This is a genomic window from Brevibacillus sp. NPDC003359 (genome assembly GCF_042878995.1).
Lineage (GTDB): Bacteria > Bacillota > Bacilli > Brevibacillales > Brevibacillaceae > Brevibacillus.
In genome coordinates, this window is the sequence record NZ_JBIAOR010000007.1 from 1 (window position 1) to 115,343 (window position 115,343).

The following is a 115,343-nucleotide window of genomic DNA, read 5'->3' on the forward strand; positions in this document are numbered from 1 at the left end:
CCGCACTTTTTGCCTCGTTCCCATTAATCGTCACCTTGGCCATGTGATCTGCAGCAGCTGCCGAAACATTGACAGAGGCAGTGGCATTGGTCACGGTTGTCGTGTAGCTAACGGTATTGGCTGCAAATGCTGGCGTCAGCGTTCCTTGGGACAAACTGAGCGATTTTAAATCCGCAAGGGTACTGAGAGGTGCTGTTGTAGCCTTTACTTGTTGGGGTGCGGAAGCATTCCCGCTTTCGTCGAAGGCTGTTACCGTGTAATTATAAGGTGTATTCGCGGAAAGTCCTGTCTCGGTATGTGGGATTTTCCCGTTGGAAGAGTACACGGTCGCCTGAGGAGTAGGTCCCTCACCCGTAGCGGTGTTCTTCCAGGTTACCTCGTAGCGGTTTCCGCCTGCAGCTTCATATGTCCACTCCGGATTACGATTGACAACATATTTCTTTGCGCCTTCGACTTCTTGAATGTCAAAGGATACCGAGTTTTTGGTTGTATTCACTTGATCTACCACTGGATCCACAATAGCCGGTGTGGTTACCGTAAGGGCGGTAGGGGTACTTTCCCCATCTTTGCCCTTCGCGATGATTGTAAAGGAATGAGCCTTACTAGGTTTTAATCCAGAAACAACTGTGGTAAGCGCCGCTCCTGAGTAAACAGTCACACCTGTATCGGTTTTGATGATGTAATTGTCTGCGCCCGTTACTGCGTCCCATGCCAGAGTTGCGGTTGTTTGGGTCACGGCAGTTTGGCGGAAGTTGGTAACGGAACTTGAGCCATCTTGAAAATCGATGGTAAAGGCATTGGATGTAACATTGGCTGTCGCCCCTGTGATCTTCGCTTTGTCGATGGTTACCGTAGCGTTGGTTACATCATTGGCATTTGCATGTGCAGTCGCTTTGCCAGTGAAGGAAATAGTGATTTGTTTATCGCTATCTCGTGTGACAGAAATGCCGAGTCCAGCTGGTAAGTTATTTACCATGACACCTGTGCTCATATCTGCTGCAAACGTTCCATTAGTGAGAGTAACGATTTGTTTTTCCATAATACTACCATCATTTTGTTGAGCCTCTTTTATTTGAGAAGCACTCACCAGAATAGAAGTTGGTAAGGTAGTAGGTACAAAATCAGACTCACTCGGTAGTGGAACACCCGTATACTTGTCTGGACGAAGGATCATTCTTTGATATACCATGATCCGGCCGTCGTTGTTTTTATAGAGGTTTCGGACGTAATATCCTTTAGTAGGATCTAGATTGCTTAACACAGCTTGGTTATCTTGAGCTGCTTTACTCGGCGCAACTGATGTAAAATTAATACCGTTAGTTGATATTTGCCAACGAAGCATATTACCTGCTTGATGGCCATAATCGGTGATATCAGATGGATATGTGTTATTATACTTGATTACAGCACTACTTCCTGTATCGGCTAGTAAGGTCATTAGATGGTCTGCCATAGTGTTCTGGTTAGGTGGTAAATATTCCTTTCCTAGAACATGAAGTGCTGGATTACTGGACTGTCTTGCGTTTATTCCTATAATATTGCCAGTACTTGAGATATACAACTGATCGTAGTAGTTATTCTCAGCTGTATATTTCCACTCTACTTTAAATGTCTTCAAATTAATCGAAGTAATTCCGTTGACTGTTGGTACGAGTAATAGATTATTAGGTTTATCAACAATCATCTGTTTATCCCCAGAACCAGCATGTGGGAGTGGGTCAATTTGAAGACTTTCCATTGTATAATCTGGCTTTACTTTGATTATCTGGCTGTATTTTGTAGTATCTACTGAACTATGTGCGGTAACATAAACATTACCGTCTTCAGTAATTATCGGTGGCGTGGCACTTACGTCAGGATAACCATTTCTGTTATCGATGCCACTGAATAGCAGGACTTCTTTTATCAAATCCCCTGAAGGACTGTATATATTCAATGTATTGGTAACAACTTCAGGAGAACTATCGCTTGCATTTTGAGCACGTTGTGTAGTTACTCGAGTATACAAATTTTTATCAGGTCCAATAACAAAACGTGATGCATGCGCATCCGTTTTTAACCCCGTGGCAGTATGTTGTGCGATTCCTACTTGTTTGTTCATGAATTTTACCGTACCATCTGGTGAAAATCCCGCCATATAGGTTTTAGTAGGAAGGTAATCAATGTGATCATTTGAATATGCATATGATGCATAGATTGTTCCATCCGCTGCAATTGTTAGTTCATTTCTATATCTACTCGTGTCAAGACGATCGCTTTGTGTTAAAGCACGTTCCCAAATAGGTGCTCCATCGTGGCTATTGATACTAAAGACTACCGAGGGTTTCCACGCATCCCTTGGCGATGTGATACCAAATAAATTTCCATTTGGTCCTAGTTCGATCGTATCAGTATAATAATTATTCGGTCCTGTGGACTTGGACCAGTTAATAGTACCGTCACTTTTCTTTAAGGAAACAATACTATCGTAATATGAAACATACAGGTTTCCATCTTGGCCGATTAAGATAGATTTAGCTACGTTTCCTGGTCTTTCCCAAAGCACTTCACCACTCTTACTCAATGCACGGATCCCTTGAGTGACCTGATCGGTAAAAATCATACTAACGTACATTGTCCCGTTTGAATCAATTGCAATTGCTGGAACCTCTTGATTGTAATTACCATTCGCAAATGACAAACCTACTGAACCGTCAAGGGGGCGTTTAGCCGAAACTGGACTGTGCATATTCCAGTTGTTCCTGGTCGGAAGCCAAGCACCCGTGTCGTATGATGTCGAGGAATATCCTCCACCAAAAACATCTACTAATGATTGATTTAAACCTAAATTCGGATTAAACTGTGAGGTTGCTGCTACCTTAGGCGTTTGAACATATTGATTTGATAGCATGACTGATGTCATAACAGTTGTAAGTAATACCTTTGATAATAGTTTTTTCATTTTACCCAACCTTTCCCCTCCAATACAGATTTAGAAAAACACCGTTTAAAGACCAGACATTCCCCCTAAATAAAAATAGGCACAGCGAAAACTCACCTCCTCGTTACCGTCTATCGGCTAACAAAAGGATTTTGAGTTCTCACTGTGCCCTTCGCACCTATGAGATATATTGCTTTATCTTAGTATAAGTTAAAAATCAGAGAAATGGTAGACTAAAAAAGGATCGACAAGGCTATCTGCCCCTATCGATCTTAGCTGATACAATCGGAATCAGTTCTCTATTTTTGAATGGGAAAAATGATTTGGGCAACCAGTATGCATTACTGTCCTATGACGAACTAACGCCTTCCAGGAATGTGAGCAGATCTGACATACCCACCATACAGATTTATTGCTTTTAGGAGCTATTTTGTCAGGAATAAGATCACCGTTCTTCTCCCAATCCCACTCATTTACTAATTCAGGATATAATACAGATAAATTGTGCTCAATAGTAGTCCTATGAAGATTACACTGTGGACATCCTCGATTGAGCAGTGTACGGTTTGCAACATTTGAAGTCCACTCATTATTACATGTTTTGCATACCCACCAAACAGGAATATTACTGCTACCAGACGTAATCTTATTCATGTCTAGATGACTATTTTTTATAGGATGCCATTCTTTCATAAGCTCAAGGAATTCATCTTTCAGTAGCCTTCTTTTTTGCATTTTTTGACCAGTGTATTTCTGCTTCAATTCCAACTTAGCACACTCTTTACAACCTTGACCACGACTTGCTCGATGTTGTACGTTGGTTTTCCACCTGTGATTGCACCTACTACATACCCACCAAACTTTTTTTGTACTGTTTGGTTTGAGAAGATAAGGATCTAAACCATCGTTCAACTCGTAGCACCATTCTTTAAGTAGATGAGGATAAAGAATGGCAATATTGTTGTCTTTTGTAATTTTACTTATTCGACAATGCTTACATCCTGCATTAACTTGTGTTCTGTGGAGTACTTTAGTTTGCCAAACATGGCCATTTTCACATACCCACCAAACTTTTTTTGCGCTCCCTGGTGTAATCTTGTCAGGAGTAAGATTCTCATTTAATTTGGGATGCCACTCTTTTGCTATATGCGGATACATTACTGCAAGATTATAAGTAGGAGTTACTTTTCTACTCTTTATTTTCTCCATAACTTATCTGATAGCCTACCTTCATTTTTGGTTTTTACTCTAATATCGAAAATGGTGTCTATTCCTTCGTAACAACTACTAATTATTCTAAATAAAACTAATGAAAAAACACCACAAATAAATGTGGTGTTTAAAGATTACTCTTTACTACATTGACTTTAGAATAAAATAAGCTCCATTTGTCCGTCTTTAGTTTGTTGAATCTTCTTTTCCACTTCCTCAACAATGGAATCTAACCATCTATTTTCTTCCTGGTTACGTAATTGTCTTTCCTTCAAAAACTGTTGATTCTTCTTCTCTATTTCTCGGATTTTCTCCATCGTGTATGGATTGAGCTTCCCAAATGGCGGGTTGCTAACCATTACATCAAAGAAAAGTTCCCTTGATTGGGCTACTACGATTTTATATTTTTGATCGTTAGGGAGCTCAGCCCAAGGAATAAGCATGTCCGCATCATACTTAAAGATCTCACGTTTCTCTAAATCGAGAGGGTGTAATTGAATATCGATTAAGTCACCATTTTCAGCAAAGATATCTGAAGGAGCGGAAAGCTCGCCGATGAGACTGTCTCCCAAATAAATACGCGTGTTGGTGGTGAACTCAAAGTACTTATTGATCCTCATCTCTCTTTCAGAAAAATGAAGCCCAATAATAGGCACTGGTACATATAGAAGCCAAGGTAAATACAAGAATGCTTGAATCGCTGTGGCTTTACACATTAAGAGATTAATGTCATTTCCGCATAAATTATATGAGGATGTAGGGAGTAACATCGCACCAGCTCCAAGACAAGGTTCATAATGACTTAAAGTTTGATCACCGTCACTTAAAGTTATTTGATTTATTAGCAAGGTGAGATTTAGCGGTGTTGGATAATAACCTGCCAAACCACTCGCACCGTGTTCACATAAGAATTCAGATAAATAATCAGATGGAAACTGCAATAAAAGATCAAAATTGAATGTCTCGTAGAGCTGCTTCCACAATCTTTCAGGCATATCGGGTTTTTTACACCAAGCCAAACCTAATGAGAAGCCGATCCAGTCGAGGAATGCTTCCACACGTAAACCATATGCATATACATCATTCATACATCGATCTAACATTTTGCGACCATTCGTATAATCCATTTTGAGAGTCAATGTAGGTATGTGATCGTTTGGATCTAACCGGCCCTTACGGATAATATTCAGCCAATGTGCCCATCGACCCGTTACGAGTGTTTCCGTTAATAAGACTAGACCTCTAGCCCATCCAAATTGATAGGAATCTTGTATGGAAGCGGGGGGATGGGTATAGATAGGAGATGTTTTGATAATATCCATTTTTCTATACCTTGATATAAGTTCGTCTTCTCCCAATCTTTTAATAAATGCATCAGCATACTCATTTTTCTTTTCGACTTTTTTTGATGATACATCTTGCTCTATGATAAGTGCCATGAATAGTCTCTCTCCTTTTTATACATATAAAAAGAAGAGAGGAATGGTATTCCCCTCTTCTACAGACCTTTTAGTATTACAAGGTGAAATCAGATTCAGAGACCCGAATCACCTTTCCGTTTACACTGTAAACTGTCATTGCCTTATAAGTACCTTTAAGGAACTGATTTGTGTTCTTTTTAAGAATACCGACAGCTTGACCATTTACAGTTTTACTGTTAACTGAACCGACTAATTTTCCTTTGTCCGTATAGAACCGAAAGCTTATCTTCTCACCGGACACAGACGGAACAGAAGCGGTTATTTCATAATTCTTTCCTTTCACTTCTACTCTTACGTTAGCTTCTTCTCCCAAGCTTGTTACATCAAAGCTGAAATCAGATTCGATTACATCAATTGTTTTGAAACCCTTCATGTAGTTCGCTTTGACTTTGTAATTGCCACTTGGTAAGAGATGTTTACCCTTTACCACTTTCCCTAGAGACATACCATCTTCTGCTTTACCACTTGCAGATCCAACTAATGTGCCGGCTGCGTTATAGAATCGGTATACGATTCTTTCACCCCTACCAGGCTCTGGCAAGGAAGCAGTTAGAACGATGTTAGGTCCCTCTTCGCTCACGCTGACAACGCCTTTACCATTCGTATTTCCCCCAGAAGTGGGGTCACTCGGTTTGGTTATTGGTGCGTTATTAAACTCTACTGTCAGCCAAAACGTTTGTGAGAAATGGGAATTGCCAGTACGTTCGCTGATTGCTTCAGCACTGATATCATAGGTACCTTCTTTGTCAAAAGTAACCTTAGCCTCTCCGTTAACAACAGGAATTCGTTGAACCACTTTAAATCCAAGAGATTTATCTTTGACGACTACATAGTTCTCTTTTGTGTTGCTTTTTACTTTCACAAGAAGAGTTCTGTTTGATGCATCAGTGTAATCGGCATAAGTGATATCTGCTGTAGCAGTCAACTCATCTAGATCTTCTGTTGTAAGGGTAACGTAAGCAGGAATACCAGCAATGTCATTTTTGTAAGGGACGACTTCAAAAGTATAGACTGTGTACTTTCGAAGACCATCGAAGGAAAAACTGGTTCCCTTGGTTTGATAACTGGATTCTTTCTGGTTATATCGAAGTGACGTCACTTTTACATAATCAGGTGTACCGCTATCTTTCCAAGACAGTCCTACTCTTGTTTGTGTAACGTCAGCTTTTAAATCGAAAACGCCAACCTTGTTCTCGGGTTCACTATTCAACTGTCCTTTCGTATCGACTGCAAAAAGTCGTCCAGTAGTATCCATTACGAAAATGGTACCATCGCTACTCAAGATAGGTGCAGTGAGCTCGTCTTTACTCAATCCTATTTGCCACTTCAACGAGCCATCAGTAGAATTGTAAGCGAGCAAACGACCTTCCATAGAAGTAGCATATATGACTCCATTGGCGTCAATAATTACACCATTATGCAAATCGATTTCATGGTGAGTTACTGACCATTTTTCTTTGCCAGATAGGTCAAATGCCATTAGCTTCGTAGCTCCAACAATATACATTGTCTGGTCTGTTACAACAGGAGACGAGTATTCAATTTGAGCGCCAGTGCCTACAGCCCACTTTAACTCACCATTTTTTGTGATCCCAGTGGTTCGATACTTCGAGTGACCAAAGTACAGCGATCCATCGGTTCCGATAGTAGGCGCACTGAATGAAATGGCTCCTGGATTCAATTTGATCCATTGAATACTTCCATCTGCATTAATTGCATGCAGAGCTCCATTGAGGGTACCAATATAAATTGTACCGTCTTCCGCTAGGATCGGTGTTCCGTGAACTTTCCCATCTAAAGATGTAGCCCACAATTCCTCCCCTTTTGCGGAAAGAGCATGTAATTTACGATCTTCTCCTGCAACATATATGCTGCCCTGATTCCCGAGAGCAACAGAACCTTTTACCTTCCCGCTAATTTCGTAATCCCATTTCAAGGAACCTTCAGCTGTAAAGGCATATACCTTATCGTTGTCATAGGAGGTAACATAAATAGTTCCATCCGCGCCGATAACTGGGGCACCAACTGGTGTTCCATCTAATTGGGCCTCCCATTTCTTTACACCCTCTTTACTAATGGCAGCGAGGTATTTACCTGAGGTTCCTACCACATAAATGGTGCCATCAGCATCAATAGCTGGCAATGAGTGAATTTGTTCTTCGTGTACTTTATCATTCCCTAACTGGAACGACCAATTTACTGATGGTGTATCGCCGCCAGTATAAGGTGAGTTGCGGTTCCAGTTGACTCCAGCTGGATGGATTGCATCGGCCTTATATACGCCATCTACGTACCCGCTACCTGGTCTAAACTGAAGTGATTCTGCTGCGACAACTGATTGGTCAAACATCGGATGAACATTCGAAAATGCAACCCCCATTGTTAATGTTAAAACTACCATCGATTTCATTAGTTTTTTCATAAGAAAAGCCCTCCAAGTCTTGTTTTAATAAACGATGTGCAGCAAAAGATTGTAAAATTGATTTTTTCGTTTACCTCCTTTTCACGAAAAAAAGGACAAAACAAAAAAAGTCCATTTACAGCACATACATAGCCCTTTAAAAGGTTTGTATGTCCAGCAAATGGACGTTTGTTTTATCCTATCTTCCGCTAACCATGATTTTGGTTGCTATCATAAACAAAGTGAATATGCCAATATTGTACACGATAGCGGGATTGATTACTACTGTATTTTAGGTTATAACACGAACTCTTAAACTCATTCGCTCTTTATCGTTACCATGCTTCGGCAAGCTTCGGGGGAGCACTAAGCACGCTTTGATCGTTTATAACGTACAAAATATCACTTTAAATCGGAATTACTTAATCGACAACAATGGAATAATGAAATATAAAGATGCGTACGAAACGGTCATGATGAAGAAACTCGTTAGCATATTCCTCTTTCGTGTTATCCCTTCCTCATCACTAGAAGTTAAGCTCCACATAACACACAAAACTATCGCTCCCAATATATAAATACCTGTCATCAATGATATCATTTTCTCGATATCAAAGAATATCTTAGTCACATAGTAAATAAAAGCACCCATGATGGTTATTGCAATTAACCCTGCAGTTATTTCCAGTCGCAATCAATCAACTCCTTCTGTTAATAAAGATGATTATTGGTTTGTCAACCGAAGAAACCTCTAGCTTCTATAATTATTCGAGCAGCTATTCGTATTTCAATTCAACCACATGGCGGGAACCGTTCGGCAATACAAAAAGATGCTCCCCAAGTATTACGTCCCTTTCTTGGTTATGCTCGATGAAATACTCTTGAGCATGATGCCATTTATACTGAAAGCCATTTTTAGCTTTTAATTGAACAAATACTCTGGTTATCTCATTCGGCTCCCTATATGCTGTAATCGAAGCCTCATAGCCCTGTAATTCAGTGAAAAATACATAAAATGTTTTTCCTTCTGGTTCAGGCATTTGGTCCAATTTTGAGCGTTCTTCTTGTGTTAGGGTATGTATAATTCTTTCCATTGATTGAATGCCCCCATTTTTTTGATTTAATTCGTGCTGTCCTTCCACATAAGCTGTTTGACATTCATAGAAGCACGTTTATAGCCCTTAACTTCGTTTCCACATTAAAAGACATGGTTAGATTTAAGAGTCCTCGGACGCTTCTCGTTCTAACGATAGGAAGCCAAACTTTTACTATAAATTCATTCACCCATACAGCGCTGGCTACTGTATTAATGACTCTAAATATGGAGACAGCAATACGGCAATTCCAATCACAATTAATACTTGACCTTTACCACATAAAGAGCAGAATAGCCTATCTAACATCCCCTCCATATCAGGTCGTTCTTCATTACGCCCAATAAAGATTAGAACTACTCCAACCAAGATGAGAATCCCTGAAATGTATAGAATAATGCTTCACTCCTTTGTATTCAGTCAATGCGCTTACAACATTATTCTCCCACATATTAGTAAAAGAAACGCTGATCCAATGAAAGCAAGTCCAGTTTTAAACATCGCTATTGTTTCCTCTTGTTTTACAGATCGTTTACCTATAATTGCTAAAATCATGAATAATATACCTAGAAAGAATCCGAGTATGGCAGTTAATAATATTACGTCGTCCATATTCCCTACATCCTTTATTTACTGAGCATTTTATATCCAGGGATGGTCCGCGCCAAGGATACACATTAAGCAAAAATCGAACTAATCCAACTATTCATGATGATAAGACCGGATACGATGATGAGTATTGTTAAAAAGAAATCTAGGTCATCTTTAATCTCAAACATATACCCCTCCTTATTCTTAATGAGCAATGAGTATCTAGGTATACTCTACACAACATTTAAGTCGTGTCTCTATCAGCTTCAGACCTTGAAATATAAGCATCTTCTAAAAGACTGCGAGTTTTTTTCATCCAATGCTTGAGTTCCATTCATCCAATGCTTGAGTTCCAATTGCCGAATACCCCTTCCTTGCTCTTTTCCCTAACTTCTCGATAAATTGACGACCAGAGTTACCCAAAGGATAGAAAATTAGTTTGCCATTGTTTATCAAAGAATGTGCATTATACTAAGTTGTTCTAGTAAACTAGCAGAAAGGAAGAGATATAAGGCTTTTCTATTCAAAATCCCACGGACACTGCTCATTCGCATGTATAATTTTAAAAAGTACGTGGGTTATTTGTATCTCCTCCGTACTCATTCTTGCAGAATCTTTACCACGAACTAGGTAATCACTTAAATGGGCCAAAGCTAAAGCATAATTCTTATTGTAAACGGCATCACAAGCTCTAAACAAATCATGGAATTTGCTATTTCCATCGAGCTAAAATCAATCTGTTCTATTACTGATAAGGCACCTGTAACTGCTCGTCGTATATCTTCAATTGATGAGCACTCACGTATATGGTCTATCTGGTCGTTTATTTGGTTCCTTTCACACATGCCATCCCCTCTAACATTTTTCAAGATATATTTTAATGAGACATGTGAAAAATTAGCAGCACTGTAGTGAAAGTGAGCTATTTTATACGAATCGATGCTGCTTCCACTTCTGATAGCAAGATAGCCTCAAAGTCGGTATTGTTAATTAGCATTTGAATGTTATCGATATCTTGCTTTCTAACCACCAAAAACTCTTTGACAATAAAATGAATGCGTTTCTCACCAACTTGGATTGCATTCTCCAATAACTCCCTAAGATTACCTTCTGTGCGATCAGAACAAATCTTTATACTCTCAATAGCATCTCTTATTTCCTTGTTCTCTTCTATGACTCTTACCGAATAAGATTGAAACACAAATGGACTTTCCAGTATTTTCTTTAACGTTACTTCTTGGGTTTGAATCCACTCCAAATCGAATGAGAATTCTTTACCACGATGTAATTCTAGAACGCTATATAAGTCAAAATCTATATGGTAAAAAGGTTGTTTTTCACTGATCACTTAATTAACCCTCCATTTTTGAGCATTTTGAATCTAGGTGGTGCGTGCGATCGACGCGCCTCTAGATACTTGCTAGCGTATATCTTCAAAACTGTTTGGAAGATACAATAGACTTTAAAACGTACTTCCGACCGATAATCAATGAGATATCATCATTCTTCACACCCTGCGGATATAACGCGTTGGAATTTTGACCGAATAACCTTCTTCATTCGCTTCAACGATAAAATTTACCCACATACTCCAGTTGTTCAATTTTGTCCCGATAACCACTTCCTACATCTGACGATTTATACTCTGAATTAAAGGTAGTCTGCGAAAGAGCTTATTTCGTAGAGTTCAATACCTTACTGCACCATTATTTTATGAGCAGTTTCTTCATCGTTTTGATTAGCCACGACATATTCATTAACAACCCTTGCAAATTTCATTTTCAAGTTAATATAGTCCTCAACCGTTTCAACTTTCATTCTTTCAAAATCTTGCATTTTGTTTTTATATTTAAATCGTTTGCTTTCAAAAAAAGCAACTTCCTCCGGTGTTGCTTCTGTGCTAAAAAATTAATTCAGCCAATCTATTTGCATTATTCTCATATCGGCATGACATGCCAGTGTCTCAGTTCGAAAAATGTGCGTCGGTAAAAGGTTTGTCTTGGGTAAGACAAGAATAATATATTTCTGATCCCACCCTATATCTGATTTAACTATAATGTAGCACGCCCTCGGGTGCATCCAAAACTTCAGTAACATGTATTTTCCTTCTTCGATCATCATCAACTTTATAATCATGAGCCCTTTCTCTGTATTCACAATAAGCAAGGAGTTCATTACATGTCGGATAAGAAAGAAGCTAGGATGGTTGATTCAGCCGCTTGAATTCTCCAATATACTGGACAACTGACAATAATGATGTCCCAACCAATGCGATAAAGATGATCTGTTTTTCACTGGCAGGAAATGATTCAAACAAATCAAAGTTTGCAAGCATCACTAATGATATACAGGTAACCACCGAATAGCTCCATGGAATTTTTGCGTGTTTCCGTTGTGGAATGATAATTTTCTTGTTAATTGTCCCATTCCAGGAGATGACCCAAGCTACTCGTGTAACAACATAGAGGATGATTAAATTCAGTTCTCCATAAAAAGCTTGGCTCCCAATCATCCCTATATTTATAGATAGACCATCCCACATATCGATCAACGCATAATAAATCATCAATACCAGGTACATTGGAAATAAAAACGGTCGTAGCCCATACAACACATATCTCAAATACGGAAACACTTTTTTTATATTGTTCACAAGAGCTTCTCCTTTTTCAGAACCGGCAGCAATTCGCTTTTTTAGTTTTGAGCAATCTGTATCCTGGTACACAGTCCACATTGTGACTAATGAAAGATCATAACTTTAACAAGATAAGCAATCCCAAAAAAGACCATACTCCCCGTAAATAAAACACCTAATCTTTCCCTAGGATCAAGATCACGCCATTTCAACATTCTATTTACCTCCATGAACAGCCCTTTTTATCGTCAAACCATGTTTCATTGTAGTTACCGCAACTGTAAGATGTTTATGTCAGCTACACTAGGAACGTCTTGCATGTCGTATTAAATTGCTTCCCTATAACGGAAATATAGCTTCCCGCCCTCTTTCTTAACTTCGCACCAGTTATCTTCAAAATCTCGTAAAGCCTTTGCCAACGAGGCTCTCGGACTAGAATAATGGGTTTCACAATGGTCTAATATTTCCTTGAGTGTTTGCCAGTTCTTCTGCTTTTTAAGAAAATGCAAAACCCCATTCATAGTAATCCGGTATGGTGTAATATATCCCCCACACCTATGCCCCCCTTTAAGTCCGGAAGTTAAGTGGTGTTCAGTCAGGGTCTCTTTCAAATAAGGCAACGTCCTACGCATATAGCGGGAAGGCATATCTTGCCATACATTTTGATATTTATTCACCATCAAAACACCAATCCCATAATCGCTGAGAACCTAGTGTATAAAACGTCTATATTTGTTGGGCTTGTATGGTATGGCGACCCAGATATAGTTCGCATGCCCTCTCCACCGTAATGCCTGATCAATCAAATCCAATGTTAGCGATTGTTTCATTTCCACAACACCAACAACTGGCCCGCTCGTTACCACAATATCTGCCCGTCCCCCACCACGTGGACAGTAAACCTCTGGATAGACAATGAATTCCCTTTGCTCAAGCCAGTTTTTGACTGGATCATACAAGTCTGATTCATTCACAGTAACATCCCCTTCATTTTTAAGTTCAGATTATGATAAATTGGAACTCACTTGTATCCATGACCAAGTAATAACAGTTAGAGAAAGTATGATACAAAAACCGCCAATTAAGATTCGATATTTATTTTTCGTCTTAATACCAATACGTAAAAGAAGTGAACTAAAGATTATCAATAGAAGAGATGTGGTTATTATCAATAAAAAAGTTAATACCAAAATCAAATTACTCATACTCGTTAATCACCCTTCATCAACGTAATAATTCCACTTCACCAGTAGCTGGTCTTCCAAACGAATGACAATTGCAGTTTCTCGATAAGCCTCCGATCAGATTGCAGTCAATTTATGATTTCGGAGTTATATTAAAAGGTTTTTCAACATGTAAGTACAAAGAGCCTCCGTTTATTTCGATATAACCATTCTGGATAGAAATTCGTTTACTAGATTTCTTTCGTAAGACTTCGTCTATTTGTTTCTGCAACACTGTGTTCGACGTAAACGATGTTACTAGCTGCTTCGTTGTTTCAAGTGCTTTTGGAGCTCCCAGTTGCATTACGATAGACAGTTGAATTTTGCTTTTAGATATCCCCATTGTTCCTGTAACTCCTCGATCACTCGCAAACACAAGACGATTATCCTCATAGTCAATATCGAATTTTGATTGAACTAGTGTTTTTTGAAATGCGGATGGTGTGTAATCTAATAAAGCTTGAGCATCACTGCTTCCACTAAAGATTAAGGTAGTAATTAATAAAGCCTTTCCGCTTACTAAACCAGAAATTCCCCACTTTCGAATTTTTCTCTTTACCTTTTTCATTAGTAATCTGACTGACATAATTATTAATATCAGGCTAAGTGCAATACACGAGTAGGTAATTATCGTCGATTCAAGCGGCATTATGCTTCCTCCTAAAAATATGCTTTTTAAGTTAACTGTATCTCAGATGGTAGAGTTTTCAACTTTTCTACCAAACGACGAAAAACCCCAAACTTATCCCGTTTTAAGGGAATAAGCTTGGGGTTTTCCCACGCTCGATAGATTAGCTATGTATGGATCTATTATATCACATTTTGGAAATCTATTATTGGTAATGCCAAAATCTGTGGAGCTACAGATTTTGGTAGCGGGATAGCTGTTGGATATAAAAAAACACTCTAGAATCCGAAAAGTCTAAATAAACCTACGGTAACTGATCCAATAAACGGAATCATTGCAGTATAGAGCCATATAGAAGTCCTATATAGGTGAACTTCGTTCTTTTGATAATATCCATGTACTTTAAAATATTCGAGTCCCCATACAGTCGCATATAGTAAAAAGGAACCAATGAAGGAGATGAACCACAACGTTTCCCAGTCCATTAACTACATCCTCCTATTTTGCACCCTGTATTTTCATAACGGGCGATTTGTCTCCTGGTTGTAAATTAACAACCCAAGCCTTCATCAATCTTTTCGATTGCTTTGCGGGTTTGTAATTGCATGACTTTAAACAAACTATATACTTGTTCAAAATCATCATCATTAATAGCTGATTGCATTTCTTTCGCATACCCTTCAAGTTGTTGAGCTAGTAATAGTAGATCCGATTTTTCCATGTTAAACCCCCAGCTTTATAGTTTCGTTGTACAGAATGTATCATATCTAAGAATAACAGTCATTATGTGTCCAAATCATCTTGTACTCCATATTACAAAGTAGGCTAACAAAAGACAAATTAACGAAATTATATAGCTTGAGGTATCATCACCATTAAAAAAGTGTGTTGCGACTATATTTAAAACACAAATGAAGCTTACAATCCAGGACACGTTTCTAATCATAGGGATGTATCTACTCATATAGCCTCCTATTTCTTGCGTTACTCTCCTCTTACAGCACTTTTAACAATAGATTTCCATCCCAAAATACCTATTACACTTGCAAGAATGATGCAAAAGGAAACCAGTAAAATTGGATACGGTAACAAAAACCATAGCATAATCCCAGTCAATAAAAAAATAACAACCGTCAATAAAGTTAATATAATCAACCTTTTAAACACTTAGTTTCCTCCATATCATTGGACAATAAAATCAAACACCTATTTTTGATACCCTTCACTTTTACGAGAAGATTTATGCGAAGTTTTCCAATAGAAAAGAGGTTAAGAAAACAAGGAACGTCAATCCCAGTCCTACCTTGCAAATAACTTCTATACGCGCTCTCTTTTTCTCTAACACAACCGGTTGAAATAGTGTGTATAGTATGAGTAACCAAATTACAAGTAAAATGATTCCAACGAGCATCAAAGAATACATTGGTAACAAAGGGTACTTACCTATAATTACGAGAAACTCAATTAAAACTGAGAGTAAAAAGAACAGAACAACAGGTAACGAGGTGAAAATATTACGATACTGATTCAATACCTTTGCCTCCTTAATTAGATTTAATTACTATTCTCACGTTTATGTATCTCTCCGAACTAGCCGGTGCCCTATGCAATGGATTGAAAGGCTCTCATTAGCTTTTTGGACGAGTCCACTTACTTGTTCCTTAGTTAAGCAAAAAACCCCTATACACTGGCTCCTAGGCCGCGTACAGGGGTTCTCCCATGTAGCAACAATTTATATGGTAACACAAGAACTTTCTGCTAACTACTATTCTACAAATGTGATTTGAGAGATTATCTCGTTAAAAGACAAGATAATTTCAGTAACCGATCTCATAATCTTGTTGTGTTTGATTAATGATTCTCAGCAACATATAGTATTCGCCGCTTTGTTCGTTTGCATCATTCAATTCACTTTGTATCCGCTCAAAGTCATCTTGGATCGCTTTATATTCTGCTTGGAGTTTAAGAAACTGCTCTTCTAGAACTCTAACTTTTTGAGACTGATTTGCTGATCTTCTTAGAATGTCTACTACTTCACGCAACGATTCATCTTTTGAATCTATAATGACTGTATGAGCTGCAGCATTTGGAACATTAACTGCTCTTAATTTTGAGTGCCTATAAAGACGCTTAGCTTCTTGGAGTTCTTGTCCGTATTTTTTACGAAGGGTGTTATTCCATCGAAATCCGCAGGCCGCTGCTGTTCTACCAAGTTTGATACCAATTTCCTCAAATGCACGTAATTGTGTACTTCCTTTCTGGATGTAAGCTAATAATGTATTTGCTAGCAGATCATCTTCCTCTAATGTCCAAGCATCTTGTCGAGTATTCGTCAACATCTCTATTCCTCCTAGTTCTGAACGTATTCTTCTTCGTAGTCAGATACTTTACTACAAGAATATGTCCTCTTCTTCGGAAAATAGACCCTTTCTTCATCTTTCCGTTTAATTTTGCTGCAATTTCTTCTTCATATGATCCGGAATATCTTTCTCACACCAAGGTACAGGAACCTTCAGCTGAACTAGTAATTCTTCGTCCCTTTCAGATAAGGGAGCTTGACACTTTTTACACACTCTCAATGCTTTGCCCATAGAACTTTGATCTGGTTGTATGGGTACGTCCAATATCCCAGGATTGTTTTTCCAATCTCTAAATGGAGCTAAGTCTACCCATCCCATTTCTAAGAAATCACAAGCATTTCGTAAAGCATCGCTTGCAGCTGAACGAAATGCATTTTCATAGTTATAATACATCCCATTTGACTCTCTCTTTTCCAAACGATGCCAGCCTTGTCCCTCTGCTTCACGATGTAAGATTCGTAAAACTCCATTGACTTCAGCAAAATTACTGCATGAACTGATCCGTTGGCTTGTTATTCTCCAAGACCAAACGGGGCCTGCAACATCATTAAGTCTCTTTACATATACCTTTGCATGTATATATGCTTTCTTTTTTGCTTCATCTTTAAATTGAATGGATCCAGGAGGAAAAGGAGCAATAAGCTGGGTATGTATCTTGGTCCATAATTCATCGAGCTCATTGTAAGCTAAATGTTCAAACAAAGAAAACGCCTCCTCCGTTCAACAAGTATCTATTTGTATTATATAAGGGAAATAAAAAAGCGGGCAAATAAAAACCCTCCATTTAATATGGAGGGTTGAAGTACACTAGATTGAGTTTGCTATTTTTCTTAAAAGTTCTCGTTTAAAAAATGGAATTTCAATTATGGCTTGATTGAAAAGTAATTCTCCCTTGTCTGTCCAAATTTGAATACTTTGGTAAAAGTGCCTTACAACAAGGCAATTTCCGTCAAAGCTTTTCATACCCGTCAAATTAGCTTCTATTACGCCGTCACATCTTCATAGGTGATCTACCCGCGCTTCACACCATACAACAAAGCAGCAATACGTTTCTGCTGTACTTTTCCACGATTCATCTAAACCAACCGATCTATCCTTGCTCGGTGCTCCTGGAGCATGCTATTCGCCTCCCGATTAATCACATTGAGCATTTTGTTTATTTCGTATCTTTACACATCGGAACACCTTTAGAATTTAATCTAGGTGTATAAGGTGTAGAGTTGTTTAAAGCAATATACTGGCAACCCGTTTCCGCATCTGTTAATATCCAACCACCTGCACCACCACCAAGATACTCCGTCGTAAATTTACCATCATGAGGAGATTGCTTACGAGAATCAACAATAGTCTGTTCGGCTTTTTCCATCTCTTTCATAGCACCCTCAAACGGGCTACAACCCGCGCTAACAAAAGCAATTAAAGATACAATAATAAGTTTCTTCATTCTCACCCCACCTTTACATACTGAGCAAAGTGTTAACTGGTATTTCTATTAAAATTCGAACTCCACAGCTTTACTTTCTAATAGTTTTTTGTGAATTTCAGCGGTTAACCCTTTATATTCACCATTTTCACACATAAGGAGCATGGCCGATCCCATAATTCTGTGTTCCATTTCTTCGGTTCGAAGACTACTTTTTGTCATGTTTCTTATTTTTACTGTGAGTTGTAGGTATCCTTCGTTTCGCCAAATAACTTTGACATTATGAAATGGTTCTGGAAGATCAAGAATCGCAAATCTCCCTTTGTTTACGTCATCAATAAATTGTTTAAAAGCATCCTTCCGAAAATAAACCCAGATAAAATTGTTATTATCTTTTTTGGTAATTGCGACTGCAATTTCTTCCATGTTTCCTCCAATGTCATTCAGATTGAACTTTTTGAGCATTCTGTATCCAGGCACACAGTACACATTGTGTAAATTTACTTCTTCTCGTAATAACTAAAATCCTCAGCAATCCTTGACCATACCCACTCGGTATATTCTTTTTCGATCTCTTCCACAGTTGCGTCATGTTCAAATTCAAATTCTTCTTCAACGATGTCATTCGAATTTCCAGATACCCTATGTTGAAATACAACTGTTTTCTTGTTGCTATGCATGTTCCCATTCATCCTCCTTGTCATAATGAGCATTAAGTTACTCTGAAACCCAAGGTGCATCCATCTACACTATTCGAGTAACTTACATATCCGCTTTCCGCATCTTCCCCATCTGTTTCCCAATCAAGAATTTCATTTAATTGCTCTCGATACATTTCAAAGAATAAATGCACAGCTTGCTCAAAAGAATCAGCTTCGATAATAGGCGTACCCTTAGTCCACTCATACTCTCCAGAACCAAAACGCTCCGATTCCATGCTTTCGTTATGTTCAAGTTCAAAGAAATACCTCATGCATTTTCACTCCTTTACAAAATGAGCAATGTGTATCCAGATGATCGATGCTCGCCGCTAAATACGATTACATAGTAAGTTAATTTTTGGTTAATGAAACGGCACAACTAGCACAAAAGAATCCGTACTGTTTACGACCACTTTTCGTAAAAAAGCTATGTTCTTGATGATGCCCACGAACTCCACAACCGAACATTTGAGCCCCTTGCCAATCTCTTTGACCGCATTCACACTCTTTCTGCTGTCCTCCTTCTTTAAGATCCACTGAAAAAATTCCCTCACGATTTATCTCCATATCATTCGTTCCCTTCTTTTTTCACTAATTGGCATCGTGTTAAATGCGCTGATCTCTCAATGTTCCCCTCACCATATTTACTTGTTTAGCTCTTTTCTATAGCGCAATACCATCTCATACAATAGATGCTCACTCATTAACTGAATCATATAATTCATACCGTTTTCTTCACAAAATTCATTGTGTAGATTTCTCAACACACCATCTTGTAGAAAACCAGTTTTTCTCCACTCTTCATTCTCCAAAAATGCTTGTTCCATTTGCTCATCGGTCAACTCAGTAAACATTTGATTGATTGTTTTCTTCATCCAAATCTCTCCTTATGAAATATGAGTTCACACTTTCTAAGTCAGAAAGCCAATTTTTATATAAAGAGCATTTTGTTAAACCTCGCATTTACTGCACACAACATCTCTGTTCGGATCGGTTTGGTAATATTCTTCAAGTCCCATGCAAACAATGACTTCTCTACAGCACTGACAAATCAGAGTTACCTTTGCACCTTCTATTTTTACTTTTGCCAAGACGTCCACCACACTTTCCACAATAATTCTATTGAGTTAAATACCCGTTCAGATGCTCTAATCTTCTTACTCCAACTCTAGTTCTCTTTTATCTGCAACGCTGAACAACTTGTACTTTTGTGTAAAGGTCCCAGTTGAGATTAACAAATCCAAGCTGCCTCACATTTTATTTTCAAAATACTCGTGAACATTGTCGATTCCTGTTTCTTCATCGATCCAAGAAACCCATTCCTGATCGCCATCATCCCATTGTTCAACAACAGTCGCATTTGCAAAATCTGGCTTAATCCTATTTTCATACTGAAACAAATCGTAGTTAGCTAATGTATCATATAGGAGCTTTGCTTCCTCAAGACTCTTAACCTCAACAATAAAGGGTTCGCATGGGACTTGTGGAAAATGTAACACTCTAATTTTTTTCATTGTAATTCCTCACTTTTAAGAAATAGATTCAGTGTGCTTATTACACATTATTTGGTATATGGAGCTAACACGAAGTAATAACTAATCCTTTATATACACCTTCGAGCGGCTCTGCATCTAATCCGGATGGTTTTGCAAAGAATTTGCCATCTTCCTCAATGATTTCAATATCATCAACGTGATTAATTTGGTCTTCGCATTTCATGCTTACACAGAGCTCTCTTCCAAAAATATCCTTGAAACCAGTTGTCATCATGACTTTTCATTCTTATATAATTGAACTTTTTTGATCATTGCACACATTAACTATGAGTTAGTTTCGATTAATTTCATCTGGCATAGCTAAAAGAATTTTCTCAAACGGAATATGACTGACTTGCCCAAATTTCCAAAAACCATCAGACGCGTTGCTAATAAACGAATACTGAGCAACTTTTAAGTCTTCTGTAATCTCGATTGTCCCAGTGATACCATCGTAATCAGTATCATCATCTTCACCAATTTCTTCAAGAAGAGCTAGTAACTTTTCGATTAAAATTGGATCCAAGATTTTTTTAGTATAAAAAACTGGAGTATCCTCTTGATCAACATAGATTGTTCTCAGAAATCCCTTATCTAATAATGTTTTATACATACATCTTCCCCCGTTCATAAGTCTGATCTTCTTGCTCCGATTCTAATTAGCTATGAAATGCTGATTTTTTCTAACCTTTCTAACATCTCAGATAGGCCTTCATGTATGGTTTTGAATTCTATAATACTTTGTTTATGTGAGGTATTGTTTGGGTTTTGTTCATGTGCAATCTCCGCAAGCATTAATTGCTTATTAGCTTCGGCTACAGCCCACTTTATAGAATTAAGTTGTTTTTCAGTCGTTTCAATCTGTTTATTTTCTGTCTGCAACTTTTCGACGTGACAATCTGCGCAATATACATGTACCGTTTTTCCATGTTTACAATGACTCATAATTATTCCTCCATCATCTACATTCATTTATGTTGTCATATAAATTAAGTAAGTTTTGCTTCATCGGTTCTGTCACCCATCCCTGGTCCTAACTCTGATCGAGACTGGAGCGGGTATTCTGTAGCTTCAATTACTAGATCGGCCATTTGCTGTACTTCTATAAGATCCAGCTGCTTTGAAGCATATCCAACTCTCTGATGTACATGTGGCCTACCAACCTTCTGTAGGAACACCATAGAACCCATACAATGCTGTTCGTCTTTCTCCTTACGAGATCCGTAATTTATTGTTTTATGGCAGGTGAACGTATTGAAATCACTTTGTAGCAAATGCTCAATTATTCCTTCCACTCTGCCCTCTGCTAAGGTACGACGCGTTTCAGAATCTTTTCGAAACGGGCAGTCCTTACAAGGTTTCTTTACTGAAAACAAGCATTTCACCTTTTCCTTAGTAAGATCATTTCTATAGCCATTTAACTAACAGCAGACGTAGTTTTGTGTGACGATTGAGATAAAACTGCAGCTGCTGCGTGCGATATAAATAACTCGATAGCAAGCCGCTTGTCTACTTTCCCATTCTTCATTCGAATGTCGTCTTCGGCAAGCTGCAAATATAGCTGGCGAAGACTCTCTTCTGTAAAATTTACTGATTGGTCTGCAGCTTTGCGAACAGCGTACGGATGTGATTTTGTATGATCAGCAATTTCTTGTAAGCTTTTTGATTCTTGCTGCCCAAGCTTTATCAAGTATAACAGCCGAAACTGCCGGACCAAAAGTGCAAGTAATTTTATTGGTTCTTCCCCAAGAACTAAGCAATCGTATAGGGTACGATATGCTTTTGAGACATCCCCACTGATGACATATTCGATAAGTTTAAATACATCCCTTTCGAGAGCGGGCGTAGTTAAAAGACTAATATGGTCTTCTGTCACAACCCCGTGGCCACCTAAGTAAAGTGAGATTTTCTCTAGTTCTTTCTCTAACGTGTATAAATTGTTACCTGCAACACTGACCAGATGCGAAATTTCGGTAGAAGAGATCTGGAGACCCAACTTATTTGCTCTTCTCTCTATCCAGTTAGATAGTTCTCCATCTCGCATTTGACTCAAAGGAATTACTACCGCTTCCTTTTTCAATGTTTTTACGATTTTCTTACGTTCATCCATTTTATCTGCATCGACGATTAAAAAAAGTGAACAGAAGTCCGGCGGGTTTTCTAGGTAGCTGAGCAGATCGTCAGTAGCGTGCTCCACTTTGCTTTTTTCCGCTGTAAGGAAGTTACATCGAGAAACAATTACAATCTTCCGGTCAGAAAGAAATGGCATGGTCTCAGCATCTTGTAGGGCTATCTCAATAGGAGTTTCAGTAGCGTCATATCTATTTACATTCATGTCTGCATATTCTGGTTCAACCATTTGTTCTTGTGCAAACTTTAAGAACTCTTTTAAGAGATAAGTCTCAGATCCAAAAAGTACATACACCGGCTTGAATTTCTTCTGTTGAATCTCTTTTGAAATTTTTTTTAGTTGTTGCATGCTCATGCGATCGCGACACCTTCCCATACTATCTCATCAATGACCACGTCTGAACAACGATCACTGATGGTCAAATTAGTGACAGGAACTGGTTCTGGAATCTGAACGATTCCACTGAAGTCTTCCCCTTGATGGTACCCATGGATTCGATCCAGAGGACCATCATAACTGAAGATGACTGGTCGGATCAGATCTAATGTTAGTGATTCAATGTCCTCTCCATTACGATCGCACGCATATAATTGTAAAAAATCCTCATTCATTTCACGCTTTATCATACGAAATAAAGTCTCACGTTCCGCAAAGTCAACTAATCTCGCTGCCAGTACTCCATTTCCGTTCACCCATACACGGGTAGGAATTCCATTAGTTTTTACATCTGATACATTCCAATCAAAGATGTATGTTACAAATTGATCACCAGCTGCTTTCTCAACGAAGAGTTGGAGCGGGGAACCATATCTAATGTCTTCTAGCCATTCAATCATTAATGAGCCTCCTCAAACTAATTAATGAGCCCCTACCACGACTGATAGGGGCCCGAAACTGTTAAAAGCTGGAGAACTTACGAACAGTTTTTTACAGATACGTTGTTGTTACAATTGATTTGCTTAAACTTTATTTCTTTAGAGGAATCATATGCACTTGAGGTTCGCTTTTGTTTCAAATAATTGATTAATTTGGAGCTCAACTTCTGAATGCACCGGTATTCCACTTTCCTCTAGTGATTTACGCACAAGAACTCCATCCGCGTATCCAATTGTTGCGGCTATTGAGTTAGCCTTGATTGCATGTTCAGATATTGGTCTGGAGTCAAATCCGTTTATGAAGCTATTCGCATATACAAAGTTCATCTTTTCACCAAAGAGAACTAACAAATCTACCTGGTCGCCTTTTTCAAGTAACTCTACGATCTGTTCCAGACTACACTCACGATCGCGCCGCTCATTATAAGCAATAAGCGTTAGCACGCAACCACAATGTATACCGTTGATACCATAACAGTTATGAACAATTTGGAGTTTTGTTTCAAGAATAGCTGCTTTGACTTCATCTGGTGTAAAACGTCTAATATCTAATTTTTCCATTTTGAGTAGTCCTCCTAGTAATAAAAAGAACCTCACTTGATTGACATCATGTGAGGTTCTTTTATAGATATTTTTTGTCCTAAGGTTAATAACATCGTCTAAGCATCGGTTTCATAATTGTTACCCCTTTACTTATTTCGTGATAATGATTCCTGAAACAATCAGCCGATCTTTCAACTTCATTTCTTTTTGAATACGTTGTAATTTACTTTGTGCAATTACTTGTTCTGTTCTACTCATTTGATAATTTACCCCTTTCGTTTGCCCGTGAGATTTTAAAAGGAACCTTGAAAACGCAAAAAGCTCCTTGCGAGCAAACGAAACCTAGAAAATAGGTTTCATGCGCTCGCAAAGAGCTAATCTGTTCTGTCATCCGCTCACCATGCCGCAATTAGGGTGGTGGCAATCAAAATCAAAAAAGAAAAATGTAACTAAAATTATTATAAGAAATTTGTCTAAGAAAAACAATACATTCTAGTAGGTGCCCATCATTGGACGAATTGTTTGGCCATCCTGGGTTATTAAAAGAAACTCGCAAGTGCCATCAGTATTCACCTTACGATAAGCTTTGACTTCTTTTCCATAATGCTCAGTCACTCCCAAAAAGATCATGTCATTTACCTCCTATGGATGTATAGATGTGGTGGATCAACAAAAAAAGCTCTCGAGGACATACGTAACCAAGGAAGATTACGTATGCTCTCAGAGAGCTTGTTGTAAGCAATGATTCGCTAACCAGTTTCCCGGTTGCTATCACAATCACATTATTGTGATTATCTTACCTCATACAAAAAATTAAAACAAGTTAATCTGTCCTTTTTAATACGCCTGGATAGTTAGGACATAGTGAATTGTAAACAAACCTCCAATCACCAAAATCGCCACAAATATGTCTACACTTATAATAGTCAATGTTCCGAATGTTACTCATCTTTTGTGTTTAATAACCTGCTAATAACCCCATTCCCAGTAATCTAGATCTTCAAATGGAAACTTTGCAAGTATCTGATTTTCCACCTTAAATTTACGGATTTTTTCTTTTACATTCTCATAGGCGCTTTCTTCAAGTTGGTAAGTGACAAATTTACCTCTCCATTTTGGGGACCATCGGAAGTCAACACCATCTATTTCATACTCAAGGCGAGCTATTGGTGCAAAGAACTTCCTAACGGCAAGCTCTACAATAAATTGGCCGTTTTTATCATGGTCAGAATAATCAGGGTCCTCCTTTGTAACACTCAACACTTTTACGATCTCCACTATTTTCATATCCTCTGGTAATGTGATCTACTCTCGCCATACTGTGCTTATTCAAATCTTGGTAAATATTCGTTAATAAGACCATCACATTCAATAGAAATCAATTCACATTTGTTAATTCTTGCATAAGAGAACAAATTCTTTAAATCATTGGGGATATCCTCCAGTTCATCATTTTTTTCGGGAACATATATGAACCAGCCATATAGACCTTTCGCGTATACAGAAACAGGAAAGTCAGGATCTTTTAATTCGTTCATCGTTTCATTAGTGAGATGAGCGGTAGACAAATCCAACGTATAGAATTTAAAACTTTGTTTAGCCATTTCAGCACTCCTTATTAATTTGAGCGGGATACCCTACCCTTATTATATTGTTTTAATTTTGCAATACTGTCCCTAATCAACGCCTCTAAGCTGCTCGGGGCAATAAGTAAAAGTACTGTGAAAACCTAACTTCTACTTATGAGCACGAAGATGTAGTGTAATAGATCTGACTGCCATGCATTTGGTTAAACAACCTACTTTACAATTCCATCCGTTGTAAGCTGAATTTGTAACCCCTTTTTTATTGTTGTTCTTTTCCTTTTGTTCATTTCAGTCTAATCTACTATGGCCGACTAGATAATTTGTTTCACTCCTTTTAACTTTTATCGTACGTTTTGTTTCGTAAATAACAAAAAAGAGCCCTCTACAAGACATACGAAATCCTAAAGGAAGTTCATATGCTCAGAGAGAGCTCAATCTGTCCTGCGAATTGCTCATCAAAGATGGCATGTCGAAACAAATAACCAGTACAGTTTATATCTTATGTATTTCGCATTTAATATTCAAGATCTGATGGCTTACCCAATTCAAATGTGATAAAACCACATGAAAATCAGATTCCCCCTCAAAAAATACATTAAAAATATAGAAAATAGTATAATTAACATTTTTTTGCTCAAAAAGATGTTATTTTAAGAATTTATGATGTGAGTTGCATTTTTCATCTGTAAAGTATGATTCCACTATTAAATGGGTGGCACTAACTAATAGCCATTAAAAGTGTGTTGTATTAGAAATCACCTTTCTGAGCTAAAAATGGTGCACAAGCGATACAAGCACAAAACAACCGTTTTCCATGCAACACAATTGATCATGTTCCGCATTAATTATTGGGGTAACACCGGCTATTTAATCCATTACAAGCAATTAGTCCTATTAATCAATCCAGGTTTGTTGACACCCGTTTTTATTCATTTAAATCAAAATCTTATCTGTATATATCACGATTCTGAATAAAAAAATATGGGGCTGCCAATAATAGTTACCAGAAAACGATTTAGCAAATTCAATTTAAGTTGACGATGCAAAAGGGAGCGGGGCTCGAATGACAATTTGTCCACTTTGTAAATCGACGACATCAATTAAGGAACTTGAGGAGCTAGATGGTCGTTGCAAAGGCTGCCACGGTATATTAAAGACTCTTTCGAAAAGCTTGGAAAGTTTCGAACTCAACACTCAAAAAGATGCTTAATCACATTTGTTCCGTTTTCACTAAAACGTATTGCATACATCGGATGATCGCTTGGAACGTCATATCTCCTCATTATCCATTTAATGACTTCAGGCGTCTGTGTACATAGGTCAATCAAATCCTCAGCAAGATCATGAATTGATACTGATTTCTTTTGCGTATTAACAGACTGCCGTATTTTATCCAAACGCTCAAATGTAGCACGGTCCAAGTACGGATGGATTCTCATTTTCTTATCTGAACGTTCGGCACGCTTTTGTCTTTGCATTCTCCCCCACTCCTTTTTTGGTTTTTTACCTCAAATTTAGTTGCTTAGCCCGCTACTATAGTAGTTTGTTACTGTAGTACTACAGTTATATGAATAGGGGAGTATGGATAGAACCGAACGATGGATAGTCATAAGAAATACTCTGGTTTGCACGCAGTGGGGATAAGGGGTGAAGTGATCGAGAAGAAACGTATTGAGAATATCTTCTTATTCGTATTGGAAGTAAGTTGAATAGTGTCTATACCAGGGAGTAAAGCTCTCTTAAATTCACTCTGTGTTAGGGTGTACATATGATGGAAGCGGTTATTTATTGCTAAATAAGTAAGTGTTTTTTACAAGTATTTAATTTTGGAAGACATCATTTGGCGTGACATTTTTGATTTAGTCCATTCCTAAATCAATACAGTGTAATTGAGATCATACGGTAAATGTTCAAACAAAAAGCAATGTCCTATTCAAAGACATTGCTTTTGTTCTGTATTTTTTAATCGGCAGCATGAGTAAACATCATTCTTTATTCCCGATAATTTCCTCTTCAATAATAGCTGGTAAGTATTCAAGAAAATCGTATAAAGAATAAACGTTCCCTCTGTATTGTATCACTTCATTCTCCCAATCAATTTGAAAAGATTTTTGTGATGTGGTCGAGGTTGTACTTATTCCTACATGTGCTAGAGGATCCTCAGATTGAGCTACGGTCTCCATTGATTTCCAGCGGTGATTATTATGAAGGAATAGTGTTGCTGCCCACATACAAAGTGCGAGAATGAGGAGGAAGCCAATTGCCTTATTATTAATGGGCAAGCACCCTTTCGAAAATAAATGCTATTTTATAACTGCATACATCCAATGGGGAGTTATTTCCTCCCCGTCTGGATTTCTCGGTACAATTCTTCTTTCGTTAATGTTGTATCTTCCTGTTTTGCCTCTTCCTTAACATCATCCACAGTAACCGATCCAAGCTTGATAAGTGAAGCAAGATCGTCTTCTTCGTCTTGATCCGTGCTTTCTGTTTGAGCATTTATAAATTCTTCGACCATCTTTTTAATTTTCGGGTCATTTGAGAGGTCCATTTTTGATTGCTCAGAAGTTGAATCACTTTCAATGGTATCTACCTGATTATAGATGGAGGAAAAAAGGTCCTCTTCCATAGATTCCTTAACTTGAGCGGGGACAACCTGAATAGCAGGCTCAATCACTTTGTCTTTAGTCTGTGAAGGAGGTATCGTCATATCTTGTTTGTTTTTAACTTCTTGGGGAGCAGAAGTTGTGTCATCAGCTTTTGAATAAGAGTCAATATCAAGGGAGATCATAGTTTTCTTAGCTAGCGTATTAACCGCCTTTTTATCTAGTTCATTCAAATACAATGGTTGTCCCTGTAACAACGATTCCAATTTTTCTATTTCCTTTACCGGAACAGCATCGATGGGATTGATTTCCCCTTCTTTTAGTATCCCGAGGTCTCGGAGTAATTGATTTTCCATTTCTGCCATAAGCTTACGACGATATTCCAGCCAAGCTTCAGCTTTCTTCCGGTCTACTCTTTTTCTAGGACGTATAAATTCAAGTTTTGATACAAATCTTGTTTTGACTACACGGGCTGTTGAACCTACAGTTTTAATTGCTGCATAGAACTTCTTTAGGTGAATAATCTCAGATGGAGTAAGACGCTGTTTCTTTGATTTAGTAACAGTTACCCCATCTCGACGCCCAGGTGCACTCATGATCGAGGATGTTACCTGTTCAGATTCAGAAGACTCATATACATCTTTTTCTCCAAAAAGATTGCTGAAGAATTCAGCCGTTTTAAAGTCACAGTCGCCAAAAACAATCTTATGTCGGAACGCTGAGAACAGCGTATATAAATAGTCATCACCATAATCGATGGCCAACTGGGCAACTGATTGTGCAGCTACTTGGATATTTGCATGGTATTTACGAGATTGTGCTGGTAACTCTCGAAAACGATCGTAGTTATAATCTGGAAATTCATCAACTGTTACAGTGTGAAATGGATCTCGCTCACTTGCATCACGACGAAAAATGCCATTCTCAACAAGCATCACTCCAAACTTCCCAAGAACATTTGATAGTTCAGCCAAGTCCCCTTTGGCTGTATGTAGAAGTAGCACTCCACCAGCTTTTAGATGGGTATCAATATCGAAATCACTGTTCCCAAATAACACCCTTCTAATTAGTTTAGATGAAGAAATGTCATCTAGGATATTACGAAGACCTTGGACAAATTCCGCCTGTTTATCGACAACCATCTGCTTTCCAGCATGTTTATGCTTATTTGGGTACGTCAATTTCATTTGATTCTTATCTTCAAGATAAAGTAAGCCCCGTTCTTTAAACCAGGATATTATTCCTTTTACGATTAACCAGTGGTTTCGCATATCTCGCTCTTCGATTTGTTCCCAGTCAGAAGGAATAGTTTTCTCTACTACCTCCACAAGGTCTGCTACTAAGCGGGCATCCTGGTACAATTCCATAAGGTCATCAAAGGTTGCATTATTTTGTTTTGCTAATTTTAGCAAATATACATAGTGCTTTAAGTGAGAACGTTGTGATTGCCGGAAGAACTCATTTGAGTTTTCTGCTAACCCTTGAATTATTTTCGTGAAGGTTTCTACTGCTTTCTCAATGGGGCCACGAATTGGGTTAATACTTACCGTATCTTTATACAGTGGATCTAGATAATAGATCGCCTCTTCTGGAATGTTTTTTGCTTTCGCAAGCTGGTAAGCTTTTTTACATAAATCATTGGAAGGTTCAATAATAACAATTCCATTTACCTGATTTGTCCGCTCTTCATCTGTTTCGTCAGCAAAATTATTAATAAAATCAACCATATAATTCAGATCTTGGTTAACAGTTTGTAAGACTACTGTACTTGTCTTACCAGCACCAATTGACCCTACTATACCTGTATTCAAATTCCTGTCTTCGCCTAGTTGAATTACTTCTTCGCCTGTGCTTTTTTCTTTCCCTAAATAAATATCAGGATATGATATGTCTCTTTGGCCAGTAAACAATTTTCTTACTTTGCTCGATTTAAATTGCCATTCATAAAAAACATCTTCAAGTTCATCACGATGTTCTTTCCACTTTCTTACCATAAACACGACTAAAGCCATAATAAAACCGATTGGGATAAAGAGGAGTAAGCGATTGAACAATACAATATTGTTTATAGTTTCAAGAGAATACTCCATAAAGTCTGATTTTTGATATTCAACAATCGCTTCTTCGATCTTAGGTAAGACGGATTCATATATAGGGAGCTGCGCCCAAATAATGAATTGTAGGAACACCGTAGAAGTTGCAGTGATAAACATAATCCATCTAGGGAGCGGGCCTGACCACCATTGTGTATTCCGAATCTTAAACTCAACTCGAGTGGAGAGAACCCATACAAGACCACAAAATGCACCGAGACTTAATCCGTAAAACGTCCCAACAAAAGTTTCAACAAAGTCACTTACTACACTTGGACCAAAATCTACACGTTCAGGCGAACTGTACCACATTTTTATTGTTATAACTCTCACTATATCTATAAGACTATATTGCTCTGGTTGCACAAATAAATCTCGATTTGGCCACGGAGCAAATGACATGATTGTGATGATTTGATTAATCGAAAGTAGTAAGCATTTTAAGATGAGAAGATAGCCAGATGTAATAATGGCAAAAGGCAGCCACCGTTTATACGAGGACATCTTGTAATGACACCTGCCTTATTATTTGAGTATTGTTTTGGTTCTTTTCAATTTGATATACAATTCCTTTCTTCAGGTCGATACTCGTGGAGAATATGACTTGCTTACCCATTTGTACAGTTTGGTTATAACGTCGTGATGTGTCTATAAACATTTCATCAATCAGGTCTTCTTTTTTGTTGTACATACCAAGGACATAAGCTTTTTTGTCACTCTGCTGTAACGTTTCTTTAAAATGGAATGCTTTTGCTTGACTGTTTACACTACCTTTTTCCATCTCAAGACAAATAAATCGAATTTCTTCCCCATATCCCTTCCCAAATACCATTTCTCGGCTGGGAGTGGGCAAAAAACCATGTTTATCCTGTGATTCATATCCTAATAGTGTGTGTTTTAACATATAGCCTGTTGATCTTGTAACTGTTTCAGCCATACCTTTAATCGCATCTTCAATGTTTTCATCGAAGGTAACACCTTCTCTAAGGGAATGGATTATTTTCTCTCCTGCCTCTTCTTCTGAAACGACATAGACACGTACTAAATTCTCATAGATCGCACTTTCCATAGTTAGAAACACATTTTGAATGAGCGTTTTAATTCTTTTTCGTGATCTATTCTCGACAGCTACAACGACCGTCAATGGTGTGTTTATATACAATTTCTCATTCTGTTGAACGTGATTTAGATACCCAATAAATTTTTGTTCTATCTGCTTCCCATTCATTGTTTTACGATCGGCTTCAACCGCAATATAAATTGAATCGTTTTGTGACACGCTCTCCTCTTCAGAAAATACAAACATCCAGTCGGGATAAATAGATCTCTCTTTTTCGTTTGAATTCCATTTGAGTGAGTACTTTTTTCCATTACCACAATTAAATTCGTAGAAGCGGGTTCCCTCATATTTCGTTTCGAAGGCACGCAAAGTGTTTATAACAATCCCTTGTGTCATAAAATGGTGAGGCAGCTGACCATGCACTTTGATATCCTCCGCTTTATCGAATTCGATGTTAAAGGCCCCTTCCTGGTCGAACGAATAATCATATAAATCAAGGTAGTCTAGTACAACTAAAATGCCTTTATCAGTAAGGGAGTATGCTTTTTCAGGAACGTTTAGATTTTCTGTCTTGCCTATGACAACTTTACTGACTGATCTACCTTCGAGGTACCCTTTTACAGCGAGTTTATTGAGCCTATTTCTGTAGGAAGCAAGGAGTAGCTCACGTTTATCTTCAATGATGAGCTGATACAACATTTCTACGGTAAGTAGTCGATGGCGATACAATGCGACAAAAGTTTCATGATCCACGTCATTTAGTACTGCGTTGTATTCGTTGTACTTCTTGCGTCGCTTTCTTTTTTTTCTCCTTGCATGTTCTTCGTGTAAGGAATTGTTTATATCCTCTTGTATCATCATTTTGGCCTCCAAATTACACCGTTTCGATCCAAACAAAAAAGCACACAGGTAAGAAAGCTTACCTGTGTGCTTTTGGTTTTTCCATTCGGCACATGTTTTTCTTCGTTTTTTAGTATTATAGCAATATTTTCTTTTCTTGAGAAATCATTTTTTCTATAGCCCTATCGGGCTCTTACACTAAATCCATGGTGACCCTTAGTAGTTTGGTTTCACATAACATTTGAATTAAGAATTTAGAACGAAGTATTTATAGAAGAATCTTGACTTGTATTAAACACTAGACATCACAAGGCTAATTAATGACTTATTTCGTTATTTTCGTCATCTACAAGCTTTGAAATTGCCTCTACTTCGTGATCTATATTTGACCAAAAGGTTTACGATTTGTTTTCACTATTTAATTTCATACGAAACATAACACATAATCTGTGACGCCGAACATCATAAAGTGAGGTGCTGCTTAATACTGATCAGTCGAAATTGGCTATCATGAATTATCTCTTTGCTTCCAAATAGTTGGTTGTTTACGGTGAAACTAGTGAAAGAAGTAATACGATAAACATATATATAAATATATACATGAACAGATTATATTCGTATATATAACCTGTATGTAATTATACTTGATGATATAACCGCGAGGTGCTAAACTAGTATAGTGCATACCAAATTCTTCTTATAAAGGGTGAATTCTATGAGTAAAAACGTTGAAATCGTTCAATATCTCGTTTCAGGTGGAGATGGTGGCAATACGAATGTTAAACTGAGTTTTCTTAATAACTCTGGTAACATACAAGACATAATTATCCCAACGATAATTGCTCAAGCACCAGCTCATATTAGTGATCTGGGAAGCTCAAAAGCAGTTAAACCGACAGATAATATACATATACTGTTAAAACCAATTGACACAGATGGCTTCATTAAAGGTGGTTATTATTTTGTAGGGTTAGCTGCGAAGCTATCAGAAAATCCAACTGAGGCCCAAGATAGCATTCATAAACATGATTCTCAGCTACACATGATTACTTTAATCACTGCTGAGGCAATTGCTGCCCTAGAAAATGGGTTGGAAGGAACGGTAGTTGCTCCCCCTTCTTACGGTTTGCCAGTTGAACTCGTAAAATCTGGGGCTAGTGCATCGTTTTTGAATCGATTGAAAGGTTCTTTTGAATTGACCTTTATCGATGGTTTTTATAAGGGGAAAACAATTACGATTAAACATGAAGTTGATGAGAATCGTCCTGTAAGAGACTATATTCATGCTGAAGCAACGAAAGCTGGTTTGGGATTAGGGTTTGATATTAAGAATTTTGAACTTGAGGAAAACGAAGTAGATGAAAGTATTGTAGATCCTGACGAACCATTAATTATCAATGATCCAGGTGGGGTTACGTGCGATATAGCTGTGTTTGAAGCAAATGGGATCAATCCTACTCTTTCAACAACTTACATCGAAGTACCAAAAGAGTTCGAACAAGCAAATTTAGGAAAGTATGTTGGCAAAAAAGTTGGTGGTAACCACGTTGTAGAAACACTTCAGGAATTGGTTAATAAAGCAATTATCGATGTGCATAACGAGAATAACCTTCCTATTTTTAGCGATTCCTTCTTCAGAGACAGAGCTGAGTTTATCGATATTGTTTTAAAACCATATACGGAAGCTCTAGTAAAGGGTGAGGAACAACCGAAAATTGTTCGTTCTTTCGGCTATGTTAAAGATTTAGATCTTACTGATATTGTTGTGCCCGTGTTAGATGAGTATGGAGAGATGATTTTTTACCTAAATATGTTTACCCGCCAGAAAGCTAGTACCATTCAAAATAACATGATCGCTGGTGGTGGAGTCATACTTGGTTATAAAGTGTTACGAGAAAGACAACAATTGCCCAATGGTAGTAAATTGTATGAATTACCGCCTAAGGATAAACTGGGTATCAGCATTTATATTAATTCTCGTGGTTATCTTGTAGAATCATTCTTGAAAAACCCAGAAATCGTGGAAAAACTTAAGAAGAAACCCGTAAAAAAATGATTTTGATGAGTAGAAAGGAGGCAGCGAGTTGACGAAGGTAACTAAACCAATAGCCGGTTATGTCTGCGGCAAATCTGCGCCTCTACTCCCCGATACGGAAGCTGAATGGGTTAAACCGTTTAACACGCTGCTCACTGACTTAAACGAGGAGTATACCGATCATCCCCTTCTTAAGGATTTGGGTTCTCGACCTTCCAGGAATGGTTTAGTGCAGCGATTAATTATGATTGGTCTTGATACAGTTAAAAATTATCATTCGCGAGTATTTATTGATACCAAAGGATTATCGCAAGACTTAATTGATTTACTCAATACACAAGCTGGTCAAATGGTTGTTTCGAATCTTTTATTAACGATGGATGGAAAATCAAATCAATCGATAAACCTATTTAAGCAATCGGAAACAAATTCTAGTTCTATATCAATTGATGTGGCAGTTCCAGCTGAAGAAGTAATAAGCAATGTGCCTGCCTTAAAGACTCCTGATGCTATGAAGGAAACGAGTGAAGTTGAAGTTAGAGCACAAGAACCAGTTTCATTTACTGAGCAGCCTCCTTCTCCAGTCGGAAACGAAGGAAACGAAGAGAATAAAATTAAGCTAAGTGCTGCTGAGAGAGCAAGATTGTATTCGCAAAGATCCACGCTTACACCTTAGAAAATTTAGGTTTCAATTACCATTATTCTGTTATAAAATGTATGCATACCCATTAGGTATGCACATGAAAAGAGGAGCTTTGGGCTCCTCTTTTTTCTTTTGTATTCTTCTTCAGTGGGCCTCCTCTGCAAGTATTGCCTCTCATAAAGTTAGAATGTGATAACGCGTATTTGTGCTCAGTCGTTTTGTTCCCAGTTGAAATGCTATGCTATTGGCGGCAGCCTTACCGTTCAATCAACTCGAATTGAGGTAATTGCTTCGAGTTGATATAGTCCCCTACCCTAAGAAAAATGGATTACTAAAGTTATTTCAACGGAGAGCGGCTAGGATTCGGCTTCTTTCTTCATCTACGAGTGGGTTGAAGCATTTCTTGTGAAAAAACGATTGATCTTGTCTTCCTAGTCGACTATTTAAGTAATCTTCCATTGTGATTTGATAAGTCTCAATGAATGCATTAGCACGAATGGCCATGTTATGGACTTTACTTTCGAAGGCGTACTTAATGATTTCGTGGATGATGGCTAAATGTTCTTCCGATTCGATCCAATCAATATGTACAAAAGATTCATAAAATTTATAATCATAATTTGTTTCTAATGTTCTTTTGAAATGTTTCGCTATTAGTAAGTCTAAATACAATGCATAAGGTGCCTTGGGCTTGAAGATTAACCAATTCCTGGTGAGCCAAATCGCAAAGTAAGGTAAAGGTTTTGAAAGTAATGGGCTTTTAAATTCCAATGCGTCGTTCGTATATTGAGGAATGATCCCCCTCCTTTAGCGAAGATGCGTAATTGCTTAAGTTGTCAGCGGCACCTAGCCTTCTGCCATTATAATGAGCTAGATGTTTAAAGTACGAGACGTCAGCTGGATCGTTTCCGACCATATAAATGTCACAATACCGGTCAAAAGAATCTAATAAGAACGCGTTACGGTGCGTATTATCGTAACGCGTTCTTTCATTTCGTAAAAATGCGCGTAGACTTTTCCGTGTGATTAGCACTTCATTTATGTTTTTAATGTCTGTCCCTTCAAACCTTTGCTTGTGCGCATTTAATTGCTCTCGATGAAGTTTAGCCATGCCTGGCTTCATTTAAAAGAGAATTGTCAATAAACCAATTCCAGCATGAAGGAAAGCATCTGGAATCCCTTCGACTTCATCATAATTATCATCTTTTGATTCAATAACGACCATAGATTTTGCAATCCCTACTAGAACTGCTGTATTCATATTCATGTGAACGTCAAAATTTGTCTGGAAATCAAAAATGTAATCACCATACTGACCTTCAATTCCAAAAAATTATAAAAAAGAATCTGTTATTTCATGCGTAGAATACTGAAGTGTTTTGATAAATGCTTCAATTAATCGGTTCTCAAGTTGATTATAATGCAGTTCAAATATTGTACCTTTCATAAATCCCCCTTCAATCTTGTGCTTCCGCGAGACGTAAACACAATCATATCGCGTTTTATCTATTTGTATTTTTGAAAATTACAAAAATAGTCTGATCCAATTCATACTCCCCTCCCTTTTTTGATGATGAATATAGAAACGATTGTTAGCTTGCCATGAACTGCGAACTGAATGTCATTAAATGCCACTCCGGGCTATAATTCTGATTGATTGACTATGATTGAGTCGTTTTCGAAGTCATTCAATGTACATCGATGTGAATCGTGATACTAAACAGTATAGTTTGTAGGGATTTCTACATTAGATGCCTTTGTGTGCATCGAAATGAATCGATGTTAGACCAAATAACGCTGAATCACTAGTAGTTATAGGGAGAGGGTCATGATCGAGTGCGCTTCAAGAGATGATTGATCGACTATGATTGAGTCGTTTTCGAAGTCAATCAATGTACATCGATTCGAATCGTGATACTAAACAGTGTAGTTTGTAGGGATTTCTACATTAGATGCCTTGCGTGCATCGAAACGAATCGATGTAGACTAAATAACATTGAGTCACTAGTGGTTATAGGGAGAGGGTTATGATCGAGTGTGCTTCACGAGATGATTGATTTACATCGATTTAGATCGAAGCACATTTTCATATATAGTTATATTCATGTATAGGTTATATATATAAATATATATAGGTTAAATTGGATGAACAGTATGTTTTAATTGAGTTGAGGTTAAGAGTGATCGAGTGTAATTGGAAGATACACGATGTACTTCAAATCAAATTGATTTGATTTGAAGGGGGTATGGTTGATCTAGCTGAAGCGATTTGTGGTGAGTATCGTTATTAAAACAACCTGAAATATATATATGAATATAGATATGAACATAATATAGTTATATTTATATATATGTTTGCTATTTGAGACAGTATGTCAATTGGTGAGGATTGATTGAGATTGATCGGAGTTATTCCGAAGTCAACTAGTCTGAATCGATCTGAATCAAGATTAGCATCGCGATAATAGAGCATAATCAATCATGATATAGCGATGTCCACCGAGGTAGATCATTGACAAGCAGAATAATATATGGAAAAGTAGAGTTAATATGTTTTATGGGGGAGGGGAGATGAGTGAATAACTCAACCTCATCGGTTTATTACTATACAAATGAAATTGCGAAGCAAGTAAATGCAGCTAACACCACTATTTTAAGGTGGGCGGAAGAATTAACAAAAGTAGGCTATGAGTTTGAGAGAGATGTAGGCGGTAAAGAGCAATACCGCTTCAATGAGGAAGACTTAGAAGTTTTACAGACTTTTAAGAAATATCGAGAGTTAAACTTTAGTCTTTCAAGTTGTGCAGTAAAAGTAATGGAAGAGAGGAAGACAATTCTAACTCCGATTCATAAAGAACCGGTTATTGAAGATGATAATCAAGGTCTGTCAACTGAAAATGTACTTGATGACATAGTGGATCAGAAGCTTAGAGAGAAACTTGAACCATTTCTTGCTCATTTGCAAAAGGTAGATCAGAGGTTATTTGAACTTAAGGATTTTGAGGATCGCGTTCAAAATTTACCAGCCCCACCTACTCATGATGAGATTAGACGTATAGCTCGTGAAGAAGAGAAACTAAGAGCAAGGATAACATTTGATGTAAACACGAAACTAAGAGAACAAGCAATCAAACTGTGGAATGAAAAGCCTGTAACTGAACGAACCATAAAGGTATTCTTCAAGAGAATTGAGAATGAAAGTCTTAAAAGTGAATTTATACGTAAATATATGGAGCAACATTTTCAAGAAGAATTCGATAAACAATATCAAGAAATAGAAAAAGAGAGCGAATGGGTATAAGATCAATGCCCCTCGCTCTCTTTTTCTTTTTTATAATATGATGAAAACATTTTGATCAGTACGATTTCTACTATATATTATGATAGACCTCCAGGATATAGATAGGTGGAGTGGGAACCTGTAAAACATGACAAATACTCAATTAAAGATTTAACAATACAACAACTAGAGGTATAATATGCGTGTGAATTTTTGTTTTGTGTGGCCATTGCTAGTGCGGTGAGCGAATCATTGTCAAGATAGCTCTATGTGAGCGTTGGATCTTTAACAGGGATCTCTACGTAATATCATAGGGCTTTTTTATTACACAATAAATCTTAGTAATGAATAGAAGGATACAATGGGGCAAGTGATAACTATGGATAAAAACAGGAAAGAAATCTATAACGCAATATCTGAAGCTATTAACAAATTCTCATCAGAGAGTAATATAGTAGAATTTACTTGTCCAACTTGTAAGGAACAAGCAATTATTAAATCTACTACTGAGACTCTATTAACAGGTGAATGCAGTAAAGGGTGCTGGAAAATTTAAAGAGAAGATTAAATTATTTAACATGACATAAAGTGGGGAACCCTCTGGTATTAGTCCAGGGGGGAACCCCTGATACAATACTGTGGGAAAAAATGGGCCAAACTACTATTGATCTAGGAATCGAAGAAACATATGTTTTCAGAGCAGGGGAATCAAGAGTAACGGTAGATAGTGATATTAAGTATCACACGAAGGAAACACAGGAACTATGGCAGTTTCTACGAATTAATAGTTGGCAATTTAACGGAGTAATTCGAGGCTTGAGTGCTGTATTTAACAAAGGCATATACCATGTTGTCACGCATTATTTTTTGACAATAAGCCGATAGAAGCGCTTTTCAACTCGAATTCGAGCGTCAAATGGCAGGATATTATCAATGGAAATGAAATCATCGAACTAACCACACTTCTAAATTTTGTAGAATACACAGTAGGTTTTAATCTAAATCTACCGATTCAAACATTTTTAGATGCAGCCTATGGTTATGAAGAAGATTACTACAATTCTCCTAAACACAAACTAATAATCGTTGGAAAAAAAGAAGACCAAACGATCGCTTTGGAAGTGTTCTTTAACATTAATGTTCCTCCATACGGGGCCCGGGCAAACATCGCCTGGCCTGAATTGCTTCCAAGTCAACTAATAAAACAAAGAAAAAGAAAACAGAAAGTGGATGTCACAGATATAACGCATCAAGTTCCCATTGAATTACCTGATAATGTGTCTAATAACGTGATGGAAGTTGTGGATTCCGCAATTGAACGTATTTTCAAGCAGAATGAGCTAGTAGTAGTAGCATACTCAGGCGGAAAAGACTCATCTATGTGCGTTCAAAAGTGCATAGAGTTCGTATTGAAAAACCCCGAATTCTCCTCAAAATTAGTCATTTCCTCTGCAAATACCGGTGTTGAAAATCCACTTATTCAACAACATATCCAAAAGGTAAAAAATGCAGTTGAAAGTTTAAAAGAAACTCATGGTTTAGAGATACCGTTTCACATTGTAGAACCGGACGTGGAAGACAACTATATCACATGCGTACTGGGGAAGGGATACAAACCACCAGATTCCCTCTTCAAATACTGCGTAGACAAGTTCAAGATTACTCCATCAAAGAAGGCTTTTGAAGATTACGTTCAGCAGCATGGGAATCTGTGTCTTGTATTAGGAGTCCGTAATGTAGAAAGTAAAGCAAGAAAGCTATCAATTGAACGACACTTTGACAATGAATTTTATGGATCTCACCCAGTGAAAGGGGTAGTAACAGCAGCTCCTATAATTCATCTTTCATCAGAAGAAGTAGTAACTTACCTAATTCGAAATCATCCCGTTTGGAATGAAATTTATTCAAATCACAATCTTATAAACTTGTATGGTAGTGCTGCAGGTACAATGGAGTGCCCAATTGGGGCAAGTATTACCAATGCGAATGATGCAATTACTAGCTGTACGTCCGGAGCAGGAGCTCGATTTGGCTGCTGGAGTTGTACCGTTGTACGCCAAGATACTTCGCTTATCAATTTGTCTTTAGATTATCCAGAAATGCTTCCATACCTCGAAATGCGTGGGTACCTGAAAGCTATCCTGGATATTCGGTATTGTGGCTTTACAGGATATCAGCGTAATCCTAATACGCCCTACATCATGGGTTCTGGAATTGGTGATTTAACAATAGACATCAGGACAATTTTATTAGAAGAGTTCTTAAAGCTTGGAATTCCTATTAAAGAGAAAGAACTATTAGTCATTCTTAAAGAGGTGCGAAAACGAGAATCGCTTGAGGGATTTGTTTTAACACAGAGATTCTTTAAAGCCCTATTTGCACTGTTTCCTTATCAAACGCATACAACTGGACAGATGTGTAGTCCAATTTTTGATCCTGACGGAACTGGAGTAGATCGATGCACACAGGAAGATATCGAATATTTTAAGAAGCTAGAAAGGGAAGAAAAACAGAGAAAAGAAAAAGCCTTAGAAATATTAGAGACGTTAAATGATGGGATATTACTTCAAATTAATGTTAAAGATCAACTCATAATACAAGGAACCTTCAAGTGTATCTCGGAAGAGCATGTGTTAATGCATGAGCCAGAAATAATTGACATAGCAAAGTCCTTTAACCAAGATCCTGATCCTTTACTCTACAAAGAAATTGCGTTAAAAAATGTGTACGAAATCGAAATTCAAGAAACTCCGAGTTTAATAAAGATAAATGATAACGACCAGTATTCATTTACGTTTGAGAACTAATAGAAAAACAGCAGCTCTCTATAGAAGAGGGCTGCTATTTTATGTAACAGATGATAATTACCTTTTACTGATTAATAGACAAGACCGAAGGCATACAGCTCAAGCAATACTATCAATGCTAAACTACCAACATATGTGGCAGAGATTACCGCGCTACAAAGTAAGAATAGAAGTCTTTTTTTTAATTGAGAAGTAAGTGCTTGCAAAGTTATAGTCATTCTTTTATGCAAAGAAATAATTATTACATATATAAGCCAGTGATCGATTATAAGAAAGAATGAAACCATTAAGGGTAAGGTGATAACTGAATTAGGTAAGACCATAATAATACCAGCGAAAGGTACAAAACAAGCTACTAAGGCCAAAGCAACCGCCTTATGTCCGATTAATAATGGCATATTGATCACTCCATTCAAACTTAACTTTGTACTATCAAACTAACAGACGGATCATATCCCTTCAACTTTTGTACATGTTAGATAACGGAAAATTTGATTAAATCAGCCTTGCACATGACCGTTAAGAATGTATAATAAAAGTAATTAATGTTAGTTTATGACTGCAACCCTCGAGGTTAGCGAATATTACTTTAAAGAGTCCATCTGTGGACATATGAACCCAATCTGGGATTTATATGCCTACAGATGGTCTTTTTTTTGCCATCCAAAAACTCACGGGCAGAGAAACAAGGAGGATTAACATGAATTTGATTGAACTGAGTCGAGAAATTGAGAGAATGCGATGTCAATTAAATCAGTTAAGCATTATAAAATCCCTTACAGATCCAAGTGTTGTACAGCTATCGCAAGAACTCGATGAATTAATTGTTACATATCAAAATGCTACAAAGACACGAATTCAATAAGATATGAAAGGTGGGGAGCCTCAATAGTAAATTGGGGTTCCCCAAACTTTACTATTGAAGCGAAATAATGATAAAAGCTATCGCAAAGCAATTTGTAAATATGCCACTAAAACAAAAATGTCAGACCAAAGAATGTAAAAAACGAGTTGCTATCTGGTTTAATCGAGATGGCATCAGAGGTTATTATGAGTACTATTGTGAAGAGTGTGCAGAAAATATTAAAACGCAAATTAAAAATGAAGAACTACAGATTCTACAGGATCTGAGTAAACTACTCAATATTAGAATTAGCCCCAAAATAGATGCAGAAATTGATTACAATATGTACGTAGAAGATAAAAGGTATGAGTATAGATCGCTCCATGAGAAAGTCCTCAAGAATAAGTGTCTATGGTGTGAAAACAAAGCAACTTATGATATTTTTAATATGTATATCAACTGTGAATATGAGTTTGCATGCGATGAACACATTATTAATGTGAGGGAAAAAGAGAAGAACACTGTAAGGTTTATGTTGAAGGACCTACTAAAAAAATACGGATATGAAGAGGTTCCGAATCTAGTGTACGAAATAGATGTAGATTTGACGGTTTCAAACACTCATGGCAATCTATTTCCTTTGGAATTGAATGAACTAGCGAATGAGGTAGCTGCTTGGGTAGACGAAGCTTTACCTATACCGATAAGAAAACCTTAAACACTAAGTACTCCTATCAATAGTTCTGCTAAATGCAGATACATTTGATAGGAGTTTATTTCATTTCAATTATCCAAAGAATTGGTGGAATTTAAATGCTACTTTATCATGGGACAAGTAGAAAACAATCATGGAAAATAAAACGGGACGGTTTTAAACAGTTTAATGGGTTATTTGGAAATGGTGTATATTTTACATCTTCCCTAGAAGGTGCACTTATTTTTGGCGACTACATAATATCCGTAGAGGTACCTCATGAAACTATAAGTTTTTACTCATTCTTACAGTGGCAAGCAAGGTATCCAGAAGAAGAAAGTTGGGCTGAGATAATGCTACATGACCAATGCCCTGGTATTGCAATCGAATATGAGTCAGGTGAGATCGAAGTTTGTATGTATGACGCAAAATTAATTCGTATTGTAAATTAATAATCTGACGTAAATACCTAATAGAAACCACTTTAAATTAAAGAAGGAATAAACTATAATGAATGGGTAGTTTATCTTTGTTTTCTGAGAAAGCCGCACTAATGTGAGCGAATTGTTATTACAGACGAGGACTCTTTGCGAGTCATACGACTATCTTTCGGGAGCGTATGATTTGTGAAGGGTCTTTTTTCTGTTCATTAAACAGAAGGGAGAGTTCTTTACAAATCAATGTAAAAAGTAAGGAGTGGAACAATTGAACCTTAAGAGATTACATGATTTTCTGGAAGACAAAGAAGTACCTGACAATGAAGTGCAAGGAACCAACACGCAACTTAAGCTTGTAGAAATTGTAACTGAATTTGCTCAATCAGAAAGAATGACATTCGAAGATGTAGATTTTAAGTCGTTTAACTTAAACGATGCTCAAACGGTTCTTGATCATTTAGTTTATTATGTTGCCGATGAAGGATCAAATGAACCAGATGAAGATAATAGGACGAACCTCTGGTTGGAGTTAAACAGAATTGCACATGTTTATCAACTGGTCGAAAAAGTAGAACCGATCAAAAATAAAAAGTCTCTTTTTGTATAGGGGGAACAGAAATGTGGGGCACTTTATTTGTAACTACGGATTGGCAGGAAGAGTCGATAAATGTAGCAGATCGACTTGTCATTGGAAAAGCAATGTTTGATATCGGTATGCCGCTTTCTAATACTGAATTGTTAACTGGCCCGTTTCCTCGTAAGGACCATACACTATTTGTAAGAGCGTTAGAAACATTACTAAAGTGTGAGAGGGTATACTCAAATGAATCTGAAGATGATTCTGAAAGAGCTGATAATGATTCTTTTATAGTCAATTATAATTGGGAAGAAATTAGCAAGTGGAATACGCTAAAAGAACGATGTAATACAATCGCCGGTGAATTCATCGATGTAATGATATCAGAAGAAGAGCAGGTTCTTTCTACAATTCGTAAAATGGACTGTTCATATTATGATGTCATTGTGAAAAGTTCAATTACAGATACACATCTGAACATTAAAATTGAGGGATATCAGGGAATATTTTCAGAATTTCTGATAAACCTTATCAAATTTACAAGTTCATTTAGTGATATGACAATTAAATGGGAATCTAAATTGAACCAAATACAAAAGTTACAGGAGGCACAGATTCATGCTAACAGAAACAGCGACATCGATTACAAACACGGAAGTGACAACAGAGAAGACGGTGATCATACTTCAACAAAATGGAACGCTTCCGATTATCGAGAAGTGGGTTAATGGTCTACGAGTAGGTTCTAAATCCATCAAAGCTGACAACATGGCTATGGGCCTTATTAAAATGTTAGAACCGGATCAGCTAGTATCACTTATTGCAAATGATGTGGATTCACTTGTCGATCTACTTAGGCCATTTATTGAACAATCAGGAGATTCAAATGCGATAAATAACGTATTTAAAATACTATTAGAACACTTAGATAATGAAACCGATACAGTGATTCATAGCAGATTACTGCATAGTTTGGCCGAAAAAATCGATTTGGCTAGTATTGACGAAGAAACAGTGAACTCTCTAATATACTCGATAGTAGCTAGACTAGAATCAATCCAAGATGATCAGGCGTTTGTCTCACTATACCTTTCAGTTTTAAAGAAAGTTAATTTAGCAAAAGCAGAAAGTAAGTTGCTGGCATCTACATTAGCGATTATTTCTTCTAGAGCGACAGAAGAACAAGATAAGAATACACTGGTTAACATGACACTGGCTTTGCTTTCTGAAATAGATCTAAGTACATCTGATAACCAGATCGTAATTAACATTCTAAGTTCAGTATTACGACGGATATCTATTGAACCTGTTGAATCCCTAATTTATGAACTCTTTAAGGTCCTCTCTCAAAAAACCCCCGCTGCGTGGAAGCGTGAAGTTCTAGCTCCCTTTCTATCAAACCAAAAAATTATTAAAACCCCCCTTCTACCTAAAAACTGCATTTTGTATCAAGAAAACCTTGGTGGTTCAAAGTACGCTGTAATTGAAGTGGAAAAAAACCGCTTTGATGTCACCTACCATAAAACCTCTATACAGAATGTAGGTCATCCCAAAATGCTATTTGCCTTTAAAGTCACTAGAGACCGGATAGATGAGGCTATTATATTTGCCGTCAAAGACACCTTTATCAAGCCTGAGTCTAAATTGTACAGATATCCATTTTCGAATGTTTTTAGTAGCTTTAGAGCTTGCTGGCCTGATCTCCGGTCAATAAACATTGCAGGACTCCATCAGTTATCTACTCTACCAATCGTATTCTTATCAGCACCTTCTAATGATCATCAATTCGATGGTACAAACCTGAGAGATTTCTACACAGAACTATCTGGTAAAGACTTCGATGATACTTTCTTGAAGGATACTAACTATACATTTGGTAGCTTTTTTGAACTGAATGTTGCTCACCCTGAAATACTTTGTACAGAAGAGTACCAGGAAGAGAATGATGAAGAACTTGAAGAAGAGTTAGAAGAAGAGATTGAAATCTAATAAAGATAACATGATTAACGAATAGGAATGTGAGAGGAGAATGTTTTAATGTCTAACATTGTAAAGTTTCCACAATATATAATCGTAGGGGAGCACGACAAAGCTATAAGTGAGGATGTTCTCATTTTTGAAGATTGGTATTTCTCTTTTTCTAATATCCCAATTCCAATTATTGCAGTATGCAAAGATATACCTGCTCACGGGCTCTCTATTCACGACGTATTCACACAACTCCAAGAGAAATACCCCTTCCTGAAAAACAGGGTTAAAATTCAAGTAGATGTAATCAAACGAGTTCTCAAAATCTCTCTATTATCACAAGAAAATTGCAAAGAAATAAATGATGGAGAGCTAGAGAACGTCCCAGCTTCAACTGATACTGATTCCAATCATAAAAAAGAAGAAATAACTGGTGGACGTATTGAAGATATAGAATCTGATGATCGACATGAAAAGGCGAAATCAATCCAAGACAGAGAAGAAATTACAAGTGATAAAACTGGACAGTTTTCACTTTTTAATTCGGAAGCAATACTTGCCCCAAAACAAGCAAACGGTCAATTTATGTTGGATCTCTTCTCCGATGATTCAAAAAACGATTATGTAGAAGAGTCCTGCCCTGAAGAATGCAGCAGCGTACAAGATAAGAGCAAAAAGAACCTAAAACCAAAGGAAAGAGGAACGCGGCAAACTAGTAAAAACTTGGATATCCGGATTGAGGATGGGGACTGGAAAATTGCATATGCTGCCCACGTATTTCATGTGGTCGAATTTTTCGGTGGAACTATTCCCGAAGCGGGTGTAAGTACCGAGGAAGTTCGGGTTAAACTCGAAGAAGAATTCCCTGAGTTCTCCAAGGAACGCACGTTTTGGGAATGCGACAAAGATAAGAAAATACTGTTCCCGGTCATTCGTGGTACATCTAAAGGAGCAGCGCTTTTATGATACAAGGTATAAAACAATTCTTTTGGAAAACGTCTGATTTTCTAAGGATTCCTCAAGATAAGAAAAAAACAATTAACCTCATAGCTAGCCAGGACGCTAGAGTTTATGAGGTCTTCAATCACCCAATTGGTACTTTTGTGAGAGAGCTTGATCACATAAAGGAATTGGACCTTATTGTCCCTGGATTTCAATTTAACTTACCCAGAATACCTGGAATACTCTTAGGAATGACCATCTCCTTCTTCAGAGCGTATTGTGAAGAAGGAGAGAATGAGGTTATGGTTGAGATATATTGGGATAAATTGCAGGAACAATATCACATCTACGTACCTAAACAGATCGTAAGTAAAAACTCCATTATTTCAGAAAGCGAGATACGGGATCACGACAACTTATTATTGGTGATGCATATTCATTCGCACAACACCATGCCGGCATACTTTTCGGCGGTAGACAATCGGGATGAAGTTGCATACATGTTATATGGTGTTATCGGATCCCTAAACACAACAGAACCAGATCTGCTGTTTCGTGTCGGTAAGGGTGGAATCTTCTATAATCTACCCGCTCACTACGTATTTGAAAATGTTGATGTAAATAGTGTTGTGGCTTACCCAAAAGAATGGCATCAGCAAGTCGAACTACTAACCTAAAAAATGCGAGAGGAAGTGAGTTAGCTACTCACTTCCTTCTTCAATTGGAGGATTAGATATGCCTAGAGAAATTAAACTAATTGATGCAAACAATAACAATTTTATGTTTCAAATTGTAGTAGTTGGCACAGGAGCAAACGGATCGCACTTTGTACGTGGATTGCTTCAAGACATCAGAACTTACGGAAACAAATATGACAAATACAATTTTGACCTTACACTTGTTGATGAGGATAAAGTTGAAGCTAAGAATACGTTAAACCAATTATTTATCGATGAAGATATCAATGAGTACAAAGTAAATGCATTAGCTGATCGTTATGGAGATGTATATAACATTGAAATAAAAACTGTATCTCAATTCTGCAAGGATTTGGATATGTTACAAAGACTATTCACTCGTCCAAATGTAGGTAAAAAAAGAAAAGTCATCCCCATTCTTATTGGGATGGTTGATAATAATAAGACTCGTCAGCTGTTTCACCAGTTCTTTTATTCAGCCATCGTTAATGATCTAATTTGGCTTGACGCTGGAGTTGAAGGCATTACCATTAAAGAGAACCCAACAATCACAGAGGAAGAGATATTTCAGATCGATCGCTCGGGATTTTCCGGACAAATCGTCTGTGGCTTAAAATGGAATGGTGTTACAATACTTGAACCAGTTACTGATGTGTATGCCAATATACTTGAAGATGCAAACACATCATTCCCCGGTGAAAGCTGTGGAGCACTCATCATAAATAATCCTCAACGATGTGCGACAAACAAATTTGCAGCACAACTTGCAAATAACTTCATGAATAACCTGTTACATGTAAAAAGCATCTTTTTTCATGTCATAAACTTTAATGCTCAGCTTTGTGTCAGCCGACCTACATATCTCACAGAAGAACAAGATGAATTCTTTAGGATTGTTAATAAAGCATAAACCATCTTATTCGTCCAAAGAAAACCGTGTGGTAGTCACACGGTTCTTATTATTGCCTTTTCACACATTATACTTTGTTCCTTGATTAAAATATTATAAGATAAGAGTAGTGAAGATTTGATTATTTTTGCCGCCTGAATTTGGTGAGCGAATGAACGAACAAACGAGCTCTGTGCGAGCGCATGTTATCCCTAGCGGATACGTGTGTTCAGCAGAGCTCTTTTTCGTTCTACTGTTAATCACGTAAAAAGGAGAGGAAAAGAATGAGCACAGAAATTGACTTATTTTCATTTAACACCCAAGATTCAACATTCAATTCTACAGATTTACACTTAAGGATGAACCAGTTAGTTAAAGAGATATCAGAGCATGACTATTATTATCATGTACTAGATCGTCCTGTTATTTCTGATTCAGAATATGATCAGTTATACAGAGAATTGGTAAAGCTTGAAAGTGAATTAAACCTGATCTTACCATCCTCTCCAAGCATACGAGTGGGCGGAGGGGTCCTTGAAGGATTCCAACCACACCGTCACTTAACTCATATGGGGAGCTTGGATAAAGTCTATAACTTTGACGAGCTTAGACAATGGTATCATCGAACTCAAAAGTTAGTTGGTGATGCAAATCTTCTTTTAACTACAGAACTCAAGTATGACGGTCTTACTCTTGTTCTTACTTACGAAAATGGTTTTCTACAAGCAGCTGCAACTCGTGGTGATGGCGATGTTGGAGAGAATGTTCTTCAACAAGTCATGACTATTAAATCCATCCCTCTAGAGATTCCCTTTAAAAAGAAGATCGAGATTAATGGAGAGGGAATAATGAAACTTTCTGTTCTAAAGAATTACAATGAAACGGCAGAAAAGAAGTTAAAACATGCACGCAATGCTGCAGCAGGAGCTATCCGTAACCTTGATCCAAAGATAACAGCACAGAGAAAGTTAGATGCTTTCTGGTATAACATTGGATACATTGAAGGAGTAGCATTTACTAATCAGTTAGAGATGACTAAATTTCTTGTTGAAAATGGTTTTAAGGTTCAGAACGCCCCATCTATAAAGGTTTTTGATAACGTAGAATCCCTTATTGAAGAAATCCTTGTGATTGAAGCACTTCGAACTAACTTGGATTTCCTTATAGATGGAGTTGTAATAAAAGTTTTTGACATGCACACACGTGTAACCCTTGGAACAACAGCTAAGTTCCCACGTTGGGGTTGTGCTTATAAGTTTGATGCAGAGCAAATTTCTACCCCACTTATTCGTGTAGAAAATCAAGTCGGACGGACTGGCAAAGTGACGCCAGTTGGCTATATTGAGCCCGTTAATATAGACGGGGCCGACGTATCTAAGGCGACCCTTAACAACTACGATAATATTAAAGAGAAGGGACTCCAATATGCAATTGGCAGTCAAGTTTTCATTAGACGATCCGGTGATGTAATTCCTGAAATAGTTGGATTGGTTAGTGACAACGAGGTAGGACAAGAAATATTCCCACCTACCGAATGCCCTTCTTGTTCAGAATCGCTTGTGAAACTAGGTGCAGATCTCTTTTGTAAGAATCAAACATGTGAGGCCCAAATCATAAATAAGATTGTTCACTTTTCAAGTCGAGACTGTATGAACATTGATGGATTCTCTGAAAAAACTGCGGAATTACTGTATCAGGTTTACCAAATAACCTCCCCAGCTGGATTATACCAGTTGACTTATGATCACTTAATTGTTCTTGAGAAGTATGGGGACAAGAAGGTAAGGAACTTATTACAAGCTATCCAAAGTAGTAAGGAGTGCTCATTAGCTGTATTCCTACATGCTCTCGGTATCCCTGATGTTGGTAAGGTAACTGCAAAGAGCCTGGCTAATCATTTCGGGTCTATAGAGCAAGTGATGGCTGCATCGCGTGAAGAGCTGCTTCGGATTAACAACATTGGCGAGAATATAGCGGAATCAATCGTAACCTACTTCGAAGATCGGAATAACATCTTTACGATCCAGCAAATGCTGGCGGAAGGTGTGAATCCTATTAATGCTAAGACTTCTGTATATGCAGACGAAAGTAATCCCTTATATGGGAAAACTGTAGTCATAACAGGCACCTTTAGCATATGGGGAAGAAGTGAACTAACCTCACTTGTTGAAAAGATGGGGGCTAATGTTACTGGATCTGTCTCAAAGAAGACTCACCTTGTTCTCGTTGGAGATAACGCGGGTAGCAAGCTTGAAAAGGCAAAGACATTAGGTATTGAAATTTGGGATGAGGGTAGGATTCGTTCGATTTTATCAATACAATAATCAGTACGGTCAACTCAAACTTGTGATGTGATTTTAAATTAATCTAGATTTTGCTTGCTAGATAAACACTCCTTTTCATATACTGGAAGTATATAAATTTTGTTTACCTAGCCACTTTAAAAGTGAGCGAATAAGAGGACAGATAATAGCTCTCTGCGAGCATTGAGTATTCCAAATTCGGAACTCATCTTGCAGGGGGCTTTTTGTCGTTCCTGTTAAGATCTGGATGAAAAAAAGAGGTGAACACATGAACGATTCTAGGGACTTGATTAAGGCAATCAGGATTAAGCAAGTTGTTAATGTTTATCGATGTACAAGTTATAAAAAGTATTCATTGGTTAGACTTCCGAGGGGCGTAAACGTTACGTCACTACTCCAAGACACGTTTTATGCTCGGAATAGCGAAATAGGAGGGGACCATGACGATTAATCAGACCCCATTACCTGACACTCTACTTCCAGAATGCGAATTGACTACCGAATACCGAACACCAAAATCATATATCGATGTGGCCAGAGAATCGGTTTCTTTCTATGGAGCTGAAGATTGTGATCTGCAAACTCTAATAGCAGTAATACTAGGATCTAGTGCAAAACCAGTGCTATGTGGCCTTTTAGCAGGAATTGGAGTACACAAATTATCTATGATGTCGATACAAGAGATCAGTGCTATTCCTGGAATGAATGATGCAACTGCAGCAAGTTTAGTGGGTGCATTTGGTCTAGCAAATAAACTGGCCGTACGTAGAATGGTCGATATACAAATACTAGAACCAAAAGTTGTTGCTGATTTACTAATGGAAGAAATGAGGCACCTGACGCAAGAGCACTTTGTATGTTTATTCTTGAATACTAAAAATCGGATTATTGGAAAAAAGACAGTATTCAAGGGTTCACTCGATGCAGTTATTGTACACCCTAGAGAAATATTCAAAGAGGCAATTAGATACTCAAGTGCTTCCATTATCTGTGCTCATAACCATCCCTCAGGATCGCATGAACCTTCAAGGGAGGATATTGAAATGACAAAATCCATTAAAACCGCCAGTGAGATGATTGGCATACCATTACTGGATAACTTAATCATCGGTGACGGAACCTACTTTTCGTTTAAAGAACAAGGATATCTGTAAAAACAACAATAGACATTGACATATACGTTAATCGAATTAAAGTACAAATTTTTATTAAAAAGGAGAGTAAGATGATGAAACACTTAATGCAATTAACCATCGATGTTTATGTGAATGATTATGGTGAGATTTGTACTGTTCAGGATGATACGGTACTAACAAAACCATTTTTGGCTTTGGCATTAAAATACAATACAGAAGAGGATCTTGCTACACAATGGAATATATCAGTGGAAATTATCGAAACTTTAAAGGAAGTTTATCATATTAACTTAAAGCCAACAGATCGATTAACTAGAGAAAGAATTAAGATTATGCAAATCATTCAACGTCATATTGAAAAAACAGGGATAGTTCCAACGCTAAAATACCTCTTAAAAAGATCCAAATTTAAAGAAGAAGACCTCTTAAAAGAGATAAAAATTTTGTCCCAAAAAGGATATTTACAGTATACGAATGGATCATTTTCTGTATTAAGAGCAGTATGAAAATATTTTTCGAAAATTTAAGTATATAAACGACAACAGCCTAATAATTATTTAAAGTGTTAGTAGAGGAAATCTACTGCTTGTCTTTACGACAAGGAGGAGATTTCCTTTTTCATTTTTTAGGGGAGGTTTATTGATGCAAACTAATCATATACTTGCTTCGGAAAAATCATTAGTTATCGGGACATATTACAGGAAAATAGCAAATCAACAATTTGCTATTTATCGCTCCCTTTTTATCCGGACAAATGGAAACTCATACTCCGCGTATAAAAACATTAAGATACTAGTATCTGCAGTTGAAGTGGGTGAAGAAATTCGTCAACAATGTGAGAGAGTTGGCTTTTATATTACAGAAGCATCTTACCCACTTGATGATCCTAATCAAGAAGTAGAACATCTATGTATGTCATCCTTAGAGGGACCAGTAAAATTCCATTGAATATCATTATGCTGGGTGGTAAAATAACCCTATAGTCAAATGAATCGAACGTGAACGCTAATTGGAAAACCCAAAGGCGTACTTATCCATTTTGGATAAGTACGCCTTTTTTTGTTCTCTAAAGTGTTCTCTACATCATTTGGCGACTCTTCATAGAAAGGAGGAACCACAGTTGAAGAAATACATCAATTGCTTTGTAGGTATTCTGTTTCTTATGATGACCGTTTTCTTTACTATGCCAGAAATAACATTGGCGGCAAATGGTAAAAACCCACTTGAACAAGTAGACTCCATTGGGAATGGCAAGAACGTAGACCCTGATCAAATTTATAAAGACTTGAACAGCATTTTGGAGTTGATTTTCTACATTGCAGGTTTCGTTACTCTCATCTCCACAGTATTAGCGGCTGCTTTGCTTGGAACTGCAATGGGGAGTCCACAAAGAAGAAATAGCGGCCTAATTGCTTTAGGAATGGCCCTAATTGGTGGTTGGGTTTTGTATAAAGCTTATGGTTTGCAGCAATGGGTACAAACATTCGGTTCATCAAACTAAAAACAGATTTCCTCTATTCATCCCCCCCTCATAGGGGGATGATTTATACCTTTAATAAGGAGCAAACAAGGATGCGAAGAGAGATTGTACCAGTGGATACCGCTAGTGAGCAAAAGGTGATTTTTGGTCTAGTATCCATGCGTCAACTTATCTATGTTTTTGTAGGTATTGTGGCCGCCTACAATATGTCTGCCCTATTTGGAATCCCATATTTCTCACTAGGAATACGTTTCATCATATTCATGGTTTTCTTTTCTCCAATTGCGGTTGGTGTGTTCTTCCTGGGTTTTTGGAAGAATGAGAAGTTCGATATGTATTGGGATCAATTCCTATTAAATAAAGTCATGTTTCACATTAAGCGTAAATCTCACAGATATAGACATGGACGATAGCATTCATCAAAGGAGGAACCGATGGTCGATATTTTATTTTTCCTCGTTATATCCCTTGTAGGAGTAATGTGGTGGCGTGCCAGGAAAGGGGAATCTCTCATACCATTCATAGGGAAGAAGCGTAATTCTGAACCCACAATTACTAAAAGTACAACAAAGAATCTTAGTAAAAGCGCTTCTCCAAAGCAAACAAAAAAACTCATTAAAGAAATGCTCAACATTAAAGATTTAAAAATGAACATGATCGTTTTACCAAAACATGAGTACGTCATGGCTTTGAGATGTGATCCTGTGAATTATCATTTACGTAACCCAATCGAACAAGAGGGGATTGACGTACGCTTCGAGCAATGGCTGGTAAGTATGGATTACCCAGTCGTATGGCATTTACAGAGCCGTTATGTGGATTTACGTCAACAAGCTGAAGATTATGTAAAAGGGATCGAAAATGATCATTTATTATCATCACAAGCCAAAGAATATTGTTACATGATCGTTGATTACATGAATAACTGGTTGGCACAACAACCTCGCTTCGAAACTGTGAGGTATGTTCTTTTTCCCTATCAACTAAAAGATCCTGGTATGAAGAAAACAAGTAATGAAGAACGTGCTTTTCTAGAACTTGAGCGCCGCATCACTTCAGCTCAAAGTTACTTAGAAGGTTGTGGCGTCCATAGCGAGATATGTACAACTGAGGGATTAGCTGAAATGCTGTATTACTCATTAAATAGAAAAAGAGCAGCCAAAGCTCGATTTAAAGACATAAAACTTCGTGAAATGCTGGCTCTTTTCTGTACATCACAACAAGATTCCGTTCGTATTCAGAAAGTTCGTCAGCGAACTGTTGTAGAGCAAAAAGGAGCATAAAGGAAGTGTAAACAATGTTTGGATTCAACAGAAAAAAACAAGCAATTGCGGTTACAGAAAACGATCTAGAGCAGGGAATAGGTCTTGATATGACAGAAGATGTTCCATTATACATGGAAGACGGTAAAGGCGATTTATGGGACATCTTATGCCCAGATGGTTTAAATACTGGTCTTCCTAATCACGGTTTGCTAGCTGATTCTTTGGCAGGCGAACGTCCTTTCAGATCCATGTATATCACAAAAGGCGGATATCCACGAGAATTCCAAACCGACTGGATTTCTCATTTTATGGGCGTTGGTGAAGTTGATGTAACGATTCATTCTCAAAAGATTCCTCCGCGTCAAGCAATGGTGAGTTTAAAAAAACAATTAACTGTTCTGCAATCAAATAAAGATATGCAACTAAGAATGGGTCAAATCAATCAGATCCACGATATCAATACTAAACTTTCAGATACAGACGCGCTTATAGGTGACATCCAGTTGGGGCAGAATGATTTATTTCATACGAGTATTCAGGCAACGGCGTATGGAGATAACGAGGACATGCTCGATCGGTTATCGGAGTTCCTTGAGGATGATTTAGGCGGAAAAGGAATTCACCTTCGAAGTGCTTATGAGAGACAAAATGAAGGATATCTCTCTGTTCTTCCGCGCGGTAAAAATGAACTCTTAGATACATATCGAAATCTTGATCGACGCTCTCTTTCAACGTTGTTTCCCTTTGCTTCTAGTGAACTTAAGTTCCGCGGGGGTGTTCCCTTTGCTGTTAACCAAAGTACAGGTAACTTAACCTTTCTAAACCTATTTGATGAGTCCTTTATGAACTATAACGCAGCATTGTTAGGGGAAAGTGGGTCCGGAAAAACAGTTGCAATTGATACACTGGTTGGGCGCAATTTACTAATACCAGGATTACGTGCTGTAATTATTGACCCCGAAGGTGAACAAAAAAAATTCACTAAGCGTTTAAGCGGATTATATATTAAACTCGGTTCCGATTCGCCTATCGTTCTGAATCCTTGTGCTTTAACTGTGACAGAAATTGAATTAGATGAAGACGATGACGAAGAACTGATTCATGTTGAAGATGGCCGGGAGCTCATAACGAAAGATGATGGTAGGATATATATTCGTTTTGTTCCTCTAAAAGAAAAGATACAAGAGATTGTTACATTCTTTAACATTTTAAGTATGGGTTTTGAGGAGACTCCCCTTAATAATACTGAAGAAAGATACTTGCTTGAGTGCATTCAGGAATGCTTTAAAGATGCGGGTATTACTAACGAACCAAAATCACTATACAAGTATGAACCCATTATGCGTGATGGGAAAATCGTGCATGACCAAATATTAAAAGACGAGATTACAATAACGGATATTTTCAATATGTTAGTCGAAAAATTTGGGCAGGATCCTAAGGGAAGAGCTGATCGCCTAATAGATGCGATTCATCCATGGCTTAGGGGCGGAACCCGAGGCTTTTTTGATGGCCAAACATATTATGGACCCGGTGTATCCACAGATCTTAACTCTTATAGAATTATTACGTTTGATTTGTCCGAATTTGAAGTTGGATCATCACTACGTAAATTGTCTTATCATGTTTGTCAAATTTGGACATGGCACCATTTTGTAAAAAACCCAATGTTAGCTGAGGTTCCTAAGATAGTCGTTAATGATGAATACTGGCAAATTATCGATCAAAATGAGACAGTTGCGTTTTCTGAAACGATGGGTAGACGCTGCCGGAAACGACATACATCATATATTATTGCAAGCCAAGACGCAAAGCGGGTTCTTGAAAACTCTAAGGCTTACGGGGTAATCACTAACTGCTCGATAGTGTTTATCTTGAGGCAAAACTCAATTAGCTATGAGCTTATGAAAGAAGCATTTAATTTATCCAACGGTGAATTAAGTATTGTTATGGGGCGCCCCAAAAAAGGAGAAATGATTATGCGTACTCCTAATGAAAGCGCTTGGATACAGACAGACCTATTTGAATACGAGAGAGTTCTATTTGAGTCTAATTCAAAAAAGAAAAAAGAACTCGAGCGCCAAATGAAAGCCTATCAAGATAGCCTACAAATTCAAAAAATTTCACCAGAAGTTGAATCATTGAAGGATAGAATTCTTCAAGACGAAGGAGAGTTTGAGTTTGATGAGAGTGCAGAGCTCGATGATTATGAGGTTGATGAACATTTTGTAGCATATCTCCGTGGACAAGACACTAATGATACAGGCAATAATGACAGCCCAAACTATATACCAGAAGAAAGTCGCTCCTACCTCGATGAAACTCATAAGAAGCTCCTTGAAGTAGTCACAACACTATCTACAAACGATTTTGAGTCTGATTTATCTGCTAATGCACAATCAGACACAAGCACTGAATAAGGTGGTGCTACTCGATGTGGGATAATTTACATTCGATTTTAACCAATTTTTTTGTTGGAATCCTTGAAGATATCTTCAAACCTTTACTCGAATTACGTACTCTAAATACCCTTGTTTTTGGAGATAGTGAAACCCCATTAATCTGGCTCACTTTCACCGAAAAAGAATGGAGTAATCAAATTGTAGCTGGCACGGATGTCACCCTCCAAGTTGCCTATTGGTCCATTCTTTTTGGAATAATATTCATGTCCGTAATGATTTCGAAAGCTGGCATGAATCCTCAAACTCGGACCAATTTACTCGAAATGGCTGGAGCGCTGATATTGGTAGCGTTCCTTTTACGAAATTTAGATTCTATTTATTCTTCCATGTTTACCGTAAACAGATTTCTAGTATCAATTTTTGCCTATGAAGTTAGTTCTAAGGAATTGTCTATCAACAAGCTACATGATGGCGGAATCGGCTTCTTATTAATCTGGGGAGCATACTTGGGCTTGAGTCTTTGGGCAAATATCTACTATTTGATGAGAAAATTTACTCTTACAATCTTAATGATACTTGGACCTGTTTTCATTTCACTCTTTCTCTTTGCACCATTTAGAACAATAACAGGTAACTGGAGCAAAGAACTCTTCTCTACCATTATGGTACAGTCCATACATGCTACAATTCTGTGGTCGTTCCTGCAAATGGATAACGATGTAACGGACAATTGGGTTGTAAAACTTGTGATGTTAGCATCATTTATCCCAATTGGAGAAGGAGTAAAGTCATTGTTTGGATTGAATCCCGCTGTAACCGGAAAAATGGCTGCTCTTACGATGGCTACAGGTACAGCAGGACTTGCGTCTGTAGCTTCAGCGATACAGTCAGCGACTGGTAAACGCTCATTCCTTGATGGCTTGGAAGACAAATACGGAGCTGGTTCTTCACGTCCACGCGTTGGAGATGGAGCAAACAGCTCCGCAACATCTTCTCAAGATTCAAGGATGAGTGGCAAATTAGCACAGCATCCAATTAGTTCCCGTACCCAAAAAGTTTTGACGGCGGGTCGAATGACTGGCAGAGTAGGTAAATCACTCTTTACCCTTGTTGGAGCTGCTGCTGGAATGCCACTCGGACCAGGCGGCGTAATTGGTGGAGCAATGATAGCAGGAAAGGTCGGGCAGGCAGCTGGAGGATTAGCCGGCAGAGCAACTGCTGGTCTCGCTATAGGCGGCCTTGATACAGCTAATCTAGCTCGCAAAAATATGATGGAATCCATTAATAATGAGCTTGATTCATTAAACAAAAACTATGGTATTACAGCCATACACGACGCAGGCCGAATGGAGGGACATCAAGATTATCAGAATAAATCCATGGGCTATCTTGGAGCAAAAACGCATGCAGTAGCAAAAGGTATTGTAAAAGGATTACATCCAAAACAATTAGGTAGATCAGGAAAAGGAGCATACCAGTCCCTCACACTTGCAGATAGAAAAAAGGAAATTACCGATAAAGCGGGTCACATAGGTGGAATTATCGGTGGAGAACCCGGTGTAGGAATTGCCCAAAAAGCAGCCATGTTATTTCACCGTGAAACGAATAATCAAATTCAACAAGAAGGAATGGAGTATACAGACTTTACAAGGAAGTACTCTGGCAATGAAGTATCAGATGTTCGATTGGCTGTCACTCGAGAATACTCGACTATCTTAGGTAATGTCCGTAATGCAGATGGTACAACCACTGAAAGACGCTTAACAGATTACCGTGGTGGTGATTCAAGTCTAGAGAAAGGATCTGTAGTATACAAAGATCTTCACGTACAACAAGGGAGACTTGCTGACGGACCTTCTCCGTTTCATCCCAACGGTGATTTTTATACCGAGGATTCTCAAAGTGGGAAGAAAAGAACTGACAAAAACTATCGTATCAATCCTTATGATTACTTTGAAGATAGAAATGATGGTTCTGAACAGTACTTCCGGCAAGACCGCTTTAAACAAGGCATTGTCTAGGGCGGTGATATACAATGTCACTTGATCCTAACCACCTAACAAAATCAAATGAACTAAACAAAAAACAAGAACAGGCAAAAAGAATTGCCAAGAATATAGCTCAAAGAAAAGCTAGACAGCACCTAGTAAAGTTTGCAAAAAAGAAACTGGTTAAGAAAGGCATTGGAAATGCAATAAAAAAAGCACTTGCTGCTGCATTAAAAAAGGCATTAAAAGCCGCCCTAGCCTTGATTTACAAGTTACTATTGAAGGCAATCGCTGCTGTAGTTTCGGCTATAGCAGCCTTGGTTGCTGCTTTCGGGATCCCAGCGGTCATAATAGCGGTACTATGTATCATAATTGGTTTTATTGCCTTTGATTTCAACTTTGATGGAGAAAGCGATCAATTAACTATTCTACCGGTATATGAAGAGATCTCAATGTCTACGATCGATAGTGAAAAAGACGATCAAGTAGAATGGAAAGTTCCTACCGGCTTAATTTCAGCTTTCGTGCAAATATCGCAAGTAAGAAAAGAAGCCTCACCAACACCATCAGGTTCAGTAATACCTATTCCAGAACAGTTCTTACCCACATACAAAGCAGCTGAAGCAAAATATGGTACCCCTTGGTATTTACTAGCTGCTATTCATCGGGTTGAGACATCGTTCTCTACTCATCCCACAATGGTATCTCCTGTAGGTGCAGTTGGTCACTTTCAATTCATGAAGGCGACTTGGGTAGGATGGAGATATGCTATAGATGATGTGGGAAATGTTGACCCATCACTTGATATTACGAACCCTCAAGTAATTAAGAGAGGGAATGGGTATGGTGTTGATGGGGATGGAGATGGTAAAGCCGATCCTTGGAATTTTTATGATGCTGCATTTAGTGCCGCTAATTATCTCGCAAAAAACGGAGCTCCTCATGATATGAGCAGGGCAGTATATCAGTACAACCATAGTCAAAAGTATGTTAACAATGTTTTGGCTATAGCAGAAAGTTATAAAACGGGGAATGTCCCAGTTAGTACTCCTGGCGAAGCTCATAATCCAATCCAGAAACCGGGATCATATGAAGCTCTTGCTAAAGAATTTGTGAAGGGAATCGAACCGGAGTTTACCTATGACTCATTACGAGTCAACGTTTGGCAATACACTGAAACATCCTCTGTTAGCGAAGATGGTAGCACGTCTACATCAAGTACCGATCCAGAAATTGTCGGTCACAAATCGTACGACAAAATTGTTGATGTAAGCACCTTCCGTGGATTGTATACACTAAAATATGATACATCTCCTGGGGATTATAAACTTGTCTCCGTTAAACGATCCGGTAAAAAAATTATTTATACCTATGAGATGGTCGAAGAACTTCATGAAGTTGAACGAGGCTATAGTCCAAACTATAATTTGCTAACATCAAAGGCTCAATCATTAGGATTTGCAAAACAAGATTTCCAGTTAGCGCTCTTACTATTCAACAGTCAGGCGTCTCCTGAATCGCCTGAAGCTACGAATCGCCTTCCTATTGAAACGGAGGGGATAACTGACGGTAACGGAGATATAGATTTTGGAGAAGCTGAAGAAATTCCACCTGACCTATTAAATAAAGACTACGTCTGGCCAGTTCCTTCTATTCACAGAATCTCTAGCGGTTTTGGTAGTAGATGGGGCGATGAACACCTAGGAATAGATATTTCTAATGGGAATTCGGCAGGAGCACCTATTTATGCGATGGCTGATGGTACAGTAGTGCATGCAGGACCTCGAGATCCTAAAGGATTTGCTCAAGCAGTATACATTGATCATGGGAATGGTCTTTATACAAGATACGGGCATCTACAATGGAATGCATACGGAGTTAGAACGGGACAAAAAGTGAAAAAAGGACAATTCATAGGTAGAATAGGAGCAGGGAAAGTTGGAAGTTCAACTGGTCCTCACTTACATTTTGAGATTATTATGAATGGGCGACATACTGATTCCGGTAGTGTTTCAGGTACTTGGATCAATCCATTAAAATTAGTTCGTCCGTAGAAAGGGATTATATGGATCGGGAAAAGAAAATCAAAATGACAAGGATCTCCTCAATTCTTGCCCTTATTGTTGTCCTGGTTACACTAGCAATTCTTTTATTTTTGGACTATCTGAGAGATAGAGATAATTTTGAGAATATCGACGAGATTAGGCAAACCATTCAAAATGAAAAACTAGCTAAACCAGACCCGTTTACCATCACCTATGAACAAATACAGAACCAAGCACAACACATGAAAGAGTCAGATATTCCACTTGATGAGAACGTGGGAAAACATGATCCAGAACAAGCCAAGTTATTCAAAGATCGATCGTATGTTATAAAGTATTTATTTACATTAGCAATCGAGGGGGAAGTCCAAGCCTTTTTTGAGCAATTTGATCCTAACACTATGGTAAAAGACTTCCCAAACATCAATACCCAACCAGAAGAACAGAACCAAGCATTGAATAGCCTGACCCGCAATCACTCTCTAACAAACATTCGTATCCTGAAAAGTGAGTTAGTACCGAATTCGAAGGATGTTTCAGTCCTAGTCGAACTAGTCTACAGCGATCAGAGTCGAAGCAAAGTATGGATCAATATGGTTAAGATTGGGGACGAACACTCTTCTCATGCGAGCTGGTACATCACCAGTTCGATACACGACTTAATAAAGCACATCGAATCATAAATTAGGCTGGAGTTCTATACTCCGGCCCTTTTCTATCGCCATAAGATGATTGAATCTTGTAAAAATCTTGAATTACACATATAGTAAGAATAGGCCCATATGCCTAATACTTTATTCTCTGTGTTACAGAAATTGGTTCTAGTAACCTAATGTCGATTGTTGGCTAATATTGTAAACTTGGTATTAGACAAACATCGGAAACTACTTACGATTAGTAAACGCTTCCAGATTTACTAAAAGGGCTTCAGAAAAGGGGGACTTCAAATGATTAAAAAATTCATTCTCGCATTTCTCCTCGCAGCAGCTCTCGTAGGAGCGACATCAGCTAACTGGCATATTACATAATATTTGGGCGATCGGTCGGTAATAAAAACACCACTTTTTTAGGGGTGTTTTTTTACTATCTAGGAGGCATACTATGTTACTTGATATTCTTATCCTATCTTTTATTATTGCGTTCATAAGAGGGGCTCGAATGCGTGAGTTTCCTAAATTTCATTACTTGTCAATATTATTCGCTGCAATTGGATTACAACTTTGCTCAGCTTTGTTTTCCTCTTGGGGTGGTCTCTTTATATCAGTTGCTTACCTCCTTTTACTTATCTTTTTTTACTCGAATCGAGAACACGAGGATATACGTGTATTTATGATAGGTTGGTTCTTTAACGCGTTAGCAATTTGGTCCAATGGGGGAAAGATGCCCATAGATATCGAACTAGCAAAAAAGCTGCCTTATTCTGTCGAACCCATTATTAATGGAACAGACTTTAAACATTCTGTTTTGGATAGCAACTCAAACTTATCATTTTTAAGCGACATTTTGTTTATGCCTTTCCCGATAGCAAGAGTAATAAGCATAGGCGATATTTTCATTATGTTGGGGGCTTTCCTGCTCGTTCAGCGGGTAATGGGAAAACCAATCTCACTAACTAGACTCCGTGAGGGGAAACAATATGAATCAAATAATCAACATTAAGCGTGATATACTAGGAATCTTAGTACAAGTTATTCTCCCTATTACAGGTATTCTAGTAATCATTTCTACGTTTACTTCGTGGGAAATTAATGAGCATTGGACAGTCTTGCTGACCTATACAATGCTGACCATTATTAGCTCTTTCACTCCCATTCGAACAATCAATTCTCCTTTAACTCTAAATAACGCAGTTATCTTCTCAGGAATAATATTATATGGAACCTGGGTTGCTGTTTGGTCCGGATTATTGGAGATCATTATCATCTCATTTATCTTCAAATCTCCACTGAACAAAGCCTTAGCCAATAGTGGACAAGTCCTGGCAACTATTTGGATTACTGGTACTCTTGAGTACTTTTTTCGAGTTAATCTACCATCCTACTGGTTTCTCACGGATATCATATTAATCTTTGTGTATTGGGCAACTAATACCTGTCTTGTAGCAATTGGACTTACACACTTTAGGAATTTGAAATTCATTTCCACCTTAAAAAGTATGTTTATGGGGGGGAGTATGACTTATCTACTCCTAATGTGTGTAGGCGAAATAGGTGCTCGCATTGTTGGTGCATATGAGGTTTATAGCCTGACTATTTTGGCAGGTACGGTTCTCTTACTTAGAGCTGTGTTTCAGCAGTACTTTTCCAGCGTCAATAATATCCAAGGCAAGATGGAAGAAATTAAACATCTGAATGACTCCTTCTTAATTGCTATGGCAGCTTCGATTGACGCTAGAGATCCATACACACATGGCCACTCTTATCGGGTAGCACATTGGGGAAAAGAAACTGCACAAGTATTAGGTCTGTCACAAAAGGAAGTAATGGAAGTCTATTATGGTGGAATCCTACATGATATAGGCAAGATTGGGATAGAGGATAACATTCTTAACAAAGAAGGACTTTTAACCAAGGAAGAGTTCGAACGTATTAAGCAACATCCAATTATCGGTTATGACATTTTAAAACAAGCAGCAGTTTTTCCTGAATTATTACCCGCTATTCGCTGGCACCATGAAAGAATTGACGGACAAGGGTACCCTGATAAACTCATTGGTGAAAATATTCCAAAAATAGCCAGAATATTAGCGGTTTGTGATGCGTTTGATGCCATGGTTTCTGATCGTCCATATCGAAAAGGGATGTCTGTAGAAGAGGCACTTCGAAGAATTGATGAGGGAGCAGGAACTCAATTCGACTACGAAATTGCCCATAAGTTCATTAGATTAATTCAAAACTACCCTGAAGTAGAATTACGAAAAATTCTCTCTTCTGATAACCGCAAGAAAGAGCTAGAAATACTGATACATATATAGACATTTTATATAATGGATGACTACAAAAGTCATCCTTTAACTTTTTTATACGAGGAGATCGCATTATGCCACAAGATAAAGGAATTTGTTCAATAGAGGATTGTCAAAATGAAGTATTTGCAAAGACATACTGTCAAAAGCATTACATGAAACTTTACCGGTACAATAACCCGCTTGGGCGAGAACTTCAAACGACCTGTAGTGTGGAAGGGTGTAGTAAGCCTCATCATGCATCTAGCCTTTGTAGAACGCACTATTATCATCAAAAGAAGTATGGATCAACAGATCAATCTATTAGAGATTACAGTCCTAGAGAGAAAATTTGTAGTACTCCTGACTGTGTGAATAAGGTTAAGGCGCGGAACATGTGTGAGAAGCATTACACACGCTGGTTACGAACTGAAAAGGCATAGAGATCTTAAAAGCTGACATGAGACATCAGAAGCATGTGCCAGAGCATCTATTGGGATAGCTCTGTCTATTACTTTTCGCAGAGTAAAAGAAGAAAGTGGTCTTTCGAGCAAGAATTATAGAAGATGGTGCTACAATATCGAGACTGCTCGCCAATATGAAGGAATTGACATGGCGACGCCCTGCTGCTACTGTTTACGATCGCATAAATGGTCCTATCCAGGCTTCAGACATGATGCAATTGCTGATACGGAGAGTTCGCATTCAGTTACCAGAGCTGATACACCATCCAAGTAATACTTATTGCCTTATTTTCCTATATATGTTATCTCATGTTATATAGTTTGATATGATGGAAAAGCACGAAAACCATTTGCTTGATAAAGGAGGAGACTGTAATGCTAAAATGGCTTTTCCCCTTGCTGCTATCACTCATGGTAATTACCTCATGCTCAACTAACGATGCTGAGCTACGGTGGTTTGCTACTGCTGATGAGGCTATTCAGGACGGTATTCAGATTGAGGGTTTAACAAAAGGTGATGTGCTAGATAAGATTGAAAAAGATGGGGAGACACTCGTTGTGTACAAAATATCACTGCCAGACGGAATAGGTCTTGGTATTGCAAGCCTTGCAAAAGCTGAGGGAAAGTTTGCCTGGTATCGAGCAAATAATCCAGTCATCGTTCAAGATGCCAATCAAAAACCCGTGTCTGTTGTTAAGACAACTATTACGACGGAATCGAAGAAATCCTTTATGGTTCATCTTGGAGCAACGAAAGTTCCAAATCAAACAATCGTAACAGATAAAGGAGTAGTTTCCCCAACCATTGATAATAGTTCGGGGCTATTTTACTATTTCGAATGACCCATTAACAATATGGTGATATATGGTAATATACAAACAGTTAATAGATACCATATATTGGGAGGGTAGCTTATTATGAAAAGGTTTGTTAAGAGTTTCATGATGCTCGGCTTATGTTTCTCTCTTGGCCTATTTACTCAATCCGCTTCTGCAACGGCAGCTGTTAATCACAAAGACACCATTACTTTGAACAAAAAAGATGCATTCGTGGACCCGGAAAGTGGATTACTCATTATTCCGCTCAAAAAAGAAAAGAATAAACTAGTCCAAGTCACCGAACACGAGTATTTGGACGACACACAAAATCCAGTAGCAGAAGAAGTGGGTAACACAACAGAAAATCGCGAGCAGAAACTTGATAACGTTCGCGCAGCAGATTATCGCGAGTATTGGGTATTTACCGAAACATTACGTACATCCGAATATGGTACAATTCAAAAAGTTTCTTCTGGGATTAAATGCACTACGCCATCTTGCAGCATATCCAAAACTGTTCAGGCAACCGTTAGCGCTTCCTTCAGTACTTCAGCTTCAATTGAAAAGGAAGCCATCATAGCCGGTGCTTCCTTTACATGGCAAACTCAACTCACTGATCAAAGCACGTATCAGTTTAATTTGAACAATGGTGATTCCGGGTATATCGGCTTTAAACCTCTATTCAATCGTTCGGCCGGGGTCAATAAGTTATATTCGAACTGGGATGGATATTTAGGCGTTAATAGAAACGCTTGGGGCATGTCGCCTAAAAAAACATCTAATGGTGAAGCAGATGGTTACTATGTCTTCGTTTACACAGACTATTAATAAATAGGTGTCGGCCCCCGAAATGGGGGCTTTTTCATTTCCACTGAGTAATAAAGTTAAACACTGGAGAAGAAAATTGTAGACTGGGTTCGTTTAGGCTAACTAGTTATATAGAGGCAGTACCAGTGAGTTTACGCAAGCTCAAAGTTACGTTATTCCCAATCCTGAAACACTTATCTTTGAGGTACAGTTACGAGAGCGATGTGATGACAAAACAGCCCTCTTTTATTAGCTGTCAATCTCCTGAATACTTGCCTTGAGATTTTCCACTTCTATTCTTAGTTGCCGAATCTTCGAAATGTCAAATCTAACATTCTCACCAATTGGTTCTGCATAAAACATAGGATTTCGACCCATGACTTGTGAAACAAAAAAGATAACAGGATTTTCCCCAACGTCAAACGCTGTTCTATATGTGGGATTAGACACATTCAAATCACTCAATAATTCATCTAAGTTTGTAATACAATCTTGCAGTACTTTTACAGCCATAACACTATCCATATATCCCTCCATAGACTATTTACTTAAAGGAAAAAAGTATACCGATTCATGCTTCAGATTAAGATTCCCTCGAGTTTTGAAATGATATGATGTGGTTCTTTTTTAAAATTATACCATGGGTAATAATTGCAATCCTTGTTTGAAAGAGTATTCGTATAGAATTTAGTTCGAGAATCTTTCTTGATAATAACGATCTAATCCCATATAGTTAAAACATGTTATGTTAGTTTTTAATAGCCACCTTCACAATTGAATGGTGAGCGGATAACTCATAAAATTAGGCTCTTTGCGAGCAAACGAAACGTTACCAATGTTCCGTTTACTCGCAAGGAGCCTTTTTTATTTGGATCCTAATTATGAGTAAGTGAGGTGACAATTTCGATGTATCAATAGACAAGAGTGGAAGTGGTCCTTTTAGTAATGAATAGTGTAGAAGCATATCAATCTCATAAGAAAGAGGAATAAAAATGAACAACTCCTTATTCGTACTCGTTATTATCGATAAAGGTATAGTGCAAAAGGTTGTAGCTTCGGATTCTGATATAGGTATTCAAGAAATCGCTAATAAACAGGTAAGAAGCTACCTCGACTCTTCAGGATATCATTGTGATAAATCAGTTGAACAAGCTACTGAGGATGGTTATGCTAAAATTGTAAAAACTATGCTATATACTCCCGATGTTGAAGAGCAGCATATTTGGAACTATTCATTTGATGGAGAAGAAACAGCGGCAGATGCTATAAAGAGAATCCCACTAGAAAGTAATATCCTAATCACGGGTAATTAAAATCACCCGTAAACAGGGAAAGCGATTAAAGAAATAAGCTTGCAACTATGACTACGTGTCTAATCTAAACAAAAGGGGGATATTAACTCTGAGAGTAGTTGTTTTTGTTCTCACGATACTATGCGGTGTTGGTTTGATAATTTGGGGTGACATAATACTCGATGTCTTAACCTCACCATATAAGGACATGATTACACCTTATGTAACCAAAATCCAGGAGACTAGCCTACCGTTTACCGTGTGGTTCGGTGCCCTCATCGTTATTGGTGTAACGATTCTAAATCTTGCATTGGCGATAATAGAAAAGAATAAGCTGATTAATGAGCTCAATGATAAAATTAATGAAACGGAAAAGGCCAAAAGTGAATTAGCCGGTACATTAGCGGAAATTAAAGAGCAGTATTACGTTTCGAAAGTAACTCAGCAACAGGCAGCAGCCACATCTCCTGCACAACCAGCTATATACAAATCTCACAATAAGGGATTTGCTGACCAACACCCAGATATCATTGGTATGCAGGTATACGAGGTCATTAAATCCAAACAGTATTTAGACGTTACTTACTCTTATCAGGTTCTCAACCAGGAAACCTATAAGAAGCATGATCACCCACTTACTTCGCCTTCAGATTCTATCAGTATTTCCGAACGCTTAATTGACGATTTAAAGCGGGACTATGCATCTAATTCCTTGCTAAAATTCATTACGACGCAAGTCAAGCGAATTGACCAACTGTGTCAACCTGGTACAACGCCAAACGAAAAGCTTATCATTGCTCATCTTGTAGTCCTAAGAGTAGCGACAACTATCCAAGGACAATTCTCTAATACTTCTCTAGAGCCTTCCTTTGCTAATCATAAATTAGTTACATCGATTAGTGTAAAGCGAAGAACCGGAGTTGTCGAAGGAATTCTGCTAAACGATGTATTAGGAGATATCACATCTTATTACTTTAAAAAACAAGATGGTGCGGAGAGTAAGAAGGATCGTTGGTACGCTGCAGTTAAGAAAACCAACCGAAATGAAGTGCATCTACTTACATTCAACAAGAAACTGCCCTATCAGAAAGTATTGAATCTAACAAATGCTTATAATGAATCCTTGAAGGCTCATCACCTTATGTAGTAAACTAAAGGTAATCACAATTGGGGAAGTGATGAAGAGATGAAGAATAACAAATGGTTAGCACCCCTATATCGAGCAATTAAACAATGGAAAGCTAAACGTGATATTCAAGCAATGAAGAAAGCGGGCATTTTGAAAAAAGCACCTGGTAAGAACTCAGAGTTCTTAACTGGATTCTCTGTTTGGAAAGTGAACTAAATAAAAGCCATCCATCCGGATGGCTTTTTTACGTTCTCCAACTTATTCGTTGTAATTATCAATTCATTGAGAATTTCAACTAATCAATGAAACATCTTTAACAAATCCTCTAAAAGTGCATGTGCGAAGCATGCCTTTTTCCGTTTTTTCAAGATACTCCACTTTACAACGTATAACTGGTTCAATCATTTGAACATTTTTCTTCTTTAACGTATGGAGATGAGAAGCAATTTTCAGGAATTCTTGTTTCTCTTTTGGTTTAAATCCAAACTGAACAAGGGCAGCCGGCTGAATCAGATCAATAGGGCCTGTTGTCGTCCCAATAAGAAGCCCAAAAGGGTTACATTGATATCCAAGGATAGACACAGTTTCAATCTTAGTATGCTTCCATTTCACCCATGCTTCAGGAAGGTTAGTAGGTCTAGAATTTAAATGGTATTTTGAATCGACGTGTTTTACAACTATACCCTCCCAGCCTCGCTTCAATGTCCATTCAAACAGTTGGTTGCCGTTTCCCACCGTGTATTCAGTTGGTATAAGTGAATTACTTGGTGTGATAATCTCTGATAGTCTCTGCTTGCGATTTAGCATAGATGTAGAAGTAAGTGACTCACCATCGAGCATAATTAAGTCGAATGGCACTAGAGTGGAGGGGTTCATACGAGCAGCAATTTGTATTTTATCTCTTTTTGTGAGTTTTGCCCGCTTATCAAATAAACTGAAATCCGGACGATGCAAGTTTGGGTTAAAACAAACTCCTTCACAGTCTAAAATCACAGACTGAGCTCGAATGTTAGCTTTAGCCGCTTCTACAATATCAGGCAATCGATCACTTATTTCGTTGCCATGACGGGTAAAAATTCGAACTTGATCATTATTTTTATGGAGTAAAAGTCTATAACCATCATACTTGGGTTCAAACAATAGCTCTTGAGATGACAAAGATATTGGAGTAACCTTTTGGTTGGAAAGTAACATTGGTTTCAATGGATCAAACAACAAGTTGTATTACCTCCGGTTTTAGTCTTAATCCATCTGAAATAAATATATCAAATCCTAACATTCCAGAAGTATAAACTTTATGTGTAGTAAAATATTTACTGCAGTGATTTTTCTATCGATATCTCAAATCCATATTCATCAATGTTTTGATTGTATCAATTATGAAAGGATCCTGCGCTGGTAATTACTCCGCAATCTGATTATCATTACAATGCGTTCTCTAATGTAAAATTTTACCTTAACGAGTATTATCGTAACATCGAGTAACTAGTGATTACTTCTATAATTCTTTAGTTCGAACTATGCAGCTCATTTGCTTTCTGCTTTGATTAGAATAGGACAATTGTTAAGCCGTACCTGACATTCAGCTTTTAAAATCTCCACATTGTACACGCTCTCTTCTTGTCGGCCTCGGAAAGTTACTGTGACAATGTAAATAAAGCCATCTGTTGTCTTTTGTTGGTGTATTTTACCACCCATTCGCCCAAAGTTGCTACGATATTCATGATGTTTTCGCTCAGCCCATCGAGATATCGCATCCAATGTCTTGCAGTAGGACATTTTGAAATTAGCCTGTTTAAGTTTCTCCATATCTTTAGCAACAGCCTTAAACAGCAACTCATACAGGATCGTTTCGTGTAAGATTTCTCGCCACTCAGATTGCATCATGTTACTCTACACCCGCTCAACCAGCAATAAATTATCGATGGGTACCCACCAAATACCATCGTCTCTTACAAGTTTAATTTTCCTATCCTCGATAGCTTTGACCACTCCCCATTCTCCGCGGATACAGTCCTCATGCCAACTGACGTTGATCGCATAATCTTTTCGCACAGAATCGTAAATGATGACATTTAGATCAGCTACTGTGTCTGGAGCAATAACTTGTAACGCAGTCGTCATTTGATCATAGTAATGCTCATATAACAGGTTCATTTGTTGCCTCCTCCACCAATCCAGCCTCTACTAGATCACGTAGAATATCAGGGGCACATCCGGTCTTGATTCCTAAACGGACTTTGCTATAAGCAACGAGATGATCATCTGTTAAAACAGGTACGTTTTGTAGTTGGCCATCCACTACTGTTTTTATCCTTTCCATACACTCACCCTCAATAAGAACGTTTGTTATCTAGAATTAAGCCTAAACTGGTCTCTGGTTAGTTGAACCAAAGGAAAAATAATAATGTGCCACATAATATTTCTGATGTATTAACTGTGATTTAAGTATATCGAACAAGAACGCACGTTCGCAACTGAACATGATTCTGATTCTCTTATTTCTTCAGTGTGTTCAGTCAACAAAACGCGGAAAAATTTGAAACAATTTAAAAGCCGGTTTTCACCACGTGGAGGGTGTAACCGGCTTTATAACTATTCGTGTCTAAATTTCCCTTAATGCATCCACTGACCAACGAGCTTCTAGTTCAGATTTTACTCTATCGATATGTATAAGCTGGTTTGTTAAAGGAGATGCGTGCTGATCTTTAAAGATCGGAATATTCCTTATCCACTCTGCTTCCTTGTGCATTTTCTCAAGCTCTTGAGTTACCTTTTCATAGGCAAGAGTATGGTTTTGAATCTTTTCCACCTTTTCTGAATCACTCAGGATCGGTGCGTTTACAATTGCGTTTATGGAATGATTAAATTGATCTGCCAATCCAAGAAGGCAGTTATCGTGATTGGATCGGAACCACATCATAATTTTGTGATACCTTTCGTATTCATCCTTATATTTAACACTCATATATTTCACCTTCCTTTTCTCTCATTGTTTAGTACCCGTCTCATATATAAAGTTCGGTAGTAGTCTTTTTGGCAGCTATCACACACACTACTGACCAGTACTTTATCTCCGTTTAATCTTTTCGGAAACCAAGATACATGGAGGTTTTCCTTACAATGAGTACACCGCCGAGTTGTCTGATAACGGTTGTACTTCTTAATTCCGTACTTTTTGAACAGATACTTAACCCTTCTAACGTTGACATTAAAAAGGTCAGCAATGTTCTGTTGTGTTGCAACCCTTGCTAGTTTTTCTAAAATTTCTGATTGCGAGATACCTATTTGCTGCAAATCATCCTTATATTTTTTCAATTGCTCGAAAGTAGGCATCTTACTTTCTCCCTATATGTTTTGTACTTTTCTATATCAAAAGTACATTACCAGTTTATCCAGGAGGCAACGGTTGAATACCCATAATGTCCCTAACATTTAAAAGCGCAGCTTGATCCAAACCCATTAGAGTATGAAGAAATGCCATACGAATATATCGTATGGCACATAATATCATTTCTTAGTATCTGGGGGCTTAATCAAGCGAAATCTTCACTCTATCTTACAAATAGTTTGTCTTCATTATATGCGAACGCGATACGAACACGCAATTACTTACCGCCGCATGGTACAATATGGTAAAAAGACAGCGCAACTTACGGTATAGTACAATTAGAAAGAAAGATGAAACCGAGCTTAATAAAGGCAGTAATGGATCAGAAGTAAATGATCCTGAAGATGATAGTCGGGGAATTGTTACTTGTGAGGTTATTGGCTGTGAGTTTTACAATTTTGAGCATACGGATGGCTCTATTTCGCTAGAGCCGCGATATTTGGGGAAACAAAAGAGTTAGTCTGTTACAAATGTCACGGTTATCAGGGAAGAACACGGCTAAAAAAGGCGAATGCTTCCTGACGGTTGGACCGCCAAGGACGTGCGTATACTGTAATGAAAATAGGCAAATCCCAGATGGTCAGAATTTTAATGCTACTTGGGAATCATAATGGAACGGATCGAGCAAATGCTTTAAAATTTTGCGTTTTTTGGAAGTGAACTTTTTTACAAACTAATACGGAAGAGGATTGAATGAAAATGGACTTTAAGGTTAAAACAGTCATACTAGGTCAGGTGACAAAGCAATCTTGTAACGTCTATATACAGCGCGTTAACGAAGAAAAGGCAGACGTTGTATCGATCCCCTCGCTAGAATGGTCAACAATTATTCCAGACGATGAAGGCATTGGAAGCATACAAGAATTAGAAGAGTTACACGAACGCATCTGCAAATCCCTTGAACGTTCCCTTTTTTTCCGCGACGCAGACATTCTGGCAGAGAAGATCCTACGATGGGTGACACATCACGACGACTAGATTCACTCTAAGCAGTTCCATTTCAACCCAATACTCATTGTGTAAAGGAAGCTTCAGATGACGTCTTATTTTTTGATTATATTTGGCGTGGTAGCGGGGATTGTTTTAGCCCCAGCAGTTATGCTGTATTTCAAGGGTAAAGATATCGAAAGACAGACTATTGATTTTTTCGGTCGAAAAATTGATGAAGAATAGTTTAATTAGGAGAGCTGATCTATCCAGATGCTCATTATGAAAAGAAAGGGTAAAAAAACATGAAAGTTTATGAATTGATCTAGCTTCTCAAAAAGATGCCTCAGACAGCGGAAGTCAAGACAGAGAATGGAGATTACTTAGCAGATCCAGAGCACGTGGAAACGGACTCGCGAGGTTATGTGATAATTCGTACCTCTTAGGCTTTACAATTAGCTCAAATTGATAAAATGGGAGGTGAAACGTCGCATGATACAACATATACCAGCATTTTTAAAGCCGATTAATATCCACGCATACAGAAAGGAATCTGGTGAATTACCTTCTATTACTGGTCTCTTTTATGTAATTCCTTCTCCAGAGCTAACAAGTCGCTTGTGTTATGAAGTAACCTATGCAGATGGAGAGATTGATTATGTACCTGTTTCGGATGTTGAATCGGGAAATTGGGAAATTGTTGTTTCAAAATGAATTTAACATTTTGAATAGAATAATTAAATTGCCAAAACATGCGATAAACCATTGGTACGACTGGCTTTCTCTATAATGTATAACAGTATATTTTCAGGTTTACTTGCAGATGGCCGGTATGATAGGCTGACCAGCCAAGCGGAATCATGGTATGTCTGCGCTCTAACGCGATCCATCACCCCACTATATAATGTGGTACATCATATAGAACCGCACGATTCTCTAAGCCTGAAAGCCAATCTGATAGGTTTTAATATAATGTGTAAGGAGGAAAGAAATGATAAACACAATCAAAATTACTCGGGATGAACTGAAGCCATTCACAAAAGAGCTAAAATTAGATGGTTGGCAATCGGCCCATTATTACACTCGCCGAGGAGTCAATGTAGACCGTCTTAGAAATTTAGCAAAGAAAGGCGATATTGGAGCTAAGGTTTTGAACATTGAGGGCTACCAGACATCTTGGTATTACCATGAAACAACGGTTAATGAACTTCGTGAAAAATCGCTGATTTAACCTATTAGTTGTTTAGACATAGGAGGGAGCTGGTAAAAATCACATTTGTCTCAAACGAATCGTAAAAAGGTTTTGAAAGAGCCAGTAGACATTCGATTAAAAGAGTTGTTTCTTGAAAAGGCTATCTATGTCTTTGATAAGATAGCAAGGAAACAAAGACCTGACAGAGTTCCAAAATTAGAAAAGTTTAAAGTAAGGTTTGAAAAAGTTAAAAAACTAATGAGCTAAAAAGGTACTTTAATTTAGAAAGAGAGGTATTCACAATGGGAAATGACTTAATAAAACACGCAGAATCCCACAATCCAATGGTCATATCTGATGATAATAGTGTAATTGTAGAGAGTATAAATCAGTATCTGTATTCGTTTGACGACCTAGCGAGAGACTTCCCCCAATTTAAAGAGTTAATACCAGTTGGAATAGAAATTGTTGATTCTGGTGTAGGTTCTCTGCTAACAACTATCCGTGATACTCCTGAGATTCTAGATAAAGTTACGCTTGTTAAGGGATTTGTCGGAGATGCGCTTCATATTTTAGTTCGACTTGATCAATTCGCTGTACTTCATGACAGCTTTGATTACGAGACTGATAACTTCAACCCAGAAACTCCTGAGGAGTTGACTGCAATTTGCGAGAAGTTCGAAAGTATTGATTTATGTCTTGATAAACGTACAACAGAAGGGGTGTTAATGGAAATGAAAGAGAAGGGCTTTGAGTTCTAGAGTTAACGTTCAATCAAAATGTAACAAATCTCGTGGTAGTGCAGAATTGATGATAAACATCTTTTTATCGGAGGATTTTATGTTTCACACTAAAATGTATAAACTTTTCTTTTCAGCACTGCTATGTGTGCTCATGCTCAATGGTTGTACAAGTAGTAATGCGTCTACTGAAGCCACTCCAGCAGTAAACGCAACAAACGCAAAAACAACTACTTCAAACACCACAGACACCACTTCCACAACTGCAAGTTCACCTGACCAGAAACCCAACCAAGAACAGTCAAACAATTCAACCGTCACAACCACATCAACTGCGAACGGGATACTAACCGTCCACTTTATAAATGTGGGTCAAGGTGGATCACAACTAATCATTAGCCCAACAGGTAAAACGATCCTTATTGATGCAGGTAATAACGATAAAGAACAGGTAGTTACAGACTATCTTAAGAAAGTAAACGTCAAAAAGGTTGATATTCTTATTGGGACACACCCAGATGCAGATCATACTGGAGGCATGGATGCCGTCATTCGAAACTTTGAAATAGGCAAGGTATATATGCCTAAAGTTCAATCAAATACAAAGACATTTGAGAGTGTAATGACAGAGATTGCTAAGAAGGGCTTAAAAGTCTCCACTGCAAAAGCAGGTTTGAAATTAGAATGGGAACCAAATGCATCAGTAGAGATGATAGCTCCTATTGGTACATATCAGGACGCAAATGAAATGAGTGCTGTCATTCATCTAACATACGGTAACAATTCATTTTTGTTCATGGGTGATGCGGAAGGAGAAAGTGAGTCTGACTTACTAAAGTCACAGGTAAATTTAAAATCGGATGTACTCCTTGTTGGTCACCATGGCTCTAAGACATCGACTAGTCAAGAATTTCTAGATAAAGTGAAACCATCATATGCTGTTATTCAAAGTGGAAAAGGGAACAAGTATGGTCATCCTACAGACGCAGTGTTGAATCGACTTTCAGATAAAGGGATTAAGATACATCGAAATGACGAACAGGGGAATATTGTCTTCACATCCAATGGAACTGATATCAGTGTTTCAGGTAATGATTGGAAGCCCATTGAAACTAAGAAAAGTACAGACACTAGTACGCTAACAGGGACAACACCAAGTGTAGTCACTCCAGAGCAAGTTGATTCTGTTTATTATAAGAATTGCAGTGAAGCAAAGGCAGCTGGAGCTGCACCACTCCACAAAGGAGATCCCGGCTACCGAAGCGGCTTAGACAGAGATAATGATGGTGTAGCATGTGAGAAGTAAAGGAGGGCTTTATATGAAAGCAATTGTTGATCGCTTTGAAGGTGATTACGTAGTAATAGAGGTCAATGGAGAAACTCAAGATGTGGAGAAAGGTAAAGTTGCAAACGGTGTAACTGCTGGAGATACAGTTGACCTAATTGATGGGATATGGACTAAGGATGAAGAAGGAACAGAAACAAGAAGTGCTGAAATCAAAAAGTTAATGGATAGTGTTTGGGAAGATTGAGAATCCCAAATACTATCGCAAGTATGAAAAACAACTGGCAAAGTGGTAACGGATTCAATTCCACAGACAAAAAGGTAATAAAAACCGTAACAAAGCACGTATCAAAGTAGCTAGGCTCCATGAAAAAATTGCAATACCCGTAACGACTTTCTACATAAGCTGTCAGCCAAGCTGATCAACGAAACCAAGTGATCTGTTTGGAGGACTTGCAAGCGGAAAATATGGTTAAAAACCACAAGTTAGCGAAATCCATTGCGGATTCTTCGTGGTCTATGTTTCGTACGATAGGCGTGGCTGTTGTGCAACTGTTCCTGGATACACACTGCTCATTAAGTAAAAAACGAGAGGTGAATTATGTACAAAAGTTTTCGGGTCAAACTCAGTTCTTGTAACCACTGTGGAGCAGATTATCAAAACTCTGGAAATTCTTATCGCTGTGATGAGGCTTATTTGGATAAACCGACGATTTGTGGAAACTGTCAAATTGGTAAGCTTTATGTAACAAACATTGTTAGTGAAATATGTGTTTTGTGTGGAAAGATGGTTGAAATAAATGACGAACGTAAAAATAAATGTCCTGAGTGTGAAGCTAAGTTTGAATCAGCCACTACAAAATCTAGATAGCGCAATTTCAAATTGCTAAACGGATAAGCGTGGTTAACTGGCTGCTCACACTAATAAATTGGAGGAAAATCATGCAACTACAGAGAGGAACAACATATTGGGGTTATATTGGCACTCAAGAAGTGCATCGAAGGGTTAACCTGATCGAAACAAGATCATCTGGAAAAGAATACGTCAATTGGACTCAGAAGAAAAAGGACGGCACAGAAGGTCAAACTCGTTGGACGGAGCTAGGTAAGTTCAAAGACTGGGTAAAAGGTATTTTTGAAATAGGCGACGCAACATAATGCTCAATATGAAAAGGAGTGATTATGGATGAAGGTTTGGCAATTGGTTGAACTGCTTAAAAAAATGCCTCAGGATTCTGATGTTAAGACAGACAATGGAAGGTATTTAGATGATCCAAGGCGTGTAGAGCATGATGAGCGGGATTATGTGATTATCCGGATAGACGATGAAGATTAATATAGGAGTGGACTAGATACTTAATGCTCATTATATTAAAACCTATCAGATTGGCTTTCAGCCCTAGATAACCGTGAGGTTCTATATGATTGTACCACATTATACAGTGGGTTGACTTGGAGCCTCTTACTGGCATGATGGATCGCGGAAGATCGCAGGAATCACATGACTCCGCTTGGCTGGTCAGCCTATCATACCGGCCATCTCCAAGTAAACCCGAAAATATGCTGTTATACATTATAGAAAAAACCAGTGATACCAAGGGTTTATCACACTTTTAGGTAATTTAATTATTCTATTCAATAAGTTAATGGGAGCGGTATTAAGTGGAAAAAAGTAAAAGCATTGAAGAGTTCGTAGATCAGTTGTTGCCGTTTCTTGATGGTGAAGAAGAATTACAGAAGATGTTAGAAAAAATCAAATTTGAAGATGCGTTTAAATCACCTGAAATGAAATGGGCATCTTGGGAAAAGGTTTCGTTAGTAGTAAAGAAAATACCAAATGATGTACTGGCGAGGTTTCTATCGAGGATTTAATACATCGCTCATTATGAAAAGGAGTGTTTTGAATGGGGTATAAAATAACGAAAATTGAAATGCCAAAAAACGATGAATGGGGCAAAGTCCAAATTAACAATTTCACGAATACGTATTTCAGATTTGAGCTCGTAAATGGTAAACCCAAGCTGGATACGAGTTTCTTTGCTGATCAAATAGAAGATCCGAACGAGAAACATAAACGTCTTTCGCCTGACAGTGACCTTTATAAATGGATACAACAGCTTTTAGAAGATTATGTGGAAGAGTTTCCAGTTATTAATATGGATTTTCAAAAGCAGCTTGCGTACATCACAGAAAGAAGGCGCCTTGTAGAACAGCTATTGAGGTATGTTGAATTGATTGAGGACGCTGTAAAAAGCAAGGATGTAGAGCGTGTACAGAAGCTTCAGGAAGACTTTGATTATTTACTTGAACAACTAGAATATGTTGGAAAACGTATTTAACAAATCGCGCTTGGTAATAAATGGGCATTATGAAGATTAACATTTTTATAATGAGTATCTGTTCTTGAAATAAGTAAGGGTGTTAAACGCATGGCTCAAATTATTACTTCAAAAACCTTTGCTGAACGGATTAATATGGAGTACACCCCGATAGAACATGAGGAATTCATTCAACAGGTACGTTCATTTTGGGAGAAAGAAGGCAAGGGTGTCTACAACGTCAAAGTGTTTGTTTCAAATGGTAAGAGTCCCCGATACCCAGATGAAAAGCACATAGCGATTGCTTTTGATTACCATGATATTTACGTGAAAATGTTATCTTGTTCAAATTTACATGAACAAGGAATGGTACACGTAGTTGAAGCAGGATACAACAAGAATTACGTGTATATAATGTCGGAGCTTATTTGAACGCTTGTGTACTGTGACAACCGGAATGCAGGCGTATCATGGCTAGTTTCCCCGGATGGACGGGCGTTCGGTCCAGGGGAAATCGCAGGGAACTTTCGCAGGCTTCTCTTGCAGAGGCTCTCGGTGTTTCACGTGCTGCTATTTCTGACCAAACTACCAGGGGAACACTGCCGGCGTTCGACGGGTTCGATCAGAACGGACTGGGATATTGCATTATGAGACAATACGACACTTACTTACGGGGGAATCAAGATGGTTAACAAGGCAACTCCTGACAAGATTGTTCATACAAAAAACAGATCAAATACTTTGGCTATAGTTAACCTTGTTGTTGTTTTAATTGTATTTGGTTTCATAGCGTGCGAGGAAATGAGGCTTTTTGCAAATGACCAATGCGTCGAGTGTAAACGTGGATATGAAATCAATGACGGTAGCAATGGGAGAAACGTTCCTCTGGGCGTGTGGGATATTCCTCAGGGCGAATGGGATTAACGTACTGCTATTAGAATAAATAGAGATTAGTTGTATGAGTCTATTCTTTGAAATGTATTGGCATTTTATTTCTTTGGGAATTGGTAGTTTATACGAATTAATTTTCGTTGGAGTTTATAAATAAGGTCATATTTAACAGTGTTACTATTTGCTCAAGAATCAAATAGTAATGAGGAAAAATCGTATGGAGATCAATCGTGATGGAATTTTTTCAGTGGATCGAATAGTGGCATGACAATAAAAAAACCATGAATGCAGTCAAAAAGATTGGCGAGGGGATCAAATATACGGTTGTGGTATCGTGGGATTACATCAAAAACATAGCTTTTATATGAAAAGTGGTCATAAACAGTACGGGTCCTTCTGCGACAACTGCTCAAATTTATTATTGAAAATTTAAAAGTCTGCTCAGAGGGTTAAATCTCGGTGGAGATATGGGATGGAGTCAGACTACTTAACATATTAATAATCATGGTTTAAAATAGAGAGAGAGTAGTCATTTTATTTAATTTTTGCGGCCAGTCTTGGGTCAGCGGTTAAAAAGGTTAGAATAAGTCCATTTACTGGACATACGAGCTAAGTACAGGATTCGTATGCCTAAGTGAATGGGCTTTTTTTGCCTTTTTATCTTTAGGAGGGTGAACTGAACATAAAGATGGAGCGATGAATCAAAAAGTATTTAATAGGTAATTGTTCTGGATTTAAGCGATCTATCCAGGATACTCATTACAAATCGAAATGGTGGTGTAGAGATGACTACAACCTATGAGGACAATGGAATTGAATACACAGCTTCAAATCGTCGAATAAGATATAATCCAGAATTTCACGAAAATCATGGGAAACCTTTCACAGTAAAAGAACTAGCGTATATGTGTTCTATGTGGGATGGCATGAAAAAAGCTGATATAGCAATGGCTCTAGGTAGGACGCACGGAACTGTCTTGAGTAAAGTATATCAATTAAAAAAGAACGGACAGTTTGATAATTACAAAAAAATGGGGTGCTGATTTGCGAAATCACCTAATCTTTTGGTCGGGGGGAAAGTCTAGTTTTTCGGTGGCCGACTGGGTAAAGACGCACTATCCTGAGGACAATATCGTGTTGTACTTCACAGATACGCTCTGGGAAAATTTCGACTTATACAGGTTCATTGATGAAGCATCGGACAAGTTAGAATTGCCAATGTTGACGCACAGCGCAGGACTTAATCCGGTAGAGTTAATGTTCGAAAAGAAACTGGTCTTCAACAACATGATCGGGGACTGCTCTAAGGTTTTGAAGATGAAAGTGGCGGCGGATTTTCTCAAAAAAGGCAAACGACCTGTAATCGAAAAGTGGCGCAACAAACAGTACCTGAAGGCAGATGACTTCGTGACTAACGCGACTCTGTATTTTGGAATCGGATTCGAGGAAATGCACCGACAGGGACCGATCATTAAGAACTGGCACCCGTTCAAGGTGGAAATGCCACTGATCGACCACAGCATAGACAACAATGAGATTTTGAAGAAATATGGGATCAGACAACCAGTACTATACGACCTGGGATTTAGTCACAATAACTGCGGCGGGCGGTGCGTGAAGGCGGGCCAGGGACACTACAAGAATCTCAAGCAGAAAATGCCTGAGGTTTTCCGCCAGATTATGGCGCAGGAATATCACCTTAATATGTGTGTATCGGCCTATAGATTCATAACAGACAACACTGTTCCTGAACAAGATCGAATACCGCTCCACGTTCAGGAAATCATGCTTCAAGAATTGGACGATGCGTACCGAGATTACTTCTATGGCAGAACGGATAAGCCGAAGATGTACATTCACCCTGCATCGGGAGCTTCAGGAGAATACATGAAGATCCGGCAGTACAGTTTCATGAAGAAGCAAAGCCGACCTTACGCGATTAGGGACCTACATTACGATGACGAGAGAGAACCGAAGCAGATAGACATGTTTGAAATCGGCGGCTGCGGTTGCTTCTCGGATTCTGACATGAGCGCCAATTTGTGATTTGAACATATACTTGCCGCAGTTGCAAGCTATTTTAAATCTCAGTCAAAACATTTAATGGCATTTTAGAAGAATGGAATGACAAAAAAGAACACCCCGATTCCATTAGAAATGGGGTGTTCTTTTGTAATAAAGCAACAGGACAAGCATAAAGTAATATTGTAAGACATGTCTTACATTTAACGGAGGAGCAATATGTTTATTAAACCGCTGTATTCAACCGTATCCTCAAAAGGCCAAACCGTAATTCCAGTAAGTCTACGCGAGGATTTAAACATACAAAAAGGGAGCACACTTTATTTCCAGCAGCTATCCAAAAATACATTCATAGTACGAGTAATGGATGCTGGAGAGAGTATTCCTGAATCAATGATTCCGAAACAAACCAAAAAGATTCCTTCGATAGGGCTGAAAAAACATATTAAGTCCTTTTAGGTGATTTCTTTTTACGAAGTATTGTAGATGGCAAGAACTTCTCTTGTTCACTTAATTTTCGGGATAGTATCCTCAAAAAAGTATCCTCGTGTTTACACGATCGATGGGGGAATGGAATGACTTTTTTATTCATGCATTGTCCTTTCTAACTTATTAATAGTACTAGTTTTTCCAATATTTAAGAATTTAACCTGAAAGGAGTCAAACGAGGTGAAATTAAACTGGATAAACAGAGCGATCAATGGGTATCAACGTGTCGAATTTTCCGTAGGCATTAAACAATATAACCAACTTGATCGACTAAAACATGCAGTTAATTATTTCCGAGAAAGAGAAGACAATGGAGAGGATACGTTTGTATGTACGGACATTCCATCAATTTCAAGGGTCTTTATCATTACCGGCATTGAACATGCCATGCGACAAGGATTCTTACCATTTGCAAAAGCGGTTTATCATCATTTACATAATCACTATTTTATGGACTCGCCGAATGGTCATTCGTTCAAGAAAACATATGCTTATTTGCATGTGTCCGAACAGAAGGCCATCCATGATTTATATGCAATGATCCAAGAATACGTAGAAGATGAACATTTGAATCACATGCAGCAGCTTTTCATTTTCACTGAAGAAGAGCTCATCCGATTTTTTATCAAGTATGGCTGTAATGAATTGAACAATAAAGCAGTAAAAGAGGCTTCGCGATTGTTATCGGTACACTCTATCTAATAAGTTAAAGGTGTAGGACATGGGACAATGTCCATGAGATCAGATTGAAGAGAGGGGGAATAGATATGGTTAAACGAGCGGGGGAGAGGGCAAAAAGGAAAGATAAGAAGAAACAGATCAGACCATGGCTGCCAGGATCACATTTGGCCGAAATTCAATCTTTGGCAAAGTTTTCACAACATTCCGCTCAAGCTTCCATTATGGAATACTTAGTAACTAGGTGTGTAAAAGATCGGACGTTTATCGAATATGTAAAACCCTTACTGATAAGGACAATTAAATTACCGAGCAGTTATGATTCCATTTATTATTCCACACTTATTGGTAATCAGTATCCAGAATTAACTGCACATGATCTTTACCAAAATCTTAAAATCGGGGTTACGAGAAGAGCTTCTTTTTATGTAACAAAGGATTTGAAGGAAAATTACCTAGTCCCGCTCACTTCTGGTTTGGATATTTCCTATGACGGTCTGGCCTCGATCGCTATTGACTTTACTTTGCGTGAATTATTGGGGAAGATTGCACCAGGATATATAACCAAATACGTTAATTCTATGAATGTAAGACACATTCAACGTAAAGTTAATTAACATAATTAATGTAAAACTAAGTGGGGCGCAATTATTAAACGAGAAATTTATTACACTGTACATCAAAGAAGGGAAATATCCCGATTCTTACTCATGCGAGTTTACATAATGTTTTTATCGTAAACAAGGAGTCAATTGATTCTGGTCGCTAAACATCATAGAATGTATCTGCTATTTAGTAGGACAAAATTGGTATTTTTATTTATGTTATTGTATGCTTGATATATGGGGCTATTATAACATTCTAGCTAGTTAGGGAAGAAAAGGGCGTGATGAAATGGTTAAAAAACCATCGACTCGCAAAGAAAGAGTGTCCTGGCTGGTTCAGAAAAAAGGACCTGGATTTGTAGGAGGTTTGGCCCATTTAACGGATCGAGAAGTAAAGAAATACTTTGATTTATTGTATAGGCCTGGTCTTCCGGATTACGAAGCAGATTCATATGAGCAGACTTGTTTGGTTTGCGAGTGTGTCGTGAGGCATTATTGTCAGTGCGATTGTGGTACAAATGTAGCCGTAGTTAATGAGGATGATCCGTCACTTGGGAATGCGAGAAAAGATTATCAGCTTAGTAGAAGCTGATTTATCAAATAGTTATCGTGTTTCCACGGACCGTACTGATAGTACACGTCTAGATAAAAAATGCTCAAAGAGAGAAATAGGAGGAACTAGGATCAATGAATAAACGCCAGTTGAAGAAGAATGAAAAGAAATATATCCCTATTATTGCAGATGAAGCTATTCTTCTTACAATGACTGAGGATGAACAAAAAAGAGCATCAGAAGAATATATGATTTACCGGAATAAATATGCTTATAGGAAAAAATATAAGGAGCTTAAAAACGCCAAACCTTTGCTATATTTCTATCCTTTGGGTAACTCTGTAAGTCAATTTGCCGAGAAGCTAGGGAAAAGAGCAAGGAAGGGGTATTCGGCATTTGGAACTCAAGCATTGGATGAAAAAACTCGCAGTCTTTTAGAAGATGTTTTTATTTCAAGGTCTGAAGCTGATAGAAACACGAATTAACAATGTTGTGGTCGAGTGTACCTAGATACTCAATGCTCAATGTGAAAAGAAGTGAGGCGTTAAGGCATGTTTATGGGATTAATGAGTTTTTTCATAATTGTCATGGTGTTTATTTTAGGAGGATTCTGTGGCGTGGTTGCTGCTTCTCGTTATAGAAAGAAGCAGTAACTTAGCCAGGCGTATTGCTTTACAAACTTAACGTTATCTGGACTTAAAAACGAGAAAAACACTCTTATCAATGGTCGAACCGATGTGCATATACAGTCAACGTATTCATCTTGACAATGAGCCTCGCGGTATCCAGTTCTACCACCGCACCTCCCCGCCTAGAAAAGACACTAAGTATCTAAGTATCCAGCGATGAGTTGACGGAAGACGCCTGGATACAAAATGCCCATTGAGGATAGAATTCTGGTACAAGAAAACGAACCAGTACATCGTACTGTGTACTCAAAGTACAGAATCGTTCTTATAAAAAGGAGGTTTCTCACCCAAATGGAAATAATAAAAATTGCTCAGTCAGCAGCCGCTGTGCTTCTGATTATTATTGGATGTTTTGGGCTTGTGATGGCGAAAATGAAAAAAGATCAAAATAACCACCAAAAAGCCAATCAATTTATTATCGCATCCGTAGTACCTGTGGTTGGAGGGATTGTATGGGCATTAGGAGCAAGCTACTTATAAAGGAACTGTATGTTGACGGAAATGTTTCTCCATAACGTTTTTTGACTTTAACATGATTCCGTACCAGACTGAGGACCGGATGAAGGGGGTCATAGTAACCCTCTACATGAAGATTCCCGTTTTTGCGCGTGTTGAAGCAAGCGTACCAGTCTGAAGAAATCCTTTTCGTGGAATCGCACGGCCGGCCATTAGATCGAGCTGCCTTTCAAAAGGCGCTCAGTGATTGGGAGCAGCTAGCTCTGCTCACAGAGCAATACGGGCAAAACAGAGAACGGATCGTAAGCGAGATGTGTACCTTCCTCCAGGTGTCAGAGCTTCTCATGAATTTTCAGAAGCTCTCGAATGGTTCATGGTAGAGGATGCCTACCAATGATCCGATTCATCGGGTTGGTACATTTGATTTTGTGATTGCTACCTACTAAAACCCCTACAATCGCAGCTTCACGGCGAAGATCGACACCGTGAAGCTGCGGTTTTTTACATGGCCGAATACGTGCAATGGCCTGACGGTTTCAAACTCAACCGATTTAGGCAATACAGGTGGAGGCGGCTCTGCACAAACACGAAGAATTTGCAAGTAGCTGACGGTATTCGAAGCTAAGGACTTAGGTTAAGAGCTTTGAACTATGAATAATACCTTTTAATGACATATTATTTGATCGAGATCAAATAAAAGTCAAGTAAATCAGTACATGAAAAAGAAATTACATGTACTGAACTTTATTTTGATCGATCCTGAGAGCGTATATACCAAGTGTAAATGCATCGGGGCTTTTGAATCAATTATAGATGCTATTGCTGAAGATTATTTCACCAATTATGTATCGTTAGGCTACTCGTGTTGTTAACGTTAATTAAACTGTGAAGCAAGTATACAAATGATCGTATTTTAGTGAACATGTTTGTGTCACTCGACAATAAAAATAAATATACATCCAGTCCATAATATCTAATTCGTATATACTCTAAATAATCTATCTAACAAGTATGACGCTGGTTAAAGCAGTGTGCTTGTGTCGCCAGACATCATTAGTAGGGGTCTATATCGCGAGTATCAGCGGAAATTAGATAATTATACATAATGTTAATTATGTGTAATCACTATAAGTTATCTTTGAGAACAAATGTTTCTGCCAAGGAATATTCGTGGTACAATTTACCCATAAGTGGCAATGATATAATCGAAGGAGTGAAGAGCATTGGCCCTATGTCAAACACAGTTTATCGGTTTTCATGAAGCCATAAAATTAAAGGATGAAAACAAAGTTCTACGTGAAAAACGAGAAATAATTGAAAAGAGAATCAAGGAAAACTTGCCTGAAGAAGCAAAATCGTACGAAGTTTTCAATCAGGGTTCTTATGCAATGAATACCGGTATCCAGCCCCTTGATGGCGATTATGACATCGACATGGGGTTGTTTTTTGACATGTCCACAGAAGATGCCACTCCAATTGAAGCTAAGCAGTGGGTGTATGATGCAGTTAAAGACCACACAGATGATGTGACTTTTAAAACACCATGTATAACGGTTAAGTATACAGCAGGATACCACGTAGATATTACTGTATATTCAGTAAGTAATTCAGATGGTAAGCTATATCTCGCAAAAGGTAGGAAAAATAGTAAGGAAGAAAATAAAAAATGGGACGAATCAAATCCGAGAGATTTGGTTTCTACCATCAACGGTCACTTTACAGATGCGGATGATCGTAAGCAGTTTCGTAGGGTAGTGCGCTACCTTAAGCGGTGGAAAGATGTACACTTTTCGAGTGTCAACGGGAAACCTACAGGAATTGCGTTGACATCTTGTGTGTATCATTGGTTAAGCGTTCAGAAGGATACAGATCCTTTCACAGGAAAAAGTACTTATCGTGACTTGGACGCGGTGATCAATGTCATTGAAAGTATGATTTCTCGGTTCAATACGGTATTCGAACTAGAGGAAGGAGAAGTTAAAAGTTATTCTCGCTTATCAGTAGATTTGCCGGTGGAACCATATCCAGAATTATTTGTAAAGATGACAAACAAGCAAATGGAGACTTTTAAAGAGAAGCTTGAAGAATTTAAGACTGCTTTAAGAGATGCGAAATCGAAAGCAGATCCAGTCGATGCAGCTGAAATCCTTCAGAAACAATTTGGAACGGATTTTCCAGTACCGCCAAGGCCGACAACAGGAAAACGATCTATGGCAGTTGCAACGATTCCTAGTTCAGAATCAGCGCTATGAGAATGGGGGATGTGCTTTGGATATCATAGAACTTGTTGAACAAGATATTGCTCAGATCGATCAAAACCTGATCCAAAGCAATATCCGATTACCCCTTGACCCTCGACTTAATTATCGCGAATGCAAATTAGTAGCTGAATTGATTGTAAAGGTTGAAGGGAAACCCTCTGTTATTACGGTGGGTTTCCCTGAGTCATATCCTGGTAAGCTGCCTCTTTTTTTTGATCGCTCAAATCAGTTTGGGCGCATTCCTCATAAAGAATCAGACGGTTTCATTTGCTTCACCAGAAACGAATCTATGATCATTGATACCCGACATCCTGGTTCGCTTCTCCTTAATTGCCTAATAAAAGTTATTGATCTTGTTGAGAAGGGAATCAAGAGAGAGAACCTAGATGAGTTTGCTTCTGAATTTGAAGCATATTGGGCTAGACAAAGTAAGCTGTTGACCATCTATGCTCATATTGATATTGATCATAGACAAGTACGTCCATTAGAGCTGCGAAAAGTAGTTGAAAATGGTAATGAACTGTTAGTTGCAGCAGAGCAAGGAATTTTAATACATCATGTTGCAGCTCAGCTATTTAAGGTTGATATGGCAGAAGGCACGAAACATCGATGCTTCTACTTGCCTATGGAACCTGGAACCTTTTTTATGCCCCCTCCGCTTAACGAAAGCTGGGACTACGAAACTATACGATTAAACCTTACAAATAATCTCTCAATAAAAAATCGCAAACGTTTTTTTCGATTATTTCGAGATAGAAATCCGCTCATTTCAGATGGAGACTACGTAATAGTCGGATATCCAATCCCAAATGGGCGCTGGGCGCTTTTTGGCTTTCAATTTTCTTACCCCACATCTCAGTCTACACGTAATAGGAGAAGCCGTATCATATCGTCGATTCAGTTACATCCTCTCGCCCAAAAGCCCAGAGATCTGGATATTCGCCCAACACAGATTAAGAGATGGCATCCCAATCATCTGTTAAGTAGAACTGGTGGTACTCCATCTCTCCTAGATAAACATGTAGTGATCGTGGGGACTGGATCAATAGGTAGTAACATTGCGATGAGTCTTGCAAAAGCGGGAATCAAGCAGCTTACACTCATCGATGAAGACTGGATGCAACTTGATAATATTCATCGCCACGCACTTGGATATGATCAGGTGTTTGAAAAATATAAAACTGGTCTTACAGGAAAATTTAAGGTGATAGGTCTGAAAGAAGAAATACATCGTAAGTATCCGTTTACCTCAGTGAACATCTACTTAGATCAATTTGAAGTTGTTTATGAGAAAAACAATGTCGATTGGTCTAGTGTTGATTTAGTCATAGTGGCTATAGGATCACCCAATGTAGAAATGGAAATCAATCAGCTTTTTCACGATCGTATTGAATCTCCTCCTGTCATCTATTCTTGGGTTGAGCCTTTAGGAATTGGCGGCCATGTTCTAATAACTCTGAACGGAGTCAAAGAAGGCTGTTACCAATGTCTATTTAGTCCGAGCGAGGATGACCCTATTTTTAATCGATCGGCTTTTGCACAACCGTTTCAAAGCTTTTCCAAAAGTATTACCGGTTGTGGCTCAACATTCACTCCATACAATTTCTTGGATAGCGAAAAAACAGCAAATCTGACCTTAGAAGCGACAATAAAAACCTTAACCAAGCAAGAATTTGATAATCCACTTCTTTCCTGGAAGGGAGATCCCACTTTTTTCTTGCAGATGAACTATAAAACAACCCCCAGGTTCTCGTTCTCTGTAGAAAAACTCAGTGAAACCAGACTTCTTTACAAGGACGCTAATTGTCCGGTTTGTAGGAGCGGAGGATGACTTCACCATGATACAAGAGTTACTATTCGCGTTACCAGATGGCAGAAGGGTACTAATCCGTTCGGTTGTTGTCGAGAGGTTGATGAAATATCAGCAGGTGGAGCCAAAAGATAAGGAAGCAGGTGGGATACTCATAGGAAGAATTCTACTTGAGGACGGCAATTTCATCATAGATGATGCTTCAGAACCACTCTCAAGCGATATTCGCTTACGAAACCGCTTTATACGAAATACCGACGGTCACCAAGACTATTTTAATACTTCTTGGCTGGAGAATGATGGGCACTGTTTTTACCTTGGCGAATGGCATACACACCCAGAGGCACATCCAATTCCTTCCTGTGTTGATACTAGAGATTGGAACAGAATTATGCGTTTAAATCATGAATCAGATTCTCTATTCTTCGTAATTGTAGGCACCCAGAGTGTACATGTTTGGCAGGGGAATAGGGTGAATTTAAAGATAGTAAAGTTGATGATAGTGGAGGAAAAGCATGTCTAGGAAAAACTTAGAAACAGCTGAGCGTTATCACTTATGGATGGCTTCAGCTGGACTTTGCTCTTTTAAGGATGCATCGAACACTCCGTGCAGGAAGCGACTTATTGCAGAAACAGACGGGCAATTAACGAATATTGGAATTGCAGCACACATTATCGGCCACGCACCAGGTTCAGCTCGCCATGAATTTGCTGCTGAATTTGGATTCTCTCCGGATAACTTAGAGAAAATCGAAAACTTAACGATGATGTGTAATCACCATTCGAAATTAATAGATGACAATCATACGAGAGGCACATTTCCTCCCCATCTCTTATTTAAGATGAAAGACGAACATGAAAAATGGGTACTTTCTTGGTCGGAACAAAAACGTAAAAAGAGTATAGCCTTAATCCATAAGCGGTTAGGTCCACCGACGATAAATATTGACTTCGATGGTGAACCTCCCTATATCATGGTTGAAGCAGTAGAAGATCAAACAGAGTTTACTGATTTTTCACCTGAAGGATGGAGACTAGCGAAAAAACAAAACGAAGAACTGTTTCAACGATTTGTTAAGCGTTTCCAGTCAAATGAAGCACAAGCTGCTGAACTATTTCCAATTTCTCCGATCCCTTTGCTCATCCACATGGGTTTTCTAATTACAGATACTATACCTATTTCTGTATATCAATTCGATCGTGAAAAACAAGTATGGGTAGCTGATAGTCCTGTCGCTCAGAATATTAATGATGATTTGGGATTAAAGGCACATGTAACTAAGAACGAGGGAAAGTGCCTTGCTGTGACTGTATCCGTTAGTGGGCAAGTGCGCCAGTCTGATGTAGGCGCAACTCTCTCTGACAAATATGATCTACTCGAAGTAAGCATTAATAGTCCGGGATTAAAACGAGTGCTATTTAAAGAACAAGTTCTAGCGATTCAACGGCTTGTAAAAGATACCACGGAATCTTTGATTCAAGAAGGTGAATATGATAAAATTCACCTTCTTTATGCGGGTCCAGCAGGTCTAGCAGTTGAAATCGGTCGAGGAATTAATCCTAGGATTTGGGGAGAGGTTTGTCTGTATCAATACTCTGTGCAGCAAAAGCCTCGTTATCAATATGCACTTTCTCTAGTGTGAGAAGCTGTTTCGGCAACGCTGCTATTATCCCGTAAACGTGAAATCATTTTCATTAAAGCTTCGAAGGCACCTGTATGGGTACCCTCATAAGGAAACGCCCATAAAAGGGCGTTTCTTTGTAAGTGAAGCTCTAATTCAAGCGATCTAGGGGATTATGAACACCGCACATGAATCACAACTAATCCGAAAAGGCAACTTTTCGGATTAGTTGTTTAAAGAGTTTGCAATTTGTGGTAATATATAATCACTTGTAGTCAAAGGGTGATCTACTTGAAAAAAGTTGATATTGAACACATTTTATCAATTTTACCTGAAAACGCTGACCAAAGAAAAGTCAGAAATGAGGAGCATTTCCTTAATAGTCTTGCCTTTTTTTATAACAATGCTTTCTACTGGAAGGACTTACTTAATGATTGGACTCTTTATTATGCTGATCGTAGTTTAGACTCAGTAACAGTACGAAGACGCCTTATTCATATGTATAGTAACGATCACTTTAAATGTGAAGATACTTGTTTAGAAATTACCCCAGGTAATATCCCAGCATATACGGATAGAATGTTTTTGGAAATATGCAAGGTTAATTCACCGCTAATCATCTTTCAAGAAATTATTGGCGCGAGGCTAAGCAAAGTATTTTTAGATCGTGTTGAATCTTTGTTCTTCGATTCTGGGCTGAAATATGAAGTTGTAAATGTTCTGCTATGGCATACTCTAAAGAGCATGAACTTTGAACTACCTAGAGCTTACATAGAAACGATTAGAGATAGCTGGATAGCTAAGAACATTCAAACTGCCGAAGCTGCAATACAGCAAATTACGGAAAAGGAAGAATTAAAAAATAGTCATAAGAGAACTTTCGCTAGACAATCTCAGAAGGGTAATATCAATATGAGTTTCGATCAAACGATATCTTTCACATTGGAGGATATTGAGACACTTATTCGGAATATTGTTCGGGAAGAACTTGAGCCAATAAAGAAACTTCTGTCTCAAGAAAAATGTCCAAAATGTAATGCCTTATTAAGTCCGAAGCATGGATCTAAGGGTGCTTTTTTGGGATGCACGAACTTTCCAGAATGCAAATATTCCAAGTCATTATAGAAAAAGAATTAAATTTATCCCCCCTCCCCGTTTGTTGTATATTACAGAGTGTATTTAATTAACCGTAATCTTATTATGTAAACAACTATGTCGAAAATCGTCATTTTCGGAATAGTTACGAACGTTTGTTCTATCTTGATTAAGGATGGTGTTTCCCTCTTGAAGAAAAACATCGAGATTGCCATCGAGGAAAAGCTTCGTCAGAAGTTGTTGCGTCTCCCAGAATTTGTGATGGATTTCTTTAGAAGCATTGAAGATACAAAGCAACTGCAAACGAGGTTCGAGTATGCAAAGGATCTCCTCATGTTCTTTGAATTCTTACTCTCCTCCAATAAGTGTGACAGGGATGATGCAATCGCCCTTCAACCAATTGACTTGGATAAATTAGAGGAGAATGATTTTCGTGACTTTTTTGATCATCTCAAGTCTTATACGCTTACCTATGCTACAAAAAATAAAGTTGTTTCTCGAATAGTTACTAACGAAAATGGCAGCAGATCAAGAAAATTAGCTACATTACGGCAATTCTTTTCATATTTATTTAAGAAAAAGCTTATCTCCAGGGACGTTACTCCTAATATTGAAATTAGCGTAAAAAAGAAAGCTACAATCAATGATAGACTCACTCCTGATGAAATGACTCGCTTCTTCCAAACGATTATGGACGACATCGAGGTTAAAGGCGATCATCAAATGGCCTATCACGAAAAGCTTCGTATGCGCGATTATATAATGTCACTATTACTGGCGTATACCGGAATACGTGTTAGTGAGCTGATCCAACTAGATGTGAGTGATATCTACCTTCAAAAGGAGCAGATCAAGGTTATACGTAAAGGTGGAAAAGAGGAGTTAATTACACTCCCCTCTCGGATCGTCGAAGATATTTCCGACTATATTGAGGATCGTAAGCGACAAGAAAACCTTTCGAAAGGTCATGAGAACGCTTTGTTCCTTTCTCTCCAAAAGAAACGAATAGATGCAAGAACGGTCCGCCAAATGCTTGAAAAATATCGAAAACGTAGCAAGATTGATACAAAAATTACTCCTCATGTATTCAGACGAACGTTCGGGACCAATCATTATAACACCTATGAGGATATGTATCTAACCGCCCAAGTATTAGGACACACTTCTGCCGAGACTACACGTAAGTTCTATGCTGATCCAGATCAAGCTCGTGTGGACTGGTCAATGCAGAAATTTGATTATGAGAAAAAGGATATACAGTCTTCCGATAAGTACAGCAAATTAGCTGCTAAGTTGGGAATTAGCGTGGAGGAATTACTAAAGGAGCTTCAAGATTGATAATCCAATTAATAACCTTACCAATATGCATGCTATTCAGTGTTCCAACTATCTGTAAACTCAAATTGGAAAATCAACTTAACCAGGCGGTGAATATATATGAGCATTAAAATGCAGTGTAGAATCAAATTGCCCTATGTTATAAGGCTGAAGGAGCCAAAAGATTATGAAGAAATGTTTTCATTTCCAGAGTTTGAACTTTTTAAACTTACTTTGCTTTTTAACGATGTTAAATATGAAAGCATATATAATGATGATCATGCAATTGAATCTTGCAAAAATATACAAATTGAAGTTATCACACCGGACTATGATTATAAAAAATATAGTGTTGGCACAATCATAATAAACTCAGAGGAGGTTGAATACAATGTTGACGATGTACCAGACCAGGTCGAAGTTGATATTATGTGTAAAATCGCTCTGCGCTTAAACGAAATTTTAGACTACATAAAAGAAAGTACAAAAATGTTTTGGATTACTGATATTCCAATTAATCCAGTAAGCGAAATGATTGGCGAATTTACTTCGTTCTATTTTTATGCACCAACCGCAAACCCTCGAAGAGAAATGACTTATCAGATCACAACAATGGACAACTATATGGAATCTGGAGTGGGAAAAATTGCATCCGGTAAAGTATACGATAATTTACTACCAGGATTTCATCAGTTCCAACCAGATAATTATAGATTGAGTATACAATTTATAGAAAAGGCTTTGCATGGTTTGTACTCTGGAAGCTTTTATGATGCTATTATTTTTGCTGCTATCGCACAAGAGAGTTTCATTACAAAATATATAGATGACAATGCAAATAGAGAAGACATAATCTTTAAGAAGTTAAATGAAATTAATGGCCATTTAATGGATCTCAAATATAATGTTATGCTTAAATACATTAAAGGTAAAAGCTTAATAGAAATAGATCCTGCACTGTATAGTGCTGTATTAAGTGTTTATAAGTTAAGAAATTCAATCATGCACACTGGAAAGATTACTAATGAAAATTTGCAAGAAGCTGGTATCCCGAGTCTTGATTTTGAACAAGTTAACAGATTAATAAAATCAGTTAACAAGGCAATTGATAAAATAAAGACTATGTAGAAAATCTCTGTAAAGGTTAGATTTGAGTGGTTCTCACTTTGATAGATTTTTATCAACAGAGTAAAGTAATCGTTGATAATGAACGATGAGTTTAATCATATTTATATAGAACCGTGGTGGCCTCATTGTGACCATTCACTTTATCCTGCTAAGAATTGTTTGTATGCATGCATTCACCCTTTAGGTCCCCCCTGTAGGAAAACGTTATTTCCTACAAGGAAAAATCAGTATTTACTTATTTAAAGTTAGAAATAATTCTAAGTCCCTGTAGAGGACAATAAAAGAGCCGCCCATTTTGGGTGGCTCTGCTTCTATTAGTCCTTTATACAGCCCCTCAAAGGCTCTCAGATTGTCTCAGTCGATTTTGTTGCTTCCTGCTTCCTCAGATAAGTTCACGGTAAAGTGAACTGCTTACTCCTGTCATATCCTCAATTTGTGTTACCGTAAACTCCCCACTCTCATGTAGTTTGATTGCTCTGTCTAGCTTCTTCTAATCCGTCATTGGGCGACCGTGACTCTAGTGACGTGAAGGGCTCCTTCACCTATATTTTATCGATAGGGCGGGATGACCAGCTTCCCGGTATAATCTAAATAGCCGTCGAGACCCCAATTGATGGCGTACAGACCGTTACGATCCATAAGAGAGCCATGCGGACTTTGATAGGTACCAAAATAACGCGGGTTTACAAGATACTCTCCTTTGCGATTGATAAAGCCCTCCCTGCCGTCGTGCAGGCGAACCATGGCAATACCGTTATAAAATCTGCCTATAGCTGAGTATTTCGGTTCGAGAATGACCTCTCCTGTCAGCGTAACAGCACCCGCGTAAGTTGATTGACCGTCTTCTTTATAAGTGTAGTAGCTGTAAATGCCTTCCTCTACATCCGATGATCCTGCAAAAGGAGTAAATTCGCCTGGCGGGATGATCCATTCGCCTTTTTTATTGATCAATCCTCCTCCAAGCGATTTTCCGTCTGCTTTCCAGTTTGAAGCATAGGCTATTCCGTTCCTGAAGGGAACGGTAAAATAATAGATCGGTGCGATGTTGTACTCGCCTTTGCTGTTAATAAACCCAATCTGCTTGTCTTTTTCTTGGACGGCGGCCAATCCGTCAGAAAATTCTCTTGCCAAGACGTACTTAGAGGGGACCAAAATGGTTCCTTTCGCATCCATATATCCGTAGTAAGGACCTTGTTTGATGAGGATCGGATCATTGGAATACTGCTGCCGTTCGGGAATGTAGCCAACGTAATCAAAGGTAGGCTGCACGATCCAATTCCCCTTCGTGTCGATGAGTCCCCATTTTTTATTCACAGAAGCAGCTGATCGTCCAAAACGGAAACCTACTATACGTTCAAACTTTGGAGGGATGACTTCCTTTCCTGCCCGGTTGATCACCCCGCTGCTTTCCCCAATCTGAAAGCTTGCAAGCCCTTCAGAGAAACTGGAAATATAGGTGTATTTATAGGGAACAATGAGTTTGCCAGTATGGTCGATCAATCCCCATTTTCCTATGCTCGTGTTTCGTACAAGACCGAGGCCATCTTTGAATTCCTGTATCGTACCGTTTTTTGGTAAGGTAAATCTCGCATGAATCTTGCCGTTTCGATCACTCAAAGCCCATTGATCCCCGGTAGGTTTTCTTAGTGGGTACAGCTGCTGGTTTGGTTCGCCTGCTCCTTGTGCGGATACACCAGCAAGGCTAAGACACGCCAGAATCATAGCTAGGATCGTTACAAAAAATTTCCGCATAGTCGTACATCCTCCAAGAATCTGATGAGATGGATGTCCCAATTATAGAGTAATTTGGAATTCAAACCAAGAAGACATTTTTGCTCCACTTGGCCAAGGAACTGTTCTTTGGCGTGCGTGTCGGGGATATGAAAAAGCTCGTCAAAGAGGTGACACGCGACCAAGAGCTGGCTCGGGCACTCTATGAGTCCGGCGTTTCCGATGCCATGTATTTTGCAAGGCTGACGATCGACCAAATCGTATGTTTGAAGATGACCTGCATGCTTTGGCGGACAAAGCATACTGGTGTTCAGTGATAATAAAGTTTTAGACCGGAACCCTATATGGTACAAGGGGTCCCGGTCTGCTAAATCACCAGGAAATTGAAAATAGTTTTAGACTATACGTTAGAATGAGACAATCTCTGGATCTAAACTAAATAATAAAGTTTTTGTTCGGTGAAAATAATGACAAAGCCGCTTAACTAAACAAGCGGCTTTGTGTGGCTATCTACTTCTATCTTCTTTAATACTATCCGTTCTTACGTTGTTGTCTATGATCATTTAGAGCATCCATCCAAATTGTAACGAGCTCTGCAAAATACTTTGTTTCAATGATTGACTCCAATTCCTCGCCAGTGTCTATACCCTCTTCTAGTTGTTCCTCAACGTATGAGTTATATATTCGAGTATAATCCCTCCGTATTTCGGAACTGTATAAATTCCCTGTCCCTTCTGATACTTCTTCTTCCCCGGAAACAACTCGTTGTATCCTATCTAAGATTAAGTTTTTTGAGAGTTCCGATCTAACCTGTCCCACCAAATACTCTTCCACTAAGGAGAGGTGTTCCGGTAAACAGATTCGTAGTTTATCAGTTTTATCATCGTAAAAAATTTTGTAAGGTATCATAAGAATCCTCCTAGATTACGGTTCTTAAATTGGGTAAGCTGTAGTAATCCTTCCATCTTTGTCTAGCCACATTTCAATTTTAATGCCAGATGAATTCGACGCCCGTGCTAGGCGCACCAAAAAAGCCGATATTGCTGTGGGAGCAAATCGGCTGTTACGTCATTTATTGGCGGGACACCTTGACTAGCTCCCCTGTCGAAGCATCGATAAAGCTATAGCCATTCTTCCATTTGCGCTGGTAGACCAGCTGCGGTTCGGGAGCTCTTTGACCATCATACTGCTCCCACACGTAGACCAGTTCCAGGTCAATTTCTTGTTGGATCGTTTCTTTTGCTTCTTCTGCACTTACAATTTTCTTGGGATCTGGAAGGGTAATGCCCGGGTTGAGAGGGTGGAGGTTTAACTCTGTAATCGTACCCGTTGCCTTGTCTACCCCCACCATATAAGACTCGTCAGATACTTCGATTCCGTTGCGTTTTACGAGGAAAGTGAATGAATACTCTTTATCCTCTTCCTTATCCAGCTTGTTCTTGTCTACCCACTCCGGAATATCTGCTTCAGGAGTCTCTACGATAAGCGATAGCTCCGTTAACGCCGGGTCAAGATAAGGTACGAGTGCTGCGATTGCTTTTTTCTTCGCTTCCTCTACACTGATTTTCTGCTCTGTTTTTCGTTGGTCTGGCAAAATCAGATTGAAGCCGATGAGCCGATCACTCTGTTCATCTGTCGTGAGGCTCACCAACTCAAATGCAGGCGTACCTTTATTTGAATCGTTCATCCAACGATAGGATTCGATTGTCTGAAGTCCTTCTAAAAGATTGTCCTTGTGATCATCGTATTCAAAGGTCGCACCTGGAACATCAATACCAAACTGTGTTTTCAGCCATTTCTCTCCTTGTTCGCGGGAAGCTATTTTGATGCTTTTCCCTTCTCCTTTTACACGAACACCCTCCCCTGCCAGTTCGGCTTCTTCCCCTATGACTTTGCCGGTTAGAGCATCGATCCAACCAATGGTATTCAGTTGATAAATAAGCATTGGTTTCTTTTCTGCCGGTTTTCCATTTTGAGCATAGGAAATCGGCTGCTCCGATACGTATACCAGGTCCATCTTAAGCTTATCCTTATAGATTTTGCTTGCTTCCTCAAGTGTTATCACTTTTTTCGGATCAGGCCAGTTCACTTTGCTAGGATCGATGAAATCATACGCTTCATAACGAATAATATGGCCAGCATGATCAACGGATACGGAGATAGGGTTGTTGGACAGAGGGAGGTCATTGATGTGAGAGTGGTATTTCACGGTGGAGCGAGCCCATTCCAGCTTGTTGCCTTTCCCGTCACCTGATCCTGCTTTTCCTTTGCCGAGTTTTTGTCCGGCCTTCAGCTGTTTTGCTGTCGTACCGAATAAGTCCTCGATAAAAATTGAAGCCTTGTCTCTGGCAAGCTTTTCTTCCGGATAATCGGCTGAAGCCCATGCTGGATTTTGGATATCCATGAAAAGCAGTCGGCCCGTATGCGCATCCAGCTTTAGGCTAACGGATGAGTATGCGTCATACTCTTCTTTTTCATCTGTTTTTGGCATGTTGGTGTAGTGCAAGCTCCAGATCGGTGACGAATAACCGCGAAAGCTGTCTTCCTTATACTTTTTATCAATTAGTCGATACCCTTTCAGCTCTGGAATCGCCTCAAATAGCTTGTCCAGAGAATTCTGAACATCTCGGGAATAATCATTTTTTTGAGACTCTGCCTTTTTCACATCACTTGCTGCTTGTACCGTTGGTTGATGGGTAGTCCATGCAGGTGCAGAGGCAAGTAAGCACGCCGCTATAACCGTCATCATGGATGGATTGAGTTTCATTGGGCACCTCCAAATAGTGTTCAGATTTGAGGATAAGTTCGGTTTTACCTTACCAATGGTAAGACGGAGGGGCAATAATTTTTGTCACATATTATGCCATTTTTCTCTGATAAACCCATATTTCTATTAAAAAACACGCCCTCGTGTTAATCGACGAGGACGTGTTGGTAACCACTCTGTGCTGTGAACATTTGTTTGGCTTAATTAAAATCAACCAGCCCTTCATCTTCTTGGTACGCACTGAGGTAGATGGATTCATTAGTACTAACCAATATAGAAAGAATTAGGTAGACCAAGCTAACATAGGTCTTCTTCGATAGTAACTAAAACATCTATGCTCAAGCCCGAACTATCCCCATCTCTTTCGTACAACTGATAGCATCAGTTCTAAATAAACCGGATCTATTAATTTCACATACTAGAGTTATGCGTAATTTTTATTACTGCGATTATATACATCTACACATTAAAGAAATGGAAAAGGATCAGTAGTATAATTATATGGAGACACACTTCTTCCTCCCCTTTTAAAAACTAAACTAAGGAGTGAATGAACGATGGAAGAGAAGTTTAATCATACTTTTATAGAACCGTGTTGTCCTCATTGTGGCCATTCAATTTATCCTGCTAAAAATGGTTTGTATGCATGCAATAACCCATTTGGTCCTTGTATATATAGTAGTGAAGAATATTCAGCAATTTGCGAAGGTACATATAAAGTAGATTAATTTAAAGGGATAATAATTTCAGTACATGAAATTCTCTTTTAATGTACTGCTACTTTCGATCTAACGAAACGATGTACGTTAATCCAACATCATAAAACTGGAGGATTGAAAATGTGGCAAGACTTCTGGAAGGGACTCAACCATTCTATTTGGATCAATATCGTAATCGTATTGGTAGGCATTCTTATTGCATCGGGAATAAAACTTCTTATAGAAGTGGTTTTGGATGTCTCAATCAGTCCAGAAATCAGCCTCGTTCTCGGTACGCTCGTTGCGATTATCTTACTCACTTGGACTTATCTGAGCGGAAAACGAAATAAATAGATTTCATTAGTCAGTTGACGTAAATACACACTGGATGAGATGAGAATGCGGATGAAAATGTGATTGTCTTGTGTCCTTCCGTTTGTTGTACAGATGTTCTTGTCTAAAGTACTCCACTTAGAAACTATAGATATACTGTGACCCATTTTTATGCATATCTCGGCTGTCCCCCGTAATTAGCTATGGTACCGCCAGCAAAACGCGAAAAACCACGTTAACGATTTTACATGACCACTAAGGTCTTACAGTACAATATCTGCACTATCTAGGCAGTCGCCCAGATAGCCCTTGGCGGCTTTGGACCCTGCCTTTTTTGGCAGGCCCATCCGGCTATCCTAGCCTCAAATTGGGTTTGTGTACCTTGGCTTCCTTCAGATTCCACCTCACAATGGACACCCTTGCTCTTGGCTATCGGTAGGCGCTCGCCAGTTCCAGTTCGGGACTTTCACCCTTGAGATGACACCCATGCTAGGCGCACAAAAAAAGCCGATATTGCTGCGAGAGCAAATCGGCTGATACGTCATTTATTGGGGGGACACCTTGACGAGCTCCCCAGTTGAAGCATCGATAAAGCTATAGCCATTCTTCCATTTGCGCTGATAGGCCAACTGCGGTTCGGGAGCTCTTTGACCATCATACTGCTCGTACACGTAGACCAGTTCCAGGTCAATTTCTTGTTGGTCGGTTTCTTCTAGTACCCCACAAGTGCGTTAGTCTCTTTCTTCCCTTTATCGAAAAACTCGACTATTCCTTCCTTGATAAATGTCTCTTGAAAACTATGTTCCGCTTCCCTAAGTAGGATATCCATGTCCTTTTTGTTTACTGCATCCAACGGTATCTGTTTCTCAGATGTAAAGTTCACCCTCTTCAGGTTCTCCTTAGGCAATAAGTATTGTGCCGTAAAGAGAGCTCCAGTGGCCTGTGATTCTAAAATAACATCGAGTAACCTTTTGTTCCATGGAATGCCTCCCCCAACTTTGGCTAACCAATTCCGTCCATCGTAAACGTTTTGACCAGTGCCAAGGGACAGTACCTTGATGTCCTCGATCGGAACACCCATATTAACAGCTTCCGCAATGGCTAACGTGATGGGGTTGTTCGCCCATAATCCCCCATCTAGCTTGCATTCCTTCTCAAAAGAAGCGGCTTGGAAATAATAAGGAGCAGCTGAAGTGGCTTGAGCTGCTTCCCAGGCATACTTTTCTCCGTCTATCCAAAATTGCGAACTGTGTGGAGTCTTATATACCTTGGGCTTTGCCTTCCAGTGCTCGACCGCAGGTACACACAAAAGTGTTTTGGCATCCTTGATCCGATTCTCACCGAATGTCTGTTGCAGCTCTTTAATAAGATTCTTATTGCTGTACTTGGAGCGTATCAGGCCCATTCTGGAACTAAGAAGACGTTTCTTAAAAATAGATTTCCCTTTCTCAACGTAGAGGTCTACAATTTCTTGAGCTGATATTCCGAGGGAAAGGGCAATTGCGATAATTCCGCCGGTCGATGTACCGGCGATCAGATCAAAGTACCGATGACTCCGATCACCTATCTTGTCCTCTACTTTTGCAATAAAATTAGCTGGGTATATCCCACGAATACCCCCACCATCTATAGATAGGATCTTAAAGGAGCTGGGATCTCTACGCTCCCATCCCTGCTTTTTGACCTTCTCCCAGTCGATAGTCATCTTTTCTACTCCTCTACGATTACAAATGTTTACTTCTTACTGGCAATTTTGCTCCCGCGTTTGCTGTTGAGGTTATGTGGGGCTTCACGGCCCCACCATACTCCCGATTGTACCCATACCTCATAAAAGTATATCCATTCTGCTGTCCAAGGGATGATCGTATGAGATAAGTACTGTCCCGCGTGATAGCTTGCATCCTTCGGGTAATACAAGCAAAGAGATTTATCCGTGTAAACATGTGGAGCACTTTTCAACAATTTAGGATGGAGAATGTACACCTTGGGTGTTGTTCCATGGTATTCGATCTTAATTGTATAAACCGGTGAGGAAGGTGTTGGTTGCAACGTACCAGTCAAATACCTCTTTGGTCCCTTTTTACTAAATTTGAACTGCGGGTAGTACATTCTCACATGGTAGGCTTGATTTCCAATATTCAAGCTACTCATCCGATTTGGATTTCTCCCCTCCAAAGAAACGATGACTTGCGATCGCGATTCCTTGAGTGGTATTTAAAGCGCCTGTTGAGGAAACAAGCACCGTCCCCTGTGCAATTTGCGATGCTACATTTGCTGCCTCGCTCAATTTAGTTGGGAAGTCATCAAAGATCTCGTTCCACTTTTTGATGCTCTCTTCTTCATCTGATTCATCAAGAGCTTCTTTTGCTGCTTTTGAGAACTTCTCTAACTTTGTTTTGAAAATATCATATTTGCTCTTATCCCAATCTCTCGCCAGGTTCTCGGTAGAAAGGGATGGGTTCTCCACATAAATGGAGTCATCTTCTTGGACAATACTATCCAAGTTGTTTACGATCGCTTCTAAGGTATCAACAAGGCTTTCAGCATCGTTGGATCGGTAAACAAAGTGAGTACCGATTAGTGTTGTAAGCATGATTGATTTTGGAGCTGTGTCTTTGCCAACTCGTGTGTCACGCCAATACTTGATCATCTTGGCGACGCGGGAGAACATATCTGTGGACAACAGATTTTTCGTGTTGCACCAATATTTGAACCCAACTGGGTTCGTTTCAATCCACTCGTCCAACTTCTTAGAGGGGATCATAATGCTCTGACCTGAACCTGTAGTTGGCTTTGCTAAAACGATATCCATGTGGAAATCACCCGCATAGTTGATTCGGACACATCGATCTTTAGAAATCACTTTATCCGTGTATGCCTTAAATGTCTTTATCCGTTCGGTAAGCCAGTTCAAACTCTCTTTCGCTTCCTTCTCACTATCCAGATTTAATAAAAGGACAGTATCCACATCGAATTCTTTATTATTTTGTGGCTTGGTAGCCGTTTTACTTGCGTAGGAACCTTGGGTATAAAAACTATTGAAAAGCGGGGAGATTTCTTCATCATCTTGTAGCAGTTTCGTCCATGTAGAGATTGCACTTTCGATCCGACCTACTCGTGCCGGGTTGAGTGAAATCTCACCTATAAAGTCTTTAAAGTAGTCATTCAGTACCATGTAAAATCCCCCTCTTTTGTTTCTTTATCAAAAACAAAAACACTTGTTCTTAATTCTATTATACCATAGATTGGTAAACGCTTAAGGAAGTGCAACCAAATATTCCGGAAATACAGAAAGGTCTAGTGCTCAAAGTCCCCTTTTGCATCATACAGCATAATTTTTCTGTGAATTAATGACTCTCTTCTTTTATATTTGGCAGTATTAGGGCTAAAGAAATACAAAAACCCGTCGATTGTAATCACCGGCCGGCCATATGAAACGAACTGGATATAAATACACGGCCTCCATAAAGATAAATAAGAACGTGAGCTACCCCACGTTCCCATCTTTTTTAAGTTTGTTTAATTAGGTGTGCAGGCCCCACGTTAATCTCAGATCTCTAAATAGGATCAACTAAGTTAAGTGAACGAATCACACAAGAGGTCCTGGACACAGTTTTGTAATTCCCCTTCCAAAGTCATATTCCTTCTTAGTTAAACACTCCATAGTGAAAAGTTTCTATTTCGTGAATAGGTTTTTGTGATTGAAACGGATGTATAGGCTTTCGCAGGATAAAGAGGTATGTTTGTGTCGTTGGACATATAGACGCAGCCAAGCTTCTCTACTCAAGGTAGAGGTATCTCTTTTACGTACCCCTCTGCTCTATACAGGAGAAAAGTTTAACTCGACAGCTCCGAGACTGTTTACGATCTTCTGGACGTTCTCGCGCATTATTTCGAATAATACTGCGTATCTACCTTTTTTCAAGGCAGCTTTACCAAGAAAGCAAAAGACCTCATAAGAAGAATGTCATCACCATTTTCGTCCTTTTTCATTGAAGAGGAGATTGAATGGCTTCCTCATAAGAAATTATAGGAGAAAATATCATCAGTTAATCCTGAAAAGTGAGATAAAGAACTATGTCTCTCCCATTGCCTTCCTGTAAATAAGCTTTGTTGCTGGCAATTCATTCGGTATTAGTCTAAATACACATGATAGGAGAACAATATGAATTATTGGGCCTTATTAAGAGATCGATGGAAGCAATACTTACTAGGAGCAATTGTAGTCTCCACAATTGCAATTGTACTACGGAGCTTTCTTGCATATTTCCTGACGGGAGATATTCCTATTAAATCATTTCTAATAGAACTAGCGATTTATATTATTGGATCATTCTTCATTTCTCTATTTTTTACTCATATGAGACTGAAAAGAGAATCTCAGTAGAAAATAGTAGGACAACTTAGTTTTATAACAGTAATATTAATTCGTTTCTTTTTGTAATCTTAGTTTCACTATCTATAAATTATACTTACTATTAGTTTCCCGGTAATTAGAACCCCGAAATTACTTTTCGTGGTTCTAATAAAAACTAAGGCTTCACTAGGTTCTAAGCCCGAAATTTACTTTCGGATCACGGCGGTTAAATACACCAATCGTTATGCTCTCAAAGACAAAGAATGTTCAACATAGACATAAAAAGAGACCATCATCATGATGGTCTCTTTTTATTCAAATTAAGAACTTGGTGGTGGAGTGAACACGGTGAGTGTATTCACATCCCCTGTAAATGGTTGCTGTGTTGCCGTTACTATAAACTTGCCGTTCTTCAGCGTCACGCCCACATTGTCTGGCGTAACAAATTGCGTTTGGATACTCACATACCCTGCAAACTTTCCGTTGAGGAAGAACCCATATACTTTATCCGGCAGCTGGAACAAGGAGACGTTCGTGAAGCGGGTGCTGGTCGTTTTCACAACCTGCTCTCCTTCTTTCAATTCTACATTCACTAGTCCTGTTGTTCCTTGCCATGTCAGGGTTTTGTAGTTGGGATTCGCGGCTACCGTCAAGACAGGGTTGTACTCGATTACAGGTTGTCCAGGTACAGTCGTGCTCTCCACGGTCAGTGTTCCCATCTGTTTGCCTGCAATGAATACCTCATAGGTACCGGCAGCCAGATTGGAGAATGTCACACTTGTGAAGCGGGTCGATTGATTCGCTTTAATGACGCCCACTTGCTTCAGCTCTACCGCCACAAGCGTATTGGTACCTTGCCATGAAATCGTCTTCGTCCCTGGGATACTTCCGTCTTTCACCGCCAGATTGGTTGGTTCCGCTGGCGTGGTTGGCTGCGTCGGTTCGGTTGTCGTGGTCACCGTGAATGTACCCAAGTTCGTACCAGCCACATAGACATCGTATGTGCCGGCAGCCAGATTCGTAAACGTTACATTCGTAAAGCGCGTCGTCTCTTGTGCTTTGGTTACGCCTTCTTGTTTCAGTTCCACCGTTACCATGGTGGTTGTCCCTTGCCAGGAAACGATTTTGGAACTGCTCACGCCGTCTTTTACTTCTAGGTTGGTAGGAACCTCCGGTTGCTTGCCGCCGTCCCCACCGCCAGGTGTATTCCCGGTTACGTCAAAAGAACCTAATTTCACGCCGCTTACGTATACATCATAGGTGCCATTTTCTAAATTGTAGAACGTCGCGGACAGGAAGCGGGTCCGTTCAGATGCTTTCAACTCGTCGCCCTTCTTGAGCTCAACCGTGACGACTTCCGTCGTGCCTTCCCACTTCACCACTTTACTGCCTTTTACCGTTCCATCTGTCACTTGCAGATTTTTCGGTGTTTGTCCGGGGGTTCCTTCACCCGGATTGCTCGGATCTTTGGCATTGGAAACGGTCAACGTACCCAAGTGCGTATTGGCAACGAAAACGTCATAATCGCCGTTCGTTAGATTGTAGAAGGTGGCCTTCGTGAAGCGGGTATCTTGTGCGTGCTTGGTTTCCCCCTTTTGCTTCAGTTCGACTTTCACAATCTTCGTGGTTCCTGTCCATGCCAGGTTTTTACTTCCCGGCAGCGAGCCATCTGTGACCACCAGATTGGCCGGTGTCTCCGTATTTCCTCCATTGCCCGGTGTTCCTGGCTCTTTTCCGGTTGTCACCGCGAAGGAGCCGACGGACTTCCCAGCAATAAAGACATCATAGGTTCCGTTTTGGAGATTGTAGAACGTCATCTTCAGGAAACGGGTGCTCTGCGAGTCTTTCAATTCCCCATTTTGCTTCAGTTCAATGACTTGAATCCCTGTGGTGCCTTTCCAGCTTAGGACTTTGCTACCCGCCATCGGGCCATCTACCGCTTGGAAATCCGTAGGATTTTGCTCGGTTGGTGTTGGTGAGGCAAATGTCAGGCGCTTCGTGACACCCATTCCCCAATTGCCTTTGTACTCCGTATAAATGGTGACATCATATTCACCGTAGGTGATGTTCGCCAATGTCGAGGTGCTGGCTACCGTCAGGGTAACAGGCGTATCCGATCCTACCTTGAGAAGATCGACACGGTAGCGGGAAACACCCGGAACAGCTCCCCACGAAACCTTGGCTGCTGCTTGTTGGTTCTCCAGCTTAATCGTGTTGACATCGACAATTTTGGTGGCTAAATCCGTTGGATCGATCGTAACGGTAACCGGATCACTTTCCTCTTGGCCACGTAAAGCAGTTACGGTAAACGTTTGAGAACCGGTTCCTGCCGGAACGGAAACATCAAACAGGGTACTTGTCCCCTCTTTCGCTTTCGTTACCCCGTTCACTTTCACGGTGTCCCCATCGATCGATTCAACCGTAAACAACACCGTACTTGCATCCACCATGCGAACCTGTTTCACCGATGGTTTCTTCACACCAGAGACAGGAGCAAGCGTCTTAAAGGTGGTAGTTGCCTGTTTGTCGGCATATCCCGTTTTCAAGGCAGTAACGGTTACTTGGTAATCGGTGCTTGGACGTAAATCAGTTAGGGTGGCGCCGTTTCCGCTAATGGAAGACGTGCCGTCGTTTGGCGTTAGGGTGACCGTATAGGTTACCCCTGCCCCTAGATTCGTCCAGAGTAACTTTCCGCCCGTTTGGGTAAGATTACTTGCGTTTACATTGAACGTACCAAAACTAGCTTCCTCACGCGTTACCGTAATCGTATACATACGGGAAGCAGATCCATCTTCCGATGTGGCGATGACAGTCACGGTGTTTTTCCCGACCTGCAGCGGAACATTGACCGCACTTTTTGCCTCGTTCCCATTAATCGTCACCTTGGCCATGTGATCTGCAGCAGCTGCCGAAACATTGACAGAGGCAGTGGCATTGGTCACGATTGCCGTGTAGCTAACGGTATTGGCTGCAAATGCTGGCGTCAGCGTTCCTTGGGACAAACTGAGCGATTTTAAATCCGCAAGGGTACTAAGCGGTGCTGTGGTAGCCTTTACTTGTTGAGGTGCGGAAGTATTCCCGCTTTCGTCGTAGGCCGTTACCGTGTAAGTATATGGCGTATTCGCGGAAAGTCCTGTCTCGGTATGTGGGATTTTCCCGTTGGAAGAGTACACGGGTGCCAAAGAGGTAGGTCCTTCACCCGTAGCAGTGTTCTTCCAGGTTACCTCGTAGCGATTTCCGCCTGCGGCTTCGTATGTCCACTCCGGATTACGATTGACTACATATTTCTTTGCACCCTCGACTTCTTGAATGTCAAAGGATACCGAGTTTTTGGTGGTATTTACTTGATCTACCATAGGATCCACGATAGCTGGTGTGGTTACCGTAAGGGCGGTAGGGGTACTTTCCCCGTCTTTGCCCTTCGCGATGATTGTAAAGGAATAAGTCGATTTCGGTTTTAATCCAGAGACAACTGTGGTAAGCGCCGCTCCTGAGTAAACAGACTCACCTGTATCATTTTTGATGATGTAACTGTCTGCACCCGCTACTGTGTCCCATGCCAGAGTTGCAGTTGTTTGTGTTACGGCAGTTTGGCGGAAGTTGGTAACGTTACTAGCACCATCTTGAAAATCGATGGCAAAGGCATTGGATGTAACATTGGCTGTCGCCCCTGTAATCTTAGCTTTGTCGATGGTTACCGTAGCGTTGGTTACATCGTTGGCATTTGCATGTGCAGTCGCTTTGCCAGTGAAAGAAATGGTGATTTGTTTGTCACTATCTCGTGTGACAGCAATGCCAAGTCCAGCTGGTAAGTTATTTACCGTAACACCTGTGCTCATATCTGCTGCAAACGTTCCGTTTGTAAGTGTAACTACTTGCTTGGCAGATATACTACCATCGTTAATGGAATCTTCTATGAGTGTAGGATTAATCAATGTTAATGCAGGACTTGGAACTAACACCGGTTGAACTTGTTGTTCAGTTGGCAATGGAGCCCCAGTGTATTTGTCTGGTCGTAAGATCATCCGTTGATACGGAATCACTCTACCATCACTGTTTTTGTAAAGGGTTCGAAGATAGTACCCTTTTGTAGCATCTAACCCACTTAATATCGCTTGACCCGGCTTAGAATTAAATGTTACGCCAACATCTGTGAAATGATTTCCGTCAGTTGAAATTTGCCAGCGAATCATATTACCAACATTTTGACCAAACTCAACAATATCAGAAGGGTAATTGTGGTTATAGTTAATAACAGCTTGACTTCCTCCATCGTATGCTAGAGACATTATGTGATCGCTATAGTTCGCTTGGTTTGGAGGGAGATACGGCTTCCCAATCGCATCAAGCATCCTATTAGTAACATAAATGGTTCCGTCTTTACCTACAGCTAATCCCGGGTACTCATAACTGGAGGAATACACTAATCCTGTATTCCACTTTTCAGTCAAATTCATCGAGTCAATTACTGACAACTTTAGATTACCATATAATACAAGATCCCCATCTGAATCTAGTATCATATCAGAAGTAATACCTCTCCCAAGGGGTGCTGTTTGTTGGGTGCCCCCTGACCTCAACACAGTCAATTCATTAGATTCCTTCAATCCTAATAGCATATAAATGTTCCCATATTTATCAATTACAGGCTGACGAGCAGGTGGCTTAGGAACCTCGTGTTCGCTAGATCCCCAAAATGTATAAGGGGAATATGTTTTTAATGTCTTTTCTTCTTTTATCGTGCCGTTTGGATTCATAATGAGAAGGTTTCGATGGGGTGTAACCCAATATTTGACCTGTCGCATAGAAGAATCGTAGCCCTGATTTTGAACGATGTTCTTAAACTTCGTAATATACAGTGTTTTGTCTGGACCAATCGTAATGTTAGAATACCACTCTGGATAGTTGATTGATTCATTACCAATTATGTTGTTAAATATAGTGCTCCCCGATTCCATAGAAATACCAACTAGGCAATAATAACCATTAATTGAGTTGATTCCGTATATTGTTCCGTCGTTACCAACACTTATATTTCTGAGTTTTTCTCCTGACTCCCATACTTGAGTGCCATCACTTCTTACAAGTTTTAATTTGTCACTGGAAACATCAGAAATTAGTATTTTCCCATCTTTCGTAATAAAAGGAACATCAACATACCCAGGGATTTCCCGAATGATCGTTCCGTCGTTCGGGTGTAAGAATACAAGTTTACTGTTAGCAGTGTGAATATCATTTTTCACCGAAGCGACGATTGATCCATCAGGTGAAATTAGATGTAGTTTTGCGAAATTTGTTTCATACTCCCAACGTTTGTTACCAGATAGGGTGTAAGATTCAATGATGAACTTACTATTACCTAACTTTACAGAATAAATATTACCCTCTTTATCAATAAGTGTACTGTCTGTCCTATAATCAGACTTAGTACCATCTCCTAATTGGAATTGTTCAATAGTTCCTCTTGAAGCTTTCTGAAGGGGAGGTCCATATACCGATTGCATTGAAACCCGATTCCAACTTGCTTGACCTGGAAAAAATGCACGTGGATCTGGCCCTTCAGCAAATCCACCACTAAACATTTCCATTACCATTGGGTCGTAACCAGCGTTAGGGTTAAAGTTTTTTTGTTCGGCAGCAGCAGCAACCGTAGGAGACAACAATTTCACAGGTGAACTGTCTGGAGTAAGTACACCGTTTGCCAACACAGCTGATAAAACCGCTGCAGTTAGAATTTTTTTTGTGAAAATCTTTATCTTCAAGCACGACACCTCCTAAAACGTTAATTAAAGATGAAAATCGGGTTCGGGTGCGCTGAATTGGCCACCTCCTTTAAATGCAAAAAGACACAGAGAAAAACTCACCTTCCTCGTTAGCGTTTTTCGTCTAACGAAAGGATTTAGCGAGTTTCTCACTGTGCCTACACACCCATGAGAATTCAATTGTCAAATACTGATTCTATTCTACTATAAATGAACAGTAACGGATACAGAAAAAAACTACTGGGGCTTCAAAGAGAGCTTCTGTCTATTGAGAATGTCACGGCCGTTAAAGTAAGATCTTATCACTCATCAGTTACATGCTTGTAATTATTCCGTAAGTACGCATCTCTTACAGTACTCGGGTGAACATTATATTCCTTCGCTAAACTAGCAAAGGTGATATTATTCTTCTTATCAAATTGTGTATTACGTATAATTCTTACCTGCTCATCAGTAAGTCTTGCATTTTCACCTTTCCTTCCTTTTTGATTCATGCCCACTTGTTTGGCAATCCTTCTTTGTTTCTCTACATACTTCTCTTGCAACAACTTCCAGTCTAAATCAGGGTAAAGGTACTTCATAGCACGTACAGGACTATATTTAAAAAAACCAAGAAAATCAACCAATCCATAATCTCGAAATGTACGAACACTAAGATTTTCGATAATATCTTCATAACTCCATTTTAACTTTTCTTCAATGAGCCATCGGAGTGCATCCTTTTTGTCTTCCTCAGTCCATTCATCGAAAGCTAAATTTTTAAATTCCCATCTCTTCAAGTTCCACTCAGGAAATGAGTGATCAAGAGCCAAGAACGGAGTATTTGTTTTAAAGATACGACAACATCCACCCCGTAATTTGCAGTTAGCAAAAAATTCTTCACTAGCGTTCTCTAAAAGTTGTTCTCTTTTCCACTTCATCTTTTCTAGTATTAAGTACCTCATGCAGGTCTTAATATTATCGAGTCCTCCGTTATCAATAGCCCAGGTATACTTCGGGAATTGTTTTAGCTTACCAGCTAGAACCTTTTCATATATATCAATAATGCTCATCCTATTGCTCCTTCATAATAAGGCTCTACAGACCTCTTACTAACGGAATACAAATCCGATACCTCATAAAAACATAATATAATTGTAGTTTAATAAGAAAGCATCACTCATCAGAAACATGTTTGTAATTCTTTCTTAAGTACGCATCTCTTATGGCACTCCGGTGAATATTTAATTCCTTTCCTAAACTGACAAAAGTGATATTATTTTTCCTATCAAATCGTGTCTTACGAATAAGTCTTACCTGTTCATCAGTGAGCATTGCTTTTTCACTTATTCTCCCTTTTGTATTAGTGCCCACTTCTTTTGCATTTCTTCTTTTTCTTTCTTTAAACTCCTGTTCCAACAATGTCCAGTCTGATTCCGGATATAGATACTTCATGGCACGTACCGGACTATTTTTAAAAAAGTTACTGAGAAGGGAATCCAATCCCCAATCTTGAAAGGTACGAACACTAAGGTTTTCGATAATTTCTTCATAACTCCACTTTAACTTTTCTTCAATGAGCCACCCGAGTGCATCCTTTTTATCTTCCTCAGTCCATTTATTAAAAGTTATATGTTTAAACTCCCACCTTTTCAGATCCCACTCAGGGAAAGAGTGCGCAAGAGCCAAGAATGGAGTATTGGTATTAAAAACATGAACTAATCCACCAGCTAATTTGCAGTTATGAACAAACTCCGCACTGATTTTTTCCAAGAGATCGTCTCTATCCCACTTCATCTTATCTAGGATTAAGTACCTCATACAAATCTTAATGTTATCGAGTCCTCCGTAATCAACATCCCAGGTATATTTAGGAAATCTCTTTAGTTTACCTGCTAGAACCTTTTCATATATATCAATAATACTCATTTTGTAGCTCCTCCTCTTGATTTACCTATACAAAAAAAAAGGTCTCAACGAGACCCTTTTACTTACTCATAATTAATGGTGTTGTATAGGTTTCCTGTTCCTTCATCAAGTTAAGGTGATCCTCTGTCGTCATTCTGGGTTGACCTGGCTTCCATTTTGCTCTTTTAGCAGCAGAATAAATGCGCTCCGCAGCAGCTACACGATCTGGTTCTTGGGAGAACCCAGATTTTCTTAGCGATGCTTGCCCATTCATTGCTTTTGAGAGCATTTTTTTCATTATAGCCACCCCTTCCTCCAATAATGACGGATCTTCAAAATCAGCATAAAACGTGTTGAGATTCGGTAATATAAATTTACCACGACGATCCAACATGTTCAACCAGATCCTGTAATCCTCCACTAGGCTCTCTTTCAAAAGGTATACTTTGTCGTCTATTGATGCGCCATAGAATTCAGAAGAGCGTCTATCGAGCAGTTCAGCATACCCTGCTTCGAAAAACCACCGGTAAACCTCTACATTGGTTTGAAAACCCAATGCATCAAACATCCTCCAATGCAATAAATGACCGTATTCATGTAGAAGACTTTGAGCACATCTTTCATGCAGATCTAATAGTTTCAAATTCTCGAGGATTTCGCTGTGATAATCTCCATCGAGCATGGTGTCTGGATCAAGTACCATATTACTTGCGATTCTACTGTACTTCGAAACTTCATTTGATAACCGGCTGACTGTATCATCTGGTAAAAGAAGTATCCATTCTTCTCTTGTATGCTGAGGTCGATACATCATAGCGGAAGTTTTTAGACAATTCATTTTGTTGTTTTTAAAACGGAAGTACAAGTTGAATATTTCTACGTCTCGGAGAACGTGAAAATGACGCTTCTGCCTACGTTTTGCAATCTTGTAACCTCCACTCACTTCAAAATTCGTCCGATTCGGATAATGATAGACTGTGGTCGTATTGCCATCTATTAATTCCATTTGAAGAGCCAAATGTTTCCGTATATTTTTTACATGGGCTCTCTCCAATTCTAACTCTATATCATCGCCTTCTAAATATACAGCAAATACATCTTTACTCATTTCAATTTCTTCAAAGTGAATTTCCTCTTCGTCTTCCTGAGAATCAATTATGTATTGGCCCAGTAAAAGAGACAACTCGTTCAACCCCTTAAGCATTCTTCCAGTATTCTACCACTTTATTTGGTAGGAACCAATAAGAGTAACCAGAAGCCTGGTTACTCTTAAATTAAGCCGTTTATTTAAATCTTATTGATACTCGTTTACATCGACTATTTGCCAGCCATTAATATAATTCGTACGTTTTACTTGTTGTAAATGAAGTCCGAACCCATAATCGTTCGTACCGGTTATCTTCCTAAATATACCTCTGTATTTCCTTACTTTTCTGTTACCGAACTTATCACTGTTACCGACAGTCACGATAACCGCTTTCCCAATAAGCGGCAGAAAGGAATCAAGAAACTTCTTGTTCTCTTCATTAACCCACAAACTCATATCTTTCAGTTCTCGAAACTTGTTTTTATCAAACACCTGCTGAACAGTCCACGGATATGCTCCTACTCTAAGTTCTTCCTTCATGGATATCTTATCCCTCCAATTTTAATAGCACGTGCTTTCAAATATGCCTGAAGTTTGAAACATGGGATAAATACATTAAACATGAGCTCCGGATCTCATACCGAAGTATCGATCGATTGCCTGGAATGCTTCCTCTGCAAAAATTACCTTCCCGTCATTAATCAATGAGTCCATTCTATAGGATGATGGCTCACTATATTCTCCTATCAGCCCTTCAATTTTAAGTAAATCACGCTCAGGTAAATTAACATCCAAAATAAGGATATATCTACCTTGATAGTGATAGACAGATCCCCCAGATAATGAAAGGGTTGAGAAGAGCTCTTTTCCTACAGTAAACAGGTCCTCATTTTGAGCAAATGAGTATTGCAAGATAGTACGTCCTATGTCACTAATTTTTACCTCTGACGATATTTTCTTTCTTATATCCAGTGTAACAGTAACTACGAGGCTCTCTGGACCATCACAACTTATACCTACTAAATCATAACGCTCTATCCCAAGTATCTGCTTCGCTTCATCAACTAAGTAGTCCGTAATATTATCAAATTCTTGGAATCCAATCTTCGTATAACTAATCTGAGGGATAATTCCTATGTCTATCAAATTAGACATACTCGAAACTACTTGAAATTGATTTGCGGCTAGCAGCTTTATTTTCATATAATCCTCCGTTTCTAATCACCGGTTCTTTGAAAGAAGTCATTAATGAACATGAATGGTGGTGCATTGCATTAGATAACCTCGAGACTCGTACAAATGAAAAAAGTTCCTCCCCTTTCATTCCCGTGTTTTACACATTAAAAAATGCCTATTGTGAGATACATACCAGTCATTCCTTGGTCATGTTTCTACAAAAGGCATTAATCAAAATGTGTACAAAAAAGGCCCTTTGCAGAACACATACCCATAGCTGGGTATACGCTCGCAAAGAGCCAAATTCTAACAAGCAATCCGCTCGCTTAATTGAATATAAGCGGCAACTAAATCAAAGAATAGTCTAGATTTAGTATAGCCCTATTAATACTATACTGCAATTTATAATCCATTACCCTCTAATCGCCGGCTAGTTACTCGTCAACATTCTCCACATGGGACTGAGTTTTACTAGCCTGTAGCATGTATCCAACATACTGCTTTATCAGAGACGTTCAGTTTCTAAAGTAACCCGCTCCCATTTAGCCCCGTTCATATCGATGGCCAACCTAAAACCCCGAACTTATTGACTATGTACACGGTTGTAATGGGCATTGATAAAAGATATAAACGTACGAATACAAATATCTCTAAATTGACTATAAGTTAAAGAAACCTCATACGTGATTGTCTTTTTTCCCTCATCCTTTTGTAGTTTTGAATCTAGTACACTAATGGTATTACCATCGTACCCCTCTTCATTAAAAGAAAATGACCAATAATTTCCTTCATGAGCAACATTGTTCCTAATGGATGTTAATAAGAGCGCAAACTGCTCAATAGATATCTGAGTGTGATATCCTGTTTCATCATCAAATAAGCTAAAATGAATACTATCTTCGACTATCTTTCTATCCTCTGCACTCAGATGTTTGTCAAAAAACTGGATGACCATTTCCTGCTTCTGGATTTTAGGATGATTTGTTAGATATTGATAAAGGGACTCAATGCAGGTAACGAGGAAAAAAACACTTAAATCCCTTCGATCCGGGCGAATTTTATCCATGTCATCTGACAAGGTTACCAGTCGGTATACATTGTTAAGCATACGTCGCGGACTCAAATCATCTGTATAATCCCATTTATCTTGAATAAACCTTTTCAGATCTGCTTCAGTTTGAAAATAGGTTCGAAAAAAGTCCTCTTGCTGCTGTATCAACTTCTTCTCCATAAATCGCACTCCTATTGGTAATATCCAAAACGGCCGCTTCTCCATTTGGTTTTCACCATTAATTTTCTCTGCATTATAAACATTCCCTCTGTTAGAAAATTGAAACACATTTAGCCTAACTTTCTGTTAATCCAAGCATTCCACTTATTGTGTTAACCGCTTCGTGCTTATTTACTGGCAGATTCATTGAACTGCCAGAATAAATTACTATTGATTGACCTTCAGGGTTTTTTACTGGCATGAATTTAAAAATCCGATGTCCAATTCGCCCTTTTGTACCAGTTAAAAGGCAGTGTGCATCGAGATAGAACTTATCAGGAAAACTTCCTAATATATCCGCCCAAGGTAAGCCTATACCCAAAATATGCTTAACTAGGCGAGAACAAGCGATTTCCTCAATAACATCTATCGCGAGTTGAGTTGAAGGTAAATTTCTGAACCACTCTTCTTGAGAGATCATACCAGCTTTCCATCTATCTGAATGAAATGGTAGAAGCTCAATGGTGTGTATTAATACTATAACAAACAATAGACAATAGACACCAGACCACTCAACACCCATATACGAACTAACATTCTCTATATTCTCTTCCATATTCACGTAAAAACCTTTATTATGTACATTATATTAATCGAAAGGAATGTTAACTAAATGAACAAGACCGAACTAATTGCAAAAGTAGCTGAAGTAACTGAACTCACTAAAAAGGATTCTACCAAAGCTGTTGACGCTATTTTGGACAGCATTGCAAACTCACTTCAAAACGGTGAAAAAGTATCTCTTATCGGTTTTGGTAACTTTGAGGTACGTGAACGTGCAGCTCGTAAAGGTCGAAATCCACAAACTGGAGATGAGATTGAGATTGCTGCAAGTAAAATACCAGCCTTCAAGCCAGGAAAAGAACTAAAAGACATAGTAAAATAGCCAGAAAACGCCCATCAGGGCGTTTTTTTCTAGTGGATAGCATTGAAGCCGTCGACGTTCCAGAATTAAATCCTTCTCAAGTTTGCGTGGCTTT

Annotated in this window: 117 protein-coding genes and 2 pseudogenes; 66 read left to right on the plus strand and 53 right to left on the minus strand. The window is 38.7% G+C overall.

Going from position 1 to position 115,343, the window contains the following annotated elements; translation table 11 throughout:
• The 31 genes from ACFYU8_RS17660 to ACFYU8_RS17810 form a co-directional block, all read right to left on the minus strand.
• Positions 1-2,941 (minus strand): cadherin-like beta sandwich domain-containing protein (locus ACFYU8_RS17660; protein WP_391365907.1); only part of this gene is annotated, 2,941 nt, incomplete at its 3' end.
• A gap of 270 nt (positions 2,942-3,211) precedes the next feature.
• Positions 3,212-4,129: a zinc-ribbon domain-containing protein gene (locus ACFYU8_RS17665; RefSeq protein WP_390301643.1), complete on the minus strand. Its 918-nt coding sequence runs from the start codon at positions 4,127-4,129 to the stop codon at positions 3,212-3,214.
• Between the two features lie 158 nt (positions 4,130-4,287).
• Positions 4,288-5,571 carry a hypothetical protein gene (locus ACFYU8_RS17670; RefSeq protein WP_390301640.1) on the minus strand — a complete coding sequence of 428 codons (1,284 nt, stop codon included), beginning with the start codon at positions 5,569-5,571 and terminating at the stop codon, positions 4,288-4,290.
• Between the two features lie 76 nt (positions 5,572-5,647).
• Positions 5,648-8,035 (minus strand): outer membrane protein assembly factor BamB family protein, encoded by a 2,388-nt coding sequence (locus ACFYU8_RS17675; RefSeq protein WP_390301637.1) that lies wholly within the window; start codon positions 8,033-8,035, stop codon positions 5,648-5,650.
• A 755-nt stretch (positions 8,036-8,790) separates the two neighbouring features.
• Positions 8,791-9,108: a hypothetical protein gene (locus ACFYU8_RS17680; protein ID WP_390301635.1), complete on the minus strand. Its 318-nt coding sequence runs from the start codon at positions 9,106-9,108 to the stop codon at positions 8,791-8,793.
• Between the two features lie 1,513 nt (positions 9,109-10,621).
• Positions 10,622-11,047 (minus strand): hypothetical protein, encoded by a 426-nt coding sequence (locus ACFYU8_RS17685; protein ID WP_390301632.1) that lies wholly within the window; start codon positions 11,045-11,047, stop codon positions 10,622-10,624.
• Between the two features lie 849 nt (positions 11,048-11,896).
• Positions 11,897-12,352 (minus strand): hypothetical protein, encoded by a 456-nt coding sequence (locus ACFYU8_RS17690; RefSeq protein WP_390301629.1) that lies wholly within the window; start codon positions 12,350-12,352, stop codon positions 11,897-11,899.
• Positions 12,353-13,044: 692 nt separating this feature from the next.
• Entirely contained in the window at positions 13,045-13,308 is a 264-nt protein-coding gene (locus ACFYU8_RS17695) for a hypothetical protein (protein ID WP_390301626.1), read from the minus strand.
• A 343-nt stretch (positions 13,309-13,651) separates the two neighbouring features.
• A complete protein-coding gene (locus ACFYU8_RS17700; protein WP_390301623.1) occupies positions 13,652-14,206 on the minus strand; it encodes a hypothetical protein in 555 nt (184 codons plus the stop codon).
• Positions 14,207-14,735: 529 nt separating this feature from the next.
• Positions 14,736-14,906: a hypothetical protein gene (locus ACFYU8_RS17705; protein ID WP_390301620.1), complete on the minus strand. Its 171-nt coding sequence runs from the start codon at positions 14,904-14,906 to the stop codon at positions 14,736-14,738.
• A 1,096-nt stretch (positions 14,907-16,002) separates the two neighbouring features.
• Complete coding sequence (locus ACFYU8_RS17710) at positions 16,003-16,521, minus strand: RsfA family transcriptional regulator (protein WP_483862292.1); 519 nt, start codon at positions 16,519-16,521, stop codon at positions 16,003-16,005.
• A gap of 108 nt (positions 16,522-16,629) precedes the next feature.
• Positions 16,630-17,247 carry a hypothetical protein gene (locus ACFYU8_RS17715; RefSeq protein WP_390301613.1) on the minus strand — a complete coding sequence of 206 codons (618 nt, stop codon included), beginning with the start codon at positions 17,245-17,247 and terminating at the stop codon, positions 16,630-16,632.
• A gap of 454 nt (positions 17,248-17,701) precedes the next feature.
• Positions 17,702-17,989, minus strand: coding sequence for a hypothetical protein (locus ACFYU8_RS17720; protein ID WP_390301610.1), 288 nt, complete (start codon positions 17,987-17,989; stop codon positions 17,702-17,704).
• A gap of 48 nt (positions 17,990-18,037) precedes the next feature.
• Positions 18,038-18,394 carry a hypothetical protein gene (locus tag ACFYU8_RS17725; RefSeq protein WP_390301607.1) on the minus strand — a complete coding sequence of 119 codons (357 nt, stop codon included), beginning with the start codon at positions 18,392-18,394 and terminating at the stop codon, positions 18,038-18,040.
• A 74-nt stretch (positions 18,395-18,468) separates the two neighbouring features.
• Positions 18,469-18,648 carry a hypothetical protein gene (locus ACFYU8_RS17730; protein WP_390301604.1) on the minus strand — a complete coding sequence of 60 codons (180 nt, stop codon included), beginning with the start codon at positions 18,646-18,648 and terminating at the stop codon, positions 18,469-18,471.
• A 32-nt stretch (positions 18,649-18,680) separates the two neighbouring features.
• On the minus strand, positions 18,681-18,941 hold the full coding sequence (locus tag ACFYU8_RS17735; protein WP_390301601.1) for a hypothetical protein: 261 nt from the start codon (positions 18,939-18,941) through the stop codon (positions 18,681-18,683).
• Between the two features lie 79 nt (positions 18,942-19,020).
• Positions 19,021-19,236 carry a hypothetical protein gene (locus ACFYU8_RS17740; protein ID WP_390301598.1) on the minus strand — a complete coding sequence of 72 codons (216 nt, stop codon included), beginning with the start codon at positions 19,234-19,236 and terminating at the stop codon, positions 19,021-19,023.
• 77 nt (positions 19,237-19,313) lie between these two features.
• Positions 19,314-19,544, minus strand: a complete 231-nt coding sequence (locus tag ACFYU8_RS17745) for a hypothetical protein (protein ID WP_390301595.1) — start codon at positions 19,542-19,544, stop codon at positions 19,314-19,316.
• Positions 19,545-19,919: 375 nt separating this feature from the next.
• Positions 19,920-20,183 (minus strand): hypothetical protein, encoded by a 264-nt coding sequence (locus ACFYU8_RS17750; protein WP_390301592.1) that lies wholly within the window; start codon positions 20,181-20,183, stop codon positions 19,920-19,922.
• A 64-nt stretch (positions 20,184-20,247) separates the two neighbouring features.
• Complete coding sequence (locus ACFYU8_RS17755; RefSeq protein ID WP_390301589.1) at positions 20,248-20,439, minus strand: hypothetical protein; 192 nt, start codon at positions 20,437-20,439, stop codon at positions 20,248-20,250.
• 57 nt (positions 20,440-20,496) lie between these two features.
• Complete coding sequence (locus ACFYU8_RS17760) at positions 20,497-20,817, minus strand: hypothetical protein (RefSeq protein ID WP_390301585.1); 321 nt, start codon at positions 20,815-20,817, stop codon at positions 20,497-20,499.
• Positions 20,818-20,867: 50 nt separating this feature from the next.
• Positions 20,868-21,149, minus strand: coding sequence for an RING finger protein (locus ACFYU8_RS17765; RefSeq protein ID WP_390301582.1), 282 nt, complete (start codon positions 21,147-21,149; stop codon positions 20,868-20,870).
• 472 nt (positions 21,150-21,621) lie between these two features.
• Positions 21,622-22,689, minus strand: coding sequence for a DNA polymerase III subunit delta (gene holA / locus ACFYU8_RS17770; protein ID WP_390301579.1), 1,068 nt, complete (start codon positions 22,687-22,689; stop codon positions 21,622-21,624).
• Positions 22,686-23,171 (minus strand): hypothetical protein, encoded by a 486-nt coding sequence (locus tag ACFYU8_RS17775; protein WP_390301576.1) that lies wholly within the window; start codon positions 23,169-23,171, stop codon positions 22,686-22,688. Before ACFYU8_RS17775 ends, holA begins: the two co-directional genes overlap by 4 nt.
• Positions 23,172-23,318: 147 nt before the next feature.
• Complete coding sequence (locus ACFYU8_RS17780; protein ID WP_390301573.1) at positions 23,319-23,771, minus strand: hypothetical protein; 453 nt, start codon at positions 23,769-23,771, stop codon at positions 23,319-23,321.
• Positions 23,772-24,245: 474 nt separating this feature from the next.
• Entirely contained in the window at positions 24,246-24,383 is a 138-nt protein-coding gene (locus ACFYU8_RS17785) for a hypothetical protein (RefSeq protein ID WP_390301570.1), read from the minus strand.
• A gap of 339 nt (positions 24,384-24,722) precedes the next feature.
• A complete protein-coding gene (locus ACFYU8_RS17790; RefSeq protein ID WP_390301567.1) occupies positions 24,723-25,031 on the minus strand; it encodes a hypothetical protein in 309 nt (102 codons plus the stop codon).
• Positions 25,032-25,078: 47 nt separating this feature from the next.
• Positions 25,079-25,357, minus strand: a complete 279-nt coding sequence (locus ACFYU8_RS17795; RefSeq protein WP_390301565.1) for a DUF5983 family protein — start codon at positions 25,355-25,357, stop codon at positions 25,079-25,081.
• Positions 25,358-26,526: 1,169 nt separating this feature from the next.
• Entirely contained in the window at positions 26,527-26,817 is a 291-nt protein-coding gene (locus ACFYU8_RS17800) for a hypothetical protein (protein ID WP_390301562.1), read from the minus strand.
• 857 nt (positions 26,818-27,674) lie between these two features.
• On the minus strand, positions 27,675-30,542 hold the full coding sequence (locus tag ACFYU8_RS17805; protein WP_390301559.1) for a type IV secretory system conjugative DNA transfer family protein: 2,868 nt from the start codon (positions 30,540-30,542) through the stop codon (positions 27,675-27,677).
• The gene (locus ACFYU8_RS17810) at positions 30,529-31,959 is read right to left on the minus strand and encodes a replication-relaxation family protein (protein ID WP_390301557.1); all 1,431 of its coding nucleotides are present in this window, start codon (positions 31,957-31,959) and stop codon (positions 30,529-30,531) included. Before ACFYU8_RS17810 ends, ACFYU8_RS17805 begins: the two co-directional genes overlap by 14 nt.
• A 694-nt stretch (positions 31,960-32,653) precedes the next feature.
• Between ACFYU8_RS17810 and ACFYU8_RS17815 the strand changes: the two genes are divergently transcribed.
• The 4 genes from ACFYU8_RS17815 to ACFYU8_RS17830 all read left to right on the plus strand — a co-directional run bounded on the left by ACFYU8_RS17815 (position 32,654) and on the right by ACFYU8_RS17830 (position 40,703).
• Positions 32,654-33,994, plus strand: coding sequence for a hypothetical protein (locus tag ACFYU8_RS17815; RefSeq protein ID WP_390301555.1), 1,341 nt, complete (start codon positions 32,654-32,656; stop codon positions 33,992-33,994).
• Positions 33,995-34,022: 28 nt separating this feature from the next.
• Entirely contained in the window at positions 34,023-34,649 is a 627-nt protein-coding gene (locus ACFYU8_RS17820; protein WP_390301553.1) for a hypothetical protein, read from the plus strand.
• Between the two features lie 2,542 nt (positions 34,650-37,191).
• Entirely contained in the window at positions 37,192-37,917 is a 726-nt protein-coding gene (locus tag ACFYU8_RS17825; protein ID WP_390301550.1) for a hypothetical protein, read from the plus strand.
• A gap of 1,100 nt (positions 37,918-39,017) precedes the next feature.
• Positions 39,018-40,703 carry a phosphoadenosine phosphosulfate reductase domain-containing protein gene (locus ACFYU8_RS17830; RefSeq protein ID WP_390301992.1) on the plus strand — a complete coding sequence of 562 codons (1,686 nt, stop codon included), beginning with the start codon at positions 39,018-39,020 and terminating at the stop codon, positions 40,701-40,703.
• Between the two features lie 71 nt (positions 40,704-40,774).
• Here ACFYU8_RS17830 and ACFYU8_RS17835 read toward each other — a convergent pair whose 3' ends face one another.
• Positions 40,775-41,101: a hypothetical protein gene (locus tag ACFYU8_RS17835; RefSeq protein ID WP_390301547.1), complete on the minus strand. Its 327-nt coding sequence runs from the start codon at positions 41,099-41,101 to the stop codon at positions 40,775-40,777.
• A 302-nt stretch (positions 41,102-41,403) separates the two neighbouring features.
• On the opposite strand from ACFYU8_RS17835, the gene ACFYU8_RS17840 reads away from it, so the two are divergent.
• From ACFYU8_RS17840 to ACFYU8_RS17955, 24 genes are all read left to right on the plus strand, one after another.
• Complete coding sequence (locus ACFYU8_RS17840) at positions 41,404-41,568, plus strand: Spo0E family sporulation regulatory protein-aspartic acid phosphatase (protein WP_390301544.1); 165 nt, start codon at positions 41,404-41,406, stop codon at positions 41,566-41,568.
• Between the two features lie 67 nt (positions 41,569-41,635).
• Positions 41,636-42,265, plus strand: coding sequence for a hypothetical protein (locus ACFYU8_RS17845; protein ID WP_390301541.1), 630 nt, complete (start codon positions 41,636-41,638; stop codon positions 42,263-42,265).
• 95 nt (positions 42,266-42,360) lie between these two features.
• On the plus strand, positions 42,361-42,693 hold the full coding sequence (locus tag ACFYU8_RS17850; RefSeq protein ID WP_390301538.1) for a hypothetical protein: 333 nt from the start codon (positions 42,361-42,363) through the stop codon (positions 42,691-42,693).
• 253 nt (positions 42,694-42,946) lie between these two features.
• Positions 42,947-43,285: a hypothetical protein gene (locus ACFYU8_RS17855; protein WP_390301535.1), complete on the plus strand. Its 339-nt coding sequence runs from the start codon at positions 42,947-42,949 to the stop codon at positions 43,283-43,285.
• Positions 43,286-43,296: 11 nt separating this feature from the next.
• Positions 43,297-43,983, plus strand: a complete 687-nt coding sequence (locus tag ACFYU8_RS17860) for a hypothetical protein (RefSeq protein ID WP_390301532.1) — start codon at positions 43,297-43,299, stop codon at positions 43,981-43,983.
• Complete coding sequence (locus ACFYU8_RS17865; protein ID WP_390301529.1) at positions 43,874-45,244, plus strand: hypothetical protein; 1,371 nt, start codon at positions 43,874-43,876, stop codon at positions 45,242-45,244. The genes ACFYU8_RS17860 and ACFYU8_RS17865 overlap by 110 nt, the downstream gene beginning before the upstream one ends.
• A 48-nt stretch (positions 45,245-45,292) precedes the next feature.
• Positions 45,293-46,189, plus strand: coding sequence for a hypothetical protein (locus tag ACFYU8_RS17870; RefSeq protein WP_390301526.1), 897 nt, complete (start codon positions 45,293-45,295; stop codon positions 46,187-46,189).
• Positions 46,186-46,842, plus strand: coding sequence for a Mov34/MPN/PAD-1 family protein (locus ACFYU8_RS17875; protein WP_390301523.1), 657 nt, complete (start codon positions 46,186-46,188; stop codon positions 46,840-46,842). The genes ACFYU8_RS17870 and ACFYU8_RS17875 overlap by 4 nt, the downstream gene beginning before the upstream one ends.
• Positions 46,843-46,900: 58 nt before the next feature.
• Positions 46,901-47,773 carry a ThiF family adenylyltransferase gene (locus tag ACFYU8_RS17880; RefSeq protein WP_390301520.1) on the plus strand — a complete coding sequence of 291 codons (873 nt, stop codon included), beginning with the start codon at positions 46,901-46,903 and terminating at the stop codon, positions 47,771-47,773.
• Between the two features lie 263 nt (positions 47,774-48,036).
• The gene (gene ligA / locus ACFYU8_RS17885; RefSeq protein ID WP_390301517.1) at positions 48,037-50,076 is read left to right on the plus strand and encodes an NAD-dependent DNA ligase LigA; all 2,040 of its coding nucleotides are present in this window, start codon (positions 48,037-48,039) and stop codon (positions 50,074-50,076) included.
• 419 nt (positions 50,077-50,495) lie between these two features.
• Positions 50,496-51,209, plus strand: a complete 714-nt coding sequence (gene radC, locus ACFYU8_RS17890) for a RadC family protein (RefSeq protein WP_390301514.1) — start codon at positions 50,496-50,498, stop codon at positions 51,207-51,209.
• Positions 51,210-51,280: 71 nt separating this feature from the next.
• The gene (locus ACFYU8_RS17895) at positions 51,281-51,697 is read left to right on the plus strand and encodes a LexA family protein (RefSeq protein ID WP_390301511.1); all 417 of its coding nucleotides are present in this window, start codon (positions 51,281-51,283) and stop codon (positions 51,695-51,697) included.
• Between the two features lie 136 nt (positions 51,698-51,833).
• The gene (locus tag ACFYU8_RS17900; protein ID WP_390301508.1) at positions 51,834-52,139 is read left to right on the plus strand and encodes a hypothetical protein; all 306 of its coding nucleotides are present in this window, start codon (positions 51,834-51,836) and stop codon (positions 52,137-52,139) included.
• A gap of 172 nt (positions 52,140-52,311) precedes the next feature.
• Positions 52,312-52,692: a hypothetical protein gene (locus ACFYU8_RS17905; protein ID WP_390301505.1), complete on the plus strand. Its 381-nt coding sequence runs from the start codon at positions 52,312-52,314 to the stop codon at positions 52,690-52,692.
• 71 nt (positions 52,693-52,763) lie between these two features.
• On the plus strand, positions 52,764-53,084 hold the full coding sequence (locus ACFYU8_RS17910) for a PrgI family mobile element protein (protein WP_391365902.1): 321 nt from the start codon (positions 52,764-52,766) through the stop codon (positions 53,082-53,084).
• A gap of 21 nt (positions 53,085-53,105) precedes the next feature.
• Entirely contained in the window at positions 53,106-53,954 is an 849-nt protein-coding gene (locus ACFYU8_RS17915; protein WP_390301500.1) for a hypothetical protein, read from the plus strand.
• A 14-nt stretch (positions 53,955-53,968) separates the two neighbouring features.
• The gene (locus ACFYU8_RS17920) at positions 53,969-56,356 is read left to right on the plus strand and encodes a VirB4 family type IV secretion system protein (protein WP_390301497.1); all 2,388 of its coding nucleotides are present in this window, start codon (positions 53,969-53,971) and stop codon (positions 56,354-56,356) included.
• Between the two features lie 14 nt (positions 56,357-56,370).
• Positions 56,371-58,359 carry a type IV secretion system protein gene (locus ACFYU8_RS17925; RefSeq protein ID WP_390301494.1) on the plus strand — a complete coding sequence of 663 codons (1,989 nt, stop codon included), beginning with the start codon at positions 56,371-56,373 and terminating at the stop codon, positions 58,357-58,359.
• A gap of 14 nt (positions 58,360-58,373) precedes the next feature.
• A complete protein-coding gene (locus ACFYU8_RS17930; protein ID WP_390301491.1) occupies positions 58,374-60,380 on the plus strand; it encodes a peptidoglycan DD-metalloendopeptidase family protein in 2,007 nt (668 codons plus the stop codon).
• An 11-nt stretch (positions 60,381-60,391) separates the two neighbouring features.
• Positions 60,392-61,054, plus strand: coding sequence for a hypothetical protein (locus ACFYU8_RS17935; protein WP_390301489.1), 663 nt, complete (start codon positions 60,392-60,394; stop codon positions 61,052-61,054).
• Between the two features lie 418 nt (positions 61,055-61,472).
• The gene (locus tag ACFYU8_RS17940; protein ID WP_390301486.1) at positions 61,473-62,030 is read left to right on the plus strand and encodes a DUF5317 domain-containing protein; all 558 of its coding nucleotides are present in this window, start codon (positions 61,473-61,475) and stop codon (positions 62,028-62,030) included.
• Positions 62,008-63,345, plus strand: a complete 1,338-nt coding sequence (locus ACFYU8_RS17945) for an HD-GYP domain-containing protein (protein WP_390301483.1) — start codon at positions 62,008-62,010, stop codon at positions 63,343-63,345. The genes ACFYU8_RS17940 and ACFYU8_RS17945 overlap by 23 nt, the downstream gene beginning before the upstream one ends.
• 809 nt (positions 63,346-64,154) lie before the next feature.
• Positions 64,155-64,622: a hypothetical protein gene (locus ACFYU8_RS17950; protein WP_390301480.1), complete on the plus strand. Its 468-nt coding sequence runs from the start codon at positions 64,155-64,157 to the stop codon at positions 64,620-64,622.
• A gap of 75 nt (positions 64,623-64,697) precedes the next feature.
• On the plus strand, positions 64,698-65,426 hold the full coding sequence (locus tag ACFYU8_RS17955; RefSeq protein WP_390301477.1) for a hypothetical protein: 729 nt from the start codon (positions 64,698-64,700) through the stop codon (positions 65,424-65,426).
• A gap of 228 nt (positions 65,427-65,654) precedes the next feature.
• Here ACFYU8_RS17955 and ACFYU8_RS17960 read toward each other — a convergent pair whose 3' ends face one another.
• Positions 65,655-65,930, minus strand: a complete 276-nt coding sequence (locus ACFYU8_RS17960) for a hypothetical protein (RefSeq protein ID WP_390301474.1) — start codon at positions 65,928-65,930, stop codon at positions 65,655-65,657.
• 467 nt (positions 65,931-66,397) lie between these two features.
• Here ACFYU8_RS17960 and ACFYU8_RS17965 point away from each other — a divergent pair, with 467 nt between their 5' ends.
• From ACFYU8_RS17965 to ACFYU8_RS17975, 3 genes are all read left to right on the plus strand, one after another.
• Positions 66,398-66,718, plus strand: coding sequence for a hypothetical protein (locus ACFYU8_RS17965; protein ID WP_390301471.1), 321 nt, complete (start codon positions 66,398-66,400; stop codon positions 66,716-66,718).
• 187 nt (positions 66,719-66,905) lie between these two features.
• Positions 66,906-67,844 carry a hypothetical protein gene (locus ACFYU8_RS17970; RefSeq protein WP_390301469.1) on the plus strand — a complete coding sequence of 313 codons (939 nt, stop codon included), beginning with the start codon at positions 66,906-66,908 and terminating at the stop codon, positions 67,842-67,844.
• 39 nt (positions 67,845-67,883) lie between these two features.
• On the plus strand, positions 67,884-68,042 hold the full coding sequence (locus tag ACFYU8_RS17975; RefSeq protein WP_390301466.1) for a hypothetical protein: 159 nt from the start codon (positions 67,884-67,886) through the stop codon (positions 68,040-68,042).
• Positions 68,043-68,117: 75 nt separating this feature from the next.
• Here ACFYU8_RS17975 and ACFYU8_RS17980 read toward each other — a convergent pair whose 3' ends face one another.
• The 6 genes from ACFYU8_RS17980 to ACFYU8_RS18005 all read right to left on the minus strand — a co-directional run bounded on the left by ACFYU8_RS17980 (position 68,118) and on the right by ACFYU8_RS18005 (position 71,162).
• Positions 68,118-69,044 carry an ATP-dependent DNA ligase gene (locus ACFYU8_RS17980; protein WP_390301463.1) on the minus strand — a complete coding sequence of 309 codons (927 nt, stop codon included), beginning with the start codon at positions 69,042-69,044 and terminating at the stop codon, positions 68,118-68,120.
• A gap of 309 nt (positions 69,045-69,353) precedes the next feature.
• On the minus strand, positions 69,354-69,713 hold the full coding sequence (locus ACFYU8_RS17985) for a YhjD family protein (protein WP_390301460.1): 360 nt from the start codon (positions 69,711-69,713) through the stop codon (positions 69,354-69,356).
• A 6-nt stretch (positions 69,714-69,719) separates the two neighbouring features.
• The gene (locus ACFYU8_RS17990) at positions 69,720-69,983 is read right to left on the minus strand and encodes a hypothetical protein (protein ID WP_390301458.1); all 264 of its coding nucleotides are present in this window, start codon (positions 69,981-69,983) and stop codon (positions 69,720-69,722) included.
• Positions 69,967-70,149: a hypothetical protein gene (locus tag ACFYU8_RS17995; protein ID WP_390301455.1), complete on the minus strand. Its 183-nt coding sequence runs from the start codon at positions 70,147-70,149 to the stop codon at positions 69,967-69,969. The genes ACFYU8_RS17990 and ACFYU8_RS17995 overlap by 17 nt, the downstream gene beginning before the upstream one ends.
• A gap of 282 nt (positions 70,150-70,431) precedes the next feature.
• Positions 70,432-70,794 carry a hypothetical protein gene (locus ACFYU8_RS18000; protein ID WP_390301452.1) on the minus strand — a complete coding sequence of 121 codons (363 nt, stop codon included), beginning with the start codon at positions 70,792-70,794 and terminating at the stop codon, positions 70,432-70,434.
• Positions 70,795-70,799: 5 nt separating this feature from the next.
• Positions 70,800-71,162: a hypothetical protein gene (locus tag ACFYU8_RS18005; protein ID WP_390301449.1), complete on the minus strand. Its 363-nt coding sequence runs from the start codon at positions 71,160-71,162 to the stop codon at positions 70,800-70,802.
• Between the two features lie 754 nt (positions 71,163-71,916).
• Here ACFYU8_RS18005 and ACFYU8_RS18010 point away from each other — a divergent pair.
• The 31 genes and pseudogenes from ACFYU8_RS18010 (at position 71,917) to ACFYU8_RS18155 (ending at position 93,295) form a co-directional block, all read left to right on the plus strand.
• Positions 71,917-72,195: a YueH family protein gene (locus ACFYU8_RS18010; RefSeq protein WP_390301446.1), complete on the plus strand. Its 279-nt coding sequence runs from the start codon at positions 71,917-71,919 to the stop codon at positions 72,193-72,195.
• 57 nt (positions 72,196-72,252) lie between these two features.
• Entirely contained in the window at positions 72,253-72,390 is a 138-nt protein-coding gene (locus ACFYU8_RS18015) for a hypothetical protein (RefSeq protein ID WP_390301443.1), read from the plus strand.
• 246 nt (positions 72,391-72,636) lie between these two features.
• Positions 72,637-72,858, plus strand: a complete 222-nt coding sequence (locus ACFYU8_RS18020) for a hypothetical protein (protein WP_390301440.1) — start codon at positions 72,637-72,639, stop codon at positions 72,856-72,858.
• A gap of 277 nt (positions 72,859-73,135) precedes the next feature.
• A complete protein-coding gene (locus ACFYU8_RS18025) occupies positions 73,136-73,375 on the plus strand; it encodes a hypothetical protein (protein ID WP_390301437.1) in 240 nt (79 codons plus the stop codon).
• 60 nt (positions 73,376-73,435) lie between these two features.
• Positions 73,436-73,502: pseudogene (locus ACFYU8_RS31525) on the plus strand (IS200/IS605 family transposase); the annotation flags it as partial.
• A gap of 136 nt (positions 73,503-73,638) precedes the next feature.
• Positions 73,639-74,097: a hypothetical protein gene (locus ACFYU8_RS18030; RefSeq protein ID WP_390301434.1), complete on the plus strand. Its 459-nt coding sequence runs from the start codon at positions 73,639-73,641 to the stop codon at positions 74,095-74,097.
• A gap of 79 nt (positions 74,098-74,176) precedes the next feature.
• A complete protein-coding gene (locus ACFYU8_RS18035; RefSeq protein WP_390301431.1) occupies positions 74,177-75,382 on the plus strand; it encodes an MBL fold metallo-hydrolase in 1,206 nt (401 codons plus the stop codon).
• 13 nt (positions 75,383-75,395) lie between these two features.
• Entirely contained in the window at positions 75,396-75,608 is a 213-nt protein-coding gene (locus ACFYU8_RS18040) for a DUF3006 domain-containing protein (RefSeq protein ID WP_390301428.1), read from the plus strand.
• Positions 75,601-75,895: pseudogene (locus ACFYU8_RS18045) on the plus strand (RNA-guided endonuclease TnpB family protein); the annotation flags it as partial. The gene ACFYU8_RS18040 and the pseudogene ACFYU8_RS18045, both read left to right, overlap by 8 nt.
• Before the next feature lie 67 nt (positions 75,896-75,962).
• Positions 75,963-76,232, plus strand: coding sequence for a hypothetical protein (locus ACFYU8_RS18050; RefSeq protein WP_390302000.1), 270 nt, complete (start codon positions 75,963-75,965; stop codon positions 76,230-76,232).
• A 71-nt stretch (positions 76,233-76,303) separates the two neighbouring features.
• On the plus strand, positions 76,304-76,519 hold the full coding sequence (locus tag ACFYU8_RS18055; RefSeq protein ID WP_390301425.1) for a hypothetical protein: 216 nt from the start codon (positions 76,304-76,306) through the stop codon (positions 76,517-76,519).
• Between the two features lie 28 nt (positions 76,520-76,547).
• A complete protein-coding gene (locus ACFYU8_RS18060) occupies positions 76,548-76,697 on the plus strand; it encodes a hypothetical protein (RefSeq protein ID WP_390301422.1) in 150 nt (49 codons plus the stop codon).
• Positions 76,698-77,023: 326 nt separating this feature from the next.
• Positions 77,024-77,233: a hypothetical protein gene (locus ACFYU8_RS18065; RefSeq protein WP_390301419.1), complete on the plus strand. Its 210-nt coding sequence runs from the start codon at positions 77,024-77,026 to the stop codon at positions 77,231-77,233.
• Positions 77,234-77,265: 32 nt separating this feature from the next.
• Positions 77,266-77,700 carry a hypothetical protein gene (locus tag ACFYU8_RS18070; protein WP_390301416.1) on the plus strand — a complete coding sequence of 145 codons (435 nt, stop codon included), beginning with the start codon at positions 77,266-77,268 and terminating at the stop codon, positions 77,698-77,700.
• Between the two features lie 90 nt (positions 77,701-77,790).
• Entirely contained in the window at positions 77,791-78,111 is a 321-nt protein-coding gene (locus ACFYU8_RS18075) for a hypothetical protein (protein WP_390301413.1), read from the plus strand.
• Between the two features lie 252 nt (positions 78,112-78,363).
• The gene (locus ACFYU8_RS18080; protein WP_390301410.1) at positions 78,364-78,603 is read left to right on the plus strand and encodes a hypothetical protein; all 240 of its coding nucleotides are present in this window, start codon (positions 78,364-78,366) and stop codon (positions 78,601-78,603) included.
• A gap of 752 nt (positions 78,604-79,355) precedes the next feature.
• The gene (locus tag ACFYU8_RS18085; RefSeq protein WP_390301407.1) at positions 79,356-79,613 is read left to right on the plus strand and encodes a DNA-entry nuclease; all 258 of its coding nucleotides are present in this window, start codon (positions 79,356-79,358) and stop codon (positions 79,611-79,613) included.
• A gap of 49 nt (positions 79,614-79,662) precedes the next feature.
• Positions 79,663-80,616 carry a hypothetical protein gene (locus tag ACFYU8_RS18090; RefSeq protein WP_390301405.1) on the plus strand — a complete coding sequence of 318 codons (954 nt, stop codon included), beginning with the start codon at positions 79,663-79,665 and terminating at the stop codon, positions 80,614-80,616.
• A 195-nt stretch (positions 80,617-80,811) separates the two neighbouring features.
• Positions 80,812-81,051: an AbrB/MazE/SpoVT family DNA-binding domain-containing protein gene (locus tag ACFYU8_RS18095; RefSeq protein WP_390301402.1), complete on the plus strand. Its 240-nt coding sequence runs from the start codon at positions 80,812-80,814 to the stop codon at positions 81,049-81,051.
• Between the two features lie 210 nt (positions 81,052-81,261).
• A complete protein-coding gene (locus tag ACFYU8_RS18100; RefSeq protein ID WP_390301399.1) occupies positions 81,262-81,783 on the plus strand; it encodes a hypothetical protein in 522 nt (173 codons plus the stop codon).
• Between the two features lie 65 nt (positions 81,784-81,848).
• A complete protein-coding gene (locus tag ACFYU8_RS18105; protein WP_390301396.1) occupies positions 81,849-82,376 on the plus strand; it encodes a hypothetical protein in 528 nt (175 codons plus the stop codon).
• Positions 82,377-83,051: 675 nt separating this feature from the next.
• On the plus strand, positions 83,052-83,402 hold the full coding sequence (locus ACFYU8_RS18110; protein WP_390301393.1) for a hypothetical protein: 351 nt from the start codon (positions 83,052-83,054) through the stop codon (positions 83,400-83,402).
• A gap of 495 nt (positions 83,403-83,897) precedes the next feature.
• A complete protein-coding gene (locus tag ACFYU8_RS18115; protein WP_390301390.1) occupies positions 83,898-84,086 on the plus strand; it encodes a hypothetical protein in 189 nt (62 codons plus the stop codon).
• 122 nt (positions 84,087-84,208) lie between these two features.
• A complete protein-coding gene (locus tag ACFYU8_RS18120; RefSeq protein WP_390301387.1) occupies positions 84,209-84,442 on the plus strand; it encodes a hypothetical protein in 234 nt (77 codons plus the stop codon).
• Between the two features lie 843 nt (positions 84,443-85,285).
• On the plus strand, positions 85,286-86,314 hold the full coding sequence (locus ACFYU8_RS18125) for a nucleotidyltransferase domain-containing protein (protein ID WP_390301384.1): 1,029 nt from the start codon (positions 85,286-85,288) through the stop codon (positions 86,312-86,314).
• Between the two features lie 16 nt (positions 86,315-86,330).
• Positions 86,331-88,154, plus strand: coding sequence for a ThiF family adenylyltransferase (locus tag ACFYU8_RS18130; RefSeq protein ID WP_390301381.1), 1,824 nt, complete (start codon positions 86,331-86,333; stop codon positions 88,152-88,154).
• 7 nt (positions 88,155-88,161) lie between these two features.
• A complete protein-coding gene (locus tag ACFYU8_RS18135) occupies positions 88,162-88,656 on the plus strand; it encodes a Mov34/MPN/PAD-1 family protein (protein WP_390301378.1) in 495 nt (164 codons plus the stop codon).
• Entirely contained in the window at positions 88,649-89,776 is a 1,128-nt protein-coding gene (locus ACFYU8_RS18140; RefSeq protein ID WP_390301375.1) for an SAVED domain-containing protein, read from the plus strand. The genes ACFYU8_RS18135 and ACFYU8_RS18140 overlap by 8 nt, the downstream gene beginning before the upstream one ends.
• A 270-nt stretch (positions 89,777-90,046) precedes the next feature.
• Entirely contained in the window at positions 90,047-90,880 is an 834-nt protein-coding gene (locus ACFYU8_RS18145) for a topoisomerase DNA-binding C4 zinc finger domain-containing protein (RefSeq protein WP_390301373.1), read from the plus strand.
• A gap of 159 nt (positions 90,881-91,039) precedes the next feature.
• Entirely contained in the window at positions 91,040-92,188 is a 1,149-nt protein-coding gene (locus ACFYU8_RS18150; protein ID WP_390301370.1) for a tyrosine-type recombinase/integrase, read from the plus strand.
• Between the two features lie 99 nt (positions 92,189-92,287).
• Entirely contained in the window at positions 92,288-93,295 is a 1,008-nt protein-coding gene (locus ACFYU8_RS18155) for a hypothetical protein (protein WP_390301367.1), read from the plus strand.
• A 549-nt stretch (positions 93,296-93,844) separates the two neighbouring features.
• On the opposite strand, the gene ACFYU8_RS18160 is transcribed toward ACFYU8_RS18155, so the two are convergent.
• The gene (locus ACFYU8_RS18160) at positions 93,845-95,047 is read right to left on the minus strand and encodes a WG repeat-containing protein (RefSeq protein WP_390301364.1); all 1,203 of its coding nucleotides are present in this window, start codon (positions 95,045-95,047) and stop codon (positions 93,845-93,847) included.
• Positions 95,048-95,127: 80 nt separating this feature from the next.
• Between ACFYU8_RS18160 and ACFYU8_RS18165 the strand changes: the two genes are divergently transcribed.
• Entirely contained in the window at positions 95,128-95,343 is a 216-nt protein-coding gene (locus ACFYU8_RS18165) for a DNA alkylation repair protein (RefSeq protein WP_390301361.1), read from the plus strand.
• A gap of 214 nt (positions 95,344-95,557) precedes the next feature.
• Here the strand turns inward: ACFYU8_RS18165 and ACFYU8_RS18170 are convergent, their stop codons facing one another.
• Entirely contained in the window at positions 95,558-95,935 is a 378-nt protein-coding gene (locus ACFYU8_RS18170) for a hypothetical protein (RefSeq protein ID WP_390301358.1), read from the minus strand.
• A 163-nt stretch (positions 95,936-96,098) separates the two neighbouring features.
• On the minus strand, positions 96,099-97,793 hold the full coding sequence (locus ACFYU8_RS18175) for a YcdB/YcdC domain-containing protein (protein ID WP_391365903.1): 1,695 nt from the start codon (positions 97,791-97,793) through the stop codon (positions 96,099-96,101).
• Between the two features lie 557 nt (positions 97,794-98,350).
• Between ACFYU8_RS18175 and ACFYU8_RS18180 the strand changes: the two genes are divergently transcribed.
• The gene (locus ACFYU8_RS18180; RefSeq protein WP_390301986.1) at positions 98,351-98,521 is read left to right on the plus strand and encodes a hypothetical protein; all 171 of its coding nucleotides are present in this window, start codon (positions 98,351-98,353) and stop codon (positions 98,519-98,521) included.
• 111 nt (positions 98,522-98,632) lie between these two features.
• Positions 98,633-98,845 carry a hypothetical protein gene (locus tag ACFYU8_RS18185; RefSeq protein ID WP_390301983.1) on the plus strand — a complete coding sequence of 71 codons (213 nt, stop codon included), beginning with the start codon at positions 98,633-98,635 and terminating at the stop codon, positions 98,843-98,845.
• A gap of 691 nt (positions 98,846-99,536) precedes the next feature.
• Here the strand turns inward: ACFYU8_RS18185 and ACFYU8_RS18190 are convergent.
• The 11 genes from ACFYU8_RS18190 to ACFYU8_RS18240 form a co-directional block, all read right to left on the minus strand.
• Entirely contained in the window at positions 99,537-100,529 is a 993-nt protein-coding gene (locus ACFYU8_RS18190; protein ID WP_390301980.1) for a CBASS cGAMP-activated phospholipase, read from the minus strand.
• A 29-nt stretch (positions 100,530-100,558) separates the two neighbouring features.
• Positions 100,559-100,975: a type II CBASS E2 protein gene (locus tag ACFYU8_RS18195; RefSeq protein WP_390301977.1), complete on the minus strand. Its 417-nt coding sequence runs from the start codon at positions 100,973-100,975 to the stop codon at positions 100,559-100,561.
• Complete coding sequence (locus ACFYU8_RS18200; protein ID WP_390301973.1) at positions 100,968-101,999, minus strand: SMODS domain-containing nucleotidyltransferase; 1,032 nt, start codon at positions 101,997-101,999, stop codon at positions 100,968-100,970. The genes ACFYU8_RS18195 and ACFYU8_RS18200 overlap by 8 nt, the downstream gene beginning before the upstream one ends.
• Positions 102,000-103,501: 1,502 nt before the next feature.
• Positions 103,502-107,656: a cadherin-like beta sandwich domain-containing protein gene (locus tag ACFYU8_RS18205; RefSeq protein WP_390301970.1), complete on the minus strand. Its 4,155-nt coding sequence runs from the start codon at positions 107,654-107,656 to the stop codon at positions 103,502-103,504.
• 1,589 nt (positions 107,657-109,245) lie between these two features.
• Positions 109,246-109,995 carry a DUF4046 domain-containing protein gene (locus ACFYU8_RS18210; RefSeq protein WP_390301967.1) on the minus strand — a complete coding sequence of 250 codons (750 nt, stop codon included), beginning with the start codon at positions 109,993-109,995 and terminating at the stop codon, positions 109,246-109,248.
• A 103-nt stretch (positions 109,996-110,098) separates the two neighbouring features.
• A complete protein-coding gene (locus tag ACFYU8_RS18215) occupies positions 110,099-110,851 on the minus strand; it encodes a DUF4046 domain-containing protein (protein WP_390301964.1) in 753 nt (250 codons plus the stop codon).
• A gap of 58 nt (positions 110,852-110,909) precedes the next feature.
• Positions 110,910-112,013 carry a hypothetical protein gene (locus ACFYU8_RS18220; protein ID WP_390301961.1) on the minus strand — a complete coding sequence of 368 codons (1,104 nt, stop codon included), beginning with the start codon at positions 112,011-112,013 and terminating at the stop codon, positions 110,910-110,912.
• A gap of 111 nt (positions 112,014-112,124) precedes the next feature.
• Complete coding sequence (locus ACFYU8_RS18225) at positions 112,125-112,457, minus strand: hypothetical protein (RefSeq protein ID WP_390301958.1); 333 nt, start codon at positions 112,455-112,457, stop codon at positions 112,125-112,127.
• Between the two features lie 75 nt (positions 112,458-112,532).
• Positions 112,533-113,120: an adaptor protein MecA gene (locus ACFYU8_RS18230; protein ID WP_390301955.1), complete on the minus strand. Its 588-nt coding sequence runs from the start codon at positions 113,118-113,120 to the stop codon at positions 112,533-112,535.
• A gap of 556 nt (positions 113,121-113,676) precedes the next feature.
• Entirely contained in the window at positions 113,677-114,324 is a 648-nt protein-coding gene (locus ACFYU8_RS18235) for a hypothetical protein (RefSeq protein ID WP_390301952.1), read from the minus strand.
• Positions 114,325-114,439: 115 nt separating this feature from the next.
• On the minus strand, positions 114,440-114,925 hold the full coding sequence (locus ACFYU8_RS18240) for a hypothetical protein (RefSeq protein WP_390301949.1): 486 nt from the start codon (positions 114,923-114,925) through the stop codon (positions 114,440-114,442).
• A 51-nt stretch (positions 114,926-114,976) separates the two neighbouring features.
• Here ACFYU8_RS18240 and ACFYU8_RS18245 point away from each other — a divergent pair, with 51 nt between their 5' ends.
• Positions 114,977-115,249: an HU family DNA-binding protein gene (locus ACFYU8_RS18245; protein ID WP_390301946.1), complete on the plus strand. Its 273-nt coding sequence runs from the start codon at positions 114,977-114,979 to the stop codon at positions 115,247-115,249.
• Positions 115,250-115,343 lie beyond the last annotated feature (94 nt).

Excerpts from the sequence above, each read along its gene's own strand:
- ACFYU8_RS17665 (WP_390301643.1), bottom strand. The coding sequence starts at position 4,129 with ATGGAGAAAATAAAGAGTAGAAAAGTAACTCCTACTTATAATCTTGCA.
- ACFYU8_RS17670 (WP_390301640.1), bottom strand. The coding sequence starts at position 5,571 with ATGGCACTTATCATAGAGCAAGATGTATCATCAAAAAAAGTCGAAAAG.
- ACFYU8_RS17675 (WP_390301637.1), bottom strand. The coding sequence starts at position 8,035 with ATGAAAAAACTAATGAAATCGATGGTAGTTTTAACATTAACAATGGGG.
- ACFYU8_RS17680 (WP_390301635.1), bottom strand. The coding sequence starts at position 9,108 with ATGGAAAGAATTATACATACCCTAACACAAGAAGAACGCTCAAAATTG.
- ACFYU8_RS17700 (WP_390301623.1), bottom strand. The coding sequence starts at position 14,206 with ATGCCGCTTGAATCGACGATAATTACCTACTCGTGTATTGCACTTAGC.
- ACFYU8_RS17705 (WP_390301620.1), bottom strand. The coding sequence starts at position 14,906 with ATGGAAAAATCGGATCTACTATTACTAGCTCAACAACTTGAAGGGTAT.
- ACFYU8_RS17720 (WP_390301610.1), bottom strand. The coding sequence starts at position 17,989 with ATGAAGAAACTTATTATTGTATCTTTAATTGCTTTTGTTAGCGCGGGT.
- ACFYU8_RS17725 (WP_390301607.1), bottom strand. The coding sequence starts at position 18,394 with ATGGAAGAAATTGCAGTCGCAATTACCAAAAAAGATAATAACAATTTT.
- ACFYU8_RS17730 (WP_390301604.1), bottom strand. The coding sequence starts at position 18,648 with ATGCATAGCAACAAGAAAACAGTTGTATTTCAACATAGGGTATCTGGA.
- ACFYU8_RS17735 (WP_390301601.1), bottom strand. The coding sequence starts at position 18,941 with ATGAGGTATTTCTTTGAACTTGAACATAACGAAAGCATGGAATCGGAG.
- ACFYU8_RS17740 (WP_390301598.1), bottom strand. The coding sequence starts at position 19,236 with ATGGAGATAAATCGTGAGGGAATTTTTTCAGTGGATCTTAAAGAAGGA.
- ACFYU8_RS17745 (WP_390301595.1), bottom strand. The coding sequence starts at position 19,544 with ATGAAGAAAACAATCAATCAAATGTTTACTGAGTTGACCGATGAGCAA.
- ACFYU8_RS17750 (WP_390301592.1), bottom strand. The coding sequence starts at position 20,183 with ATGAAAAAAATTAGAGTGTTACATTTTCCACAAGTCCCATGCGAACCC.
- ACFYU8_RS17755 (WP_390301589.1), bottom strand. The coding sequence starts at position 20,439 with ATGATGACAACTGGTTTCAAGGATATTTTTGGAAGAGAGCTCTGTGTA.
- ACFYU8_RS17760 (WP_390301585.1), bottom strand. The coding sequence starts at position 20,817 with ATGTATAAAACATTATTAGATAAGGGATTTCTGAGAACAATCTATGTT.
- ACFYU8_RS17765 (WP_390301582.1), bottom strand. The coding sequence starts at position 21,149 with ATGAGTCATTGTAAACATGGAAAAACGGTACATGTATATTGCGCAGAT.
- holA (WP_390301579.1), bottom strand. The coding sequence starts at position 22,689 with ATGAGCATGCAACAACTAAAAAAAATTTCAAAAGAGATTCAACAGAAG.
- ACFYU8_RS17775 (WP_390301576.1), bottom strand. The coding sequence starts at position 23,171 with ATGATTGAATGGCTAGAAGACATTAGATATGGTTCCCCGCTCCAACTC.
- ACFYU8_RS17780 (WP_390301573.1), bottom strand. The coding sequence starts at position 23,771 with ATGGAAAAATTAGATATTAGACGTTTTACACCAGATGAAGTCAAAGCA.
- ACFYU8_RS17785 (WP_390301570.1), bottom strand. The coding sequence starts at position 24,383 with ATGATCTTTTTGGGAGTGACTGAGCATTATGGAAAAGAAGTCAAAGCT.
- ACFYU8_RS17795 (WP_390301565.1), bottom strand. The coding sequence starts at position 25,357 with ATGGCTAAACAAAGTTTTAAATTCTATACGTTGGATTTGTCTACCGCT.
- ACFYU8_RS17800 (WP_390301562.1), bottom strand. The coding sequence starts at position 26,817 with ATGCAAAGACAAAAGCGTGCCGAACGTTCAGATAAGAAAATGAGAATC.
- ACFYU8_RS17805 (WP_390301559.1), bottom strand. The coding sequence starts at position 30,542 with ATGTCCTCGTATAAACGGTGGCTGCCTTTTGCCATTATTACATCTGGC.
- ACFYU8_RS17810 (WP_390301557.1), bottom strand. The coding sequence starts at position 31,959 with ATGATGATACAAGAGGATATAAACAATTCCTTACACGAAGAACATGCA.
- ACFYU8_RS17815 (WP_390301555.1), top strand. The coding sequence starts at position 32,654 with ATGAGTAAAAACGTTGAAATCGTTCAATATCTCGTTTCAGGTGGAGAT.
- ACFYU8_RS17835 (WP_390301547.1), bottom strand. The coding sequence starts at position 41,101 with ATGCCATTATTAATCGGACATAAGGCGGTTGCTTTGGCCTTAGTAGCT.
- ACFYU8_RS17840 (WP_390301544.1), top strand. The coding sequence starts at position 41,404 with ATGAATTTGATTGAACTGAGTCGAGAAATTGAGAGAATGCGATGTCAA.
- ACFYU8_RS17845 (WP_390301541.1), top strand. The coding sequence starts at position 41,636 with ATGATAAAAGCTATCGCAAAGCAATTTGTAAATATGCCACTAAAACAA.
- ACFYU8_RS17850 (WP_390301538.1), top strand. The coding sequence starts at position 42,361 with ATGCTACTTTATCATGGGACAAGTAGAAAACAATCATGGAAAATAAAA.
- ACFYU8_RS17860 (WP_390301532.1), top strand. The coding sequence starts at position 43,297 with ATGTGGGGCACTTTATTTGTAACTACGGATTGGCAGGAAGAGTCGATA.
- ACFYU8_RS17865 (WP_390301529.1), top strand. The coding sequence starts at position 43,874 with ATGCTAACAGAAACAGCGACATCGATTACAAACACGGAAGTGACAACA.
- ACFYU8_RS17870 (WP_390301526.1), top strand. The coding sequence starts at position 45,293 with ATGTCTAACATTGTAAAGTTTCCACAATATATAATCGTAGGGGAGCAC.
- ACFYU8_RS17875 (WP_390301523.1), top strand. The coding sequence starts at position 46,186 with ATGATACAAGGTATAAAACAATTCTTTTGGAAAACGTCTGATTTTCTA.
- ACFYU8_RS17880 (WP_390301520.1), top strand. The coding sequence starts at position 46,901 with ATGCCTAGAGAAATTAAACTAATTGATGCAAACAATAACAATTTTATG.
- ligA (WP_390301517.1), top strand. The coding sequence starts at position 48,037 with ATGAGCACAGAAATTGACTTATTTTCATTTAACACCCAAGATTCAACA.
- radC (WP_390301514.1), top strand. The coding sequence starts at position 50,496 with ATGACGATTAATCAGACCCCATTACCTGACACTCTACTTCCAGAATGC.
- ACFYU8_RS17895 (WP_390301511.1), top strand. The coding sequence starts at position 51,281 with ATGATGAAACACTTAATGCAATTAACCATCGATGTTTATGTGAATGAT.
- ACFYU8_RS17900 (WP_390301508.1), top strand. The coding sequence starts at position 51,834 with ATGCAAACTAATCATATACTTGCTTCGGAAAAATCATTAGTTATCGGG.
- ACFYU8_RS17910 (WP_391365902.1), top strand. The coding sequence starts at position 52,764 with ATGCGAAGAGAGATTGTACCAGTGGATACCGCTAGTGAGCAAAAGGTG.
- ACFYU8_RS17915 (WP_390301500.1), top strand. The coding sequence starts at position 53,106 with ATGGTCGATATTTTATTTTTCCTCGTTATATCCCTTGTAGGAGTAATG.
- ACFYU8_RS17920 (WP_390301497.1), top strand. The coding sequence starts at position 53,969 with ATGTTTGGATTCAACAGAAAAAAACAAGCAATTGCGGTTACAGAAAAC.
- ACFYU8_RS17925 (WP_390301494.1), top strand. The coding sequence starts at position 56,371 with ATGTGGGATAATTTACATTCGATTTTAACCAATTTTTTTGTTGGAATC.
- ACFYU8_RS17930 (WP_390301491.1), top strand. The coding sequence starts at position 58,374 with ATGTCACTTGATCCTAACCACCTAACAAAATCAAATGAACTAAACAAA.
- ACFYU8_RS17935 (WP_390301489.1), top strand. The coding sequence starts at position 60,392 with ATGGATCGGGAAAAGAAAATCAAAATGACAAGGATCTCCTCAATTCTT.
- ACFYU8_RS17940 (WP_390301486.1), top strand. The coding sequence starts at position 61,473 with ATGTTACTTGATATTCTTATCCTATCTTTTATTATTGCGTTCATAAGA.
- ACFYU8_RS17945 (WP_390301483.1), top strand. The coding sequence starts at position 62,008 with ATGAATCAAATAATCAACATTAAGCGTGATATACTAGGAATCTTAGTA.
- ACFYU8_RS17950 (WP_390301480.1), top strand. The coding sequence starts at position 64,155 with ATGCTAAAATGGCTTTTCCCCTTGCTGCTATCACTCATGGTAATTACC.
- ACFYU8_RS17955 (WP_390301477.1), top strand. The coding sequence starts at position 64,698 with ATGAAAAGGTTTGTTAAGAGTTTCATGATGCTCGGCTTATGTTTCTCT.
- ACFYU8_RS17960 (WP_390301474.1), bottom strand. The coding sequence starts at position 65,930 with ATGGATAGTGTTATGGCTGTAAAAGTACTGCAAGATTGTATTACAAAC.
- ACFYU8_RS17965 (WP_390301471.1), top strand. The coding sequence starts at position 66,398 with ATGAACAACTCCTTATTCGTACTCGTTATTATCGATAAAGGTATAGTG.
- ACFYU8_RS17970 (WP_390301469.1), top strand. The coding sequence starts at position 66,906 with ATGATTACACCTTATGTAACCAAAATCCAGGAGACTAGCCTACCGTTT.
- ACFYU8_RS17975 (WP_390301466.1), top strand. The coding sequence starts at position 67,884 with ATGAAGAATAACAAATGGTTAGCACCCCTATATCGAGCAATTAAACAA.
- ACFYU8_RS17985 (WP_390301460.1), bottom strand. The coding sequence starts at position 69,713 with ATGATGCAATCTGAGTGGCGAGAAATCTTACACGAAACGATCCTGTAT.
- ACFYU8_RS17990 (WP_390301458.1), bottom strand. The coding sequence starts at position 69,983 with ATGAACCTGTTATATGAGCATTACTATGATCAAATGACGACTGCGTTA.
- ACFYU8_RS17995 (WP_390301455.1), bottom strand. The coding sequence starts at position 70,149 with ATGGAAAGGATAAAAACAGTAGTGGATGGCCAACTACAAAACGTACCT.
- ACFYU8_RS18000 (WP_390301452.1), bottom strand. The coding sequence starts at position 70,794 with ATGAGTGTTAAATATAAGGATGAATACGAAAGGTATCACAAAATTATG.
- ACFYU8_RS18005 (WP_390301449.1), bottom strand. The coding sequence starts at position 71,162 with ATGCCTACTTTCGAGCAATTGAAAAAATATAAGGATGATTTGCAGCAA.
- ACFYU8_RS18010 (WP_390301446.1), top strand. The coding sequence starts at position 71,917 with ATGGACTTTAAGGTTAAAACAGTCATACTAGGTCAGGTGACAAAGCAA.
- ACFYU8_RS18015 (WP_390301443.1), top strand. The coding sequence starts at position 72,253 with ATGACGTCTTATTTTTTGATTATATTTGGCGTGGTAGCGGGGATTGTT.
- ACFYU8_RS18020 (WP_390301440.1), top strand. The coding sequence starts at position 72,637 with ATGATACAACATATACCAGCATTTTTAAAGCCGATTAATATCCACGCA.
- ACFYU8_RS18025 (WP_390301437.1), top strand. The coding sequence starts at position 73,136 with ATGATAAACACAATCAAAATTACTCGGGATGAACTGAAGCCATTCACA.
- ACFYU8_RS18030 (WP_390301434.1), top strand. The coding sequence starts at position 73,639 with ATGGGAAATGACTTAATAAAACACGCAGAATCCCACAATCCAATGGTC.
- ACFYU8_RS18035 (WP_390301431.1), top strand. The coding sequence starts at position 74,177 with ATGTTTCACACTAAAATGTATAAACTTTTCTTTTCAGCACTGCTATGT.
- ACFYU8_RS18040 (WP_390301428.1), top strand. The coding sequence starts at position 75,396 with ATGAAAGCAATTGTTGATCGCTTTGAAGGTGATTACGTAGTAATAGAG.
- ACFYU8_RS18050 (WP_390302000.1), top strand. The coding sequence starts at position 75,963 with ATGTACAAAAGTTTTCGGGTCAAACTCAGTTCTTGTAACCACTGTGGA.
- ACFYU8_RS18055 (WP_390301425.1), top strand. The coding sequence starts at position 76,304 with ATGCAACTACAGAGAGGAACAACATATTGGGGTTATATTGGCACTCAA.
- ACFYU8_RS18060 (WP_390301422.1), top strand. The coding sequence starts at position 76,548 with ATGAAGGTTTGGCAATTGGTTGAACTGCTTAAAAAAATGCCTCAGGAT.
- ACFYU8_RS18070 (WP_390301416.1), top strand. The coding sequence starts at position 77,266 with ATGGGGTATAAAATAACGAAAATTGAAATGCCAAAAAACGATGAATGG.
- ACFYU8_RS18075 (WP_390301413.1), top strand. The coding sequence starts at position 77,791 with ATGGCTCAAATTATTACTTCAAAAACCTTTGCTGAACGGATTAATATG.
- ACFYU8_RS18080 (WP_390301410.1), top strand. The coding sequence starts at position 78,364 with ATGGTTAACAAGGCAACTCCTGACAAGATTGTTCATACAAAAAACAGA.
- ACFYU8_RS18085 (WP_390301407.1), top strand. The coding sequence starts at position 79,356 with ATGACTACAACCTATGAGGACAATGGAATTGAATACACAGCTTCAAAT.
- ACFYU8_RS18095 (WP_390301402.1), top strand. The coding sequence starts at position 80,812 with ATGTTTATTAAACCGCTGTATTCAACCGTATCCTCAAAAGGCCAAACC.
- ACFYU8_RS18105 (WP_390301396.1), top strand. The coding sequence starts at position 81,849 with ATGGTTAAACGAGCGGGGGAGAGGGCAAAAAGGAAAGATAAGAAGAAA.
- ACFYU8_RS18110 (WP_390301393.1), top strand. The coding sequence starts at position 83,052 with ATGAATAAACGCCAGTTGAAGAAGAATGAAAAGAAATATATCCCTATT.
- ACFYU8_RS18115 (WP_390301390.1), top strand. The coding sequence starts at position 83,898 with ATGGAAATAATAAAAATTGCTCAGTCAGCAGCCGCTGTGCTTCTGATT.
- ACFYU8_RS18135 (WP_390301378.1), top strand. The coding sequence starts at position 88,162 with ATGATACAAGAGTTACTATTCGCGTTACCAGATGGCAGAAGGGTACTA.
- ACFYU8_RS18140 (WP_390301375.1), top strand. The coding sequence starts at position 88,649 with ATGTCTAGGAAAAACTTAGAAACAGCTGAGCGTTATCACTTATGGATG.
- ACFYU8_RS18155 (WP_390301367.1), top strand. The coding sequence starts at position 92,288 with ATGAGCATTAAAATGCAGTGTAGAATCAAATTGCCCTATGTTATAAGG.
- ACFYU8_RS18160 (WP_390301364.1), bottom strand. The coding sequence starts at position 95,047 with ATGCGGAAATTTTTTGTAACGATCCTAGCTATGATTCTGGCGTGTCTT.
- ACFYU8_RS18170 (WP_390301358.1), bottom strand. The coding sequence starts at position 95,935 with ATGATACCTTACAAAATTTTTTACGATGATAAAACTGATAAACTACGA.
- ACFYU8_RS18175 (WP_391365903.1), bottom strand. The coding sequence starts at position 97,793 with ATGAAACTCAATCCATCCATGATGACGGTTATAGCGGCGTGCTTACTT.
- ACFYU8_RS18180 (WP_390301986.1), top strand. The coding sequence starts at position 98,351 with ATGGAAGAGAAGTTTAATCATACTTTTATAGAACCGTGTTGTCCTCAT.
- ACFYU8_RS18185 (WP_390301983.1), top strand. The coding sequence starts at position 98,633 with ATGTGGCAAGACTTCTGGAAGGGACTCAACCATTCTATTTGGATCAAT.
- ACFYU8_RS18190 (WP_390301980.1), bottom strand. The coding sequence starts at position 100,529 with ATGACTATCGACTGGGAGAAGGTCAAAAAGCAGGGATGGGAGCGTAGA.
- ACFYU8_RS18195 (WP_390301977.1), bottom strand. The coding sequence starts at position 100,975 with ATGAGTAGCTTGAATATTGGAAATCAAGCCTACCATGTGAGAATGTAC.
- ACFYU8_RS18200 (WP_390301973.1), bottom strand. The coding sequence starts at position 101,999 with ATGGTACTGAATGACTACTTTAAAGACTTTATAGGTGAGATTTCACTC.
- ACFYU8_RS18210 (WP_390301967.1), bottom strand. The coding sequence starts at position 109,995 with ATGAGCATTATTGATATATATGAAAAGGTTCTAGCTGGTAAGCTAAAA.
- ACFYU8_RS18215 (WP_390301964.1), bottom strand. The coding sequence starts at position 110,851 with ATGAGTATTATTGATATATATGAAAAGGTTCTAGCAGGTAAACTAAAG.
- ACFYU8_RS18225 (WP_390301958.1), bottom strand. The coding sequence starts at position 112,457 with ATGAAGGAAGAACTTAGAGTAGGAGCATATCCGTGGACTGTTCAGCAG.
- ACFYU8_RS18230 (WP_390301955.1), bottom strand. The coding sequence starts at position 113,120 with ATGAAAATAAAGCTGCTAGCCGCAAATCAATTTCAAGTAGTTTCGAGT.
- ACFYU8_RS18235 (WP_390301952.1), bottom strand. The coding sequence starts at position 114,324 with ATGGAGAAGAAGTTGATACAGCAGCAAGAGGACTTTTTTCGAACCTAT.
- ACFYU8_RS18245 (WP_390301946.1), top strand. The coding sequence starts at position 114,977 with ATGAACAAGACCGAACTAATTGCAAAAGTAGCTGAAGTAACTGAACTC.